Origin of the sequence: Sphingomonas gellani, from assembly GCF_900110035.1 — a bacterium.
Taxonomy (GTDB): Bacteria; Pseudomonadota; Alphaproteobacteria; order Sphingomonadales; family Sphingomonadaceae; genus Sphingomonas; species Sphingomonas gellani.
The window spans coordinates 55,185-169,877 of the sequence record NZ_FOCF01000003.1 but is presented as its reverse complement, the minus strand read 5'-3'; the positions used below and the strand labels follow the sequence as shown (position 1 = coordinate 169,877).

The 114,693-nt window shown below is 68.8% G+C and carries 105 protein-coding genes (1 of these 105 cut by a window edge); 63 read left to right on the top strand and 42 right to left on the bottom strand.

The window, feature by feature from the left end; translation table 11 throughout:
- Positions 1–15: 15 nt before the first annotated feature.
- Positions 16–243, top strand: a complete 228-nt coding sequence (locus tag BMX37_RS07605) for a hypothetical protein (RefSeq protein WP_093665127.1) — start codon at positions 16–18, stop codon at positions 241–243.
- 18 nt (positions 244–261) lie between these two features.
- Here the strand turns inward: BMX37_RS07605 and BMX37_RS07600 are convergent, their stop codons facing one another.
- Both BMX37_RS07600 and BMX37_RS07595 read right to left on the bottom strand, forming a co-directional pair.
- Positions 262–1,263, bottom strand: a complete 1,002-nt coding sequence (locus BMX37_RS07600) for a fumarylacetoacetate hydrolase family protein (RefSeq protein WP_093665125.1) — start codon at positions 1,261–1,263, stop codon at positions 262–264.
- Positions 1,264–1,355: 92 nt separating this feature from the next.
- On the bottom strand, positions 1,356–4,013 hold the full coding sequence (locus BMX37_RS07595) for a TonB-dependent receptor (RefSeq protein ID WP_244501449.1): 2,658 nt from the start codon (positions 4,011–4,013) through the stop codon (positions 1,356–1,358).
- A gap of 332 nt (positions 4,014–4,345) precedes the next feature.
- On the opposite strand from BMX37_RS07595, the gene BMX37_RS07590 reads away from it, so the two are divergent.
- Positions 4,346–5,743, top strand: coding sequence for a DEAD/DEAH box helicase (locus BMX37_RS07590; RefSeq protein ID WP_093665123.1), 1,398 nt, complete (start codon positions 4,346–4,348; stop codon positions 5,741–5,743).
- Positions 5,744–5,830: 87 nt separating this feature from the next.
- Positions 5,831–6,097: a hypothetical protein gene (locus BMX37_RS07585; protein WP_093665121.1), complete on the top strand. Its 267-nt coding sequence runs from the start codon at positions 5,831–5,833 to the stop codon at positions 6,095–6,097.
- Positions 6,098–6,180: 83 nt separating this feature from the next.
- Here the strand turns inward: BMX37_RS07585 and BMX37_RS07580 are convergent, their stop codons facing one another.
- Positions 6,181–6,645 carry an Lrp/AsnC family transcriptional regulator gene (locus BMX37_RS07580; protein WP_093665119.1) on the bottom strand — a complete coding sequence of 155 codons (465 nt, stop codon included), beginning with the start codon at positions 6,643–6,645 and terminating at the stop codon, positions 6,181–6,183.
- Between the two features lie 125 nt (positions 6,646–6,770).
- Between BMX37_RS07580 and BMX37_RS07575 the strand changes: the two genes are divergently transcribed.
- Together BMX37_RS07575 and BMX37_RS07570 are read left to right on the top strand one after the other, a co-directional pair.
- Complete coding sequence (locus tag BMX37_RS07575) at positions 6,771–7,838, top strand: Glu/Leu/Phe/Val family dehydrogenase (RefSeq protein WP_093665117.1); 1,068 nt, start codon at positions 6,771–6,773, stop codon at positions 7,836–7,838.
- A 3-nt stretch (positions 7,839–7,841) separates the two neighbouring features.
- Complete coding sequence (locus tag BMX37_RS07570) at positions 7,842–8,123, top strand: hypothetical protein (RefSeq protein ID WP_093665115.1); 282 nt, start codon at positions 7,842–7,844, stop codon at positions 8,121–8,123.
- Here BMX37_RS07570 and BMX37_RS07565 read toward each other — a convergent pair.
- Positions 8,109–8,852: a crotonase/enoyl-CoA hydratase family protein gene (locus tag BMX37_RS07565; RefSeq protein ID WP_093665113.1), complete on the bottom strand. Its 744-nt coding sequence runs from the start codon at positions 8,850–8,852 to the stop codon at positions 8,109–8,111. The two genes, BMX37_RS07570 and BMX37_RS07565, sit on opposite strands and share 15 nt — an antisense overlap.
- Before the next feature lie 33 nt (positions 8,853–8,885).
- Entirely contained in the window at positions 8,886–10,034 is a 1,149-nt protein-coding gene (locus BMX37_RS07560; RefSeq protein WP_093665372.1) for a PQQ-dependent sugar dehydrogenase, read from the bottom strand.
- Between the two features lie 267 nt (positions 10,035–10,301).
- On the opposite strand from BMX37_RS07560, the gene rimP reads away from it, so the two are divergent.
- From rimP to rbfA, 7 genes are read left to right on the top strand one after another with little or no spacing between them, the layout of a single operon-like run.
- Positions 10,302–10,865, top strand: a complete 564-nt coding sequence (rimP, locus tag BMX37_RS07555) for a ribosome maturation protein RimP (protein WP_093665111.1) — start codon at positions 10,302–10,304, stop codon at positions 10,863–10,865.
- Positions 10,865–12,505, top strand: coding sequence for a transcription termination factor NusA (gene nusA, locus BMX37_RS07550; protein ID WP_093665109.1), 1,641 nt, complete (start codon positions 10,865–10,867; stop codon positions 12,503–12,505). Before rimP ends, nusA begins: the two co-directional genes overlap by 1 nt.
- Positions 12,505–12,762, top strand: coding sequence for a tautomerase family protein (locus tag BMX37_RS07545; protein WP_093665108.1), 258 nt, complete (start codon positions 12,505–12,507; stop codon positions 12,760–12,762). The genes nusA and BMX37_RS07545 overlap by 1 nt, the downstream gene beginning before the upstream one ends.
- Entirely contained in the window at positions 12,743–13,510 is a 768-nt protein-coding gene (locus tag BMX37_RS07540; RefSeq protein ID WP_093665106.1) for a DUF448 domain-containing protein, read from the top strand. The genes BMX37_RS07545 and BMX37_RS07540 overlap by 20 nt, the downstream gene beginning before the upstream one ends.
- Positions 13,507–16,332, top strand: coding sequence for a translation initiation factor IF-2 (gene infB, locus BMX37_RS07535; RefSeq protein WP_093665104.1), 2,826 nt, complete (start codon positions 13,507–13,509; stop codon positions 16,330–16,332). The genes BMX37_RS07540 and infB overlap by 4 nt, the downstream gene beginning before the upstream one ends.
- 19 nt (positions 16,333–16,351) lie before the next feature.
- Positions 16,352–16,729, top strand: a complete 378-nt coding sequence (locus BMX37_RS07530) for a glyoxalase superfamily protein (protein ID WP_093665102.1) — start codon at positions 16,352–16,354, stop codon at positions 16,727–16,729.
- On the top strand, positions 16,722–17,126 hold the full coding sequence (gene rbfA / locus BMX37_RS07525) for a 30S ribosome-binding factor RbfA (protein ID WP_093665101.1): 405 nt from the start codon (positions 16,722–16,724) through the stop codon (positions 17,124–17,126). Before BMX37_RS07530 ends, rbfA begins: the two co-directional genes overlap by 8 nt.
- Before the next feature lie 10 nt (positions 17,127–17,136).
- Here the strand turns inward: rbfA and BMX37_RS07520 are convergent, their stop codons facing one another.
- Positions 17,137–17,844: a hypothetical protein gene (locus tag BMX37_RS07520; protein WP_139198049.1), complete on the bottom strand. Its 708-nt coding sequence runs from the start codon at positions 17,842–17,844 to the stop codon at positions 17,137–17,139.
- 122 nt (positions 17,845–17,966) lie between these two features.
- Between BMX37_RS07520 and BMX37_RS07515 the strand changes: the two genes are divergently transcribed.
- The 5 genes from BMX37_RS07515 (at position 17,967) to BMX37_RS07495 (ending at position 23,914) form a co-directional block, all read left to right on the top strand.
- The gene (locus BMX37_RS07515) at positions 17,967–18,545 is read left to right on the top strand and encodes a thymidine kinase (RefSeq protein ID WP_093665097.1); all 579 of its coding nucleotides are present in this window, start codon (positions 17,967–17,969) and stop codon (positions 18,543–18,545) included.
- Positions 18,542–19,441, top strand: a complete 900-nt coding sequence (gene truB, locus BMX37_RS07510; protein ID WP_093665095.1) for a tRNA pseudouridine(55) synthase TruB — start codon at positions 18,542–18,544, stop codon at positions 19,439–19,441. The genes BMX37_RS07515 and truB overlap by 4 nt, the downstream gene beginning before the upstream one ends.
- 20 nt (positions 19,442–19,461) lie before the next feature.
- Positions 19,462–19,731 (top strand): 30S ribosomal protein S15, encoded by a 270-nt coding sequence (rpsO, locus tag BMX37_RS07505; RefSeq protein WP_093665093.1) that lies wholly within the window; start codon positions 19,462–19,464, stop codon positions 19,729–19,731.
- 232 nt (positions 19,732–19,963) lie between these two features.
- Positions 19,964–22,345, top strand: a complete 2,382-nt coding sequence (gene pnp, locus BMX37_RS07500) for a polyribonucleotide nucleotidyltransferase (RefSeq protein ID WP_093665091.1) — start codon at positions 19,964–19,966, stop codon at positions 22,343–22,345.
- Between the two features lie 252 nt (positions 22,346–22,597).
- Positions 22,598–23,914 carry a YihY/virulence factor BrkB family protein gene (locus BMX37_RS07495; protein ID WP_244501448.1) on the top strand — a complete coding sequence of 439 codons (1,317 nt, stop codon included), beginning with the start codon at positions 22,598–22,600 and terminating at the stop codon, positions 23,912–23,914.
- 74 nt (positions 23,915–23,988) lie between these two features.
- On the opposite strand, the gene BMX37_RS07490 is transcribed toward BMX37_RS07495, so the two are convergent.
- Positions 23,989–26,481: a glycoside hydrolase family 3 protein gene (locus BMX37_RS07490; RefSeq protein WP_425288443.1), complete on the bottom strand. Its 2,493-nt coding sequence runs from the start codon at positions 26,479–26,481 to the stop codon at positions 23,989–23,991.
- 130 nt (positions 26,482–26,611) lie between these two features.
- The gene (locus BMX37_RS07485) at positions 26,612–28,318 is read right to left on the bottom strand and encodes a class I adenylate-forming enzyme family protein (protein WP_093665088.1); all 1,707 of its coding nucleotides are present in this window, start codon (positions 28,316–28,318) and stop codon (positions 26,612–26,614) included.
- A gap of 65 nt (positions 28,319–28,383) precedes the next feature.
- Between BMX37_RS07485 and lgt the strand changes: the two genes are divergently transcribed.
- From lgt to BMX37_RS07445, 8 genes are all read left to right on the top strand, one after another.
- Complete coding sequence (gene lgt, locus BMX37_RS07480) at positions 28,384–29,295, top strand: prolipoprotein diacylglyceryl transferase (protein WP_093665086.1); 912 nt, start codon at positions 28,384–28,386, stop codon at positions 29,293–29,295.
- The gene (locus BMX37_RS07475) at positions 29,295–30,395 is read left to right on the top strand and encodes a class I SAM-dependent methyltransferase (RefSeq protein ID WP_244501473.1); all 1,101 of its coding nucleotides are present in this window, start codon (positions 29,295–29,297) and stop codon (positions 30,393–30,395) included. The genes lgt and BMX37_RS07475 overlap by 1 nt, the downstream gene beginning before the upstream one ends.
- A complete protein-coding gene (locus BMX37_RS07470) occupies positions 30,392–30,901 on the top strand; it encodes a GNAT family N-acetyltransferase (RefSeq protein ID WP_093665084.1) in 510 nt (169 codons plus the stop codon). Before BMX37_RS07475 ends, BMX37_RS07470 begins: the two co-directional genes overlap by 4 nt.
- Positions 30,898–31,662, top strand: coding sequence for a peptidoglycan editing factor PgeF (gene pgeF / locus BMX37_RS07465; protein ID WP_093665083.1), 765 nt, complete (start codon positions 30,898–30,900; stop codon positions 31,660–31,662). Before BMX37_RS07470 ends, pgeF begins: the two co-directional genes overlap by 4 nt.
- Before the next feature lie 51 nt (positions 31,663–31,713).
- Positions 31,714–33,039 (top strand): cystathionine gamma-synthase family protein, encoded by a 1,326-nt coding sequence (locus BMX37_RS07460; protein WP_093665081.1) that lies wholly within the window; start codon positions 31,714–31,716, stop codon positions 33,037–33,039.
- Positions 33,040–33,516: 477 nt separating this feature from the next.
- The gene (locus tag BMX37_RS07455) at positions 33,517–34,941 is read left to right on the top strand and encodes a methyl-accepting chemotaxis protein (RefSeq protein ID WP_093665369.1); all 1,425 of its coding nucleotides are present in this window, start codon (positions 33,517–33,519) and stop codon (positions 34,939–34,941) included.
- Between the two features lie 94 nt (positions 34,942–35,035).
- Positions 35,036–36,064 carry an adenosine deaminase gene (locus tag BMX37_RS07450; protein WP_093665079.1) on the top strand — a complete coding sequence of 343 codons (1,029 nt, stop codon included), beginning with the start codon at positions 35,036–35,038 and terminating at the stop codon, positions 36,062–36,064.
- Positions 36,064–36,582, top strand: coding sequence for a phosphoribosyltransferase (locus BMX37_RS07445; protein WP_093665077.1), 519 nt, complete (start codon positions 36,064–36,066; stop codon positions 36,580–36,582). Before BMX37_RS07450 ends, BMX37_RS07445 begins: the two co-directional genes overlap by 1 nt.
- 16 nt (positions 36,583–36,598) lie before the next feature.
- Here the strand turns inward: BMX37_RS07445 and murA are convergent, their stop codons facing one another.
- On the bottom strand, positions 36,599–37,882 hold the full coding sequence (murA, locus tag BMX37_RS07440) for a UDP-N-acetylglucosamine 1-carboxyvinyltransferase (protein ID WP_093665075.1): 1,284 nt from the start codon (positions 37,880–37,882) through the stop codon (positions 36,599–36,601).
- Between the two features lie 190 nt (positions 37,883–38,072).
- On the opposite strand from murA, the gene BMX37_RS07435 reads away from it, so the two are divergent.
- A complete protein-coding gene (locus BMX37_RS07435) occupies positions 38,073–38,768 on the top strand; it encodes a Crp/Fnr family transcriptional regulator (protein WP_342027848.1) in 696 nt (231 codons plus the stop codon).
- 45 nt (positions 38,769–38,813) lie between these two features.
- On the opposite strand, the gene clpS is transcribed toward BMX37_RS07435, so the two are convergent.
- The 3 genes from clpS to BMX37_RS07420 form a co-directional block, all read right to left on the bottom strand.
- Positions 38,814–39,149: an ATP-dependent Clp protease adapter ClpS gene (clpS, locus tag BMX37_RS07430; RefSeq protein WP_093665071.1), complete on the bottom strand. Its 336-nt coding sequence runs from the start codon at positions 39,147–39,149 to the stop codon at positions 38,814–38,816.
- Positions 39,150–39,298: 149 nt separating this feature from the next.
- Positions 39,299–39,736 carry a phasin family protein gene (locus BMX37_RS07425; protein ID WP_212611410.1) on the bottom strand — a complete coding sequence of 146 codons (438 nt, stop codon included), beginning with the start codon at positions 39,734–39,736 and terminating at the stop codon, positions 39,299–39,301.
- A 212-nt stretch (positions 39,737–39,948) separates the two neighbouring features.
- Positions 39,949–41,712, bottom strand: a complete 1,764-nt coding sequence (locus tag BMX37_RS07420; protein WP_093665067.1) for a PHA/PHB synthase family protein — start codon at positions 41,710–41,712, stop codon at positions 39,949–39,951.
- A gap of 119 nt (positions 41,713–41,831) precedes the next feature.
- On the opposite strand from BMX37_RS07420, the gene BMX37_RS07415 reads away from it, so the two are divergent.
- The 5 genes from BMX37_RS07415 (at position 41,832) to BMX37_RS07395 (ending at position 47,481) form a co-directional block, all read left to right on the top strand.
- Positions 41,832–43,043, top strand: a complete 1,212-nt coding sequence (locus BMX37_RS07415; protein WP_093665065.1) for an LL-diaminopimelate aminotransferase — start codon at positions 41,832–41,834, stop codon at positions 43,041–43,043.
- 3 nt (positions 43,044–43,046) lie between these two features.
- Positions 43,047–43,280 (top strand): hypothetical protein, encoded by a 234-nt coding sequence (locus BMX37_RS07410; protein ID WP_139198047.1) that lies wholly within the window; start codon positions 43,047–43,049, stop codon positions 43,278–43,280.
- Complete coding sequence (locus BMX37_RS07405; protein WP_093665368.1) at positions 43,277–44,053, top strand: sulfite exporter TauE/SafE family protein; 777 nt, start codon at positions 43,277–43,279, stop codon at positions 44,051–44,053. Before BMX37_RS07410 ends, BMX37_RS07405 begins: the two co-directional genes overlap by 4 nt.
- A 96-nt stretch (positions 44,054–44,149) precedes the next feature.
- Positions 44,150–46,252, top strand: a complete 2,103-nt coding sequence (locus BMX37_RS07400) for a RelA/SpoT family protein (protein ID WP_093665061.1) — start codon at positions 44,150–44,152, stop codon at positions 46,250–46,252.
- 89 nt (positions 46,253–46,341) lie between these two features.
- The gene (locus tag BMX37_RS07395; RefSeq protein WP_093665060.1) at positions 46,342–47,481 is read left to right on the top strand and encodes a glycosyltransferase family 2 protein; all 1,140 of its coding nucleotides are present in this window, start codon (positions 46,342–46,344) and stop codon (positions 47,479–47,481) included.
- On the opposite strand, the gene BMX37_RS07390 is transcribed toward BMX37_RS07395, so the two are convergent.
- Together BMX37_RS07390 and BMX37_RS07385 are read right to left on the bottom strand one after the other, a co-directional pair.
- Positions 47,415–48,143: a class I SAM-dependent methyltransferase gene (locus tag BMX37_RS07390; protein ID WP_093665058.1), complete on the bottom strand. Its 729-nt coding sequence runs from the start codon at positions 48,141–48,143 to the stop codon at positions 47,415–47,417. The two genes, BMX37_RS07395 and BMX37_RS07390, sit on opposite strands and share 67 nt — an antisense overlap.
- Positions 48,143–48,571 carry a GtrA family protein gene (locus BMX37_RS07385; RefSeq protein WP_244501446.1) on the bottom strand — a complete coding sequence of 143 codons (429 nt, stop codon included), beginning with the start codon at positions 48,569–48,571 and terminating at the stop codon, positions 48,143–48,145. The genes BMX37_RS07390 and BMX37_RS07385 overlap by 1 nt, the downstream gene beginning before the upstream one ends.
- A 77-nt stretch (positions 48,572–48,648) precedes the next feature.
- On the opposite strand from BMX37_RS07385, the gene BMX37_RS07380 reads away from it, so the two are divergent.
- Positions 48,649–50,499 (top strand): AcrB/AcrD/AcrF family protein, encoded by a 1,851-nt coding sequence (locus tag BMX37_RS07380; protein WP_425288442.1) that lies wholly within the window; start codon positions 48,649–48,651, stop codon positions 50,497–50,499.
- A 16-nt stretch (positions 50,500–50,515) separates the two neighbouring features.
- Here the strand turns inward: BMX37_RS07380 and BMX37_RS07375 are convergent, their stop codons facing one another.
- The 6 genes from BMX37_RS07375 to BMX37_RS07350 form a co-directional block, all read right to left on the bottom strand.
- On the bottom strand, positions 50,516–51,136 hold the full coding sequence (locus tag BMX37_RS07375) for a MarC family protein (RefSeq protein ID WP_093665054.1): 621 nt from the start codon (positions 51,134–51,136) through the stop codon (positions 50,516–50,518).
- 6 nt (positions 51,137–51,142) lie between these two features.
- Positions 51,143–52,018 carry a bifunctional methylenetetrahydrofolate dehydrogenase/methenyltetrahydrofolate cyclohydrolase FolD gene (gene folD / locus BMX37_RS07370; RefSeq protein ID WP_093665052.1) on the bottom strand — a complete coding sequence of 292 codons (876 nt, stop codon included), beginning with the start codon at positions 52,016–52,018 and terminating at the stop codon, positions 51,143–51,145.
- Positions 52,015–52,293: a DUF167 domain-containing protein gene (locus BMX37_RS07365; RefSeq protein WP_244501445.1), complete on the bottom strand. Its 279-nt coding sequence runs from the start codon at positions 52,291–52,293 to the stop codon at positions 52,015–52,017. The genes folD and BMX37_RS07365 overlap by 4 nt, the downstream gene beginning before the upstream one ends.
- Before the next feature lie 25 nt (positions 52,294–52,318).
- The gene (locus tag BMX37_RS07360) at positions 52,319–52,621 is read right to left on the bottom strand and encodes a YggT family protein (RefSeq protein ID WP_093665048.1); all 303 of its coding nucleotides are present in this window, start codon (positions 52,619–52,621) and stop codon (positions 52,319–52,321) included.
- A gap of 93 nt (positions 52,622–52,714) precedes the next feature.
- The gene (argB, locus tag BMX37_RS07355; protein ID WP_093665046.1) at positions 52,715–53,614 is read right to left on the bottom strand and encodes an acetylglutamate kinase; all 900 of its coding nucleotides are present in this window, start codon (positions 53,612–53,614) and stop codon (positions 52,715–52,717) included.
- 11 nt (positions 53,615–53,625) lie between these two features.
- Complete coding sequence (locus tag BMX37_RS07350) at positions 53,626–54,345, bottom strand: queuosine precursor transporter (protein ID WP_093665044.1); 720 nt, start codon at positions 54,343–54,345, stop codon at positions 53,626–53,628.
- Positions 54,346–54,672: 327 nt separating this feature from the next.
- On the opposite strand from BMX37_RS07350, the gene BMX37_RS07345 reads away from it, so the two are divergent.
- From BMX37_RS07345 to BMX37_RS07330, 4 genes are all read left to right on the top strand, one after another.
- On the top strand, positions 54,673–55,440 hold the full coding sequence (locus BMX37_RS07345) for a ThuA domain-containing protein (protein WP_093665042.1): 768 nt from the start codon (positions 54,673–54,675) through the stop codon (positions 55,438–55,440).
- Positions 55,441–55,557: 117 nt separating this feature from the next.
- Positions 55,558–55,947 (top strand): nuclear transport factor 2 family protein, encoded by a 390-nt coding sequence (locus tag BMX37_RS07340; protein ID WP_093665040.1) that lies wholly within the window; start codon positions 55,558–55,560, stop codon positions 55,945–55,947.
- Positions 55,948–56,149: 202 nt separating this feature from the next.
- Complete coding sequence (locus BMX37_RS07335; protein ID WP_093665366.1) at positions 56,150–57,508, top strand: NupC/NupG family nucleoside CNT transporter; 1,359 nt, start codon at positions 56,150–56,152, stop codon at positions 57,506–57,508.
- A complete protein-coding gene (locus BMX37_RS07330) occupies positions 57,505–58,173 on the top strand; it encodes a TMEM175 family protein (RefSeq protein ID WP_093665038.1) in 669 nt (222 codons plus the stop codon). The genes BMX37_RS07335 and BMX37_RS07330 overlap by 4 nt, the downstream gene beginning before the upstream one ends.
- Here BMX37_RS07330 and BMX37_RS07325 read toward each other — a convergent pair.
- The 7 genes from BMX37_RS07325 to gluQRS all read right to left on the bottom strand — a co-directional run bounded on the left by BMX37_RS07325 (position 58,170) and on the right by gluQRS (position 63,365).
- Positions 58,170–58,409 (bottom strand): CBU_0592 family membrane protein, encoded by a 240-nt coding sequence (locus tag BMX37_RS07325; protein ID WP_093665037.1) that lies wholly within the window; start codon positions 58,407–58,409, stop codon positions 58,170–58,172. The two genes, BMX37_RS07330 and BMX37_RS07325, sit on opposite strands and share 4 nt — an antisense overlap.
- A 40-nt stretch (positions 58,410–58,449) precedes the next feature.
- Positions 58,450–59,331, bottom strand: a complete 882-nt coding sequence (locus BMX37_RS07320; RefSeq protein WP_093665035.1) for a 3-hydroxybutyryl-CoA dehydrogenase — start codon at positions 59,329–59,331, stop codon at positions 58,450–58,452.
- A 61-nt stretch (positions 59,332–59,392) separates the two neighbouring features.
- Positions 59,393–60,367, bottom strand: a complete 975-nt coding sequence (egtD, locus tag BMX37_RS07315; protein WP_093665033.1) for an L-histidine N(alpha)-methyltransferase — start codon at positions 60,365–60,367, stop codon at positions 59,393–59,395.
- On the bottom strand, positions 60,367–61,620 hold the full coding sequence (gene egtB / locus BMX37_RS07310) for an ergothioneine biosynthesis protein EgtB (RefSeq protein WP_093665031.1): 1,254 nt from the start codon (positions 61,618–61,620) through the stop codon (positions 60,367–60,369). The genes egtD and egtB overlap by 1 nt, the downstream gene beginning before the upstream one ends.
- A 32-nt stretch (positions 61,621–61,652) precedes the next feature.
- Positions 61,653–62,237: a cob(I)yrinic acid a,c-diamide adenosyltransferase gene (locus tag BMX37_RS07305; RefSeq protein WP_093665030.1), complete on the bottom strand. Its 585-nt coding sequence runs from the start codon at positions 62,235–62,237 to the stop codon at positions 61,653–61,655.
- Between the two features lie 22 nt (positions 62,238–62,259).
- On the bottom strand, positions 62,260–62,487 hold the full coding sequence (locus BMX37_RS07300) for a twin transmembrane helix small protein (RefSeq protein ID WP_093665028.1): 228 nt from the start codon (positions 62,485–62,487) through the stop codon (positions 62,260–62,262).
- 26 nt (positions 62,488–62,513) lie between these two features.
- Entirely contained in the window at positions 62,514–63,365 is an 852-nt protein-coding gene (gene gluQRS / locus BMX37_RS07295; RefSeq protein WP_093665365.1) for a tRNA glutamyl-Q(34) synthetase GluQRS, read from the bottom strand.
- A gap of 107 nt (positions 63,366–63,472) precedes the next feature.
- Between gluQRS and BMX37_RS07290 the strand changes: the two genes are divergently transcribed.
- The 3 genes from BMX37_RS07290 to ppc all read left to right on the top strand — a co-directional run bounded on the left by BMX37_RS07290 (position 63,473) and on the right by ppc (position 67,361).
- A complete protein-coding gene (locus BMX37_RS07290; RefSeq protein WP_093665026.1) occupies positions 63,473–64,039 on the top strand; it encodes an HNH endonuclease in 567 nt (188 codons plus the stop codon).
- A gap of 134 nt (positions 64,040–64,173) precedes the next feature.
- Positions 64,174–64,572 carry an EF-hand domain-containing protein gene (locus tag BMX37_RS07285; protein ID WP_093665024.1) on the top strand — a complete coding sequence of 133 codons (399 nt, stop codon included), beginning with the start codon at positions 64,174–64,176 and terminating at the stop codon, positions 64,570–64,572.
- Positions 64,573–64,640: 68 nt separating this feature from the next.
- Positions 64,641–67,361: a phosphoenolpyruvate carboxylase gene (ppc, locus tag BMX37_RS07280; protein ID WP_093665022.1), complete on the top strand. Its 2,721-nt coding sequence runs from the start codon at positions 64,641–64,643 to the stop codon at positions 67,359–67,361.
- A gap of 50 nt (positions 67,362–67,411) precedes the next feature.
- Here ppc and BMX37_RS18480 read toward each other — a convergent pair whose 3' ends face one another.
- Positions 67,412–69,970 carry a bifunctional acetate--CoA ligase family protein/GNAT family N-acetyltransferase gene (locus tag BMX37_RS18480; RefSeq protein ID WP_170841886.1) on the bottom strand — a complete coding sequence of 853 codons (2,559 nt, stop codon included), beginning with the start codon at positions 69,968–69,970 and terminating at the stop codon, positions 67,412–67,414.
- Between the two features lie 223 nt (positions 69,971–70,193).
- On the opposite strand from BMX37_RS18480, the gene BMX37_RS07260 reads away from it, so the two are divergent.
- Positions 70,194–72,818 (top strand): ATP-binding protein, encoded by a 2,625-nt coding sequence (locus BMX37_RS07260; protein ID WP_170841885.1) that lies wholly within the window; start codon positions 70,194–70,196, stop codon positions 72,816–72,818.
- A gap of 295 nt (positions 72,819–73,113) precedes the next feature.
- Here BMX37_RS07260 and BMX37_RS07255 read toward each other — a convergent pair whose 3' ends face one another.
- The gene (locus BMX37_RS07255; RefSeq protein ID WP_093665016.1) at positions 73,114–73,839 is read right to left on the bottom strand and encodes a c-type cytochrome; all 726 of its coding nucleotides are present in this window, start codon (positions 73,837–73,839) and stop codon (positions 73,114–73,116) included.
- A gap of 100 nt (positions 73,840–73,939) precedes the next feature.
- Between BMX37_RS07255 and BMX37_RS07250 the strand changes: the two genes are divergently transcribed.
- Together BMX37_RS07250 and BMX37_RS07245 are read left to right on the top strand one after the other, a co-directional pair.
- A complete protein-coding gene (locus BMX37_RS07250) occupies positions 73,940–74,830 on the top strand; it encodes a prephenate dehydratase (protein WP_093665014.1) in 891 nt (296 codons plus the stop codon).
- A 105-nt stretch (positions 74,831–74,935) separates the two neighbouring features.
- Positions 74,936–75,448, top strand: coding sequence for a flagellar basal body-associated FliL family protein (locus tag BMX37_RS07245; protein WP_093665012.1), 513 nt, complete (start codon positions 74,936–74,938; stop codon positions 75,446–75,448).
- Between the two features lie 7 nt (positions 75,449–75,455).
- Here BMX37_RS07245 and nudC read toward each other — a convergent pair whose 3' ends face one another.
- Genes nudC through BMX37_RS07230 form a run of 3 tightly spaced genes read right to left on the bottom strand, consistent with a single transcriptional unit; the run spans position 75,456 to position 78,765 of the window.
- Positions 75,456–76,349, bottom strand: a complete 894-nt coding sequence (gene nudC / locus BMX37_RS07240; protein ID WP_093665010.1) for an NAD(+) diphosphatase — start codon at positions 76,347–76,349, stop codon at positions 75,456–75,458.
- Positions 76,346–77,689: a serine hydrolase domain-containing protein gene (locus tag BMX37_RS07235; protein WP_093665009.1), complete on the bottom strand. Its 1,344-nt coding sequence runs from the start codon at positions 77,687–77,689 to the stop codon at positions 76,346–76,348. The genes nudC and BMX37_RS07235 overlap by 4 nt, the downstream gene beginning before the upstream one ends.
- Positions 77,686–78,765 (bottom strand): A/G-specific adenine glycosylase, encoded by a 1,080-nt coding sequence (locus BMX37_RS07230; protein ID WP_244501444.1) that lies wholly within the window; start codon positions 78,763–78,765, stop codon positions 77,686–77,688. The genes BMX37_RS07235 and BMX37_RS07230 overlap by 4 nt, the downstream gene beginning before the upstream one ends.
- Positions 78,766–78,779: 14 nt before the next feature.
- On the opposite strand from BMX37_RS07230, the gene BMX37_RS07225 reads away from it, so the two are divergent.
- Genes BMX37_RS07225 through BMX37_RS07210 form a run of 4 tightly spaced genes read left to right on the top strand, consistent with a single transcriptional unit; the run spans position 78,780 to position 84,176 of the window.
- On the top strand, positions 78,780–79,322 hold the full coding sequence (locus BMX37_RS07225) for a DUF721 domain-containing protein (RefSeq protein ID WP_093665005.1): 543 nt from the start codon (positions 78,780–78,782) through the stop codon (positions 79,320–79,322).
- Positions 79,323–79,333: 11 nt separating this feature from the next.
- The gene (locus BMX37_RS07220) at positions 79,334–79,996 is read left to right on the top strand and encodes a thioredoxin domain-containing protein (protein ID WP_093665003.1); all 663 of its coding nucleotides are present in this window, start codon (positions 79,334–79,336) and stop codon (positions 79,994–79,996) included.
- Between the two features lie 22 nt (positions 79,997–80,018).
- Entirely contained in the window at positions 80,019–80,744 is a 726-nt protein-coding gene (locus BMX37_RS07215) for a thioredoxin domain-containing protein (protein WP_093665001.1), read from the top strand.
- Positions 80,745–80,777: 33 nt separating this feature from the next.
- A complete protein-coding gene (locus tag BMX37_RS07210) occupies positions 80,778–84,176 on the top strand; it encodes a chromosome segregation SMC family protein (RefSeq protein ID WP_093664999.1) in 3,399 nt (1,132 codons plus the stop codon).
- On the opposite strand, the gene BMX37_RS07205 is transcribed toward BMX37_RS07210, so the two are convergent.
- The gene (locus BMX37_RS07205) at positions 84,118–84,609 is read right to left on the bottom strand and encodes a hypothetical protein (protein WP_093664997.1); all 492 of its coding nucleotides are present in this window, start codon (positions 84,607–84,609) and stop codon (positions 84,118–84,120) included. The two genes, BMX37_RS07210 and BMX37_RS07205, sit on opposite strands and share 59 nt — an antisense overlap.
- Positions 84,610–84,757: 148 nt before the next feature.
- Here BMX37_RS07205 and BMX37_RS07200 point away from each other — a divergent pair, with 148 nt between their 5' ends.
- The gene (locus BMX37_RS07200; protein WP_093664995.1) at positions 84,758–86,005 is read left to right on the top strand and encodes a putative DNA modification/repair radical SAM protein; all 1,248 of its coding nucleotides are present in this window, start codon (positions 84,758–84,760) and stop codon (positions 86,003–86,005) included.
- Between the two features lie 62 nt (positions 86,006–86,067).
- On the opposite strand, the gene BMX37_RS07195 is transcribed toward BMX37_RS07200, so the two are convergent.
- A complete protein-coding gene (locus BMX37_RS07195) occupies positions 86,068–86,400 on the bottom strand; it encodes a hypothetical protein (RefSeq protein ID WP_093664993.1) in 333 nt (110 codons plus the stop codon).
- Between the two features lie 472 nt (positions 86,401–86,872).
- Here BMX37_RS07195 and BMX37_RS07190 point away from each other — a divergent pair, with 472 nt between their 5' ends.
- The 3 genes from BMX37_RS07190 to BMX37_RS07180 all read left to right on the top strand — a co-directional run bounded on the left by BMX37_RS07190 (position 86,873) and on the right by BMX37_RS07180 (position 91,246).
- Entirely contained in the window at positions 86,873–88,261 is a 1,389-nt protein-coding gene (locus BMX37_RS07190; RefSeq protein ID WP_093664991.1) for a UdgX family uracil-DNA binding protein, read from the top strand.
- 76 nt (positions 88,262–88,337) lie between these two features.
- Positions 88,338–90,164, top strand: a complete 1,827-nt coding sequence (locus BMX37_RS07185) for a DUF885 domain-containing protein (RefSeq protein WP_093664990.1) — start codon at positions 88,338–88,340, stop codon at positions 90,162–90,164.
- A gap of 98 nt (positions 90,165–90,262) precedes the next feature.
- Positions 90,263–91,246 (top strand): alpha/beta hydrolase, encoded by a 984-nt coding sequence (locus tag BMX37_RS07180; protein WP_244501443.1) that lies wholly within the window; start codon positions 90,263–90,265, stop codon positions 91,244–91,246.
- A gap of 194 nt (positions 91,247–91,440) precedes the next feature.
- On the opposite strand, the gene BMX37_RS07175 is transcribed toward BMX37_RS07180, so the two are convergent.
- The 5 genes from BMX37_RS07175 to pyrE are packed head-to-tail and all read right to left on the bottom strand — an operon-like array spanning position 91,441 to position 95,255.
- Positions 91,441–92,508: an AI-2E family transporter gene (locus BMX37_RS07175; RefSeq protein ID WP_093664988.1), complete on the bottom strand. Its 1,068-nt coding sequence runs from the start codon at positions 92,506–92,508 to the stop codon at positions 91,441–91,443.
- Positions 92,505–93,470, bottom strand: coding sequence for a signal peptidase I (gene lepB / locus BMX37_RS07170; RefSeq protein ID WP_093664986.1), 966 nt, complete (start codon positions 93,468–93,470; stop codon positions 92,505–92,507). The genes BMX37_RS07175 and lepB overlap by 4 nt, the downstream gene beginning before the upstream one ends.
- Positions 93,467–93,877 (bottom strand): holo-ACP synthase, encoded by a 411-nt coding sequence (gene acpS / locus BMX37_RS07165; protein ID WP_093664984.1) that lies wholly within the window; start codon positions 93,875–93,877, stop codon positions 93,467–93,469. The genes lepB and acpS overlap by 4 nt, the downstream gene beginning before the upstream one ends.
- On the bottom strand, positions 93,874–94,671 hold the full coding sequence (locus BMX37_RS07160) for a pyridoxine 5'-phosphate synthase (protein ID WP_093664982.1): 798 nt from the start codon (positions 94,669–94,671) through the stop codon (positions 93,874–93,876). The genes acpS and BMX37_RS07160 overlap by 4 nt, the downstream gene beginning before the upstream one ends.
- Entirely contained in the window at positions 94,671–95,255 is a 585-nt protein-coding gene (pyrE, locus tag BMX37_RS07155) for an orotate phosphoribosyltransferase (protein ID WP_093665362.1), read from the bottom strand. Before pyrE ends, BMX37_RS07160 begins: the two co-directional genes overlap by 1 nt.
- 286 nt (positions 95,256–95,541) lie before the next feature.
- On the opposite strand from pyrE, the gene coxB reads away from it, so the two are divergent.
- The 4 genes from coxB (at position 95,542) to BMX37_RS07135 (ending at position 100,008) form a co-directional block, all read left to right on the top strand.
- Complete coding sequence (coxB, locus tag BMX37_RS07150; protein ID WP_093664980.1) at positions 95,542–96,798, top strand: cytochrome c oxidase subunit II; 1,257 nt, start codon at positions 95,542–95,544, stop codon at positions 96,796–96,798.
- A gap of 4 nt (positions 96,799–96,802) precedes the next feature.
- Positions 96,803–98,464, top strand: a complete 1,662-nt coding sequence (ctaD, locus tag BMX37_RS07145) for a cytochrome c oxidase subunit I (protein WP_093664978.1) — start codon at positions 96,803–96,805, stop codon at positions 98,462–98,464.
- A gap of 65 nt (positions 98,465–98,529) precedes the next feature.
- Positions 98,530–99,291, top strand: coding sequence for a GNAT family N-acetyltransferase (locus BMX37_RS07140; RefSeq protein ID WP_170841884.1), 762 nt, complete (start codon positions 98,530–98,532; stop codon positions 99,289–99,291).
- Positions 99,292–99,507: 216 nt separating this feature from the next.
- Entirely contained in the window at positions 99,508–100,008 is a 501-nt protein-coding gene (locus BMX37_RS07135; RefSeq protein WP_093665361.1) for a Ros/MucR family transcriptional regulator, read from the top strand.
- 324 nt (positions 100,009–100,332) lie between these two features.
- Here the strand turns inward: BMX37_RS07135 and phbB are convergent, their stop codons facing one another.
- Genes phbB through BMX37_RS07120 form a run of 3 tightly spaced genes read right to left on the bottom strand, consistent with a single transcriptional unit; the run spans position 100,333 to position 104,350 of the window.
- Positions 100,333–101,055 carry an acetoacetyl-CoA reductase gene (phbB, locus tag BMX37_RS07130; RefSeq protein WP_093664975.1) on the bottom strand — a complete coding sequence of 241 codons (723 nt, stop codon included), beginning with the start codon at positions 101,053–101,055 and terminating at the stop codon, positions 100,333–100,335.
- 29 nt (positions 101,056–101,084) lie between these two features.
- Positions 101,085–102,092, bottom strand: a complete 1,008-nt coding sequence (gene hemH / locus BMX37_RS07125) for a ferrochelatase (protein ID WP_093664973.1) — start codon at positions 102,090–102,092, stop codon at positions 101,085–101,087.
- Positions 102,089–104,350, bottom strand: coding sequence for a xanthine dehydrogenase family protein molybdopterin-binding subunit (locus BMX37_RS07120; protein WP_244501442.1), 2,262 nt, complete (start codon positions 104,348–104,350; stop codon positions 102,089–102,091). Before BMX37_RS07120 ends, hemH begins: the two co-directional genes overlap by 4 nt.
- Between BMX37_RS07120 and BMX37_RS07115 the strand changes: the two genes are divergently transcribed.
- From BMX37_RS07115 to treY, 9 genes are all read left to right on the top strand, one after another.
- Positions 104,349–104,984 (top strand): PRC-barrel domain-containing protein, encoded by a 636-nt coding sequence (locus BMX37_RS07115; protein ID WP_093664971.1) that lies wholly within the window; start codon positions 104,349–104,351, stop codon positions 104,982–104,984. The two genes, BMX37_RS07120 and BMX37_RS07115, sit on opposite strands and share 2 nt — an antisense overlap.
- 35 nt (positions 104,985–105,019) lie before the next feature.
- A complete protein-coding gene (locus BMX37_RS19140; protein WP_093664969.1) occupies positions 105,020–105,304 on the top strand; it encodes a DUF6894 family protein in 285 nt (94 codons plus the stop codon).
- Positions 105,301–105,897: a cysteine hydrolase family protein gene (locus BMX37_RS19135; protein ID WP_093664967.1), complete on the top strand. Its 597-nt coding sequence runs from the start codon at positions 105,301–105,303 to the stop codon at positions 105,895–105,897. The genes BMX37_RS19140 and BMX37_RS19135 overlap by 4 nt, the downstream gene beginning before the upstream one ends.
- Before the next feature lie 118 nt (positions 105,898–106,015).
- A complete protein-coding gene (locus BMX37_RS07100) occupies positions 106,016–107,794 on the top strand; it encodes a glycoside hydrolase family 15 protein (RefSeq protein WP_093664966.1) in 1,779 nt (592 codons plus the stop codon).
- Positions 107,795–107,873: 79 nt separating this feature from the next.
- On the top strand, positions 107,874–108,188 hold the full coding sequence (locus BMX37_RS07095) for a DUF2934 domain-containing protein (RefSeq protein ID WP_093664964.1): 315 nt from the start codon (positions 107,874–107,876) through the stop codon (positions 108,186–108,188).
- Between the two features lie 113 nt (positions 108,189–108,301).
- Complete coding sequence (glgX, locus tag BMX37_RS07090; RefSeq protein ID WP_093664962.1) at positions 108,302–110,404, top strand: glycogen debranching protein GlgX; 2,103 nt, start codon at positions 108,302–108,304, stop codon at positions 110,402–110,404.
- On the top strand, positions 110,401–112,107 hold the full coding sequence (treZ, locus tag BMX37_RS07085; RefSeq protein ID WP_244501441.1) for a malto-oligosyltrehalose trehalohydrolase: 1,707 nt from the start codon (positions 110,401–110,403) through the stop codon (positions 112,105–112,107). Before glgX ends, treZ begins: the two co-directional genes overlap by 4 nt.
- Positions 112,104–113,999, top strand: a complete 1,896-nt coding sequence (malQ, locus tag BMX37_RS07080; protein WP_093664960.1) for a 4-alpha-glucanotransferase — start codon at positions 112,104–112,106, stop codon at positions 113,997–113,999. Before treZ ends, malQ begins: the two co-directional genes overlap by 4 nt.
- On the top strand, positions 113,996–114,693 hold the start of the coding sequence (treY, locus tag BMX37_RS07075; RefSeq protein ID WP_093664958.1) for a malto-oligosyltrehalose synthase. The gene runs 1,660 nt beyond the window's last position; the window shows 698 of its 2,358 coding nt (coding positions 1–698); its start codon is at positions 113,996–113,998; the stop codon falls past the right edge of the window. The genes malQ and treY overlap by 4 nt, the downstream gene beginning before the upstream one ends.

Sequence of the window (114,693 nt, the reverse complement as noted above, 5' to 3'; positions counted from 1 at the left end):
GAAAGGATCACACGCATGTACATGGCTCCGATCGTCCGCGAACAGCGACAGCCATCCTCGGCGATGGCGCGCATGGCCGTCGGCGTGCCGACACTTGCGGTGTCGGTCGTGGTGATGCTGCCATGGCTGGCGGCGAACATGGCGGTGTCCGCCGCCGTGGTCGGTGTACTCGCCATCGCTCGCGGCCCCCGCGCACTGGCGCAGGCCGTCAGCTATGCCGGACAGGTCACGCTGGGACGGTAAGCGCCCCGTCCCGTCCGCTTACTCCACCACCTGTTCGATCGCGCCGAAAATGGGATGGTGGCGATCGTCCTCCGCCCAGATCCGCACCCGGTCGCCGCGCCGCAGGAACGGCGTGACCGCCGCGCCGCCAGCGATCGTTTCCACCATGCGCAGCTCCGCCAGGCAGGAATAGCCGACGCCGCCGTCCGCCACCGGCTTGCCCGGGCCGCCGTCCGCATCACGGTTCGACACCGTGCCCGATCCGATGATCGCGCCAGCACCCAGTGCGCGCGTCCGGGCGGCATGGGCGATCAGCGTGCCGAAATCGAACGTCATGTCCTGACCCGCGTCGGCGCGACCGAAGGGCTGGCCGTTCAGGTCGACGCACAGCCGGCGGTGCAGCTTGCCGTCGCGCCACCAGTCACCCAGCGAATCGGGCGTGACGAACACGGGGGAAAAGGCGCTTGCCGGCTTGGACTGGAAGAAGCCGAACCCCTTGGCCAGTTCGCCCGGGATCAGGTTGCGCAGCGACACGTCGTTGGTCAGCCCGACCAGCCGCACCGCAGCCAGCGCCTCCTCCCGGCTCGCGCCCAACGGCACGTCGCCGGTGACCACGACCACCTCCGCCTCCAGGTCGCAGCCCCAGTCCTCGTCGGCCAGAGGGATGGCGTCGCGCGGCCCCAGGAAACAATCCGAGCCGCCCTGGTACATCAGCGGGTCGTGCCAGAAGCTGTCGGGGATTTCCGCGCCGCGCGCCTGCCGGACCAGCGCGACGTGGTTCACATAGGCGGAACCGTCCGCCCATTGATAGGCGCGGGGCAGCGGCGACGCGGCATCATGCTCGTGAAAGCGTTCGCGCGGGATCGCCTCATGCTCCAGATCGGTCGCCAAATTGGCGAGCGCGGGGGCGATGCGGTCCCAATCGTCCAGCGCGGCCTGGAGAGTGGGGACGATGTGACCGGCATCGGCATACCAGGCAAGGTCGTCCGACACGACCACCAGCTTGCCGTCACGCCGGTGCTTCAGGCTTGCGACTTTCATGCGTCCGGCTCTCCTTGCCGCGTGTTCTGTTGCCCAGCCATAGCCGCGCCGGGCGCCGCGGCGAAAGGGGGCATATCCCGATTGACGCCGGGTCAGAACAGCTTGCGCAGGCCGATGCGGACGGATCGGCCGACCGGGTCGAGATAGGCCGGCTGGAACCGGTTCGGGACTGCGCCCGTCCCGTCCCGCACGTCGATGCGGTCGTTCAGCAGGTTCTCCACCGTGAACTGCACGCTCAGCTTCTTCGCCCAGCGTTCCTTTGTGAGCTTTTCTGCGTCGAGAAAGCTGTACAGCACCAGCCAGGTGCGCCCCGAAAAGCGCAGGTCGGACGTCGCCAGCGTGCTGCGGATGCGCGTCGCGCCCTGTACGCGCGCATAGATGCCGAGGTTGGCCGGACCGTAGGAGCCGCCCAGATTGCCCTCCACCTCCCATCGCGGGCGCCCGCCCGTGCCGTTCAGCGTCGCACCGTCCAACAGGTCCAGGGCCGCCGTCCCCGGTTGCAGGATCAGCCGATCGTCGAAACGGTAGGTCGCATTGGCGAAGGCGAAGAGGCTTGGCCGCGGCTTCGGCGGGGCGGGCGGCGGCGTGTCCTTTGCCGCCGCACCGGCTGGCGGCGGGGTCGGCGCGGGCGGTTTCGGGCCCAGTTCGGTCCACAGGTTCATCGTCAGCCTCAGCTTGCGCTCCGTCTCGCGCAGCAGGTTCACCGGCCTGAGATCGGCCTGCACCAGCGCACCGGAGGCATCGCGCAGGAACAGGCCGGGGAACGCCGCCTGGAAATCCACGGTCGCACTGCTCAGGAACGCGGTCTGGTTGGCGATGCGGGTGTCCAGATAGTCCAGGTTGAGCCGCATCTCCTTGCTCTTGAACGGCTTCACCCCCACGCCCAGCGTCGTCACGCGGCGGCGCTCCGGCGCAAGGTCCGGATTGCCGCCCGCCAGCGTCGTCAGCGACACCGTGGTCCCGGTCACGAAGTCGAAGAATGGCGTGTTCGGCGACACGAGCAGCGGGTTGGTCAGCAGGGCGATCGCCGGCGGCGTGCGCGTTTCCGTCACCAGCGCGCTCAGTTGCACGGGCGGCGTCGGCGTCCAGTTCAACCCGAAGGTGGAATTGATCAGCCGCCCGTAATCGGACACGCCCGTCACGCCCAGCGTGCCGTTGGCGGCCAGCCGGCCCAGGAACGGCAGCACGTCCTTGTCCGGCGCCACCAGCGGGATGTCGACATTGACGCTGGCGCCCTTGGTCGTGCGCGCCAGGCTGAGCGCCGCATCTGCAACGCCGGGCTGCACGCCCTCGCTGGTCGATCGCGCGTAATCGACCGACACGCTGACCTGCGCATCGCCGGCGGGCAGGTGCAGCGCGGGTCCGTTCGCCACCGCCTTGCTGACCAGCGTGCCAGTGGTGGTCCGGCTGCGGTTGCGCAGGCGCGCGTCGGGGTCGTCCAGGCCGATCGCCAGCATCGGGTCCGCACCAGCATCGATCTGCGCCTGCACCGCGTCCAGCGGCACACCCAGGTCGGCCAGGCCGCGACCGCGTACCCGGTCATAGGCGGTGGTGACGTTCCACATCCACCGGCGGTAACTGCCCTGCAACGTCCCGCCCGCGTGCAGCGTCAGATTGGTCGACCTCTGGTGCAGAACGGCGTCGGGGACGTAGCGGTACAACAGCACGTCGTCCGCGAACGGCAGCACGCCGCCATCGCCGGGTACGCGCAGCACCGCCGGGGCGAGGCCGTTCAGCCCGTCGGTCCGCTGCGCCTCCATCGACAGGTTCAGCGATCCGCTCACCGTCTTACCCAGCGGGGCCGCGATCGTGCCGTCGACCCGCACCGTGTCGGAATGCGGTTGCAGGGTGCGGTACGGGCCGATGTCGGTGATCGCCGACGCACCCTCGGCATAGCTGGACAGCGCCCCGCGCGCCGTCGGGTCTGCGGGCAGCCCGGCCCGTTCGATCCTGCGCCCCGCCAGCAGGTCGAGTTGCGGGTCCACGCTGGCCCCGCCGATCCCCGTCACGTTGCCGGCGAGCGCAAAGGGGATATCCGGATCGGGCACGATGTCCCGCTGTGCCTGCGTCACCCGGTTCTGGCGGAAATGCGACACGCTCAACGACGTGCGGCGGTCGCCGTCGATACCGGCCAGCGCCACTTCCGCATAGTTGGTCGCCCCGCCCCCTTCGGTCGACGTTCCCGCCACCTGCTGCACGGCGATGCCGCGGAAATGCTTCAGCGTGATCAGGTTCACGACCCGCACGGTTGGCGGAAAGCCGAACCGTGCCGCGTCCTGTTCGGACAGGATTTCCGTCCGCTCGATCGCCTCGGGCGGGATGCTCTGCATCTCCGCAAAGCCGGACACGCGCCGGCCGTTGAGCAGAAACACCGGGTCGCCGCCGCCGGACGCGGTGGTCAGCGGTTTCAGCCGCTTCATCAGGTCGCTCAGGCTGGTCACGCCCAGTGCCTTGATCTGGTCCGCGCCCAGCACCGCGACGGGCGCGATGTCGGTGATCGCCGATCCGCGCACCCGCTTGCCGGTGACGACGACTTCCGGCTCCGGGACGGCGTCCTGATCCGCGGGGGCGGGCGAGGCGCCAACGCCCTGCGTACCCGTGTCGCCAGGCATTGTCTGGGCGGGCGTGACGGCGGGTTTCTCATCCTGCGCCTCGGCCGCGATCGGCACGGGACCGATCAGGGCGATGGGTATCGCCGCCAGGCGCCGCGTCATGCGCCATCGCCCGGACCGCGCTCCACGAGATGCCATGTGCCGACTCCCTCCCACCGGTTCCCGCGCGGCCCCACCACGCGTAGCGGCGGCGGGGTGCAGGCATGGCATGGAACAGCCCGAAGATGGTGTTTTTGAGGCACGGTCACGCCGAAATCGTCACGCCGCCGTGCGGCACCCCCGTCTTTGCACTTGACTTTGGAGGAACAGCGCCACACATCGCGCCGCATCGAGGCGTCATGCAGCGTGATCGGGCCGAAAGGCTCAGGCTCCGCTTCGGTCCAGTCGCAAGGCTTCCCAAGTCACGCGGGGTGTCATCTTCCCCGCCACCCGTGCGCCCTGCGCGCGTTTGGCTGTTTCAAGGTTTTTCCATGTCCTTTTCCCATCTCGGCCTTGCCGAGCCGCTGGTCCGTGCGCTCGAGGCCAAGAATTATGTCGAGCCGACGCCGATCCAGCGCGATTCCATCCCGCTGCTGCTCGACGGGCGCGACCTGCTCGGCATCGCGCAGACCGGCACCGGCAAGACGGGTGCGTTCGTGCTTCCGTCGATCCAGCGCCTGGTCGCGTCCGACAAGCGCGTACTGCCCACCCATTGCCGCATGCTGGTGCTGGCCCCGACCCGCGAACTGGCCGGCCAGATCGCCGATCAGGCGCGGCTTTACGGCAAGTACAGCAAGCTGACCGTCGCCACCGTGTTCGGTGGCACCAGCATCAACAAGAACCGGCAGGACCTGTCGCGCGGCGTCGACATCCTGGTGGCGACGCCCGGCCGCCTGATCGACCTGGTCGAACAGGGCTTCCTGAACCTGTCCACCATCGAGATCCTGGTGCTGGACGAGGCGGACCAGATGCTCGACCTGGGCTTCATCCACGCGCTGAAGCGGATCGTGAAGATGCTGCCGCGCCGGCGTCAGTCGCTGTTCTTCTCGGCCACCATGCCGACGTCGATCCGCGATCTGGCGGACAAATTCCTGACCGATCCGGCCACCGTGTCCGTGACGCCCGTCGCCTCCACCGCCGAACGCGTCGACCAGTACGTCACCTTCGTCAACCAGACGGAGAAGCAGGCGCTGCTGACGCTGGTGCTGCGCGAGGAGAAGATCGACCGCGCGCTGGTCTTTACCCGTACCAAGCATGGTGCGGACCGGGTGGTGAAGCTGCTCGCCGGCAACGGCATCGCGGCGCACGCCATCCACGGCAACAAGTCGCAGCCGCAGCGTGAGCGGGCGCTGGCGGCCTTCAAGTCGGGCGACGTGCCGATCCTGGTCGCAACCGACATCGCCGCGCGCGGCATCGACGTGTCGGGCGTCAGCCACGTCATCAACTTCGAACTGCCCAACGTGCCGGAGCAATATGTACACCGCATCGGCCGCACCGCGCGCGCCGGGGCGGACGGCATCGCCATCGCCTTCTGCGCGGACGACGAGCGGCCGTACCTGCGCGACATCGAGAAGCTGACCCGTCAGAAGGTGCCGATCCGCGCGCTGCCTGCCGACTTCCTCGCGCGCGCAGACGCCATCAAGACGCAGCGGGTGAAGGCGATCGGCGCCGACCCCGCCCCGCGCGAAGAGCGTCAGCGCGGCGCGCGCGGCCCGGTCAAGCCCCGCGCCACGCATCAGCCGGTGAAGACCGCCGAGGCCGCACGCGCACGGGGCGGTCGCCCCCGGCGTCGCGGCGGTTCCGGCCGCGGCGGTGCCGCCGGCCAGGGTGGTGGCGGCCAGGGCGGCGGTGGTCAGGGCGGTGGTGGACGTCCGCAGACGCACGCCTGATCGTTCGCGCTTCCACCCTTCGCATATGTGAGGGGTGGGAGCGCATCGCGCCTTCGCGGGTTGAGGCCCGCAAAGGAGCCGCTTTCCATGGACATATCCGTCACACCCGCCGCCGAACGCATCGCTCGCGTGCTGGCCGGACAGCGCATCAGCAGCAACGGCGACGGTGATGCGGAATCCGCGGGCAGGCTGGTCGACCAGGCATGGCCCGACCATCTGGACGATGCGCTGGCGGTGTTGCGGACGCTGCGCGAACCCGATCAGGCGATGGCCGACGCCGGCGATGCCGCGATCTGGGAGCGCATGGTCCTGACCGCCATCGAACGGGGCAAGCCGCGCACTGTAACCCTGTAACCCCCTTCGGCAGCGCAACCTCGCTTGGGCAGCTTAACCTTGCTTCAGCAGCTCAACGCCGCTTCAGCAGCCTCGCCGTCCCCTCACAGCGGGACGGCGGTGGTGTGCTTGATCTCCGACAGGGCGACGGTCGAATTGATCTCCTGCACCCCCGGCAGTTTCGACAAGCGGTCGAAGAACAGGCGTTCGTAGGATTCGACGTCCGCCGCGACGATCTTCAGCATGAAGTCGACTGCACCCATCAGCACATAGCATTCCAGCACCTCCGGCACCTCGCGCACGGCGGCGGCGAATTCGTCCAGGTTGGCGCGGCCATGCGCGTTCAGCTTCACCTGCGCGAAGACCTGCGTCTTCAGGCCGATCTTCGCGCGGTCGACCAGCGCGACGCGGCGCTTGATGAATCCCTCCCGCTCCAGCCGGTCGATGCGCCGCCAGCAGGGCGAGGCGGACAGCCCCACCGCTTCCGCCACCGCGGCGGTGGACAGGCTGGCGTCCTCTTGCAGCAACGCCAGGATCTTTCGTTCCCATCTATCTAGATCCTGCGGCACATCTGATCCGTATTTGGCGAAAGAGGGAACGGATCATCCCCGTTTCCGCCTCTTTGGCAAGAAGCAGAACAGAAATGCCGCGGTCGATTCCGTAGAACCCTGCGCATCGTTCAGGGAAACAGATCATGCGCCCAATCGACTATGATGCCGGCCCCGTGCCGCCCGAGGATGTGGTCCCGTTCCGCGATCCCGACACGGGGATCGCCGGCACGATCGTGCTGCATTCCACCGCGCTCGGTCCGGCGGCGGGCGGATGCCGCCTGTGGCGCTATGCGTCCGACGAGCATGCGACCGCCGACGCGCTGCGCCTCGCGGAAGGGATGACGCTGAAGAACGCGCTCGCCGGCCTGCCGCTGGGCGGGGGCAAGGCGGTGCTGCGCGATCCCGGCGTGCCGTTCGACCGGGCCGCGCTGTTCCGCGCATTCGGGCGGGCGGTGGAGGCGTTGCGCGGACGCTACGTCACCGCAGAGGATGTCGGCACGGGTGTCGAGGACATGGTCCGGGTGGCCGAAACCAGCCGTCATGTCGCCGGCCTGCCGCCACGTGCCGGACGACCGGGCGGCAATCCTTCGGGCTGGACCGCGCTGGGCGTCGCCACCGCGATGCGGGTGGCGGTGCGCCGGCGACTGGGCGCGGAGCTGTCCGACGTGACCGTGGCGGTGCAGGGGCTGGGCCATGTCGGCTTCGCCTTGTGCGAACTGCTCCACGCGGCAGGCGCGAAGCTGATCGTCGCGGAACCGCGCAGCGATGTGGCCGCCCGTGCCGCGGTCCGCTTCGGTGCGCAATTGATGAGCAGCCAGGCGTTGCTCGCCGCCAAGGCCGACGTGCTGGCGCCATGCGCGCTAGGCGGAGTGCTGGATTTCGTCCGGGTGGCGCAGTTGCAGGTGAAGCTCGTCTGCGGCGCGGCCAACAACCAGCTGTTCAGCGAGCGTCAGGCCGAACAATTGGCCGATCGCGGCATCCTTTATGCTCCCGACTTCCTGGTCAACGCGGGCGGCATCATCAACGTGGCGGCCGAATATCTCGGCTGGGACGCAGCGGAGGTGCGCCGGCGGGTCGAGGACATCGGCGCACGACTCGACGACACGCTGTACCGGGCGGATCGCGCCGGCGTGCTGCCGCACCAGGCCGCCCGCATGGAGGCGCTGGACCGCATCGCCGGCCATGCCCGGCCGCTCGCCTCCGCGGCCTGACCCATGGCGCCGGATACGCAGGCCTGCCGCTTCCACATCCAGACGGGAGGAGAGGTGCAGGCGCTGGTGCGCATCGTCGCCCTGTTCGCGCAACGCGACCTGCCGATCACCGACCTGATCATGTTTCCGCATCCCGGTGGCAGCAGCCTAATGCTGACGGCATCGGATATGTCACGCCAGCAGGCGGAGATCGTCGCGGCGAAGATCGGCAACATCCTGTCCGTGCGGGCGGTGGACCTGACCCTTGCCGATGGCGTCCCGATTCGGCTCTCAGCCGCCGCCTGACCCGTTGCCCATGGCGCGCAGCAGGGCGGCCTGTTCCGCGCTTTCCACGGCGAGGACATCGGCCGCAGCAAGGTCGGGCGACAGGCCGACCAGCCGCTTCGCCGCGCGGATGGCGTCGGGCGGGGCGGCCGCGATCGTGCGGGCGAGTGCCATCGCCTCCGACCACGGGTCCTCGGCCAGGCGCGTGACGAAGCCCAGCCGCTGCGCCTCCGACCCGTCGAACTCGCGCGCGGTATAGATCAGCTCGCGCAGCACGTCGTCGCGCACCAGCGTGCGCCACAGCGCGATACCGGCCATGTCGGGGATCAGGCCCCAGCGCATCTCCCGCACCGACAACCGCGCATCGGGACGTGCGATCCGGATGTCGGCGCTGGACGCGATCTGCAACCCGCCGCCGAACACGACACCCGTCACCGCCGCGATCACCGGCACCGCCAGCGTGCGCCAGCCCCATGCCGCCTGTTGGGACAGATTCGCCTCGCCATGGCTGCGCGCGAGCAGGTCGGGCAGCCCACCGCCCGGCCCCATCGCGGCGAGGTCCAGTCCGGCGCAGAACCCCCGCCCCTCGCCGGAGAGCACGACGGCGCGCAGGTCGGGCATGTCCGACAATCGGGCGATGGCGGCCGCGATCCCCTCGAACATGGAAAGGTCCAGGGCGTTGAGCTTGTCCGGGCGGTTCAGCCGGACATCCGCCACCCCCGCCTCCACGGCGATCGTCACATGGTCCATGTCGCCTCCGTCAGCAGGTGCATGGCCGTGGCCTCAGCGCGCGGACAGGCGGAGCAGTCGGCCGCCCGACCCTTTGCCGCCATCCTCCAACACCCAGATCGCGCCGTCCGGGCCCTGTTCCACCTCCCGGATGCGGGCGCCCATCGGCCATTGATCGCCCTTGCTGGCGTTGGTCCCGTCCAGATGCACGCGCACCAGCGATTCGCTCGACAGACCGCCGATGAACGCATCGCCCTTCCACTGCGGGAACATGCTGCCCGAATAGATCATCAATCCGCCCGGAGAGATCACCGGATTCCACCACACCTTCGGCGCCTCGTACCCGTCGCCCGGCCGGTGATCGGGAATGTCGCGCCCGTCATAATGGCTGCCGTTGGAGGCGTTGGGCCAGCCATAGTTGCGGCCGGGCAGGATCAGGTTGACCTCGTCCCCGCCCTTCGGCCCCATTTCCTGCTCCCACAGATTGCCTGACTTGTCGAAGGCGAGGCCGAGCAGGTTGCGGTGGCCATAGCTCCACACTTCGGGCTGGAAACCCTGCGCGACCAGCGGGTTGCCGTGGGCCGGTTTGCCGTCCGGGGTCAGGCGCAGCACCTTGCCCAGCGTCATCGACTTGTCCTGCGCCGGGGTGAACTTCTGCCGCTCGCCATTGGTGAAGAACAGGTATCGGCCATCGGGCGAAAAGGCGATGCGACCGGAATAATGCCCGTCGCCCTCGACGAACGGACGCGCGCGGAAGATCACCTCGATCCCACGAAGCCGCTCGCCACCCGGTTGCAGGTCGAGCAGCCCGCGCGCCAGCACCACGCCCTTGGTGCCGCCATCGCCCCTTGCGGAATAGCTGAAATAGACGCGCTTGCTGGTCGAAAAGTCGGGGGACAGCACCACGTCCATCAACCCGCCCTGCCCGGCCGAATCGACCGGCAGCGTCGCCACCGTGCGCCGCTGCTTCGCATCCGCCGACAGGAGCAGCATCTGCCCCTTCTTCTCCGTCACCAGCATGCGGCGGTCGGGCAGAAAGGTCATCGCCCAGGGCGAGTCCAGCTGGGTCATCACCGTCTTGGCGAAGGGGGCGGCCGTCGACGATTCGGCGCTCGATGCCTGGACGGTGTCGGACGGCTGCGCCGCATTGCCCCCACAGGCAAGAAGGGCGAGCGGCAGAACGGCAAGGGCGGCACGGGACATCGGCAACTCCGACAGGAAGGTGTGGGAACAGGCGGACAACCACTGAATGCCCGACATGGATGCCCGGGGCCATCCCCATGCCCGGGAACCGCCCGGCCGCGCCGCTGCCCCGCCCCTGCCCCCTCTCTAAGAAGCCGGCTTGTGCCGCCCGTCCCGAGTGGGTATATTGCACGTGCATTCTCTACATCGTCAGATGAAGAGGCTGCGGGGTTCGCCCCGCGGCGGCAAAAGGCCTGTGCGACTGAACGCTGTTTTCTCGGAGTCCTCATGGCGGACATCGCCGCATTGACCGCATTGATCGAACCGGAGGCGACCGCCCTCGGCTTCGACCTGGTGCGCGTGAAGATGTACGGGGGGCAATCCGACCCGACGTTGCAGGTCATGGCGGAACGGCCGGACACGCGCCAGCTGACGATCGACGATTGCGCCGACCTGTCGCGCCGTATTTCCGACCGGCTCGATGCGCTGGAGTCGGAGGGGCGGGATCCGATCGAGGGCGCGTACCGGCTGGAGGTGTCCAGCCCGGGAATCGACCGGCCGCTGACCCGCGCCAAGGACTATGCCGACTGGGCCGGGCATGAGGCGCGCCTGACGCTGACCGAAAAGGTCGATGGTCGTAAGCAGCTGACCGGCGACCTGGTCGGAATCGAGGGCGAGGACGTCACGATCGCGGTGCGTGGGCATCAGCGGATGACGGTTGCCCTGTCGCAGATCGCGGACGCGAAGCTGACCATCACCGACCGGCTGATCGCCGCCACCGCTCCGCTGTCCACCGAGGGCGCGGACGAATTCTACGAAACACACGAATCCGAAGCAGAGGAAACCCACTGATGGCCAGTGTCGCCACCGCCAATCGTGCGGAGCTGATCGCGATCGCCAACTCGGTCGCGTCCGAGAAGATGATCGATCGCGGCATCGTGATCGAGGCGATGGAGGACGCGATCCAGCGCGCCGCCAAGGCCCGTTACGGCGCGGAGAACGACATCCGTGCGAAGCTGGACCCCAATTCCGGCGACCTGCGCCTGTGGCGCGTCGTCGAGGTGGTCGAGCAGGTCGACGATTATTTCAAGCAGGTCGACCTGAAGGGCGCGGCCAAGCTGCAAAAGGACGCCGAGATCGGCGACTTCATCGTCGATCCGCTGCCCCCGATCGAGTTCGGCCGCATCGCGGCACAGGCCGCCAAGCAGGTCATCTTCCAGAAGGTCCGCGACGCCGAGCGCGAGCGTCAGTTCGACGAGTTCAAGGACCGTCAGGGTGAGATCATCACCGGCGTCGTGAAGCGGGTCGAGTTCGGCCACATCGTCGTCGACCTGGGCCGGGCAGAGGGCGTGATCCGCCGCGACGCGCAGATCCCGCGCGAGGTTGTGCGCGTCAACGACCGCATCCGCTCGCTGATCCTGAACGTACGTCGCGAGAATCGCGGGCCGCAGATCTTCCTGTCCCGCGCGCATCCCGACTTCATGAAGCGGTTGTTCGCGCAGGAAGTGCCCGAGATCTATGACGGCATCATCGAGATCAAGGCAGCGGCGCGCGATCCGGGCAGCCGTGCGAAGATCGGCGTCATCAGCCACGATTCCTCCATCGACCCGGTCGGCGCCTGCGTCGGCATGAAGGGCAGCCGCGTGCAGGCGGTGGTGCAGGAGATGCAGGGCGAAAAGATCGACATCATCCCTTGGTCGCCCGACACCGCGACCTTCGTCGTCAACGCCCTTCAGCCCGCGTCCGTGTCCCGCGTCGTGATCGACGAGGAAGAGGACCGGATCGAGGTGGTGGTGCCCGACGACCAGCTGTCGCTGGCGATCGGCCGCCGTGGCCAGAACGTGCGCCTGGCCAGCCAGCTGACCGCGAAGGCAATTGACATCCTGACCGAGGCGGATGCTTCCGAAAAGCGTCAGAAGGAGTTCGTCGAGCGGTCCGAGATGTTCCAGAACGAGCTGGACGTGGACGAGACGCTGGCGCAGCTGCTGGTCGCCGAGGGCTTCTCCGAACTGGAGGAGGTCGCTTATGTCGAGCTGGACGAGCTGGCCGCGATCGAGGGCTTCGACGAGGACTTGGCGCAGGAACTGCAGAGCCGCGCGCAGGAAGCACTGGAGCGGCGCGAGCAGGCCAATCGCGACGAGCGCACGGCACTGGGCGTATCGGACGATCTAACCACCATGCCGTACCTGACCGAGGCGATGCTGGTCACGCTGGGCAAGGCGGGCATCAAGACGCTGGACGACCTGGCCGACCTGGCCACCGACGAGCTGGTCGAGAAGAAGCGCATCGAGCCCCGCCGCCGCAACGAGGACGCACCCAAGCGCCCCGAGCCGAAGGGCGGCATCCTGTCGGCCTATGGCCTGACCGACGAGCAGGGTAACGAGATCATCATGGCCGCACGCCAGCACTGGTTCGCGGACGATGAGGACGCGGCAGAGAGCGAGACCGAGACCCAGGCGGGCGACGAAGCGGCGGAGGGCGAGCAGGCCTGATGCCCTTTGTTTCGATCCGACTCGCGGGCTCCGCCACCAAGGAGCAGAAGGCCGGCATCGTCGCGGACGTGACGGGCTCGCTGGTGTCGCGGCTGGGCAAGAACCCGGCCGCGGTCCAGATCGTGATCGAGGAAGTGTCGACCGAGAATTACGGCGCGGGCGGCCAGCTGATCGCCGACCGCGACGCCGCACAGGCCCGCAGCGGCTCGGCTCCCGCGTCCAAGCAGGGAGACGCGCATGCGGAACCCGGGCGATGAGATCGTCACGCTAGACGAAAACGGCGACACGGCGGGCGCGGGCGAAGGCCCGGTCCGCTCCTGCATCCTGACGCGGACCCGCGATTCGCGCGACGCGCTGATCCGCCTGGTGCTCACACCCGGCGGTCAGGTGCTGCCCGACCTGCGTGCCAAGGCGCCGGGGCGCGGCGCCTGGATCGGCGCGACCCGAGCCGAGCTGGATCACGCGATGGCGAAGGGACGGCTGCGCGGTGCCCTGTCGCGCGCGTTCAAGACCGGCGACATCGCCGTACCCGACGACCTGTCCACGCGCATCGCGGCCGGGCTGGAGCGCGCGGTGCTCGACCGGCTGGGGCTGGAGGCACGCGCCGGGCACCTGCTCACCGGGTCCGACCGGATCGAGACCGCGGCGCGCGGCGGACAGCTCCGCGCGCTGTTCCACGCCGCCGACGCCAGTGCGGACGGCGCCCGACGCCTTGCCCAGGCGTGGCGGGTCGGATCGGACAAAGAGGGCAGCGACCTCAAAGGGGTGGTATTGCCGCTGCCCCGTACCATATTGGCATTGGCGCTGGGCCGGGAGAATGTGGTACATCTCGGCCTGACCGACCGCGCTGCGGCTGCACGGGTGAGCGAGACGCTCGACCGGTGGCTGCACTTCATCGGACCCGATCAAGACGCCCAGCCTTGCGAAACGGCCTCGCGAGGTTCATCGGCGCCCGGAGTTTCCGGGGCGAACGCCGGCCGTAAACGTAACGAGGAATCTGAGTGAGCGAGACCGACAACGACAAGCCGAAACTTGGCATGCGCGCGCCATTGGGCGTGAAGCGCACGGTCGAGACCGGCAAGGTGAAGCAGAGCTTCAGCCACGGCCGCTCCAATACGGTGATCGTGGAAACCAAGAAGGCGCGGACGTTCCGCCGCCCGGGAGAGGCAGCGCCTGCCGCAGAGGCGCCCGCCCCCACGCCGCCCGTCCAGCCCGAAGTGCGCGCGCCGCAGCCGGCGCCGCGCCCCGCCCCCTCGAACGAGACGCCGCAGGAGCGGTCGGCCCGATTGTTCCGCGAGGCGGAAGAGCAGCGGATGCATTCGCTCGAGGAATCGCGTCGTCGCGAGGAGAGCGATCGCGCGCGCCACGCCGAGGAGGAGCGCGCCCGCGCCGCCGAGCGTGCTGCCGCGGCGGCCGCCCCCGCGCCCGAACCGACGCCCGAGCCGGAACCGGCCCCCGCGCCCGTCGCCGAGCAGCCCGCGACCGCGCCCGCGCCGACCATTTCCGTGCCGACCCCGGCCGGTCGCGGCTTCCGCCCGGTCGAGCGGCCAGTGCCGGTCGTCGCGCCCGAACCGGTCGCGTCGGAGCCGGAGCCTGTGCAGGCGGCCGAGCCGGTGCAGCCAGCGCCTGCCACACCCGTCACACCGCCGCCCGCGCCTGCCCCAGCCCCCGCGCCGCGCGCCGCCGCGCCGTCGGTGGAGCTGAGCCGCGATCCGGCGATGCCCGCGCCTCGCCGGTTTTCGCCAGTCGCCCGTCCGGAAATCCCCAAGCCGCAGCCCAAGCCCGTGGCGAAGCCGGCGACTGCCGCTCCCGTCGCGCAGCAGAGCAGCCCTCAGGGCAGCGCGCCGCGGTCCATGCCGGCCGGCGTCGCGACGCCGCGCAATTCTCCCGCGCGCCCCGCACCGCAGCAGCGCGATCGCAAGGGCGACGAGCGTCGCGGCGGCAAGCTGACCGTCAATCGCGCGCTGAACGAGGATGGCGGCGCACGCGCTCGCAGCCTCGCCGCGCTGAAGCGTGCGCGCGAAAAGGAAAAGCGCTCCTTTGGCGGCCCGCGCGAGGCGCAGGCCAAGCAGGTTCGCGACGTGCAGGTGCCGGAGGCGATCACCGTCCAGGAACTCGCCAACCGCATGGCGGAAAAGGGTGCGGACCTGGTCAAGGCGTTGTTCAAGATGGGCATGCCCGTCACCATGACGCAGACGATCGACCAGGACACGGCCGAGCTGCTGGTGACCGAATTCGGCCACAACATCAGCCGCGTGTCCGAATCCGACATCGATCTGGCGATCGACACGACCGAGGATGCGCCCGACTCGATGAAGCCGCGTCCCCCGGTGGTGACGATCATGGGCCATGTCGACCACGGCAAGACCTCGCTGCTCGACGCGCTGCGCGGCACGGACGTTGTGCGCGGCGAGGCCGGCGGCATCACCCAGCATATCGGCGCCTATCAGGTGACGCTGAAGGACAAGTCGAAGATCACCTTCCTCGACACGCCGGGCCACGAGGCGTTCACCCAGATGCGTGCGCGCGGCGCCAACGTCACGGACATCGTGGTGCTGGTGGTGGCGGCCGACGACGGGCTGATGCCGCAGACGATCGAGGCGATCAACCACACCAAGGCGGCTGGCGTGCCGATGATCGTGGCGATCAACAAGGTCGACAAGTACGACGCCAACCCCCAGCGCGTGCGCGAGCGCCTGCTGGAGCATGAGGTCGTGGTCGAGGAGATGGGCGGCGACGTCCAGAACGTCGAAGTGTCCGCGCTGAAGAAGACCGGTCTGGACGAGCTGATCGAGAAGATCCAGCTGCAGGCCGAGCTGCTTGAGCTGCAGGCGAACCCGGATCGTCCGGGTGAGGGCACGGTGATCGAGGCGAAGCTGGACAAGGGTCGCGGCCCGGTCGCGACCGTCCTGGTCAACCGTGGTACGCTGAAGGTCGGCGACGTGTTCGTCATCGGCGCCGAAAGCGGCAAGGTCCGTGCGCTGGTCGACGACAAGGGTCGTCAGATCAAGCTGGCCGGTCCCGCGATGCCGGTGGAGGTGCTGGGCATGTCCGGCGTGCCATCGGCGGGCGATCCGTTGCAGGTCGTCGAGAACGAGGCCCGCGCCCGTGAGGTCGCGGAGTATCGTCAGGGCGTGCTGACGCAGAAGCGGACCACCTCGGCCCCCGCCAGCCTGGAGAGCATGTTCTCCGCGCTGCGTGCGGATCAGGCCAAGGAATATCCGCTGGTCGTCAAGGCGGATACGCAGGGCACCGTCGAGGCGATCGTCGCGTCGATCAACAAGATCTCGACCGACCTCATCAAGGCACGGGTGCTGCACTCGGGCGTCGGCGGCATCACCGAATCCGACGTGACGCTGGCGGGTGCTTCGGGCGCGCCGATCATCGGCTTCAACGTCCGAGCCAATGCCAAGGCACGCGAGATCGCCGAGCGGCAGAAGGTGGCGTTGAAGTATTACGACGTCATCTACGACCTGATCGACGAGATCCGGGCGGGCATGGCCGGCGAGCTGGGTCCGGAAGCGTTCGAGACGGTGGTCGGTCGTGCGGAAATCCGCGAGGTCTTCTCCGCGGGCAAGCATGGCAAGGCCGCGGGTCTGCTGGTCACCGAAGGTGTCATCCGCAAGGCGCTCAAGGCGCGCATCACGCGCAACGATGTCATCATCTACCAGGGAGAGATCGCGTCGCTGCGTCGCTTCAAGGACGATGTGGCGGAGGTTCGCGCGGGTCTGGAATGCGGCGTGACGTTCAGCCAGAACTTCACGGACATCAAGGCCGGCGACTTCCTCGAAACCTTCGAGGTCGAGCTGCGCGAACGGACGCTGTAAGCTGGAACGGGAACCGGTCATGCCGACACTTGGCGCGCCGGTTCCCATCCTGCGATCGTTCGACGCGGATCGCACGCGCGCCTTCTACCTCGACTTCCTCGGCTTTTCGCTGGTGTTCGAGCATCGGTTCGAGCCGGGGTTGCCGCTTTACATGGGCGTGCGGCATGGAAACTGCGTGCTGCACCTCAGCGAGCATCATGGCGACTGTACGCCCGGTTCCGCCATCCGCGTGCCCGTCGACGACGTGGTCGCCTATGCCGCGCACCTGCGGTCCAGGGCCTATGCCAACGCCCGTCCGGGCGAACCCCAACCCACCCCCTGGAACACGCTTGAAGTGACGATCACCGACCCTGCCGCCAATCGACTAACGTTTTTCACGGAGTCCGCCCATGGCTAAGCCTGGACTACAGGCAGGTGATGCGTCCGTGCGCACGCTGCGCGTCGGCGAACAGGTCCGTCACATTCTGTCCGAGATCCTGCAACGCGGCGACGTGCATGACGACACGCTCAGCCGCCACATGGTCAGCGTGACGGAGGTGCGCATGTCGCCCGACCTGCGCCACGCCACCGTGTTCGTGAAGCCGCTGCTCGGCCGCGACGAAGATGAGGTGTTGAAGGCACTCCGCACCAACACCGCCTATCTCCAGCGCGAAGTCGCTCACCGCGTGAAGATGAAATATGCCGCGCGTCTGAAGTTCCTGCCCGACGAAAGCTTCGACGAGGGCACGCGCATCGACGCGCTGCTGCGAGCGCCCGACGTCGCGCGGGACCTGGACGAACACAGCGCCGACTGAGCGCGCCGCGCTACCCGGCGGGCGCGGCGGCGGCAGCGACGCGCGACAGCTTGTACATCGCCTCCCCCGCGGATCCGCGCAGGGTCGGTCGGGTGACGCGAACCGTCTCCCCCTCCGACAGGCAGTTCGCCATGGCGGGCTTCAGTTGCTCCACCGCCGCATCCTCCCGCTTGTCATAGGGCCGCGCGATCAACAACGCATGGACCTGCTGCGGCGCCCGCCGCGCGATGCAGTCGCCGAATGCGCGCGCCGGCAGGTACGTGGGCGGAAGGGCCGCGACATCGCCGTCGAAGTCGGCAGCAAAGCGCATGGGGGGCAGAGCGGCGATGCCCGCCACCGGCCCGGTGATCCCGTAATCGCGCCGGTACAGCGCCGGATACAGCGCCGCGCGGAAGCTCGCCGGCTGCATGCGCATCTCGATCTTGGAATGCGCGCGGGTGGCCGCGGCGTTCAGGCAGGTCATATCCGCCGCCTTCATGCTGGCCGGAAAGAAGCCGTCGCTGTCGGGCACGGTGCGCAGGAACTGTTCGACCGGCACGCGGAAGCGTTTGTGCGACACGACGCAGTCGGCATAGTCGGCCAATTGGGCCTCCGCCTGATGCGGCGGCATGGACGCCCCTTGCTGCGCCCATGTTGCTGACGCGCTCAGGCCCCCTGCCATCAGGGCCCCTGCCACCAGCCCCCCTGCCATGGGCCCCATCGCGATCATCCGCTTCATCGCCTCACCCTACTGCCGGTATGGCGTGACATCACCTGCACGGTGCCGGCACCCGTGCATCGGGGGGTCGGTGGTGAAGCGGGTGGCATTCGCCGCCCCGATCCGCCAAACGCTGCCCCTCTATGGCCAAGCTGTATTTCTATTATGCGTCGATGAACGCGGGCAAGTCGACCAACCTGCTGCAAGCCGACTTCAACTATCGCGAGCGCGGCATGAACACGATGCTGTTCACCGCAGGGATCGACGACCGCTTCGCCCATGGCACCATCACGTCGCGCATCGGCCTGTCGGCGACCGCAACCCCGTTCGATGCCAACACCGACCTGCTCGCCTGCGCGCTGGATCGTCACCGGACACAGGCGCTGGCCTGCGTCCTGGTCGACGAGGCGCAGTTCCTGTCGGCGGCACAAGTCGACGGGCTGGCGCGACTCGCCGACGCGCACGGCATCCCGGTTCTCGCCTATGGGCTGCGCACCGATTTTCGCGGGCAATTGTTCGAGGGGTCGGCGCGCCTGCTCGCGCTTTCCGATTCGCTGGTGGAGATCAAATCGGTCTGCACCTGCGGGCGCAAGGCGAGCATGAACCTGCGGGTCGATGCGGCCGGCCACGCTATCGCCGAGGGGCAGCAGACGGAGATCGGCGGCAACGACCGCTATGTCGCGCTATGTCGCCGACACTTCAACGAGGCGCTCGGCCGATGAGCGCGCTGCACGGCTGGATCATCCTCGACAAACCGCTGGGCCTGGGTTCGACACAGGCGGTGTCCGCGATCAAGCGCGGCCTGCGGACGGCGGGGCTTGGCAAGGCCAAGGTGGGGCATGGCGGCACCCTGGACCCGCTGGCGTCCGGCGTGCTGCCGATCGCGCTGGGGGAGGCGACCAAGCTGGCCGGGCGGATGCTGGACAGCGACAAGATCTACGACTTCACCGTCCGCTTCGGTGTCCAGACGGACACGCTGGATGCGGAAGGGACAGCGATCGCGACCAGCGACGTTCGGCCGACCCGTGCCGCACTCGACGCGGTGCTGCCGCGCTTCACCGGCCCGATCGACCAGATGCCGCCCGCCTTTTCTGCGCTCAAGGTCGACGGGCGCCGCGCCTACGACCTGGCCCGCGCAGGCGAGGAGGTGGTGTTGGCATCGCGCGCGGTGACGGTCCACGCATTGAGTGTAGAGGCGGCGTCCGGCGAGCCACTCCCTGAGGCGACGCTGCGCGCGCATGTGTCGAAGGGCACGTATATCCGCTCGCTCGCCCGCGACATCGCCCTGGCACTGGACACGGTCGGTCATGTCACCCATCTGCGTCGGGTGAAGGCGGGGCCGTTCGACCTGGACCAGGCGATATCGCTGGACAAATGGGACGAAGCCGCTAAGGCGCGCACCCTTGAACACCTACTCCTGCCGTTGAGGGCGGGGCTGGACGACATCCCGGCTCTTCCCCTCACCCCCGATCAGGCAGGGGCGCTCCGTCAGGGGCGCGTTCTGGTCGGGATGCAGGCCGCAGACGGTGCGACCTTTGCGACGTTCCAGGACACGCCCGTGGCGCTGGTCGAGGTTCGTGGCGGAGAGGTCCGCGTCATCCGCGGCTTCAACCTGTAAACGATGTCGAAGGACCTTTCATGACGATCACTGCCGAGCGCAAGGAAGCGCTGATCAAGGAACACGCCCGCGCAGAGGGCGACACCGGTTCCGCAGAGGTGCAGGTCGCGATCCTGACGGAGCGCATCCGCAACCTGACCGAGCACTTCAAGGGTCACAAGAAGGACAACCACTCGCGTCGCGGCCTGCTGATGATGGTCAACAAGCGTCGCGCGCTGCTGGATTACCTCCGCAAGTCGGACGGCCAGCGCTATATCGACCTCATCGCGAAGCTCGGTCTTCGCAAGTGACGGAAAGGCGGCCCTCGGGTCGCCTTTTTGTCATCCCGGACCCTGTGTCCGGGCCCACGCCGCCGATGGCATGCGTGGAGAGATGGTCCCCGGGCCGATCCCGGGGATGACGGAGAAAGGGCAATCCGGTCCGATCTCCCCGGAGCGACGACACGCTCCACACCGCCGCGGGCCGGCTTAGCCCGCATACAGGCCCCCACCGCATCGGGCGGTGGGAGTGAAGGAAACTAGAATGTTCGATACCCAGAAGGTCAGCATCGAGTGGGGCGGAAAGACCCTGACGCTCGAAACCGGCAAGGTCGCCCGTCAGGCCGACGGCGCCGTGATCGCCACCCTTGGCGAGACGGTCGTGCTGTGCGCGGTCACCGCCGCCAAGACGGTCAAGGAAGGGCAGGATTTCTTCCCGCTCACCGTTCATTACCAGGAGAAGTTCTCCTCCTCCGGCCGCATCCCCGGCGGCTTCTTCAAGCGCGAGCGTGGCGCCACCGAGCGTGAGACGCTGGTGTCCCGCCTGATCGATCGCCCGATCCGCCCGCTGTTCCCGGAAGGGTTCTACAACGAGATCAACTGCATCGCGCAGGTGATGAGCTATGACGGCGAGAACGAGCCGGACCTGCTCGCGATGGTCGCCGCCTCCGCCGCGATGACGCTGTCGGGCGTGCCCTTCATGGGTCCGATCGGTGCGGCGCGCGTCGGTTACAAGGACGGCGAGTACCAGTTGAACCCGTCCGACGCGGAAGTCGCGACCGGCGACCTGGACCTGATGGTCGCAGCGACTCACGACGCCGTGATGATGGTCGAGTCGGAGGCCAAGGAACTGTCCGAGGACGTGATGCTGGGCGCGGTGATGTTCGCGCACAAGGCGAGCGCGCAGGTGATCGACGCGATCATCCAGCTGGCTGAAAAGGCGGCAAAGGACCCGTGGGAGCTGAAGACGGGCACCGACCTGTCGGCCCACAAGACCAAGCTGAAGGGCCTGATCGGCAAGGACCTGGCCGCGGCCTACAAGCTGACCAACAAGGCCGAGCGCCAGAACGCCGTCAACGCTGCCCGCACCAAGGCGCGCGAGGCGTTCGAGGACCTGAAGCACGACAACCCCGCCGAATATCTCGGCACGCTGAAGCTGGTGAAGAAGCTGGAGGCGGAGATCGTCCGCGGCCAGATCCTGAACGAGGGCGTGCGCATCGACGGCCGCGACACCAAGACGGTGCGTCCGATCGAGGCGGAGGTCCACTTCCTGCCGCGTGCGCACGGTTCGGCGCTGTTCACGCGCGGCGAGACGCAGACCATCGCCACCACGACGCTGGGCACCCGCGACGCGGAGCAGATGATCGACGGGCTGAACGGCCTGTCGTACCAGCACTTCATGCTGCACTATAACTTCCCGCCCTATTCGGTCGGTGAAGTCGGCCGCTTCGGCGCGCCGGGTCGGCGCGAGGTCGGTCACGGCAAGCTGGCATGGCGCGCGCTGCACCCGGTGCTGCCGACCAAGGAAGAGTTCCCGTACACCATCCGCGTCACCAGCGACATCACGGAGAGCAACGGCTCCTCGTCGATGGCGACCGTCTGCGGCGGCTCGCTGTCGCTGATGGATGCGGGCGTGCCGCTGAAGCGCCCGGTGTCGGGCATCGCGATGGGCCTGATCCTGGAAGGCGACAAGTTCGCCGTTCTCAGCGACATCCTGGGTGACGAGGATCACCTGGGCGACATGGACTTCAAGGTAGCCGGCACGTCCGAGGGCATCACCAGCCTTCAGATGGACATCAAGATCGCCGGCATCACCGAGGAGATCATGAAGGTCGCGCTGGCTCAGGCGCATGAGGGCCGCGCGCACATCCTGGGCGAGATGGCGAAGGCGCTGGGCGAGACCCGGACCGAGCTGTCCGCGCACGCGCCGCGCATCGAGACCTTCACGATCGACAAGTCGAAGATCCGCGAAGTGATCGGCACCGGCGGCAAGGTGATCCGCGAGATCGTCGCCACCACCGGCGCGAAGGTCGACATCGACGACGAGGGCGTCATCAAGGTGTCGTCGTCCGACAGCGCGCAGATCGATGCCGCGATCAAGTGGATCAAGGGCCTGGTCGAAGAGGCCGAGGTCGGCAAGATCTATGATGGCAAGGTCGTCAACATCGTCGATTTCGGTGCGTTCGTGAACTTCATGGGTGGCAAGGACGGCCTCGTCCACGTGTCCGAGATGAAGAACGAGCGCGTCGAGAAGCCGACGGACGTCGTGTCCGAAGGCCAGGCGGTGAAGGTCAAGGTCCTGGAGATCGATCCGCGCGGCAAGGTTCGCCTGTCGATGCGCGTCGTCGACCAGGAAACCGGCGCCGAGCTGGAGGACACGCGTCCGGCGCGTCAGCCCCGTGAGGGCGGCGAGGGTCGCGGTGACCGTGGCCCCCGCGGCGACCGTGGCGAAGGTCGCGGCGAAGGTCGGGGCGACCGTGGTCCGCGCCGTGACGGCGACCGCAACCGCGGCCCGCGTCGCGATGGCGGCGATCGTGGTCCCCGGCGCGAGCGCGGTGAGGGCGGCAACGGCGGCAATGGCGGCGGCAACGATGACGGCCCCGCGCCCGAGTTTGCTCCCGCCTTCCTGACCGGCGACCGCGACTGATCGTCACGACAGGTTGACTTGGAAAAAGGGTCCGGCAGCGATGCCGGGCCCTTTTTCGTTTGCGGCGTCAGGACGAAGCGGTTTGCGTGTCCAGGCGCGGTCGCGGGCGGACGCCGTTATCGATCGAGGCCCCCTCGTTCAGGGCCATGCCCAAGCGGACGTCGCGTAGGTCGGAGGGGCCGTCGGCGGCGAACGAACTGACACGCCATCGACGCCCGATCGCGACGTGTCGGCAGCGCAACGGATCGGATCGTGCCCGCTGCCGTTACCCTTGCCATGGCGACATCACAGGCATCCGGCGATTTGGACAACAAGGGACGTGACGCGGACAGCCCGTGGCACATGCCGCTTTCCGCGTGGAAGACGGTGCTGTGGCGGACCTGGACGGAGGCGGGCAACGACAATGTCGGCCTGATCGCGGCGGGTGTCGCCTTTTACGGGTTCCTCGCCATCGTCCCCGTGCTGGCGTCCCTGGTGCTGGTCTATGGCCTGATCGCCAGCCCGCAGACGGTGATCGACAATGTCCGTTCGTTGGCCGATGCGATGCCGCGCGACGCCGCCCAACTGGTCGGCGACCAGCTGATGACGGTGGTCAAGACGTCGGACGGCAAGAAGGGCTTCGGCCTGCTGCTCGCGCTGGCGCTGGCGCTGTTCGGCGCGCGCAACGGCGCGGGGTCAGTCATCACCGCGCTGAACGTCGCCTATGAAGAGCGGGAAAAGCGCAACTTCCTGTGGGTCAACCTGCTCGCCATCGGCATCACGGGGGCGGCGGTGCTGATCGCGATCGTCGCCATCCTTGCGATCACCATGCTGGCCAAGCTTCAGGCGCTGCTGCCAGGCGCCCCTGACGTCGTGCTGGTAGTCGGCAAGGTGGTGTCGTACCTGCTGATGACGCTGGCCGGCGCAGCCGGGGCGGCGGCGCTTTACCGTTTCGGCCCTTCGCGCCAGCAGCCGCGCTGGCAATGGCTGTCGGCAGGATCGTTGTTCGCCGCGATCGGCTGGCTGCTGCTGACGCTGGGGTTCGGCATCTACGTCGCCAATTTCGGCAACTACAACGCCACCTATGGATCGCTGGGCGCGGTGGTCGTGCTGCTGACCTGGCTGTACCTGTCCAGCTACATCCTGATGTTCGGGGCCGAGCTGAACGCCGAACTGGAGCACCAGACGAAGCGGGATACCACCACCGGCCGGGCCCGTCCGTTGGGGGAACGCGGCGCGTGGGTCGCCGATCATGTCGCGGGCGAGGATGCCCCGCCCCCGCCCGCCCCCGCCGGGGCGACGCCGGCATCCGAGGAGCCTGCAAAGGCGCAGTCTCACTCCGCCGAGCCAATACAGGGCGGCATGGGCCGCGACTATCTGACGTTGCGCGTCACCGCGCGCACCGCGCGGCTGGCTGGGATGCCGAAGGTGGGCATGGCGCCGGCCGCGCTGGCCACATTGGGGCTGTCGCTGCTGAAGCGGCGAGAGCGGGCGCTGCCCGGCATCGCGGTCCTTGCATCCGCCGCCGGGCTGGCCTGGCTGGGCGGTGAGTCGAAGCGGCCGGACGCGGATGTGGAGCCGGATGAATAGTCGCCCGCGCCCTCGTCCGCCCAAGTCCGCGATGGGGTGACGACCGAATCAGCCGGTCCCCACCCCATATCGGTTCAGCGGGGGCAGCTCTTGCCGGCCGCAAAGGCGCTGGTCACCCGCACGCCGGAGATGTCGACACGGAACGGACCCCGCGCCGTCATGACGAAGGGCCGGTCCACCGCGCCCATATCCGCGCCGCCGTCGCCGAAACAGTGCAACGGCACTGCCAATTCGCCCCAGGCATTGGGTGCGGCGGTGAGCAGGGAGTTGACCGACACCGCGCCGACCTTGCCGCCGCCCCGCATCGCGATGGTGACGGGTCCGGTCGGCCGACCGGAGAGGCGGTATTCCATCACCAGGCTCAACTCGCCGTTGGTTTCCCGTCGCAGATCGATCGGCTTGGCCTGCATCAGACCGGCGCTGCCCTGCCCGGTCCAGGTCAGGCCGACGCTGTCCTCCTGCCCCCGCCGGTCCAGTCGTGACTGGGTGACGGCGGCATCCCGGAACCAGCTCGCGCCCTGCGCCAGCCGGCCGCGCACGAACAGCGCGTTCTGGTCGACGGACGACACCTCCGTCCGGGTCTCGTCCAGCCGGGCGACCGTCTGCGGCGCGGCATAGGTCAGGCCGTAGCCGATCGGGAACAGCGGATCGTAGTTCGGATCGCGCTTGTTGAGGACGAACTGGTCCAGCCGCTTCGGCCACGAAAAGCTGAGCTTGCCGGAAAAGTCCCGACGCGGCCGACCGTCGCGCCCGCCGACAAGCACGTCGGCGACACCACCGCCCTCGGTCCCCGGCAGGAATGCCGCGACAAAGGCGTCGGCGGCGTTGATCTCCGGGTTCACCCACATCGGCCGCCCGGACAGGAACACCGCCACCACGGGCACGCCCGCCGCCTTCAGCGTCTTCAACAGCGCCAGGTCGGACTTGTCCTCCGGCGAGTATTCCAGCGTCGGCCGGTCGCCCTCGAACTCGGCATAAGGCTTTTCGCCGAACACCACCACGGCGACGTCCGGCTTGGTCGCATAGCGGCCATCCGGCGCCAGCGTCGCGCGGCCACCCCCGGCGCGTACCGCCTGGTCGATGCCGGTCCAGATCGACTGGCCGTTGGGATAGTCCTTGTTGGTGACCTCCGTACCCTGCCAGGTGATGGACCAGCCGCCCGCCTGTTGCGGGATGTTGTCCGCGCCCGTGCCGGCGACCAGGATGTTCGCCCCCGACTTCAACGGCAGCACGCCGCCATTGTTCTTCAGCAGCACCAACGACTTTGCCACCGCTTCACGCGCGATCGCGCGGTGTTCGGGGCTGCCCAGCTGATTGAACTGTCCGGCCAGCGCCCGGCTCGACGGACGCCCCTTGTCGAACGTGCCGGCCAGCACCTTGACCCGCAGGATGCGGCGCACCGCGTCGTCCAGCCGCGCGGCGGGGATGCGCCCGTCCTTCGCCTCCGCCAGCGTGTTGGCGTAGAGATCCTTCCACTTGGGGCCGGAATACATGAACATGTCCAGCCCGGCGTTGATCGCGGCCGGGCAATCCTCCGCCGTGCAGCCGGGCACCTGGCCATGCGCGTTCCAGTCCCCGACGGCGAAGCCCTGAAAGCCCATGCGGTCCTTGAGCACGCCGGTCAGCATGCTCTTGTTCCCGGTCATCTTCTCCCCGTTCCAGCTGGAGAAACTGGGCATCACCGCCAGCGCACCGGCGGCAAGCCCGGTGAAATATCCCGCCCCGTGCACGTCGCGCAGCACCGTTTCCGACACGCGTGTATCGCCCTGATCGCGGCCGCCGGTGCCGCCATCGCCCAGGAAATGCTTGATCGAGGAAATGACGTGGCCGGGCCCCATGAAGTCCTTGCCCGGTTCGCCCTGGATGCCCTCGACCATCTTGCCGGCATAGGAGGCGACGATCGCGGGGTCCTCCGAATAGCTTTCATAGGTGCGGCCCCAGCGGTCGTCCTGCACCACCGCCACGGTCGGCGCGAAGCTCCAGTCGATACCGGTCGCCGCCGTCTCCTCGGCGGTGGCGCGGCCGATCTTCTTCACCAGCTCCGGATCGCGCATCGCGCCCAGGCCGATATTGTGCGGAAACAGCGTCGCGCCGATGATGTTGTTGTCGCCGTGCACCGCGTCGGTGCCCCAGATCACCGGAACCTTGGGCCGGCCGTCGCTGCGCATCATCGACGCGTCGTAAAAGGCGTCGAACAGCTTCAGCCACTCGGCCGCGGGCGCGCGCTCGTCATTGTTCGGGGCGGAATTGCCGCCGTTCAGGACGGAGCCGATCTTGTAGGTTTCCAGGTCCTTGGGCGTGATCGACGCGATGTCGACCTGCAACAGCTGGCCGACCTTGTCCTCCACGGTCATGCGGCGCAGCATCGCATCGACCCGCGCCTCCACCTTGGGATCGCGCTTCAGGCGGATGTCCAGCTTCGGCCACAGTTCGGGATGTGCGACGGCGGAGGCATTGGCCGACGCCGGGGCCCCGGATTGCGCGGTCGTGCCCGCCTGCGCCCAGATCGGCGCGCCCGTCGCCAGCGCGATCGCCACGGCCCCGGCCGCGACCATGGTGTTCCTCATCCGCATCCTCGACTCCCCTGCCATCTGATCCGTGGCTTACCCATCACAAAGACGGCGTTGTGACACCGTTGTCAACCGACCTTCGGCATCGGTATTATGCCCAAGCCGGTGCGGCGACACCGTTGTTGCGTCAAGGCTCCCGATTGCCCTGTTCCCACTCGGCGACGCAGGATCGGGCCAGCGCCGCCTTGTCGACCTTTTCCGACCCCAGTCGCGGGAACGGGGCCGTCGTGATCCAGATGCGCGCCGGCGCCTTGAACGCGGCGATCCGTCGCGACACGGTGGCGTGGAGCGTGGCAGCGTCGACCGCCGCGCCCTCCGCCAATCGCACGACCGCGCCGGGCACCTCGCCCAGGCGCGCGTCCGGCAGCGGGAACGCGGCCGCCTCCACCACGCCGGGGCACGCGCACAAGGCGGCTTCGACCTCGCCGCACCCGATATTCTCGCCGCCCCGGATGACGATGTCCTTCTTGCGCCCGGTCAGAAACAGATAACCGTCCGTGTCCAGGTGACCCAGGTCGCCGGTCAGGACGAAGCCATCGGCGGTGAAGGCGGCGGCCGTCGCCTGCGGGTCCCCCCAGTAACAGCTGAAGTTGCACACGGAGCGCATCGCCACCTCGCCCGTCCGACCCGGCCCGAGCCGCCCTCCGACCGCGTTGACGATCGCGATCTCCACCAGGGGCGCACTCGGACGTCCGACCGACGCGGGCTTGGCCAGATAATTGGATCGCCAATTGGCACAGCCCAGCGCGTTGCTCTCCGTCAGGCCATAGCCGGTCAGTGGCGCGCCCGGCATGGCGGCGGCGATCCGGGCGACATGATCCGGCGGACGCGCGGCGCCCCCCGCCGAGAAATCGGTCACGCTCGACAGGTCGAACGCTGCGCGATCGGGGTGGAGCAGCAAGTCCAGGCTCATCGTCGGCACCCCGATGAAATAGGTGACGCGCTCCGCCGCGATCAGCCGCATCGCCTCCTCCGCATCCCAGCGCCGCATCACCACCAGCTTGCGCCCGAGCGCGAAGCTTTGCAGCAGCACCGACACCGATGCGGTGACGTGGAACAGGGGCAGGTTGAGCAGGGTAGCCGGTTGCGGAGATGGCGATGCCCGCTGAGGCTCGACCGCGCGCAGCACCGTGCCCTGTAGCAGAAAGCCGAACACGGCCTGCACCACGGCGCGGTGAGTCGACAGCACGCCCTTCGGCCGACCCGTGGAGCCGGAGGTGAACAGGATCGTCGCCGGGTCGTCCGGGGCGATGACAGGCAATGTGGCGGCGGCGTCACACCCTTTGCCGCCGAGGCCGGCCAGAACAGCGGAAAAGGCGTCGCCGTCGTCGATGACGATCACACGCGCGCCCGCCTCCTCCCCGGCCTCCATTCGCGCCATGCGCGCCGGGTCCGCGAAGACCAGGCGGCAATCGACGTCGCGGATCGCCGCCGCGATCTCCTCGCCCTGCCACCAGCCGTTGAACAGGGTCGCGATCCCTCCCGCCGCCAGGATGCCCAGATAGAGCGCGACCCAGGCCGGGGAGTTGCCCATCACGATGCCGACCCGGTCGCCGGGTCTGACGCCGTGCCGGGCGACAAGCGCCCGTGCGACCGCCTCCGCCGCCGTCAGCACCTCCCCGAAGGTCAGCCGCTCGGCACCGGCGACCAGGAACGTCGCGTCGCGGTGCTGCCACCCGTACGTCGTGACATAGGCCGGCACGCTCGGCGGCACGTCGGCGATGGCGGGCACGGTCGTGCCATGGGACGCCACGCGCTCCACGGCGAAGCGGCCGCCGGGCGAGCACAGCTCCGCCAGCGCCACGTGCATCCGCCGGTCGAGCTCGCTTGGCAAAGAGTGTCTCCGCTTGGGGTTTCGCGCGGCCCTGCTATGAGGGCCGGCACCTTGAGGGAAAAGCCTTGATCCTGCCGCTTCTCGCGCCACTCATCACCGATGCCGCCGCCCATGCGGCGGGCGGCCATATCCGATTCACCGACCTGGGGCTCAGCCCGGTCCTGGCGTCCTTCTGGGGTTTCGACCTGCGCTGGTACAGCCTGGCGTACATCACCGGCATCATGCTGGGCTGGTGGTACCTGCTGAAGCTGACGGATCAGCCGGGCGCCGCCATGGCCCGCCGCCATGCCGACGATCTGGTCTTCTACGCCACGCTGGGCATCATCCTGGGCGGGCGCATCGGCTATGTGATCTTCTACGCGCCGGACATGGTCCTGCATCCGCTGCGCATCCTGCGCCTGTGGGACGGGGGCATGAGCTTCCACGGCGGCGTGATCGGCACGTCGCTGGGGCTGATCCTGTTCGCCCGCGCGCACAAGCTGGACTGGCTGCGCGTGCACGATTTCGTCGCGTGCTGCGTGCCGTTCGGGCTGTTCTTCGGCCGGCTCGCCAATTTCGTGAACGGAGAGCTGTGGGGGCGCCCGACGGACGTGCCCTGGGCGATCGTCTTCCCCAATACCGTCCCCTATCCCCTGATCGAACCGGCGCGGCACCCCAGCCAGCTGTATGAGGCGGGGCTGGAGGGCATCGTGCTGTTCGCGGTGCTGTGGTACGCGTTCTGGCGGACGCGCGCCCGCTACGAGCCGGGCAAGCTGGTCGGCATTTTCCTGCTCGGATACGGCCTTGCCCGCTATGTCGTGGAATTCTTCCGCGAGCCGGATCGCCAGTTCGGCGGCACCATATTCGACACGCCGGGCATCCATATGGGTCAGCTGCTGTGCCTTCCCATGATCCTGGGCGGCGCGTACCTGATCGCGACCGCGAAGGGCCGCCGCACCCGTGTCGAGCCGATCGCGGGCACCACGAGCGTCGCGTGATGGCCGCGGCCGGCACCGAGGAACGCGAGGTCGGCGCATCGCCGGGCGGCGAAGGGGCGCTGGCCGACCGGCTCGCGCGTGCGATCACGCTGGCCGGGCCGATGCCGGTGTCGCGGTTCATGGCCGCCGCCAATGCGCATTACTACGCCACGCGCGATCCGCTGGGCGCGGGCGGCGATTTCGTCACAAGCCCGGAAATCAGCCAGATGTTCGGCGAACTGGTCGGGCTGTGGGCGGCGGACCTGTGGGATCGGGCCGGGCGCCCGGATGCGGCATGGGTAGAGCTGGGTCCCGGCCGCGGCACGCTGAGCGTCGACGCGCTGCGGGCGATGGCCAAGGCGGGATGGCGACCGCCGGTGCATCTGGTGGAGACCAGCCCGACGCTCCGTTCCGTGCAAGGTGAGCGGATCGCCGGTGCGACATGGCACGACAGCGTCGACACACTGCCCGACGACCGGCCGCTGATCGTCGTCGCCAACGAGTTCTTCGACGCGCTGCCGATCCGTCAGTTGGTCAAGCGGGGCGACGGCTGGCACGAGCGGCTGGTCGCGTGCCAGGACACGCTGTTCCTGCCGATCGCCGGGCCGCCCGTACCCGATGCCGTGGTGCCGGAGTCGCTGCGCGATGCTCCGGCCGGCGCGATGCTGGAGGTGGCGCCGGCGGCCGTCGCGGTGATCCGTTCGCTCGGTGAGCGCCTGCGGGCACAGGGCGGCTCGCTCCTCGCGATCGATTACGGCCATGAAGGGCCGGCACTCGGCGACACGTTCCAGGCGGTGCGCGGGCATGCCTTTGCCAATCCGTTCGACGCGCCGGGGGAACAGGACCTGTCCGCGCATGTCGATTTCACCACGCTGGCCGCGGCGGGCCAGGCGCATGGGCTGGCGGCATGGGGGCCGGTCGAACAGGCGGAATGGCTGATCCGGCTGGGCATCGACGCCCGCGCCGCCGCGCTGGCCCGCGCCACGCCCGACCGTGGCGACGACATCGCGGCCGACCGGATGCGGCTGGTCAACGGTGCGGAGGCGAACGGGATGGGCGCGCTGTTCAAGGTGCTGGCGCTGACCGCGCCGGGTTGGCCCGGCCCGGCGGGGTTCGCATGATCGGCTATCGTGCGTCCGAGCCCGGCGACGCGGCGGAGATCGGCGCGGTCGCGACGCAGGCCTATGTGGAGACGTTCGAGGGATTGTACCGTCAGGGCGATCTCGACGCGTTCCTGCCGGCGGCGTTCGGTCCGGCGGGCCTGCAGGCGCATGTGTCGGACCCAAGCTACACCATCCGTGTCGCGACCGACCGGGACACAATCATTGGCTTCGCGAAGCTCGGGCCGGTCATGTTCCCGGGCGACTGGCCTGCCGATGCGGTCGAGCTGCACCAGCTGTATGTGCTGAAGGATCATCTGGGCGCGGGTGTCGGTCCGGCGTTGATGGACTGGGCGATCGCCACCGCGCGCGGTCGGGGTGCGGGGCAGCTGGTGCTGTCGGTCTATGTCGACAACCACCGGGCGAAGCGGTTCTACGCCCGGTACGGCTTCGTCGATATCGGCCGCTACGACTTCGCGGTCGGCAGCACGATCGATGAGGATCGTCTGATGAGGCTGATGCTGTGAGCGTGGAGGTGATCGCCGCGCGCGTGCTGGACGGTGTTCCGCACGGCTTCCTGGGGCGGCGCGGCGGCGTGTCGACGGGGGGGATGGCCGGGCTGAACGTCGGGTTGGGGTCCGATGACGATCCCGCCGCGGTGGCGCGCAACCGCATGCTGGCCGCGGACGCGGTGCTGCCGGGCGCGAGGCTGGTCACCCCCTATCAGATCCATTCCGCCTCCGCCGTGACGGTGCTGCACCCCTTTGCCGACGATGCGCGTCCCCATGCCGACGCGCTGGTCACCGACCGGCCCAGCCTGTTGCTCGGCATCCTGACCGCCGATTGCGCACCGGTGCTGTTGTGGGACCGCCAGGCCGGCGTCGTGGCGGCCGCGCATGCGGGGTGGAAGGGGGCGCTGGGCGGCGTCACCGACGCGACCCTTGCCGCGATGGAGGCGCTGGGCGCGGATCGCGGCCGCGTCGCGGCGGCCGTGGGTCCGTGCATCGCGCGCGCCAGCTACGAGGTCGATGACGCGTTCCTGGCCCGCTTCGCCGCCGCCGACGCGGCGAACGAGCGCTTCTTCTCTCCCGCAAAGCCGGGTCACCAGCGCTTCGACCTGGAGGCCTATGTCCTCCACCGCCTCGCCGCGGCCGGGGTCACGCAGGTGCAGGCGATGGGGCTGGACACCTATGCCGACCCGGCGCGTTTCTACAGCTATCGCCGCGCGACCCACCGTGCGGAGCCGTCCTATGGCCGGCAGATCAGCCTGATCGGATTGCCGGCCTAGTTTCGTTTGCAACGATCCGGCGCTATTCAGGCGGGCAAGGAGTACCCAGCCATGACCGACACGCCGAACGAGACCGAAGCCGCCCTGACCGGCGTGCCAGCGACCCCGCCCAAGGACGACACGCCCAAGTCGATCGGCGACCGCAAGCTGAAGCCTGCGACGCTGATGATGGGCCACGGTTTCGACCCGGCCTTGTCAGAGGGGTCGCTGAAGCCGCCGATCTTCCTCACCTCCACCTTCGTGTTCCCCAGCGCCGCGGCCGGAAAGCGCCATTTCGAAGGCGTGACGGGCAAGCGTCCGGGCGGTGCCGAGGGCCTGGTCTATTCGCGCTTCAACGGCCCCAATCAGGAAATCCTCGAGGACCGGCTGGCGGTCTGGGAAGAGGCGGAGGACGCGCTCGCCTTTTCCAGCGGCATGTCCGCCATCGCGACGCTGTTCCTGTCGATGGTGGAGCCGGGCGACACGATCGTCCATTCCGGCCCGCTGTACGCCGCGACCGAGACGCTGATCGGCAAGGTCCTGGGCCGCTTCGGCGTCCGTTGGCTCGACTTCCCCGCCGGGGCGACGCGCGAGGAGATCGACGCGGTGATGGCAAAGGCCGCCGGATCGGGCCGCGTCGCGCTGATCTATCTGGAAAGCCCGGCCAACCCGACCAACGCGCTGGTCGATGTGGAGGCGGTGGTGGCCAGCCGCGATGCCGCCTTCCCGAACGGCGAAAAGCCGCCGATCGCGATCGACAACACGTTCCTGGGCCCGTTGTGGCACAAGCCGTTGCAGCACGGCGCGGACATCGTCGTCTATTCGCTGACCAAATATGCCGGCGGCCATTCCGACCTGGTCGCGGGCGGCGTGCTCGGGTCCAAGGAGCACATCAACACGATCCGTTCGATGCGCAACACGATCGGCACGATCTGCGACCCCAACACGGCATGGATGCTGCTGCGCTCTCTGGAGACGCTGGAGCTGCGCATGAGCCGCGCGGGCGAGAACGCGGCAAAGGTGTGCGCGTATCTGCGCGACCATGCCAAGGTGGAACGCGTCGGCTATCTCGGCTTTCTCGAAGGGACGGACGCGCGTCAGGCCGACATCTATCGCCGGCATTGCAGCGGTGGCGGCTCCACCTTCTCGCTTTACCTGAAGGGCGGCGAGGCGGAGGCTTTCCGGTTCCTGGATGCGCTGAAGATCGCCAAGCTGGCGGTCAGCCTGGGCGGCACGGAGACGCTGGCCAGCCATCCCGCCGGCATGACCCACCTGTCGGTGCCTGAGGCACGCAAGGCGGCACTGGGCATCACCGACAATCTGGTCCGCATCTCCATCGGCGTCGAGGATGCCGACGACCTGATCGCCGATTTCGAGCAGGCTCTCGACGCGATCTGACACCCCTTCGCGGTTCGGCCGAGGCACCCGCCTCGGCCGACTGACGGGAAACGACCGTCGAACTATGCGTGGACGGCGACACGTCATGGCCGATCACTTGCGGCCGGCCTGCGCTTCCCTGCGAATCGGGCTCGTGCACCTCTCGCCAAACGACTCCGGTGCGTCCCGGCCGTTCCGACGCCGCCCAACTGCCGGCTTGAATTAGACTTTGGTCTAACAGTACCGCGCCACCGGACTGACCAGTGAGAGGCAAACTTCGCGCAGTTCTTATCCGGCAGCGGCAGCATCCCACTAGGTGAAACCCGCAGAAATGGCCGGAAACCGTGCGTCGTTGCGGCGCCGTGTCAGGACGGCCAATACGACAATCCCCACATCGCCACCAAAGCGGAGCCATAACCCGTTGGTAAGGCGCCATAGTTACTCACCCCCGTCATGCGCCGGTCGGGACTGCCCCGCCGCGCGACGAGCGAGGCAGATATGTTCGACTGGTTCGAGAAACGCGCGCCCATCCGGGTCAAGTTCAAGGCGCTGCTGATTATTTACACGCTGCTGTCGGGCACCATCGCCGGCGCGGCCTGCTATGCGGCCATGCATGCTGCCGGGATCAACACGGTGCTGGTCATGGGCGTCGCCATTGGCGGCGTGCTCGCGGTGATCGCCACCACGCTGACCGCATCGCGGCTGGTCTGCACCCCCTATGTCAACACGGTGGTCCGCATGGAGGCGCTGGCGCGCGGCGACCTGGACAGCCCCGTCGCCTATACCGACTATCGCGATTGTGTCGGCCGGATGACCAAGGCGATGGAGAATTTCCGCGAGAAATCGATCGCCGCAGCCGAGTGCAACACGCAGCGCAAGATGGCGCTGGCGATGGGTGAAGGGCTGGAGCGGCTTGCCGCCGGCGACCTGACGCACCGCATCGCGGCGGAGTTGAGCGGCCCCTTCGCCAAGCTGAAGGAAGACTTCAACAACGCCATGCAGACGCTGGAGGGCACGGTCGGATCGGTCGTCCATGTCGCGCAGGGCGTCCACAAGGGCGCGGACGAGATCCGCTCCGCCTCCGACGACCTGTCCCAGCGGACGGAGCAACAGGCGGCCAGCCTGGAGGAAACCGCCGCGGCGATGGAGGAAATCACCACCACCGTGAACAAGACGGCGAAGGACGCCGCTCGCGCCAACGGCATCGTCTCCGACGCGCGCAGCGACGCCGAAGAGGGTGGCGACGTGGTGAAGCGCGCCGTAGGCGCGATGGGCGACATCGAACGGTCCTCGTCGGAGATTTCCGAGATCATCGCGGTGATCGACGGCATCGCGTTCCAGACCAACCTTCTGGCCCTGAACGCCGGCGTGGAGGCAGCGCGGGCCGGTGACGCGGGCAAGGGGTTTGCGGTGGTGGCGTCGGAAGTGCGCGCCCTGGCCCAGCGCTCGGCCGACGCGGCCAAGGACGTGAAGGCGCGTATCACCCGCAGCGGCGAACAGGTCAGCATCGGCGTGGAGCTGGTCAGCGACACGGGCAAGTCGTTGCAGCGGATCATCGGCCGCATCGGCGAGATCAGCGACCTGGTGTCGGAGATCACCACCGCCGCCGAGCAACAGGCCAACGGGCTGCAACAGGTCAACGTCGCCGTCGCGGAGATGGATTCCGTGACCCAACAGAACGCCGCCATGGTGGAACAGTCGACCGCGGCCTCGCGCAGCCTGCTGAGCGATGCGGACGAGCTGAACAGCGCGGTGTCGCGCTTCACGGTCGGCACGGCGCACAAGCCTGCTCAGGCGGTCAGCACACCCGTTGTCCATCAGCTTCAGCACCGTGCGGCGCTTGCCGGGCGCCGTATCGCCGCCATCCCGTCACGCGCCGGAAACGCGGCGGTCGCGGTTCAGGGTGACTGGTCCGAGTTCTGATCGGCACCGGTTGAGAGCGGGGCGGCGGCGCGGTGCACGGTCGCCCCGTCTTCTCGCCCTTGCTCCCCTGCCGCATCGCAGCGATGATGGCGCGATGCCCGACCTCGACTCCTTCATCGCCGGCCTGCCCAAGGCGGAACTCCACCTCCATATCGAGGGCAGCCTGGAACCGGAGCTGATGTTCGCGCTGGCCAGCCGCAACGGTGTCGCCATCCCCTTCGCATCCGTGGAAGAGGTGCGCGCGGCGTACAGCTTCACCCGGCTGCAGGATTTCCTCGACATCTATTATCAGGGCGCGAACGTCCTGCTGACCCAACAGGACTTTCACGACTTGGGCAGCGCCTATTTCGCGCGGGCCGCCGCCGACGGCGTGGTCCATGCCGAGATCATGTTCGACCCGCAGACCCATACCGCGCGCGGCATCCCGTTCGGCACGGTGATTGGCGGGCTGCTCGCGGCAATGGAAGAGGCGGAGGTGCGCCACGGCATGACCTCACGCCTGATCCTCTGCTTCCTGCGCCATCTGGATGAGGAGGACGCGTTCCGCACGCTGGCGGACGCCAAACCCTGGCTCGACCGGATCACGGCGGTGGGGTTGGATTCGTCCGAGAACGGCCACCCGCCGTCGAAGTTCGCCCGCGTCTTCGCCGAGGCGCGGCGGCTAGGGCTGCGCCTGGTCGCACATGCCGGTGAGGAAGGACCGCCGGCCTATGTGCGCGAGGCGCTGGACCTGCTCGCCATCGACCGGCTCGACCATGGCAACCGCAGCCTGGAGGACCCGGTTCTCACCGCCCGGCTGGCGCGAGAAGGGATGACGCTGACCGTGTGCCCGCTGTCCAACCTGAAGCTGTGCGTGGTGAACGACATGGCCGACCACCCGATCGACCGCATGCTGCGCGAGGGGTTGCGCGCCACGATCAACTCCGACGACCCCGCTTATTTCGGCGGTTACGTCGCGGACAATTATCGCGCTGCGGCGGCGGCGCGCGACCTGTCCCGGTCCGATCTGGCAACCCTCGCGCGCAACAGCCTGCTCGGCAGCTTCCTGTCCGACGCGGAGGTGGCGGCGCATCTTGCCCGGCTCGACGCCTATCTGGCCGACACGCTGGCGGAGGCGGCCTGATGCCGGTGTTCACGCCCATCGGCCATGACGTGTTCGTCGCGGACGTGCTGACCATCGCCGGGGCGGTGAGCGCCGATGTCGACTGGCGGCCCAGCTTCATCATCGGCATCGGACGCGGCGGGCTGGTCCCGGCAGTGTACCTCAGCCACGCCACCGGCCTGCCGACGCTCAGCTGCGACCTGTCCAGCAACGTCAAGGATTTTGCCGAGGACGTGCTGGTCCGCCTGGCCGGCCGCACGCGAGAGGGCGAGAGGCTGTTGTTCGTCGATGACATCAACGATTCAGGCCGCACCATCGGCGTGCTGCGCCGGGCGTTGGCACAGGCGGGCGCGGCCCCCGGCAGCATCCGCTTCGCCACCCTGATCGACAACAGCGTATCGGCGGAACGCGTCGATTACCGCGCGCGCACCATCGACCGCACGGTGACCAAGGACTGGTACGTCTTTCCGTGGGAAGCGGTCGCGCCGGCCGCCTCGATCGAGGACGATGCGGCCGAGGTGCCCGACCGCATTGCCTGAATGCGCGCAGGCGGCGTCAGCCGTCGCTGACGCGCTCGATGTCCGCGCCCACCGCCGACAGCTTTTCCTCCAGCCGCTCGTACCCGCGATCCAGGTGATAGACGCGCGCCACGCTCGTCTCCCCCTTCGCGGCCAGCCCGGCCAGGATCAGGCTCATCGATGCGCGCAGGTCGGTCGCCATCACCGGCGCGCCGGTCAGCGCCTCGACCCCGCGCACAACGGCGGTGCGTCCGCTGACGGTGATGTCCGCCCCCATGCGCGCAAGTTCGGGCACGTGCATGTAGCGGTTCTCGAAGATCGTCTCGGTCAGCACGCTGGCGCCGTTCGCCAGCGTCAGCATCGCCATGAACTGCGCCTGCATGTCGGTCGCGAACCCCGGATAGGGCGCGGTGGACAGGGTCAGCGGCTTCAGCGGCGCATCGGCGGCGACGCGAACCTCGGTTCCGTTCGCCTCCACCGTCACGCCGGCCTCGCGCAGCGCGTCGAAGGTCGCGCCCATCTCGTCCGGGGCGACGCCGGTCAGCGTCAGGTCGCCGCCAGTGATCGCCGCCGCGCAGGCATAGCTGCCCGCCTCGATCCGGTCGGGCATCACGGAATAGCTGGCGGCATGCAGGCGGTCGACGCCCTCGATCTCCAGCGTTTCGGTGCCGATCCCCTCGATCCGCGCACCCATTGCCACCAGACAGCGGCACAGGTCGACGATCTCCGGCTCTCGCGCGGCATTTTCGATGCAGGATCCGCCACGCGCGGTCACCGCCGCCATGACGACATTCTCGGTCGCGCCGACCGACACCACCGGGAACCGGTAGCGACCGCCCGACAGCCGACCGCCCTTGGCCGATGCGCGAACATAGCCGGACGCCATTTCCAGCTCGGCACCGATCGCCTCCAGCGCCTTCAGGTGCAGGTCGATCGGACGATTGCCGATCGCGCAACCACCCGGCAGGCTGACCCGCGCCGTACCCGCGCGGGCCAGGATCGGGCCCAGCACCAGGATCGACGCGCGCATCTTGCGCACGATGTCATAGGGCGCCTCTGTCGAAGTCAGCGAGCCCGCGCGGATCGTCATGACCCGGCCGAACTCGTCCGGTCGCGTCCCCTCCACGGTGGTCGCGGCGCCCAGCTGGTTCAGCAAATGGCCGAACCCGTCGACGTCCGCCAGGCGCGGCAGGTTGCTGAGCGTCAGCGGCTCATCGGTGAGCAGCGCGCAGGGCAGCAGCGTCAGGGCGGCGTTCTTGGCGCCGGAAATGGGCAGGCGGCCGGTCAGCCGATTGCCGCCACGAATGATGATCCGATCCATGCGAACCGCGTCTATCGCCGCGCCACGCCTGCGCAAGCGCGACGTGCAAGGGCGATGATCCATCCATCGTCGATCGAACGGCATTGATCGATTTTATTGCGGCGAGCAAAGGGCTTTGCTTTTGATGGCCGTTGAGGGGAAAAATCCAGACGTGCCGGATAGTTGCTTTGCCGATCGAATCGGCCGCTTTTTGGATTTGACCCAACCCGAACGGGTCGCGTTGGCGGCCCTGGAGGATCGACCGCGCACCGTCAGGCGGGGCACGCCGCTGGTTCGGGCGAACGATCGCGGTACCGAATTGTTCATGCTGCGCCGCGGCATGCTGATGAACTTCGTCCTGCTCGACGATGGCAGCCGGCAAATCCTGGGTTTCCACTTCCCCGGCGACATGCTCGGCTGGCCTACCCTGGCCTTTCGCAGTGCGCCCGAAGCATTGGTCGCGGTGACCGAGGCGGAGGTGTGCTCCTTCGATCGCGCCGCATTGATCGAACTGGCGAGCGAGCGACCCCGGCTGTTCGCCGCGATCACGGCGTTCAACCAAATGGAGCGGCAGGCGCTGGTGGATCGCCTGGCGGGCATGGGCCGCACCTCGGCACGGGGGCGTGTCGCGGCGCTGCTGATCGAAATCCGAAATCGGATGCGACGCGTCGATGCCACGATCACCAACCGCTTCATCCTCGGCCTGACGCAGGAGGAGATCGGCGACGCGACCGGGCTGACCGCGGTGCACGTCAATCGCATGTTGCGCCAGTTGGAAGAAGACGGCCTGATCGCCCGAGAAGGGGGCCGCGTCACACTGATTGACGAGGACAGGTTGGCGCATGTCGCCAACTATATCGATCGCAACGACGCGGTGGATCTGACCTGGCTGGCCCGCCTGCGCTGAACCGAGATCGCTGACCAATTCCCGGTGCCGGTCAGCGGACCAGACTCAGGCCTTTTCCAACGTGCATTGCAGCGGGTGCTGGTTCTGGCGCGCAAAGTCGGTGACCTGCCCGACCTTCGTCTCCGCGACTTCGTAAGAGAATATGCCGCACACGCCCACGCCCTTCTGGTGGACGTGCAGCATGACCCGCGTCGCCTCCTCCATGTCCATGCGGAAGAATCGCTGGAGGCACAGCACGACGAACTCCATCGGGGTGTAGTCGTCGTTGAGCATCAGCACGCGATACGGCGTCGGTTGCTTGGTGCGGGTGCGGGTCCGCGTGGCGACACCGGTGCCGTTCGCGGAATCGTCGTCGCCGCCGTCGTCGCGGCGCTCTGCCATGGAAAGGGGATGCAGCTGCATGGTTGCCCTGAAATATGGCACGCGGGCCCTGGTGGGCAAGGTGGCGCGCCACGAAAAAAGGACGGCCGCACGACCGGCGACCGTCCCATGACAATGCCGACGGCCGCGGATCGCAGCCGGTCGGTCGGTCAGGCTGCGGAGCGAACCTTGTCGGCCGCCAGCGCCCAACGATTCTGCAACGGCTGAACGATCTCACCGGCCAGCTTCAGCGTCTGCTCCGCCGAACGCGAGCTTTCCGACACCAGCGCGTCGAACGACTGACGGATCAGGTCGCCCTGCACCTGCATGAATTCGGCCGGGGTCTTGACGGCGGCCAGAGTGCGGGCGGCAGCCACGCTGTTCTCGTAGGACCGCTTGGCATAGGCCGACGCGTCACGACCAAAGGCTTCGAGGCCACGAGCGGCGATGCGGCCGGATTCCATCACGGCCTCGACATGGCCCTTGTTCAGTTCGCTCATCTCCTCGAACAGGCGGGTGCCCTTCTCGGCGGCGCTCTTGGCACGCTCGCCGGCGGCGGCGAACACGGTCTGGGCCTGGTCGGTGGCGGTCTTGATCTGCTCTTCCATGATCTGTTCCCTTGCTGCGGGGGCCGCCGAAGCGGCCGGTTGGAACGCCGCCGCGCCCTTGCGCGAACGGGTCCGTGCCGGCTTCTTGGCGACCGGCTCTGCCTTGACGGGAACCCGCCGATCCGATTCGGAAGATGTCGAGTCCACAGTCATGTTGCACTGCACAATAATAGTTGATGCGGCCGTTTTCAAGCTTATTGTGCAGTGCAACATCACCGCATGCGGACATAGCTCCCCGGCGCATCTTCCAGCGCCGGCAGGGTGCCTCCGCCGGGAATGCGCGCGCCCGACACATCGGTTTCGCCCGGTGAACGGGCGCGCAGCCACGCCATCCAGTCCGGCCACCAGCTGCCCCGCACTTCGCGCGCGGATGCGACGAACGCGTCCAGCGTTTCCGCCGGCGTGTCGCTGGTCCAGTACCCGTATTTGCCGGCGGCCGGCGGGTTCACCACGCCCGCGATATGCCCCGATCCTGCCAACACGAAGCGGAGCGGGCCGCGAAAGGATTCCGTGATCCGCCACACGCTTTCGGGCGGCGCGATATGGTCCTCCCGGCCCGCCTGCACATAGGCGGGCGTGTCGACCCTGGTCAGGTCCAGCGGCGTGCCGGCGACCGACATGGCGCCCGGCTTCACCAACAGGTTGTCGCGGTACAGGTCCGTCAGATACCCCAGATGCCAGCGCGCCGGCAGGTTGGTGGTGTCGCCGTTCCAGTGCAGCAGGTCGAAGGGCGCATAGTCCTTGCCCAGCAGATAATTGTTGGTGACGTAGTTCCAGATCAGGTCGCGCCCGCGCAGCAGGTTGAACGTCGCCGCCATGTAGCGCCCGTCCAGAAACCCCTCCGGCGACAAGGCGCCGATCAGCGCCAGTTGCTCGTCGTCCACGAAATGCTTCAGGTCGCCGGCGCCGGAAAAATCGACCTGCGCGGTGAAGAAGGTGGCGGAGGCGATCTTGCCCCCCTCCCCCCGTGCCGCCAGCCACGCCAGCGTCGCGGCCAGCGTGGTGCCCGCTACGCAGTATCCGATCGCGTGCACCGCCGGCACGCCCAGCAGGTTGCGGATCGTGTCCACGGCCTCCACCTGCGCCAGCACGTAATCGTCCCAGCTCACCTCGCCCCAGCCCAACTCCTCGCTGTCGGCTCCCGCCGATTTCCAGGACACCATGAACACGGACACGCCCTGCTCCACCGCCCAGCGGACGAAGCTCTTCTCGGGGGTGAGGTCCAGGATGTAGAACCGGTTGATCCACGGCGGAAAGATCACCAGCGGTACGTCCAGCACCCGCTCCGTGGTCGGCGCATAGTGGATCAGCTCGAACAAGGGCGTGCGGTACACCACCTTGCCCGGCGTGGTCGCCAGGTTGCGCCCGACCTCGAACGCGGTGCGGTCGCCATGCGTCAACTGCCCCCGGCCCAGGTCCGCGAGCATGTTGGCCAGCCCCTTCAACAGGCTCTCCCCGCCGGTTTCCACCGCGCGCTGGATCACCTCCGGATTGGTGCCGGGGAAGTTGGCGGGACTGATCGCATCGACGACAGCGCGGGTCGCGAAGCGCAATCGCTCCCGCTGCGCGGGGTCCACTCCCTCCAGCGCGTCGACGCCCGCCAGCATGTGGTCCGACAGCGCCAGGTAGCTACGCCGCACCCAGTCGAAATACGGGTTGTCGTGCCACGCATCGGCGCGGAAGCGCTTGTCGTCGGCTGTGGCCGACGCCGGTGTGCCCGGCCAGCCCTGTTCCGGGTCGAGCATCTGCTGCCACAACCGCATGCCCGCCGACCAGAAGTCACCGGCCTTGCTCAGGGCTGTCGCACCCGCGGCCGGCTCCGGGGGCGTGTCGGGCATGGCCTTGGCCCATTCCAGACCGGCCTCCATCATCATCTGCTGCGCGCGACCCATCACCCAGGTCCAGTGCTGCAGATCGGCCAGGCTGGGCGGCGGGTTAGGCGGTGACTGACGGGGCGCGTCCGTATCGTCTGCCATGACTTCTCTCCGCCTCCTTCATGCCGCGCGCGAAGCGCAGCTTGGTGCCGATGCAGGCAAGCCACGCTTTGCCCCGGCCGGCACACCGGTTACACCGCCGTTCAGAAAGGTGAAACACCATGTCAGACGACGAGTTCTACCGCATCAAGCGCCTGCCACCCTATGTCATCGCGGAAGTGAACGCGATGCGGGCGGCCGCGCGCGCGGGCGGTGAGGACATCATCGATCTGGGCATGGGCAATCCCGACCTGCCCCCGCCCCCGCACGTCATCGACAAGCTGTGCGAGGTCGCGAAGAAGCCGGGGGCGCATGGCTATTCCCAGTCCAAGGGCATTCCCGGCCTGCGCCGTGCCCAGGCCAATTATTACGGTCGCCGTTTCGGCGTGGAACTGGACCCGGAAACGGAAGTGGTCGTGACCATGGGTTCGAAGGAGGGGCTGGCCAGCCTCGCCACCGCGATCACCGCACCGGGCGACGTGGTGCTGGCACCGAACCCGTCCTATCCCATCCATACGTTCGGCTTCATCATCGCGGGCGCGACGATCCGCGCCGTACCGACCACGCCGGACGAGCGCTATTTCGAAAGCCTGGAGAAGGCGATGGCCTTTACCGTGCCGCGCCCCAGCATCCTGGTCGTCAACTATCCGTCCAACCCGACCGCGGAAACGGTGGACATCGCCTTCTACGAGCGGCTGGTCGCCTGGGCGCGCGACAACAAGGTGTGGATCCTGTCCGACCTGGCCTATTCGGAACTGTATTTCGATGGCAAGCCGACCGCCTCCATCCTGCAGGTGAAGGGCGCGAAAGACGTGGCGGTGGAATTCACCAGCCTGTCCAAGACCTATTCCATGGCCGGCTGGCGCATCGGCTTCGCGGTCGGCAACAAGCGGCTGATCGCCGCCATGACGCGGGTGAAATCCTATCTCGATTACGGCGCCTTCACGCCGGTGCAGGCCGCCGCCTGCGCCGCGCTGAACGGGCCGCAGGAGATCGTGGAGCAGAACCGCCAGCTGTACCACAAGCGGCGCGACGTGCTGGTCGAAAGCTTCGCCCGCGCCGGCTGGGACATCCCCAGCCCGCCCGCGTCCATGTTCGCCTGGGCACCCCTGCCCCCCGCGCTGGCGCATATGGGCAGCCTGGAATTTTCCAAGCAGTTGCTCAGCCATGCCAAGGTCGCGGTCGCGCCCGGCGTCGGGTACGGTGAAAACGGCGAGGGCTTCGTGCGCATCGCCATGGTCGAGAACGAGCAACGCCTGCGCCAGGCGGCGCGCAACGTGAAGCGGTACCTGCAATCGATGGGTGTCAACGTGCCCTCGCAACGGGCCGGCTGACGCTTGGCGTACGCAAACGGCGATACGCGACGCGTGGCGGCAATCGGCTGCACATCCGGCCTGCTGACGGGCGTGGCGCTGACGCTGGCGATGGTGGCCCGCGCGCTGGGTGATCCGGCCGGACCGCCACCGCATGCATCCGCCGCGTTCGACCAGGGGTTGGCCGTCGCCTGGATCGTTGCGCCGTTCGTCATCGCGTTCGCCGTCGGGGCCTTGTTCATGTGGAAGCGATCGTGACGCTGAACCCGCTCTATTCGCTGGCCGGTGTGCTGGTAGGCCTGCTGGTCGGGTTGACCGGCGTCGGCGGCGGGTCGCTGATGACGCCGTTGCTGGTGCTGGCGTTCGGGTTCCATCCTGCAACGGCTGTCGGCACCGATCTGCTCTACGCGTCCGTGACCAAGACGGTGGGCACGACCGTCCATGGCTGGCGCGGAACGGTCGACTGGCGGGTCGTGGGCCGGTTGGCGCTGGGCAGCGTGCCCGCCGCGCTGCTGTCCCTGCTGATGCTGTCGCACATGGGGGAAAGAACCGGGGAGGCCGGGCACCTGATGGCGACGCTGCTCGGCGCGACCCTGCTCGTCACCGCGATCGCGACGCTGTTCCGCCAGCGACTGGTCGGCTGGCTGGTGGCGCGGCTGGGCACCGCGGAGGGCGCGCGGCTGACCCTGCTGACCGCCGCGCTGGGTGCGGTCCTGGGCGTGCTCGTGTCGCTGACCTCGGTGGGCGCGGGCGCGCTGGGCATGACCGCGCTGCTGGTGTTGTATCCGCGCCATGCGCTGAAAAGCCTGGTGGGATCGGACATCGCCCATGCGGTACCGCTGACCCTGCTGGCGGGGATCGGCCACTGGCTGCTCGGGTCGGTCGACCTGTCGCTGCTGGCATCGCTGCTGCTCGGCTCGATCCCCGGCATCATCGTCGGCAGCCTGCTCGCCAGCACGGTCAAGGAGGGGGTCCTGCGCCCGATCCTGGCGGTCACGCTGCTTCTGGTCGGGGTGAAGCTGCTGGTCTGACCCGCGCCGATATTCGCGTGCGGCGCAGGAAATCGTCGCCGGCCGGGCATTTACCGTGTTGCAAAGCAGCGCGGCTCCCCGCACGTCTAGGACAACGTGCTCAGACAATATGAATTGGTCGATCGGGTCCTCGACTACGATCCGGATGCCGACGAGGCGCTTCTCAACCGCGCCTATGTGTTTTCCATGCACGCGCATGGCAGCCAGAAGCGTGCCAATGGCGACCCCTATTTCAGCCACCCGATCGAGGTGGCGGGCATCCTGACCGACCTGCACTTGGACGACGAGACGATCGCCACCGCGATCCTGCACGACACGGTGGAGGACACGGTCGCCACGTCCGAGGAGATCGAGCGTGTGTTCGGCCCCAGCGTCGCGCGGCTGGTCGATGGCGTCACGAAGCTGTCCAAGATCGAGGCGCAGACCGAAAGCGAACGCGCGGCGGAGAATCTCCGCAAGTTCCTGCTCGCCATGTCGGACGACATCCGCGTGCTGCTGGTGAAGCTGGCCGACCGGCTGCACAACATGCGCACGCTGCACTTCATCGCCAAGCCGGAAAAGCGCCGACGCATCGCGCGTGAGACGATGGAGATCTACGCCCCGCTCGCCGAGCGGATCGGCATGTACGAATTCATGAAGGAGATGCAGACGCTTGCCTTCGAACAGCTCGAGCCGGAGGCGTACGAATCGATCACCCGCCGGCTGGCCCAGTTGAAGGAAGGCGGCGGCGACCGGATCGCGAAGATCGCATCGGGGTTGAAGCTGATCCTGTCGCGCGCCGGGCTGGAGGCGGAGGTGTCGGGGCGGGAGAAGCATCCCTTCTCCATCTGGCGCAAGATGTCGGAGCGGCGGGTCAGCTTCGAACAGCTGTCGGACATCATGGCGTTCCGGCTGATCGTGCCCGACGTCGACGACTGCTACCGCGCGCTGGGCCTGATCCATCGCCGCTGGCACGCGGTGCCCGGCCGGTTCAAGGATTACATCTCCAACCCCAAGCGCAACGGCTATCGCTCGCTGCACACCACGGTGATCCACGCCGACAACACGCGCGTGGAGATCCAGATCCGCACCGCGGAAATGCATGCCCAGGCCGAAATGGGCTTCGCAGCGCATTGGGCCTACAAGCAGAAGGCGGCCGCCGAGCCCGAGCCGCATGTCGGCTGGATCCGCGATCTGGTCGAAATCCTCGACACCGCCGGCAGCCCCGAGGAGCTGCTGGAACACACCCGCATGGCGATGTACCAGGATCGCATCTTCGCCTTCACGCCCAAGGGGGAACTGATCCAGTTGCCCAAGGGCGCGACGCCGATCGACTTCGCCTATGCGGTGCATACCGACCTGGGCGACCAGGCGGTGGGCGCGAAGATCAACGGCCGGGTGGTACCGCTGCGCACGACGATCGAGAATGGCGATCAGGTGCAGATCCTGCGATCGCAGGCGCAGGAGCCGCAGCCCGGTTGGCTGAGCTTCGCGATAACCGGCAAGGCACTGGCCGCCATCCGGCGCCACCTGCGCCAGAAGGAGCGTGACGAAACGATTGGGCTGGGCCGCAAGCTGTACGACGACATCGTGCAGCGGCTGCCGGCGCAGATCGGCGCCGATGCGCTCGGCCACGCGCTGAAGCGGCTGAAACTGGCGGACGAGACGGCGCTGATGACCGCGATCGCGCGGCGCAGCCTGTCGGACGCCGCGGTGATGGAGGCGCTGATGCCGGGGGCGGCGGGCGCCGATGTCCAGCACGCCCCGCAATCCAGCGCCATCTCGATCAAGGGCCTGACGCCAGGGGTCGCGTACAACCTCGCCACCTGTTGCCACCCGGTGCCCGGCGACCGCATCGTCGGCCTGCGCCGTCCCGATGCGGGGATCGAGGTGCACCGCATCGATTGCCCGGTGCTGGGCGAGCTGGCCGAACGGGCGGAGGGCGAAACCGACTGGGTCGACATCGCCTGGGGCGAGAAGACGGAGGGCGCCGTGGCGCGCCTGGCGGTGGAGGTGCGCAACGAGCCCGGCGCGCTGGGCGTGCTGGCGACGATCATCGGCGCGCACCGTGCCAACATCATCAACCTGCGCCTCGACAACCGCGACACCGGGCTGCACACCAACGTCATCGACGTGGAGGTGCACGACGTCCAGCAGCTGATGCGCCTGCTCGCGGCCCTGCGCGCGGCGGAGGTGGTCAACGCGGTGGAGCGCGTGTGATCCGCCGCGCCATCCTGGAGGCCCAGGGACGCCGGTGCGCCCCGCGAACGGGTGACGCCCCCTTTCCCCCGCGCTAGAAGCGTCCGCTTATGCACCGTCCCGCGCTGTCCGTCGTCATTCCCTGTTACAACGAGGCGGCGTGCCTGGACGCGCTGCACGCCCGCGTGTCGGCGGCGGCGCACGCGGCGGTCGGCGACGATCATGAGATCGTGCTCATCAACGACGGCTCACGCGACGACAGCTGGGCCGTGATGCAGCGGCTGACCCAGAGCGACCCGCGGCTGGTGGCGATCAACCTGTCGCGCAACCATGGCCACCAACTCGCCCTGACCGCCGGGCTGGACCTGTCGGCGGGCGAGCAGATCCTGATCATCGACGCCGACCTGCAGGACCCGCCAGAACTGCTGGCCGACATGCGCCGCGCCATGGTGGAGCAGGAGGCGGACGTGGTCTATGCGGTGCGCCGCAAGCGGGCCGGCGAGACGCTGTTCAAGAAGGCGACCGCCGCCGTCTTCTACCGCATGCTCGATCGGCTGACCGATACGGAGATCCCGCTCGACACCGGCGATTTCCGGCTGATGAGCCGCCGCGCGCTCGACGCGCTGCTGTCGTTGCCCGAACAGGCACGCTTCATCCGCGGCATGGTCGCATGGGTCGGGTTCCGTCAGGTGCCCTTTCCCTACGACCGGGCGGAACGGCACGCGGGCGAGACCAATTACCCGCTCAGCAAGATGCTGCGCCTCGCCTTCGACGCGGTGACCGGATTTTCCACCGCGCCGCTGCGCTTCGCCAGCCATGCCGGGCTGATCCTGACCGGCGTGTCGATGCTGTTGTTCGTCTACATCCTGATAGGCTGGCTGTCGGGCAGCGCGGTACAGGGGTGGACGTCCACCATGCTGGTCAACGTGTTCCTGGGCGCGGTGCAGATGTTCGTTCTGGGTATGATCGGCGAGTATCTCGGCCGCATGTATGTGGAGGTGAAGCGACGGCCGCTCTACCTCGTCGCGGACGTTGCCGGCCCGGTGCAGGGTCGCGCCACGCTGGGCTTTCGCGCGGAACCGTCCCATGCGCGGCGCGCGCCCGTGTTCCAGCCGGGCCTGACCCCGGCCGTGGTGTCAGCGGACACGGCGCCGGATGAGGGCGCGCGAACCGATGCCGTCGATCAGGCCGGCACCGCCAGCGTGACGAGCGAGACGCCCGGCGCCATCGGCACCCGCCCGACCATGTGACGTTCCCAGCGAAAGATCGTCTCAAACAGCCGGTTGATCGCCGGCGGCGGGGGCGAATCGTCGCTGTCGTCCCGTCCGGTCAGCCGCCCCATTACCCGCGCCGCCGCCGCCAGCGGGAACAGCAGGGTGTTGAAATAGCTCAGCCGCGTCGGCTTCAGCCCCGCACGCGCGATCGCGCCCACCAGCGTCTTCTTGGAATATCGGCGGTGATGATGGTTCACCACGTCGTGCGCGGACCACATCCACTGATGCGCGGGCACCGCGATCAGGATCTTGCCGCCGGGCTTGAGCAACGTCGCCATCGCCTTCAGCGCGGCGACATCGTCCTCGATATGCTCCACCACGTCCAGCACCGCGACCAGGTCGTAAACGCCGCGCGGCACGTCGGGTAGCGCGGGCAGCGGGCTGGCCCCGACCGGCTTGCCCAGCCGCTCCGACGCGATGCGGCGCGCGGCAGGGTCGATCTCGATCGCCTCCACCTCGCCGAAACCGGCCAGCATCGGCAGGTTGTGGCCGGTGCCGCAGCCGATCTCCAGGATCCGCGCCCGCTCCGGCAATCCACCGAACCGGGTCAGGTAATCGGCCAGGATGTCGCGGCGCGCGCGGTACCACCAATGCGTGGAATCATGTGCCGCCATGCGGTCGTAGACGATGCGATCCATCAGGCGAACACCCAGAAACGGTTGAGGGCAAAGGTGATGACCGCCGCCAGGAAGATGGCGGGGACCAGCGGCGCCCATGCGGGCAGGTGGAACAGGACCGTACCGATCCAGGTGACAAGCGCGTTGATCGACAGGCCGACGCCCTGCACGGCGACGAACTTCGCCCCCTGCGTCGCGCCGCCGTCGCGGCTGCCATGGTCGCGAAAGCTCCAGCGGCTGTGCATGACATAGCCGAACACGACCGCCACCGCGAAGGCGAAGGGGACCGCCAGCACCGCGCGGCCGCCGCGGAACACGAAATGGGTCAGCGGCAGGTACACTAGCGAATAGATGACGCTCGATAACCCACCCGTGATGCCGAACCGGACAAGCTGTCCCAGCAGTCCGCTCGCTTTCAGATGATCGATCCGATCGGTAAGTGCCGCCACGCCTGCCTTGCCCTTTCCGCCCCCCGCGATAGAGCGGCGCGGGCGCGAAAGCCCGGGCATCTAGTGCGGGTGAACGCGTGAGGGAAGCATCTTCGGTCGGAACGCCGCCTGGCGCGACTGGCAGGGACCGTTTGCTGGTCGAACTGGACCGGCATTGGGTCCGGCTGGTGCTGGTCGCCTGGGTGGCGATCATGGCCTGGTACCTGTGGGATCGCTGGGGTCCGGTACGCTGGCTGTCGCTGGGCGATACCGACGACAACATGCGCCTGATGCAGGTGCGTGGGCTGCTCGCGGGCCAGGGCTGGTACGACCTGACGCAATACCGGCTCAATCCGCCGACCGGATTCAACATCCATTGGAGCCGCATCGTCGACCTGCCGATCGCGGGGCTGATCCTGTTCTTCCGCCTGTTCACCAGCAATGCGTGGGCGGAGCGGCTGGCCTGCGGCATCGCGCCGCTGATCCCGCTGTCGGTCGCCATGCTGGGCCTGGCCGCGACGGCGCGGCGGCTGGTGTCCCCCGTCGCCTGGCCGGTGGCGGCGGTGTTCCTGCTGCTCGCGCCGACCACCATGCTGATGTTCATGCCCGAACGCATCGACCATCATGGCTGGCAGCTGGCGATGCTCAGCCTGACCGTGGCGGGACTGTGCGATCCGAAGGGAACACGCGGCGGCGCCACCGTCGGCATCGCCAGCGCGGTCAGCCTGGCGATCGGGCTGGAGATGCTGCCTTATTGCGCGATGGCCGGCGCGATCATCGCGCTGCGCTGGGTGTGGGACCGGGCCGATGCGCTGCGTCTGCAGGTCTATGGCCTGACCCTGGCCGGGGCGAGCGCGGCCGGATTCGCCGCCTTCGCCTCCTATGCCAACCGCGTGCCGCGCTGCGACGCGCTGACGCCGGTGTGGTTGAGCGTGGTGGTGGTCGCGGGCGCGTTGCTGTTCGCGGCGGCACGCGTCAACCCGGCCTCGCGCGGCGTGCGGCTGGCACTGACGGTCGGCGCGGGTGCGCTGGTCGCGGTCGGCTTCGCGCTTTTGTTTCCGCAATGCCTGGGCCGCCCGGAACAGGTGTCGCCCGAACTCGCGCGCAACTGGCTGAACAACGTCAAGGAAGCCAAGCCGATCTATCAGCACCCCTTCCGCCTGGGATTCCAGATCGCGACGCTGCCGGTGATCGGCCTGATCGGCGCCCTGGTCGCCACATGGCGGGCGCGGCGCCGGGCGGAGATCGCCGGTTGGGCGCCAGTGGCGCTGTTCACCGCCTTCGCCTGCGCGATGCTGTTGTGGCAGGTGCGCGCCGGACCGGCGGCACAGCTGCTGGCGGTGCCGGGTGCGGTGGCGCTCGCCTGGCTGTTGGTGCCGATGACGCTGGGCCACCGCTCCGCGATCGTGCGGGTGCTGGGCACGGCCAGCGCCGTTCTGCTGGTGTCCGGTTCGTTCGCGCCGTTTGCAATGAAGCCGTTCGCGCTGAACCTGTTCGGCCATCCGATCGTCAACTACAACCCGCCGGGCCAGCCCAACGCCTATGTGCGCCGGGTCAACCGGGCGACCGGCATGTGCATGACCGCGCCCGCGCTGGTGCCGCTGAACCGCTATCCGGCGCAGACGCTGTTCACCTTCACCGACCTGGGGCCGCGGCTCATCACGCTGACCCATCACGACGCCATCGCCGGCCCGTACCATCGCAACGGCGACGCCATTCTGGACGTGCAGCACGCCTTTGGCCGATCGCCGGAGGAGGCGCATGCGATCATGAAGCGGCACGGCGCGACCATGCTGATGGTCTGCCCCGACATGGCGGAATCGACGATCTACCGCGCGCGCAACCCCGGCGGCTTCTACGACCAGCTGGCGCGAGGGCGGAAATTCGACTGGCTGACCCCGCTGCCCCTGCCGCGCGGATCGCCGCTCAGGCTGTTCCGGATCGGGTGAATCGACGGGCCAAGGGTCAGCGAAAGCCGACCTGGAGCCCGTCGATGACGAACTGCACCGCCAGCGCGGCGAGCAGCACGCCGAGCAGGCGGGTGATGACCGCCTCGATCCGGGTGCCGAGCAGGCGCATGATCGGCCCGGCCGCGAGCAGCGCGACCAGCGTGATCGCCAGGATCGTGGCGGTCGCCGCCAACACGATCAGGCTGCGTTCCAGCCCGTTGTTGCGCGCCATCAGCAACATCACGGTCGCGATCGATCCTGGGCCCGCGATCATCGGCATCGCCATGGGAAAGATCGACACGTCCTCCACCTCGGGACTTTCGGCGACCTTGGCGGCGCGATCCTCGCGCCGCTGGGTCCGCTTCTCGAACACCATTTCCAGAGCGATCAGGAACAGCATGATGCCGCCCGCGATCCGGAAACTGGCCAGGCTGATGCCCAGCCCGTGCAGCAACCCCTCGCCGAACAGCGCGAACACCAGCAGGATCGCCGCCGATACCAGCACCGCGCGGACCGCCATCGCGCGGCGGTGGACGCTGCTCGCGCCCGATGTCAGCCCCGCGAAGATCGGCGCACAGCCGAGCGGATCGATCACCACGAAAAAGGTGATGAACGTCGAGATGTAAAGTTCGAGCACCGGGCGTTACAGCGCGCTGCGATCGTAGGGCACACCCGCGCGCAGCGACGCCGCGACCAGCGTGTTGCGGATCAGGCAGGCGATGGTCATCGGCCCGACGCCGCCCGGCACCGGCGTGATCGCCCCGGCGACCTCACGCGCCGCGGCGAAGTCGACATCGCCGACCAGGCCCGTGTCGGTCCGATTGATGCCGACATCGATCACGGTCGCGCCGGGCTTGATCGCGCTGCCGGGGATGAAGCCGGGAATGCCCACCGCCGCCACCACGATGTCCGCCTGACGGACATGGGCGAAGGCGTCGCGGCTGCGGCTGTGGACCACCGTCACCGTGCAGCTTTCGCGCAGCAGCAATTGCGCCATCGGCTTGCCGACGATGTTGGACCGGCCGACCACCACCGCGTCCAGCCCAGCCAGATTCGGATGCACGGTGCGGAGCATCATGATGCAGCCGAGCGGCGTGCACGGCACCAGCCCGTCCAGCCCGGTCGCCAGACGCCCGGCATTGACCGGGTGGAAGCCGTCGACGTCCTTGTCCGGGTCGATCGCCTGCAACACCGCCTGCGCATCGACATGCGCGGGCAGCGGCAGCTGCACCAAGATGCCGTCCACCGCCGGGTCGCCGTTCAGTCGCGCGACCAGTTCCAGCAGTTCGTCGGTGGTCGTGGTGTCGGGCAGGCGATGCTCGAAGCTTTCCATGCCCGCCTCGCGCGTAGAGCGCCCCTTGTTGCGGACGTACACGGCGGAGGCCGGGTCCTCCCCCACCAACACCACGGCCAGGCCGGGCGCACGGCCCAGCTGGTCCCGGAAAACCGTCACACCCCGGGCGACGCGCGCCCTGAGGTCGGCCGCGATGGCCTTTCCATCGATGATCGTCGCGCTCATGGGGCCTCCGCATAAAGGCGGGCGGCGATTCCCGCCAGCACCTGCGGATCGCCGGACAGATGCAACCGCTTCAGCCGGGCGGTGGTGCCCGCTTCGATCGACACGTCGCGACGGGGTACCCCGAACGCCTTCGCCACCAGCGCGACCAGCGCCGTATTGGCCGCGCCGTCCACCGGCGGCGCGGACAGCCGCGCGGCAAAGTGACCGGCCCCCTCACCACCCGCGCCCAGCGCGTCACGCCCGCCGCGCGGCGTGACGCGCACGGCGATCGTCACGCCATCAGGCCGGATGCGCCAGGCGTCAGATGGTGGACAGGACATATTGTTCGGCGATCGAGGGGATCACGATCGTCGACAGGATGTACAGGATCAGCAGCACGACCAGGGGCGACAGGTCCAGCGCGCCGAAATCGGGCAGGATGCGGCGGATCGGGCGATAAAGCGGCTCCGTCATCCGACCCAGCGCATACCAGACGGAGCGGACGAACTCGTTGCCGGTGTTGATGACGTTGAAGGCGATTAGCCACGACAGGATCGCCTGGATCACGATGATCCACCAGACGAGGTCCAGCAGGACCTGCACGATGCGAAGAAGGGCGATCAAGAAGGGCTCCCGGGTTCGATACGCCCCTTCGTATAGGGACGATCCGGTCCGGTCGCTAGGCGGTGGTCGGTGCGCCCGGCTACAGCGGCAAGGTCACGCCCGGACCAGCGTGCCCGCGCCGGTGCGGGTGAAGATCTCCAGCAGCATGGCATGGGGCACGCGCCCGTCCAGAATCACCGCCGCGTCCACGCCCGCCTGAACCGCGGCGACGCAGGTGTCCAGCTTCGGGATCATGCCCCCGGTGATCGTGCCGTCCGCCTTCAACGCCGCGATGTCGGCGGGGTGAAGGTCGGTCATCAGCTGCCGATCCTTGTTCAGGACGCCCGGCACGTCGGTCAGCAGGAAGAGTCGTGCCGCCCCCAGCGCACCCGCGATCGCGCCCGCCATGGTATCGGCGTTGATGTTGTAGGTGTGGCCGTCCGCGCCGTTCGCGATCGGTGCGATCACCGGGATGATGCCGTCCGCGCACAGGCTGTCGATCAGCCGGCGGTCCACCGCCACCGGCTCACCGACAAAGCCCAGGTCGACATGCCGCTCGATCCCCTGCAACGGGTCCGCGTCGCGCCGCCCGACCTTGGCCGCGCGCACCAGCCCGGCGTCCTTGCCCGAAATGCCGACCGCACGCCCGCCGGCCGCGCCGATCCAGCCGACGATCTCCTTGTTGATCGATCCGGCCAGGACCATTTCCGCGATCTGAGCGGTTTCCGCGTCCGTCACGCGCAGCCCGTCGACGAAGCGCGATTCGACGCCCAGCCGCTTCAGCATACGCCCGATCTGCGGGCCGCCGCCATGCACCACCACCGGGTTGATGCCGACCGCCTTCAACAGCACCATGTCCTCGGCGAAATCGCGCTGCAACTCGGGCGCGCCCATCGCGTGGCCGCCATATTTCACCACGAACGTCTGCCCAGCATAGCGCTGGAGATAGGGCAGAGCCTCCGTCAGCGTTTCCGCCTTAGCGAGCAGTTCGGGGCCGGGGGAGTAATCGGTCATGGCGCGGGCCGTTACGCGCGCATCGCCTGCCCGTCCAGCCGCCGGCCCAAGGCGACGAACAGGTACAGCGCGGGCGGCACCAGCAGCGCCGACAGGATCACCTTCACGATCATCTGGCCCATCAGCAACTCGCCGATCGGAAACACGCCGGCAAAGGCGATAGTCACGAACAACAGCGAATCGACCACCTGGCTGAGGATGGAGGACACCGCCGCACGCAGCCACAACAGGTGTGATCCCTCCCGCCCCTTCAGCGCGGAAAAGACGGTGACGTTCAGCGTCTGTGAAATGCCATAGGCGATGATCCCGCCCAGCCAGATGCGCCAGGTGCCGCCCAGCACCAGCTGGATCGCGTCGCGGTTCGCGGGGATCATGTCGGATGCGGCGGGCAGCGCGCGCACCAGTACCGACAACAGGATCGACACGACCAGCGGCACGAAGCCGAACACCACCAGCTTGTTCGCGACGCTGCGCCCATGCAGCTCCGCCACCGCGCTGGATGTGACCACCAGCAGCAGAAAGGCGAAGATCCCCGCCTCGATTGCCAGTGGCCCCAGGCCGACCATGGGCCCCACCAGCGACAAGGGGCCGAGCGACACCTGCTTGTTGCCCAGCACGCCGGCGATGCACACCATGCCGCCGTAGAAGATCGAGAACGCGAACAGCGATCGCGAAATGAGCGGGGCCGCGACGGCGGAAGCGGGCGGCGCGGCGGAAGCGTGTGTTGCCATGGTCCCGTCTATCGGCTGCGGGCCACCCGGTTCAACCCCGTTCCGGCGGCCTGCGCGGGGCAATTGCAGGAATGTGAAGTGGAGAAAGTGGAGAGCTGAAACGCATGGCTCCAGTTCGCCGCACCGGAGACCATCAGGCAGGGGTGGGGCACGGACCGGGCGACGACGAAGGACACCCCCGTGCCCTGCACCACCGACGGCCGGTAGGACAGCGTTGCGGAGCCGCATTCGCACAACATCCCGCATACCCACGTCCGACGAAGGTCGCGCTTGCGCCGTGCCACCCCGCCCGCGATGGTCGCGGTGCGCCAAATCAGAGGGTACGCGATGAAGGCCGTTGTGCGGGTGCTGATCGCCCTTCTGATGTCGCTGATGCCGGTGGCGGCGCGGGCGGATGACCAGTTCAGGCTGCTGGTGATCGCGACGCCCAGCAAATATCATTACGAATACATTCCGGTCGCGCGCGACAGCCTGGACCGGCTGGCAAAGCTGCATGCCTTCGCCGTGACCTGGACCAGCGACCCCGCCGCGTTCGACAGCGACCTCAGCCGATATGCGGCCGTCATGTTCCTCAACACGCCGCCCGAACAGCTGAACGAGGGGCAGCGCCGCCGTTTCGAGACCTATATGCGCGCCGGCGGCAATGCGGTGGTGGTGCACCGCGCCGCGATCGTCCCACCGGGGGCATGGCCCTGGTTCGAGAAGCTGGTCGGCCGGTCCTTCGTCAACCATCCGATGGTGCAAACGGGCGTCTTGCAGGTGGTCGACAGGACCTTTCCCGCCACGTTCGGCCTGCCCGATCGCTGGATCTGGAGCGATGAGTTCTACGTCACCGACAACCCGTTCCACATCGCGATCAACCCCGTGCTGAACGCGGACGAGACCAGTTACGACCCGACACGCATCTGGCCGGGCCAGGTGGGCCACCGCATGGGCAAGGACCATCCGGAGGCGTGGTTCCACACCTTCGAAAAGGGACGCGTGTTCACCACCCTGCTGGGACACGACGTCGAGATGTACCGGGACGATCGTTACCTGCAGCACCTGCTTGGCGGCATCTACTGGGCCGCCACGGGGCGCGGGCAGGTGCGATAGCAGTCGCTCACCCAAGGCCGCGCATCCTCGGCACGGCGCACGCGTGCCGGCTGTCCTGGTGCGTGCGTCCGCGATATTGCGTTCCCAAGCTCGGACCTACTTCCAAGGGCAGCACGCATGTCTCGACTGGAGCAGTATATCGCCGGGTGGCGGGCGCATGACGCGGACGCGATCCTTGCGACGCTTACCCCCGATTGCGTCGTCATCGAGAGCTTCGGCCCGATCTACCGCGGTCACGACCGGGTCGCCCGTTGGGTGTCCACCTGGCTGGCGCAGGACGGCCGCGTGATCGACTGGACCATTCGCGATCTGCGACCCTGCGCCGAGGGGGAGGTGGCCGAGTGGACGTTTCGCTATACGTGGCGCGGTGAGGAGAACAGCTTCGACGGTGCAACCATCGCGATGCTGCGCGACGGTAGGATTTCGTACCTGCGTGAATATGCCACGACGGCGGCGCTGTACGATTGGCACGGTGAGTGGCGGCCACTTGAGGTAGCGGCGTCGTAGCCTGCCCCCACACCCGTCGGGCACGGTGTCCGTGGCTCAGTTCTCTTCCCGTGCCCCGGCCGATCGCCTGCCAAGATCGCGAGTGACATCCGTCCACCGACCGGCCTTTCACCGCCGCTTGTCGAGAGGGCGTGAAATTTCCTATGCTTGCCCGTGAGTGAAAGGGCTGCGACGTGCCGGGCCTGCACTGGGGAACAGCAGCTTGAACCGTATCCTGATCGGCCTGGCCGGCATCCTGGTCATCCTTGCCATCGCCTTTGTCCTGTCGACCGACCGCCGCGCGATCCGGTTGCGCGTGGTCGGGTCCGCGTTCGCGTTGCAAGTCGCGATCGCGATCATCGTGCTGTACTGGGCGCCGGGACGCGCGGCGCTGGCGGGGGCATCCGCCGGAGTGGCGGCGCTGCTCGGCTATGCGAAGGCGGGCGTCGATTTCCTGTTCGGACCCCTCGCCAGTCCGGAGATCGGCGGCCACAGCTTCGCCATCGCTGCGCTGCCGGTCATCATCTTCTTCGCCAGCCTGGTGTCGATCCTTTATTACCTAGGCATCATGCAGTTGGTGGTGCGCTGGATCGGCGGCGCCATCGAATGGGTGATCGGCGCGTCCAAGGTGGAATCGCTGTGCGCGGCCGCCAACATCTTCGTCGGTCAATCCGAATCGCCGCTGGTGATCCGCCCCTATCTGGCGGCGCTGACCCCGGCGCAGCTGTTCACGGTGATGACCAGCGGCATGGCAGGCGTGGCGGGCACCATCCTGGCGGCCTATGCGTCGATGGGGATCAGCATCGACTATCTGCTCGCGGCCAGCTTCATGGCGGCGCCGGGCGGGATATTGATGGCGAAGATCATCATGCCCGATCGGCCGGCGTTGGCCGGCGACCATGCCGCCGACCAACGACCGACGTCACGGGAGATGGCACCACCCCCCGACATCCACCTGTCGGAATCGCGCATCAGCGGTCAGGGCCCCGCCGCTCTGCTGCCCGAGGGCGCAACGCACACGGTCGCCGGCGAGCCCCTGCCCGAGGCGACGCATGACGAGGAGAAGCCGGCGAACCTCATCATGGCCGCCGCGCAGGGCGCGCAGACCGGGGTGAAGCTGGCGGTGGCGGTCGGCGCGATGGTGCTGGCGTTCGTCGCGCTGGTGGCGCTGGCCAACGGCCTGCTGGGCGCGGTCGGTGGTCTGTTCGGCTATCCGCAGCTGAGCTTCCAGGGGCTGCTGGGCCATGTCTTCCAGCCGGTGATGTTCCTGCTCAATGTGCCATGGCGCGAGGCGGGGATCGCGGGCGGCCTGTTCGGCGAAAAGATCGTGCTGAACGAGTTCGTCGCCTATATCGACCTGGGCAAGCAGGCGGCGCAGCTGTCGCCGCGCACCGTGGCGATCGTCACCTTCGCATTGTGCGGGTTCGCCAATTTCTCCTCCATCGCGATCCAGATGGCGGTGACTGGGGGCCTCGCCCCCAATCAGCGGCCGACGATCGCACGGCTGGGCCTGCGCGCGCTGGCGGCGGGCAGTCTGGCCAACCTGATGTCGGCGGCGCTGGCCGGTCTGCTGATCGGATGAGCGCGCTCTCCGACGCGCAAACCGAGGCGCATGCGGATGCGCATCCGGGCCATCAGCTGGAACGGCTGGCGTTCTTTTCGGACGCGGTGTTCGCCATCGCCATCACGCTGCTGGTGATCGAGATCCACCCGCCGCACGTCCATGATCCCGCCGACACGGGCGCCTATCTGCGCGCGCTGGCCGGGCTGTGGCCGGAGATGTTCGGTTTCCTGATCAGCTTCTATTCGATCGGCAATTTCTGGGTCGGCCATCACCGCGCCTTTTCCATGGCGGCGCACTGGAGCGAGCGGCTGCTGCTGCCCAACCTGGTCATGCTGCTGGCGATCGTCGCGATGCCGTTCGTCACCGGCTTCATGAGCATCAACGGCAGCGCACGGGTGCCGACCGTGCTGTACAGCGGGTGGCTGTTGTTCGCGGCGCTGGTCAATCTGTGGCTGCAACGTCGCGTGCTGACGCCGCCGGTGTTGAGCGACCAGGTCGCGCCCGAACGCATCGGCACGATCCGGCGGCGCGGCCAGGCCGTGACGCTGGGCGCGGCGTGCGCGCTGATCGCGTGTTCGCTGGCGCCATGGCCGGGGACCGGGATGGCGGCGCTGCTGACCATCCCCTTGTGGCGCATGCTGCTGGACGCCCGCGCGCGCACCGCCGGACGCCGACGGCGCTAACGCCGTAGCGCCAGCCGGATCAGCCCGACCAGCGCGATCGCCGCCCACGCCGCCTCCACGATCACGGCCGACAGGTTGAAGTCGTGCCACAGGCTGGCGAGGATCAGGCTGGCGCCGACGAAATTGCCGGCCAGCGCCCAGCCGCTGCGCGCGTCCAGCCGGCCGCCGATCGTCAGCGCATAGGTGCCCAGGATCACCGCGCTGCCCGCCAGTCCAACCGCGTCGAACAGGGTCATAGGTGCGGGCGCGCGCGACCCGCGCGCCCCATCGGTGCCGTCATCGGGTCGGCACCGGCTCCGCACCCGAATAGTCGTAGAAGCCGCGCCCGCTCTTGCGACCGTACCAGCCGGCCTCGACATATTTGACCAGCAGGGGGGCGGGGCGGAACTTCGGGTCGCCCGTGCCCTCGAACAGGACGCGCGTGATCTCCAGGCAGGTGTCCAGGCCGATGAAGTCCGCCAGGGTCAGCGGCCCCATCGGGTGGTTGAGGCCCAGCTGGCAGGCGGCATCGATGTCGGGGATGGTCGCCACCCCCTCCCCCAGCGCGAAGCACGCCTCGTTCAGCATCGGCATCAGCACGCGGTTGACGATGAAGCCGGGTGCGTCGTTCGCCCGCACGACCCGCTTGCCCAGCCGCTCCGCGAACGCCTCCACCTTCGCCACCGTGGCGTCGCTGGTGGCCAGGCCGCGGATCAGCTCGATCAGGCCCATGACGGGCACCGGGTTGAAGAAGTGCACCCCGACGAAGCGCGCCGGATCGGGCGCCGCCTGGGCCAGCCGCGTGATCGGGATCGACGAGGTGTTGGAGGCGAGCACGGCATCCTGGCCCAGCACCAGCCCGACGCGCCCGAAGATGTCGCGCTTGATCGCCTCGCGCTCGGTCGCCGCCTCGATCACCAGCGCGCAATCGCCCATCGCATCGACCGCATCGACGGGCTCGATCGCGGCCAGCGCCGTGTCGCGCGCGTCGGCTGCGATCTTTTCCTTGGCGACCAGACGATCGAGCTGTTTGGCGATACCCGCCTTGCCCGCCTCCGCCCGATCGCGCAAAATATCCGCGAGAAGCACGTGATAGCCGGCCTGCGCGGCCACCTGAGCGATGCCGGCGCCCATCTGGCCGGCCCCGATCACGCCCACGACCTGTTCGGTTGCAGTCATCCCCTCACTCCTCGATCGTTTGCGTCGCCCTTGCCCGCTTCAGGCGAGGAGGGGAAGCCCGTCAGGGCGCGGCCGCTTCGGGCAACGCCTCCGCCAGATGCACCGCAAATCGATCGTCGGCGTCCGTCCAGCAGGCCCGGGGGGTCCAGCCGCCCGCCGCCAGCAACAGCCGCGCGTCGCGGTCGCCATATTTGTGGCTGTTCTCGGTGTGGATGGTCTCACCCGCCCGCATCGCGAAGTCGCGGCCGGCAACCGTGAAGGCCACGTCCTCCACCGCCTCCAGATGCATCTCGATCCGCGCGGCATCGTCGTTCCAGCGCGCGACGTGGCGGAAGGACTCGGCCGGGATCGTGCCGTCCAGTTCGCGATTGATGCGGTGGAGCAGGTTGAGGTTGAACGCCGCCGTCACGCCGCCCGCGTCGTCATAGGCCGCGACCAGCGTGGCCGCGTCCTTGACCCGGTCCATGCCGATCAACAGCATCGCGCCTTCGCCCAACGAAGCGCGCATGGTGCGCAGCAGGTCCACCGCCTGCACCGGCACCAGATTGCCGATCGTGGAGCCCGGAAAAAAGCCCAGCGCCGGTTTGCCGCGCACGGCATCGGGCAACGCCACCGCGCGGGTGAAGTCTGCCTCCACCGGCAACACGGTGAGGCCTGGATGATCCTTGGCCAGCGCCGCCGCGGAGTCGCGCAAAAAGGCGCCGGAGATGTCGATCGGCACGTATGCGGATGGGTCGACATGGCCGAGCAGGATCGGGGTCTTGGTCGACGATCCGGACCCGAATTCCACCACCACGCGACCCGCGTCGGTCAGGGTGGCGACCTCGGCACACGCCCGCTCCAGGATCGCGACTTCCGTCCGGGTCGGGTAATATTCGGGCAGGCGGGTGATGTCCTCGAACAGCTCCGACCCGCGCCGGTCGTAGAACCAGCGCGCCGGAATCGCGCGGGGACGTGCCGTCAGTCCGGCCAGCACGTCGGCGCGGAACGCCGGATCGGCGATGGGCTCCACCTCTGCGGGGGATAAAGGCGGCATCAAAGGTCCTTCGCCAACCGAACGCCGGTGAATTGCCAGCGCTGGTGCGGGTAGAAGAAGTTGCGGTAGCTGGCGCGGCCGTGCCCGCGCGGCGTGGCGCACGATCCGCCGCGCAGCACGAATTGACCGTTCATGAACTTGCCGTTGTACTCGCCGACCGCACCCTCCGCGGCGCGAAAGCCGGGATAAGGGCGAAACGCGCTGCCGGTCCATTCCCACACATCGCCGAACCAGCGCGGGCCGGTGCCCGCCTGCGGCGCGACGGGGCCGGCGGTGTCCATCTGGTTGCCGCCCACGGGGTCGTGACCGGCCGCGGCCGCTTCCCACTCCGCCTCCGTCGGCAAGCGCGCGCCGGCCCAGGCGGCGTAGGCGTCCGCCTCGAAGAAGCTGACATGAGTGACCGGGGCGGACGCATCGACGGGCTGGCGTCCGTCCAGGCCGAATCGGGTCCACCCGTCGCCCTGCCGTTCCCAGTACATCGGCGCGGCGATCCCCTCGCGCTTCACCCAGGCCCAGCCGTCCGACAGCCACAGGCGTGCGTCGTCATAGCCGCCATCGGCGATGAACGCGGCCCATTCAGCATTGGTCACCGTCCGGTCCGCGATGGCGTGCGGATGGAGCAACGCTTGGTGACGCGGTCCCTCGCAATCGAAGGCGAAGTCGCCCCCGTCATGGCCGATCTGCACGAGGCCGCCGGGACGCTCGATCCAGCCGGGGGCGCTCGGCACCGCCACCGGGCGACGCGGCGCGGCGGGCCACAGCGCCGGTTCCAGCGGGTTTTCGGAAAACAGGTGCAGGATGTCGGTGACCAGCAGTTCCTGGTGCTGCTGCTCATGATGGCAGCCCAGTTCGACCAGCGCCTGCACCGCCGCCGGCAGGGTCGGCAGCGCGTCGGAAAGCGCGGCGTCGACATGGCCGCGATAGGCGCGCACCTCGTCCAGCGTCGGCCGGGTCACCATGCCGCGACGGTGCCGCGCATGACGCCGGCCCTCCGCCTCGTAATAGCTGTTGAACAGGAACGGCCAGCGCTCGTCGTGCAGGCGGTATCCCGGCACATGGTCGCGCAGTACGAACGTCTCGAAGAACCAGGTGGTGTGCGCCAGATGCCATTTGGCAGGCGATGCGTCGGGCATCGACTGCACCGTCGCATCCGCGTCCGACAAGGGTTCGGCAAGCGCCAGCGACAGGGCGCGCACGGCGGAAAAGCGATCGGACAGGCCGGACAGGTCCTGCCGGACGGGTAATGACGACATGGACGGCGGCCCTCCCACAGGTGCACAACGCCTCAGCGCGTGGCGCCGGGCCTCCATAGAACGTCACCGGCCCCAAACTGGTTCACTGACCGCGCGGCGACGAACAGGTAATCCGACAGTCGGTTGAGATAGGTTATCGCCTGCGGGTTCAATCCGCCCGTACATGCGCCGTGCGCCGCAACCGCCGAACGCTCCGCCCGGCGCACGATCGCGCGTGCCAAGTGCAGCCCTGCCGCCCCCGGCGTACCGCCCGGCAGGACGAAGCTGGTCAGCGGCGCCAGTCGCTCGTTCAGCGCGTCGATCTCCCGCTCCAGCCGCTCCACCTGCCCCGGCACGATGCGCAGACGCATGTCGGACGGGGCGAAATCATCATCCGCCTCGGCCGGCGTTGCGATATCGGCGCCAAGGTCGAACAGGTCGTTCTGGATACGGGTCAATGCCGTGACCAGCGGGTCACCGCCCAGTGCGACGATCGCGACGCCAAGGGCGCTGTTCGCCTCGTCCACGTCGCCGATCGCGGTCATGCGCGCATCCGCCTTTGACAGGCGCGATCCGTCGACCAGTCCCGTCGTGCCGGCATCGCCGGTGCGGGTGTAGATGCGGTTCAGGCGGACCATGCGTACCTCTTCGGCGACCCCGTCAGGTGCCCTTTGCCAGCACCAGGATCAGCACCACGATCATGATCGCCGCCGCCTGGAAGAAGATGCGCATCTGCATCATCCGGTTCGATTTCAGCGCGCCGGCGCTGGGGCCGTTGCCCTTCACCTCCTCCGTACGCTCCTGAAGAAAGGTGACGATGCCGCGCACCAGCGCCACGACGGTCGCGATCATCGCGGCGACCAGCAGGATGACGAGAAAGGTGGTCATGGGCGCAATCTAGGCGCTCCGGCGCGTCAAGCCAATGGGGCGAAGCCGGCCGGAAGGCGCCCGGCGCGCAGATCGGCGGCCAGCGCCCGTCCGTCCCCGCCGCCCAGCCGCATCGCCTCCAAAGTCGGCGCGCCGTTCCGCTTCGCCAGCCGCTGCCCGTCCGCCCCGGTCAGCAGCGGGTGATGGTGATAATGCGGCGTCGGCAGGCCGAGCAGCGCCTGGAGAAGCCGGTGGATGTCGGTCGCGCGAAACAGGTCCTGCCCGCGCACCACGTCGCTGATCCCCTGCGCCGCATCGTCCACCGTGACCGCAAGGTGATAGCTGGCCGGCGCATCCTTGCGCGCCAGGATCACGTCGCCCTGCGCCAGCGGATCGGCACGGACATGGCCAGCCGCCGCGTCGTGCCAGCCGAGCGGCCCCGCCACCGCTACGGCGCGGGCCATGGCGATGCGCCAGCTGTGCGGCCTGGACAGGTCGGGCGACGACAGATGGCGACAGGTGCCGGGATAGAGCGGTTCGGCGCCGTGCGGCGCGGACAGGCTGGCCGCCGCGACCTCCGCACGGGTGCAGAAGCAGGGGTAGACCAGCCCCGCATCCCGCAACCGGTCCAGCGCGTCGGCATAGAGCGGCAGCCGTGCCGACTGGAACACCACCGGTCCATCCGGATCGAGGCCGAGCCAGTCGAGGTCCGCCAGGATCGCCGAAACATGTTCGGGCCGGCTGCGCGATCCGTCGATATCCTCGATGCGCAACAGGAACCGCCCCCCTGCCGCTCGTGCCAGGTCGTGCGCACGCACCGCCGACACCGCATGGCCCAGATGCAGGCGGCCGGTCGGGCTGGGCGCGAAGCGGCTGACGACCGGTTCCGGGCGCGCCATGTCCGGCGACACTTGACCCCCTGCTTGCGCTTGTGCTGTCATGCCCCTGTCACTCGCGTCGGCGATGGCCGGCCCGGACGCGAACGTTTCGCGACAAGGGAGGAGCCGTGTTTCATCCCGATTTGATCCGTCACCCCGACAGTTGCCCCGCACTTGTCCTGAACGCAGACTATACGCCGCTTTCCTATTATCCGCTCAGCCTGTGGCCGTGGCAGACGGCGATCAAGGCGATGTTCCTGGAGCGGGTCGACGTCGTCGCCCATTACGAGCGCGAGGTGCGCAGCGCCAGCATGGCGCTGAAGCTGCCGTCGGTCATCGCTTTGCGGCAGTTCGTCAAGCCGTCGGAATTCCCGGCCTTCACCCGTTTCAACCTGTTCCTGCGCGATCGCTTCGCCTGCCAATATTGCGGACGCGGGCGCGACCTGACCTTTGACCATGTCATTCCGCGCGCGCAGGGCGGCCGCACGACATGGGAGAATGTCGTCACTGCCTGTGCGCCGTGCAACCTGAAAAAGGGCGGCCGCACCCCGCGAGAGGCGTCGATGCCGCTGCATCTGGAACCGATCCGCCCGACCAGCTGGCATCTGCAGGAACATGGGCGCAGCTTTCCGCCCGGCTATCTGCACGAAACCTGGCACGACTGGCTGTACTGGGACATCGAACTGGAGGCATGATCGCACCGCGCTGCCGCGCCCGGGGGTGGGAACCGGGGCGGCGGTTCGCAGCTTTTCGTGCGGGTCCGCGTTCTCGCGCGATCAATCTTTGCGCGCGATCGGCGGTTCTCGCGATTAACAGGGACCTTGAACACATGCGATCAGCCTCTCTCGTTCTTTTGCTGCTCCCGGCTGCGCTGCCGCTCGCCGCGTGCGGTGGTGGCGGAAGCAAGGCCAAGCAGGCGGAGGCGGATGCCCATGCCGCCGCGGCGGGGTTCGTGCCGCCATCCGTGCTGTCGCGCCTGGATTTCGGCGGGACGATCGAGCGGCGCTTCCACGCGCTGGACCGCAACGGCGACAATGTGCTGACCGACGAGGAATTGCCGCGCCAGGATTCACGCCTCATGGCGCTCGACCGCAACAAGGACGGCCGCATCAGCTCCACCGAGTGGAGCGAGGGGATGCTGGACCGGTTCGACCGCATGGACCTGAACCACGACGGCTCCGTCACCTCCGACGAGCGCGCGCGGTTCGAGGCGTCGGAGCGGAAATGAACGCTTTGCGCGGGTGAAGGCGGCGCGGCGTTGACGGACATGGCATTGCGCTGCAGCATCACGGCGTAATGGCCACCTCCGCATCCCCAACACGCCCGGACGATCACAATGACGATCGCCCCGCCTCCACCAGCCCGGCGCTCAGCAACAATGCCGATATCCGGTATCTGGGCGCGCTACTCGGCGACGTGATCCGCGCCTATGGTGGAGAGGCGCTGTTCAACGCGACCGAGACGATCCGGCGCGCATCGGTGGAACGGCATCGCGGCGGGGACGCGGATGCGGCGGAGCTGGAGCTGGGCCGGCTAAACCTGGACGAGACGCTGGATTTCGTTCGCGGGTTCATGCTGTTCTCCATGCTCGCCAACCTGGCGGAGGATCGACAGGGGATCAGCGCGGAACCGGGTGCGGACATCGCGTCCGCGCTGGCCCGGCTGGCCGATCACGGCGTCGGCCGCGACGCGGCGGTGGCGCTGCTCGACGGGGCGCTGGTCGCGCCCGTGCTGACCGCGCACCCGACGGAGGTGCGGCGCAAGAGCATGATCGATCACCGCAACCGCATCGCAGAGCTGATGGCGATGCGCGATGCGGGGCGGACGGAAACGCCCGACGGCGACGGCATCGACGACGCGATCGGACGCCAGATTGCCCTGTTGTGGCAGACGCGGGTGCTGCGGCGCGAGCGTTTGTACGTGACCGACGAGGTGGAGACCGCGCTGTCCTATCTGCGCGACGTGTTCATCCCGGCGCTGCCCGCGCTGTACCAGCGCTGGGACCGGGCGCTGGGCCACCGCGTGCCGCCGTTCCTGAAGCCGGGCAGCTGGATCGGCGGCGACCGCGACGGCAATCCGTTCGTTACTGCCGCCTCTCTCGACACCGCGCTCGGCCGTGCCGGAGAGACGGTGCTGGGCGCGTATCTGGACGGGCTCCATGCGCTTGGCGCGGAACTGTCGATCTCCGACGAGCATATGGCGATCGACCCGGCGGTGGCGGCGCTGGCGGCGGCGAGCGGTGACGACGCACCGAGCCGCGCGGACGAACCCTATCGCCGGGCGGTGTCGGGCATCTACGCCCGCCTGGCCGCGACCTTTCGCCACCTGACGGGCAAGACGCCGCCGCGTCCGGGTCCGCTGAAGGGTGAGCCCTATGCCGATCCCGCCGCCTTTCGCGCGGACCTGGTCGCCATCGCGCGTGGGCTGGCCTCGGGCGGTGACGGCACATTGGCCTCGGCAGGCGCGCTCGGCCGGCTGATCCGCAGCGTGGAGGTGTTCGGTTTCCACCTGGCGACGCTGGACCTGCGCCAGAACAGCGCGGTGCACGAACGCACCGTGGCCGAACTGTTGGCGGTGGCGGGGGTCGAGGCCGATTACGCGGCGCTGGACGAGGATGCGCGCGTCGCGCTGCTGCGCCGCGAGCTGGCCAACGCACGCCCGCTGGTCAGCCGTTATGCCAATTACAGCGAGGAAACGCGCGGCGAGCTGGCGATCTTCGACGCGGCGGCGCGGGCGCACGCGCGGCTGGGGCCGGACTGCATCGTGCGTTCGATCGTGTCGATGGCGAAGTCGGTGTCCGACCTGCTGGAGGTCAACCTGTTGCTGAAGGAGGCCGGGCTGTACCGGCCCGGCGACACACCGCACGCGGCGGTGCAGGCGGTGCCGCTGTTCGAGACGATCGGCGACCTGGAGGCGGCGCCCGCGATCATGACCGCCTGGTTCGCCCTGCCCGAGGTCGCGGCGACGGTGCGCGGCCGGGGTCATCAGGAGGTGATGATCGGCTATTCGGACAGCAACAAGGATGGCGGCTATCTCACCTCCACCTGGTCGCTGTCGCAGGCGTCCACCGCGCTGAAGCCGGTGTTCGAGGCGGCGGGCGTGACCATGCAGCTGTTCCACGGGCGCGGCGGCGCAGTCGGACGCGGCGGAGGGTCATCCTTCGCCGCGATCCTGGCACAGCCGCCGGGCACGGTGCAGGGCCGCATCCGCATCACCGAACAGGGTGAGGTGATCGCGGGCAAGTATGGCACGCGGGATGCCGCGATGATCAATCTGGAGGCGATGGCGTCGGCCACCCTGCTCGCCAGCCTGGAGCCGGAAAGCCTGTCCGCCCCCGACAGCCAGCGCTTCGCGCAAGCGATGGACGCCATGTCCGCGACCGCGTTCGGCGCGTATCGCGGGCTGGTCTACGACACGCCGGGGTTCCGCACTTTCTTTCGCCAGATGACGCCGATCGGGGAGATTGCGGGGCTGAAGATCGGATCGCGCCCGGCCAGCCGCAAGAAATCGGACGCGATCGAGGACCTGCGCGCGATCCCCTGGGTGTTCAGCTGGGCACAGGCGCGCGTCATGCTGCCCGGCTGGTACGGGGTCGGCCATGCGATCGCGGCGGGCGACAAGGGATTGCTGAGCGAGATGGCCGACAGCTGGCCCTTCTTCGCCGCCAGCCTGGCCAACATGGAAATGGTGCTGGCGAAATCCGACATGGCCATCGCGGCGCGCTATGCCGAACTGGTCGAGGACGACGCGCTGAAGCCGATCTTCGCCACCATCCGCGACGGCTGGAACCAGGCGCATGACGGATTGCTGGCGATCACCGGCCAGTCGCGCCTGCTGGAAAGGCACCCGGCGCTGGACGCGTCGATCCGCCTGCGCCTGCCCTATATCGAACCGCTGAACCTGCTTCAGATCGAGCTGATGAAGCGGCACCGCGCGGGTGAGGACGATCCCCGCATCGCGGAGGGCATCCTGTTGTCGATCAACGCCATCGCGACCGGGCTGCGCAATTCCGGCTGAGCGACGGACCGCGGCGTGGACCGCGGCCGCTTCTGTCCGCCGCGCCGCGCTCAGTCCGCGACGGATCGGCGCACCACGCGTTCGCCCATGGCGTCCTCCACCGTCTCGAACCCCATCTCGCGTTCCAGCGCGAGGGCGGCATGGTTGTCGCGGCTTTCCACCGCCTCGATCGTCTCGATCCCTTCCGCCTTGGCATAGCGCAGGACGTGCTGGACCATGCTCCAGCTGATGCCCCGCCCCTTGAAGTCGCCACGCACCGACACCGCCAGCTCGCCGCGCGAGCGGTCGGGATCGCAGGCCAGCATCGCGGTCGCGACCGGCACCTCGTCGGCAAAGGCGAGGAAGTTGATCGTGCGGCGATAATCGATCTGCGTCATCGCGACGAGCCGGTCGCGCCCGACCTCCCGCACCCCACTCAGGAAGCGGAAGCGCAGGTCCTCCGGCGTCACGTGGTGGAACAGGTCGGCCAGTCGCCCGACATCGTCCGGACGAACCGGGTGGACATGGATGGAGAGGCCGGACCGGGTCGTCAGGTCGGCGGTCCATTCGGCGGGCACGGGACGGATCGCCAGCCGCCCCTCCCTGGGCCGTGCAGCGATGTGCATCCGCACGTCCAGCGCGGTGAGCCGGTCGCCGGCCACCACCAGCGGATCGATGTCGAGCGACTCCAGCTCCGGCAGGTCCGCCGCCAGCGCGGCCACCGCGTTGAGAACGCGGACCACCGTCGCCTCCGCACCGGGCGCCGCGATCAGCGCGGCGATGCCGGCACGCGCCACCAGCCCCTGCGCCAACGCGTCGTCAAGCGGCGGCAGGTCCAGCGCCATGGCCGGGAACGCCGCGCCCAGCGTGCCGCCGACGCCCAGCCCGATCACGGGGCCGAACACGGCGTCCTCCACGACACGGACCCGCAATTCGGGCACGTCCTTGCCCCCGACCATGCTCGCCACCTCGAACCCGATCAGGTCGGCATCGGGATGCATGTCGCCGATGTTGCGGCGCATCTCCTGCGCCGCCGCCACGGCCGCACCGGCATCGGGCAGGGCCAGCGCGACGCCGCCCACCGCCGCCTTGTTGGGCAGGTCGGGCGAGCAGATCTTCACCACATAGGGGCCGGGCAGCGCCGCGCATGCCTCCGCCACCGCCGCGGTCGTGCGCGCCAGGTGAGAGGCGACGATGGGTATGCCGTAGGCGGCGGCGACGAACCGCGCCTCCGTCCCGGTCAACTCCGTCGGCCCCTCCAGCCGGGCACCGACGATGATCGCGCGGGCGCGTTCCCGGTCATGGTCGGGGATGCTGAGCGCGGGAGGGGCGCGCAACAGTGCCTCCCGACCCTCCGCCGCCTGTCGCAGGTGGCTGAGGCCGCGCACCGCGTCGTCGACATTGTCGAACAGCGCCAGTCGGGCGGCGGCGAACATCGGCCGCACCGCGGCGGCAGTGGCAGGGCCCATCCAGCAGGCGATCACCGGCTTCCTCGCGCCCGTCGCGGCGGCGACCACCGCCTGTGCCGCTGCCTGCCCGTCGTCGAAGGCGGTGGGGCAGTGCACCGTCAGCACGGCGTCCACCGCCGCGTCCGCCAGCGCCGCGGCGACGGCAGCGCCGACCCGTTCGGCATGGCCGCGATCAGCCACCACCTCCACCGGCTCCGCGCCCGCGCGCTGCGCCAGCGTGCCGCCGGATGCGGCCAGCGCGTCCGCCGCCAGCCGGCCGGCGCCGCCGCCATTGGTGACGATCGCCACGCGGGACCCGCAGCGCGGCGGATGGCAGCCGAGCAGTTGCGCCGCGTCGAACAGTTCCGCCACACCGTCGACCAGGATCATGCCGGCACGCCGGAACGCGGCGCGGTAGACGCGGTCGGCGGCGAAGGCGCCCTGCCCGTCCGTGTCCGCCGAGCGGCCCGCACGCAGCGCGATCACCGGCTTCAACCGGGCAGCCGCGCGCGCCGCCGACATGAACCGGGCCGCGTCGCGGATCGATTCCACCTGCAACAGGATCGCGTCCGTGGTCGAATCGGCGGCGAACAGGTCGAGCAGGTCGGCCGCATCGGCATCCACCATGTCGCCCATCGACACGACCCCGGAAAACCCGACCTGACGATCCGCCGCCCAGTCCAGCATCGCCGTCACCAGCGCCCCGCTCTGCGACAATAAAGCCAGCCGGCCGGGCGCCGCCGCGCGCGGCGCAAAGGAGGCGTTCAGCCCGATGCGCGGGATCAGCACACCCAGGCTGTTCGGGCCGACGATCCGCATCCCCGACCCCGCCACCGCCGAGAGCAGCGCCTCGCGCCCGTCGGCTCCCGCGAACCCGTTCGACAAAACCACCGCGTCGCGCGTCCCCCGTGCGCCCAGCCGCCTGAGCGCGTCCGGCACCAGCGGCGCGGGCAGCGCCACCACGGCCAGTTCCGGTGGGTCGCGCAACGCATCGACGCTGGCGACGCATTCCACGCCGGCCACATCCAGCGGGTGAGGGTTGACCGCGGACACCCGGCCCCGGAACCCGCCGGCCACGATATTGTCCAGAACGGTTCGTCCTACCGTCCCCTGCCGCCGGGATGCGCCGATCACGGCGATGCTGGCCGGGTGGAGCAGCGTGGGAAGGTTGCGTAGCGCCATGGCGGGTGTCCTGCGGGCAAGGAGCGATCTGCTCCGGATCGGCGCGGGCATCCTCTTTCCCGGCGCCATGGGGCATCCGTAAAGGTGCGGATGCGCTCGGTTGGCGGCCCCTGCCGCAGCGGTCGGCCGTGGCTGCGGGCGACGGCGCCTGCGCCCCGAAACCAGCCATGCTCGCATGTAAAAAATGTGCGGCGAAACCGGTGCCGCGGCGATAAGAAGCATCATGTTTTCCGCCACTTCCGCCGTTCAGCCCCTGGTGCCAGGCAGCACGACCGCCCTGGAGATCGCGCAACGCGACTGGGCGGCGACCTCGCTGGGCGCGGCGGACACGTGGCCGACCGCGCTGCGCTCTACGCTGGCGCTGATGCTCGCATGCCCGACCCCCATGTTCCTGGCCTGGGGACCCGAGCTGTTGTGCTTCTACAACGACGCATACCGCCCGATCCTGGGGTACCGGATCGCGGAGGCGCTGGGCCGCCCGTTCAGCGAGGTGTGGGCGAGCATCTGGTCGGACATCAAGCCGCTGGTCGACGCGACGCTGGCGGGCGAGTCGCGGACGATGACCGACATGCGGCTGGACCTGAGCCGCACGGGCGAGCCGGAGGAAAGCTGGTGGACGTTCACCTACTCCCCCGCTTTCGACGATGCGGGCCGCATCGCCGGGCTGTTGTGCGTCACCGGCGAGACCACGGCGCGTGTGGTGGCGGAGCGCGACCGCGACGCCGCCGACGAGCGGCTGCAGATGGCGCTGTCGGCGGGCAACAGCATCGGCGCGTGGGACTGGGACGTGCTGAACGACCGCAACACGGCCGACACCCGCTTCGCCACCCTGTACGGCGTCGACCCGGACCGGGCCGCGGCCGGGGCGCCGATCGCCGAATTCTTCGGCTGCATCCATCCCGACGACCTGCCGCGCGTCCAGGACGAGATCCGCAAGGTGATGGCGGGTGAGGGCACGTTCGCATCCGAATACCGGCTGGTGAGCAAGGACGGCGCGATCCGCTGGGTCTCGGCGCAGGGGCGCTGCATCTTCGACGCGGACGGGCGCTGCGTCCGCTTTCCCGGCGTCAGCTTCGATATCACGCGCCGCATGGCGGCCGACCTGGCGTTGCAGGCGGCAAAGGCGGAACGCGAGTTCGTCATCGACCTGACCAAGCGCCAGCGTGCCTCGACCGAGGCGGAGGCGATCATCCGCCTGTCGGCCGAAATGCTGGGCCAGAGGCTGGGCGCCAATCGCGTCGGCTTCTACCGCCGGGTCGGCGCCAACCAGCTGCGCCACGGCGCCAACTGGACCGACGGCACGCTGGACCCGCTGAACGGCATCGATCCGGTCGACCGGTTCGGACAGCGCGCCGAACGCTCGCGACGGCGGGGCAAGACGCTGGTGTTCAGCGACAGCCGCCACGACGACGCCGGCGACTTCCTGTCCTTTGCCGAACGCGGCGTGCTGGCCGGGATCTGCGTGCCGCTGATGCATGACGGCGACTGGCGGGCGGGCATCTACCTGCACCATGCCGAGGTGCGAAGCTGGTCGGACGCGGAGGTGGCGCTGGCCAAGGAGGTCGCGGAACTGACCTGGCTGGCGGTGGAGCGGGCGGAGGCGGTGCTGCGCCTGACGCAGCGTGTCGACCGGCAGGACACCGCGCTGGCCGAGGCGAACAGCGAGATCCAGACGCAGGCAGGCCGGCGGACCGAGGCCGAGAGCCAACTGCGCCAGTTGCAGAAGATGGAGGCGGTGGGCCAGTTGACCGGCGGCATCGCGCACGATTTCAACAACATGCTCGCGGTGATCATCGGCGGCCTCAACCTGGCGCAGCGTCGGCTGGATCGGGGCGATACCGATATCGGCCGTTTCATGGACGGCGCGATGGAGGGCGCGACACGCGCCGCGGCGCTGACCCAGCGCCTGCTCGCCTTTTCCCGGCAACAGCCGCTGGCGCCGGAGAACATCGACGCCAATCGGCTGGTCAACGGTCTGGCCGACCTGCTGACCCGGACGCTGGGCGAGCATGTGCGGTTGGAAACCGTGCTGACGCCGGGGCTGTGGAAGACGTCCGCCGATCCGGTCCAGCTGGAGAATGTGATCGTCAACCTGGCGGTCAACGCCCGCGACGCGATGCCGGACGGCGGCCGCCTGACGATCGAGACGGGCAACGCCGATGTCGACGCCGATTATGCCCATGACGCCGACATGGCGGTCGGCCATTACGTCATGCTGGCGGTGAGCGACACGGGTACGGGCATGGCGCCCGACGTTCTGGCCAAGGCGTTCGACCCGTTCTTCACCACCAAGGGCGTCGGCAAGGGTACGGGCCTGGGCCTGAGCCAGGTGTTCGGCTTCGTTCGCCAGTCGGGTGGGCATGTGCGGATCTATTCGGAGGTCGGCCACGGGACGACGATCAAGATCTACCTGCCGCGCATCCATGGCGAGGACGTGCAACCGATGGCGCGTCGTGCAGCGGTATCGGCGCGCGGCGGATCACCCGAGGAGATCGTGCTGGTCGTCGAGGACGAGGACCGGGTGCGCAATTTCTCCACGGAGGCGCTGCGCGAACTCGGCTACACGGTGATCCACGCCGACAACGGCCCGGAGGCGCTGGCGATGATCGATGCCGGGCAGGACGTGACGTTGTTGTTCACCGACATCGTGATGCCGGAGATGACCGGCCGCCAGCTTGCCGATGAAGCGTTGAAGCGGTTGCCGGGCCTGAAGCTGGTCTACACCACCGGCTATACGCGCAACGCCGTGGTGCATAACGGAGTGATTGATCCGGGCACCAATTTCCTGGCGAAGCCGTTCGGCATCGACCAGCTCGCCGCCAAGATTCGCGAGGCGCTGGACGGGTAACGGGGTCGGCATCGGCGGGTTCGTCCGTGCCGCCGGACGGGGCGAGACGCCTAAGGGAGACCCCCTTCGGACACGTCCGTGGAGCGGGATCGGGGCCAACCAGCCTGAACGCGGCGGTTCACGGCCCTGACGTCGAACCGTTCGGCCGATGGGAGAAGGGCCGCCGGGCGAGCCGGGTGAGCAGCCGCCGCCGAGATGCGCGGGGCGCAAGTCGGCCCCGCGTTCAGGACGAGCGGCACTACACCGCCACCCTGCGCAGTCCGCTCCCGGCGACGTCCAGCCGCCGGGGCGAAGCTTACTTGTCCAGCTTGGCGGCTTGCTTGGCGGCGTTCGGATCGACCGACGGAGCGCCGGACGCCGGCGTGCCGGTGTTGGCGATGTCGGCCGTGTCGCCCTTCACATCCTTGCTCACCGCATCCACCGCGTTGGCGGCGCCGTCCGAAGCGCTGGCGCCCTCCGGTGCCTTGCCGCCATCCTTTGCGGCGCCCGGCGCGGGAGCGGCCGGGAGCGGCAGGTTGGAGCCCTGGCTGTTCAGATAGGCGATGACGTTGGCGCGGTCCTGCGGATTGCCCAGTCCGGCAAAGGTCATCTTGGTACCGGCCGCGAACTTCCGCGGGCTGGTCAGCCAGGCGTTCATCTTGTCGAAGTCCCAGTTGCCGCCGACACCCTTCAGCGCGTCGGAAAAGGCAAAGCCGCCCTTGCCCTGCCCGACCGGTTCACCCAGCGTCGCGTACAGGTTCGGACCGATGCCGTTGGCGCCACCCTGGTTGATGGTGTGGCAGGCGGCGCACTTCTTGAACACGTCCGCGCCCTTTGCCGGGTCGGCGGAGGCGAGCAGGGTCGCGATCGGCACCTCGGCCGCGCCGCCGCCGGCGCCGCCCTCTTCCACGCCCTCGATCGGATAGCCCATCTTGTCCGGGCGGCCGCCGTGGAACAGCATGCCGCCGACGATGGACAGGCCCAACGCCGCGCCGCATCCCGCCAATACCCAGCCTGCGATCGTGTTGTTCCGGCCGTCCATGACTGTCCTTCGTTCCCCGAACCGCTTCCATAGGAAAGCATGCCCCCCATCGCAAGCCGCGCTTGCCCACCTACGGGGTCATCCTTACCGGTGCCCGGCCATGGAGCAGTATTCCGCCCCCGCCCGCCCGCTGGTCGCCGCCATGGTGGAGGCCGCCGCCGCCGCGCCCGACCAGGCCGTGGCGTTTCAGGGCGCGCCGGGCGCCAACAGCCATGTCGCCGTGCTGGAGGAGTTCGCCGACGCACTGCCACTGCCCTGTTTCGACTTCGCCGATGCGATCGAGGCGGTGAAGACCGGCCTCGCGGCGCAGGCGATGATCCCGATCGAGAACTCGCTGCACGGCCGGGTCGCGGACATCCACTTCCTGTTGCCGGAATCGGGGCTGGTCATCGTCGGGGAGCGGTTCCTGCGCATCCGTCATGCGTTGATGGGCGTGGGGCCGATCGATGCGGTGCGCGAGGCGGCGAGCCACCCGCAGGCGCTGGGCCAGTGCCGCGAATGGTTGCGCGCGCATCGCATCCAGCCGGTCAGCTATCCCGACACCGCTGGCGCTGCCGCACTGGTCGCCGAACGCGGCGACCCCGCGCTAGCCGCCCTGGCCCCGCCCGGTGCGGCGGCGCTGTACGGGCTGAACCTGTTGCAGAGCGACATCGCGGACGCCGACCACAACACCACCCGTTTCGTGGTGCTGGCGCGGGGCGGTCGGCCGGCGGTGGGCGAAGGGCCGTGGATGACCACGCTGATCTTTGCGGTGAAGAACGTGCCGGCGGCCCTCTACAAGGCGATGGGCGGCTTCGCGACCAACGGCGTCAACATGACCAAGCTGGAAAGCTACCAGCATGGCGGCAGCTTCGCGGCGACCGACTTCTATTGCGATGTGGAGGGGAAACCGGGCGATCCGGCGCTGGACCGCGCGCTGGAGGAACTGGGCTTCCATTCCAAATGGGTGCGGGTGCTGGGCACCTATCGCCAGGCGCGCAAGCGTGGCTGAACCGCGATGCGCTGGTTGGGCCACGCCAAAACGGCTGGTTTCGTAACGCTTTAACAATGCGGCGCCGCTAACCGTCCCCATGAACTGACGGATCGGGGACGGGATGTGGCACGCAAGGCGATAATCGCGGGCGCGGCGGGGGCGCTGTTGATCGTGGCGGGTGGCGCGGGTGCCGGGTTCTGGATGTCGCGGGACGGCATCGCGGGACGCCTCGACAGCGACGCCGGGCGCGCCGATGCTGCGATGGTGAGCGATGCGGACAATGCCTCCACCGCGCTGGTCCGGCAGGCGACGCCGATCTATTACAGTTTCGACCCGCCCTTCGTCGTCAACGTCAAGCAATCGGGCGCGGTGATCCAGGTCGGCATGTCGGTCAGCACCCATTATGCCGCCACGGGCGACGCGCTGAAGAACGACGATCCGGCGCTCCGCTCCGTGATGCTGGGCGTGCTGGGCGACGTGACGGAGGCGATGGCCGACGACGACACCGCCAAGCAGCAGTTGCAGACGAGGATCATGGCTGCGGTGAACCGCCAGCTTTCCGCCGACGGCTATGCCGGCAATGTCGACGGCGCATTCTTCACCAGTTTCCTGCTGGTCGACAACGGCGACGGCTGAACCGGGATCAGCCGCCGGCCGCCCACACCTCCATCAACGTGCGCGCGATGGCATAGCGGGGCGGCGGCAGGAAGGGACCCTGCGCTCCGGCCAGCACGGCACGGACCTCCTCGCGCGATACCCAGATCGCCGATTCGAGTTCGTGCGTATCGATGACCAGCCGGTCGCTGTCCGCCTGCGCGATACAGGCGATCATCAGTTGCGACGGGAAGGGCCAGGGCTGGCTGGCGACATAGCGCACGCCCCGGACGCGCACGCCGGATTCCTCCAGCACCTCACGCGCGACCGCTTCCTCGATCGACTCGCCCGGCTCCAGAAAGCCGGCCAGCGCCGAATAGCGTCCCTCCGGCCAACCCGGTTGGCGTCCCAGCAGCGCGCGGCCGTCATGTTCGGCGATCATGATGACCACCGGATCGGTGCGCGGGAAATGCTCCGCCCCGCAATGGGGACAGGAACGGCCCCAGCCGGCACGGAACGGGTGGGTGACATGACCGCACACGGCGCAGTGCCGATGGCGGGCATGCCACAGGATCAGGCTGCGCGCGGCGGCATAGGTCGCGGCCTCTCCCGGCGCGAGCGCATCCAGCACCTCCATCAGCTCCGGGCTGCGCATCGCGGGTGGCGCGACGCCGGTCGCGCTCTCCTCCGGCAGCGTCACGAAGCAGGCCGCGCCATCGGGCTCCAGGCCGAGCAGCGCGAGCCGATCGGATGGGACATCGGCCAGCGGCGTCCAGCCCAGCCGCCCGCCCTCGCTGACCGGGACCAGCGCGTCGAGGCGGAGCAGCCGCGCCGCCGGGTCCGCCGTCGCACGCGCCAGGGCGGCGGCATCGTGACGCAGCGCGTCCGCGCGGTCGAGCGTGCCGCCGGTGAAGCCGGGCGACAGGTCGTGGATCGCGCTCATCGTGCCGCCGCCATGCTGGCGATGTCGCGCCCCAGCGCCCTCACCGTCTCCTCGCGCACCGGCCAGCGATCGGCCGGGAAATAGTTCACCATGATCGTTCCTCGAATCTGCTTGGCCCGGTCGACGAACGCCACCGTTCCCGCCGCGCCGCCCCAGCCATAGGTGCCCTTCGACGGCACACCCCCCGGCCCGTCGGCCAGGTACACGGCGCCGCCCGCGCCGAACCCCATCGCGGACGCGCCGCGCAGGCCTCCCGTCTCGCCCCCGATGCCGGCAAAGGACACGCCCGCCGGCAACAGGTTGGACAAGGCGAGGTCCACCGTTTCCGGCCTCATCACCCGCACGCCGTCCAGCGTGCCGCCATCCTGCAACATGTGCAGGAACCGGTCATAGTCCCGCGCCGATATGACCAGCCCGGCGCCGCCATAGGGAAAGCTGGCCGGTTGCAGGAACACGGAGGTCGCTCCGGCATCGAGCGGGACCATCTGATCGCCGAAAAAGGTGTAGTTGGTCGCCAACCGCCCCGCCTGCCCGGCCGGCACCGTCCAATAGGTCGACCGCATGCCCAGCGGCGTCAGCAGACGCGTCTGCACGAACCGCTCGAACGGCATCCCGCTCGCCCTCTCGACCGCGGCGGCGAGCACGTCGAGACCGATGGAATAGCTCCACGTCGTGCCGGGATCGGCGACCAGCGGCAACGTCGCCACCCGGTCGGCGAACGCCTGCAGGCTGGCGGGTCGGGCGCGCCGCATCGCCGGCTCCACCGTGGTGTTGATCGCCAGCGGCAGGATGCCGTTCCGCTCATATTCGTGCAGCAACGGCCCCTTGGTGATGATGCTGTACCCGAGCCCGGCGGTATGGGTCAGCAGGTTGCGGATCGTGATCGGGCGGGCGGCGGGGCGGGACCGCAGCGTGTCGGGCGACAGCTGCACGCGCATCGATTTGAACGCGGGCAGGATGTCGGACACGGGCTGGTCCAGGCGCAGGCGTCCGTCCTCGATCAACAGCATCGCCGCCATCGCCGTGATCGGCTTGGTCATCGAATACACGCGCCACAGCGTATCGGGCCCGGCCGGCGTGGCGGAGGGCGTGTCGGCGATGCGGCCGCTCTGGACGAACATCGTGGGCCGGCCGCCCAGGCCGAACGCCGCGACGATGCCCGGCATCTTGCCGCTGCGCACATAGTCGTCGAACAGCGCCTGAGTGGCGGGAAGCGCCGGTTTCGCAGGGAGCGTGACCTGGGTCGGCGGCCGTGCCTGTTGCCGGGACCACAGGGGCGCGGGGGCGAACACCGTCGCCAGCACCGCTGCCGCCATCGGCCCGGTTCTTACCATTCTCATCCGCCCTGCTCCACGATCGCGTCCGCCGCCCGTGCAAACACGGTGGGCAACCCCGCCGTTCCCAGCGCGTCGATCGGCCACCACTCCCCCGCGACCGGCTGCTCACCCTCGATCGTGGCGACCGCCAGCGCGAGATCGAGCTGAAAATGGGTGAAGCCGTGCGTCACCACGCCGTCCAGCATCCGCCAGTCCGCCTGGGCGGGCGCGTCCTCCAGACCGGGCGCGGCGTCCTGCCACGGCCCCGTCGGCAGCGCGCGCATCCCGCCCAACAGGCCCTTGTCCGGCCGGCGGACCAGCAGCACCCGGTCGCCGCGCCGCAGCCAGAATATCGTGCCATGCCGCTGCGGCCGCGCCTTTTTCGCCGGCTTGACCGGGAAGGCGTCGGGCGTGCCGGCGGCCAGCGCGGCGCAATCGTCCGCCAGCGGGCAGAGCAGGCATTTGGGCGCGCGCGACGTGCAGATCGCGGAGCCCAGATCCATCATCGCCTGCGCGAAGTCGCCCGCGCGCATATTGGGCGTGATCGTGTCCGCCGCCCGGCGGATGGCGGTCCGCGCCGCGGGCAGCGGCTGACGAATCGCGAACAGCCGCGCCACCACCCGTTCCACATTGGCGTCGACCACCACCGCGCGCTCTCCGAACGCGATCGCGGCGACGGCGGCGGCGGTATAGGCGCCCAGGCCGGGCAGGCGCCGCAACGCGGCCTCCGTACGTGGAAAGGCACCGCCATGCTCCGCCACCACCACGCGCGCGGCGGCGACCAGGTTGCGGGCGCGGGCATAATAGCCAAGCCCGGCCCAGGCGGCCATGACGTCCGCCTCCCCGGCCACCGCAAGGCTGGCGAAATCCGGCCATCGGGCCAGCCAGTTCTCGAACCGGGGACGCACGGCGGCAACCGTTGTCTGTTGCAGCATCACCTCCGACAGCCAGACGCGGTACGGGTCCGCTGTCTCCCCCGGCCGCGCGCGCCAGGGCAGGTCGCGCCGGTGGCGGTCGTACCAGGCGAGCAGGCGATCCGCGATCGGCGAAGGCGCCGAAAGGTCGGGCGTTTTTTCGCCATCTGCGCGCTTTGCGTCCACGCGGCCGCTATGGCATGGGAAACGGCATGAGCAAGCGCGTCCGCGCCCCCTCCCCCACATCCGCGACGGCCGAGCCGGTGCGGCAGAACCGTTCGCGCGCGGTGTCCGAACTGCTGCCCAATGTCGGCGGCGCGGCGTTCCGGCGCTTCGGCTTCGTGCAGTCGGCGGTCGTCAGCCGCTGGGCGGAGATCGTGGGAGAGCGGCTGGCGGCGGCGTCGGTCCCCGAATCGATCCGCTTTCCGCAAGGGAAGAAGCAGGACGGCACGCTGACGCTGGTGGTGCGCGGCGCCCACGCGCCGATGATGCAGCATGTCGCGCCCGAGATCATCGAGCGGGTGAACCGCTTCTTCGGCTATGCGGCGGTCAGCCGGTTGCAGATCCGGCAGGGCGATGTCGCCGCGCGCGAACCGCGCCGTGCCGCGCCCTCGCTCAGGCCCGTGCCTGCCGAGCTGGGCGAGGGGCTGAAGACCATCGCCGATCCCGAACTGCGCGCAGTGCTCGAATCGCTCGCCGCCGGTGTCGCCGGCCCACCCCGCCCGCTCCCCCGGATCAGCTGAGCCCCACGCCGATGCGCATCCTCCTCGCCCTGCTGCTGCCCCTGATCCTCGCCGCGGCGCCGGCGCGCGACTGGTCGACGGTGGCGACCAAACAGGCCAACGGCGCCTATCTGATCGGCAACCCGGCCGCGCCGGTGAAGCTGGTCGAATATGGCAGCTACACCTGCCCGCATTGCGGCGCGTTTTCGGTGGAATCCGGACCGGTGCTGCGCGGCCGCCTGATTCGGTCGGGCAAGGTCAGCCTGGAATATCGGCATTATGTCCGCGATTCCGCCGACCTGGCCGCCGCGCTGGTGGCGCGGTGCGCGGGGCCGAAGGGCTTTGCCGCGACCAGCGATCGGATCTTCGCGACGCAGCGCGACTGGTTGCCGCGCGCCGCCGACTGGAGCCAGGCCAATGCGGAACGGATGCGCATGTACCCGGCCCCCGCACGACTGCGCGCGGAGGCGGAGGGCGCCGGCCTGTTGGCGATCGGCCGCACGGCCGGGCTGACCGACGCGCGATTGGACGCCTGCCTGGCCGACGAGGCGGAGGCGGACCGGCTGGTGGCGATGACCGCCGCCGCCCCGCCCAGCGTCGTCGGCACGCCCTCTTTCCTGCTCAACGGACGCGCGGTGCCCGGCGCCAGCTGGAGCGCGATCCAGCCCGCCCTGGCCGCCGCCGGTGCCCGCTAAGTTTATAATTCGGAGTTCGTCCATGAAGGCTGTTTCGCTTCTTGCCGCCATCGCGCTGACGCTGGCCGGCTGTTCCGGAAAGGGTGGAGAGGGCAACGCCTCCGCCCCCGCCGGCTCCGCCGCGGCCAAGGCTCCGCCCGCCGGGCAGAGCTGGACCGACGTCGTGTCGAAGACGGAAGAAGGGTACCGGATGGGCAATCCGGACGCGCCGGTGAAGCTGGTCGAATATGGCTCGCGCCTGTGTCCCGCCTGTCGCGGTTTCGCGACGGAGGCGTATCAGCCGCTGACCAGCCAATATGTGTCGACCGGCAAGGTGTCGTTCGAATTCCGCGAGTTCCTGATCCACGGTGCGGCGGACGTTCCGCCCGCGCTGCTCGGCCGGTGCGTCGGAGAGGCCGCGTTCTTCCCGGTCATGGAACAACAGTACAAGGACCAGCCGGGCTTCGTCGAAAAGCTGACCCCGGCCTTCATGCAGTCGATCCAGACGCTGCCGCCGCAGCGCGCCTTTGCCGCGATGGCCGATCAGATGGGCCTGGTCGCCTGGTTCCAGCAGCGCGGCCTGCCCGAGGCGAAGGCGCGCCAGTGCCTGGCCGACGGCAAGATGGTCGACCAGCTGACGAAGCAGACGCAGGACAAGGGCGCGGACGGCACCGTCACCGGCACCCCGACGCTGATCGTCAACGGCCAGAAGGTCGACGGCATCGGCTGGGGCGATGTCGAAAAGGCGCTGAAGGCCGCCGGCGCCTGATCCCGCCCCCCGCCGGCCGGACACGCTGCTGACATGCAGATCAAGCGGCTGAGGCTGGCGGGGTTCAAGAGCTTCGTCGATCCGGCGGACCTGCGCATCGAATCGGGCCTGACCGGGGTGGTCGGGCCCAATGGCTGCGGCAAGTCCAACCTGCTCGAGGCGCTGCGCTGGACCATGGGCGAGAACAGCGCCCGGTCGATGCGCGGCGCGGGCATGGACGACGTGATCTTCGCCGGCACCGCCACCCGCCCGCCGCGCGATTTCGCCGAGGTGTCGATCCTGGCCGAACGCGACGGCCCGGATGGGCCGGAGGAAACGGAGGTGGTGCGCCGGATCGAGCGCGGCGCCGGCTCCGCCTACCGCATCGACGGGCGTGACGTGCGGGCGCGCGACGTGTCGTTGTTGTTCGCGGACGCCGCCACCGGCGCGCACTCGCCGGCGCTGGTTAGCCAGAACCGCATCGGCGCGGTGATCGCGGCCCGTCCCGCCGAACGGCGCGCGATGCTGGAGGAGGCGGCGGGGATCGCCGGCCTGCACGTCCGCCGCAAGGAGGCGGAGACACGGCTGCGCGCGACCGAGGCGAACCTGACCCGGCTGGATGAATTGATCGCCGATCAGGACAGCCGCGCCGCGGCGTTGCGACGGCAGGCGCGCGCCGCCGAACGATACCGCCTGTTGTCCGACCAGATCCGGGTCGCGGAGGCGCGGATGATCTTCGCGCGGTGGCGAACGGCGGTCGACGCGGCCGATGCCGCGCGTGCGGAGGCCGGCGCGGTGGAGGCGCGGGTGGTCGCCGCGCAGGCCGCCGAACAGGGTGGTGCCGCCGATCAGCACGCGGCGGCGGAGCGTGTCGCGGGCGTGCGGCGCGATGCGCTGACCGCGCGCGACCGGGCGAGCGGAGCGGGGCATGCCCTGTCCCGGCTGCAAACGGAGAAGGCGACGGCCGAACGCCGCCTGTCCGACCTGATCGCGGCACGCGCGCGGATCGAGGAGGATCGCGCGCGCGAGGGGACGCTGGCGGAGGATGCCGCCGCCGCCCTCGCCGCGCTGGCCGAGGAGGGCGCCGCGTTGGAGGCGGCGATCGCCGCATCCGCCGCCGCACTGCCGACGCTGGACGCCGCCACGGCGGAGGCGGAGCGGCACGCGCGCGATGTGGAGGTCGCTTTGGCGCAGGCGATGACGCGTCAGGCGGGGGAGGCGGCGGACGCGCGAGTGGCACAGGCCGCGCTCGGCGCAGCGCGGGCACGTGCGGACCGTGCGGAGCGGGAGGTGGCGCTGCTCGCCCAGCGTCGCGCCGAACTGGGCGATGCCGGGCCGATCGAGGCGGAGCGCGAGGCGGCGGTGGCCGCGCGCGCGACGGCGCTGACGGACAGTGAGAAGGGTGCCGCGGCGCTCGCCTGGGCCGAGGAGACGGAGGCGCGGGCGGTGGCGGAGCGCGACGAGGCGGAAGCCGCGCGAGCGACCGCGCGCGCCGACCTGGCCGCGATCGAGGCGGAGATAACCGCGCTGACGCGCGCGCTGGATCGTGGCGACGGCGACCGGCTGCTCGACGCGGTGCGCGCGGCGCCGGGTTTCGAGCGGGCCCTGGCGGCGGCGTTGGGCGACGAGCTGGAGATGCCGACCGCCGCGTGGACGGGCGGCGATCCGCTCCCCGGCGACCCGCTGCCGCCGGTCGGTACGCTGCCGCTGGCCGAGCGGGTGGAGGCGCCACCGGCACTCGCCCGCAGACTGGCGCAGGTCGTGCTGGTGGAGGTGGATGCCGGACAGGTGCTGGCCATGGGTCAGCGACTGGTGACGCGCGAGGGCCGGCTGCGGCGCTGGGACGGGTTCGTGCGCCAGGGCGGCGGCGCGGCGGCGGCGGAGCGGATGGAGCGCGCCAATCGGTTGTCGGTGCTGGAGCAGGCCCGCCCGCCGGCGCAGGCGGCGCTGGACCGGGCGGAGGCGAACCGCGCGGCGCTGGCGGAACGGATCACCCGCGCACGGGAGGCAGCGGACGGGGCACGCGGGCTGATCCGCCGGGCCGACACCGCCACGCGTGACGCGCAACGTGCGGAGGATCGGGCCCGTGCCGCGCTGGAACGGCTCACCGGCCAGCGCGCGGATCTGGACGAGCGCGCCGGTCGCATCGCGGCGGAGGCGGCGGAAGCGGCGGCCGAGCGCAACCGCGCGGCCGAGGCGGTGGCCGCGCTGCCCGACGGTCTCGCCAGCGCGGCGGAGGTGCGCCGGCTGAACGAGGACGCGCTGGCCGCTCGCAACGCGGTGGCGTCGGCGCGGGCGGACAGGACGGCGCACGACCGCGACGCCGCCGCCCGGCGCGAGCGGCTGGCCGCGGCCGGGGCGGAAATGCGCGGATGGCGATCGCGCGCCGGTGAGGCCGCGCGGCGGATCGCGGACATGGCCCGGCGCGAGGCGCAACTGGCGACCGAACTCGACACGCTGGCATCCCGCCCCGCCGCACTGGACGAGTCGATCGAGCTGGCGGAGATCGAGAATGCGGTGGCGCGCGCGGCCGCCGAGGCGCTGGCGCGCGGCGAGCGCGATGCGGAGGCGGCGCTGCGGGCAAGCGAGGACGCGCATCGCCGGCTGGCCGAGACGCTGGCCGCCGCACGCGAGGACCGCGCCGCCGCCTCCGCACGGCTGGAGAATCAGGAACTGCGCCGCGTGGAGATGGGCCGCCTGTCCGGAGAGCGGTTCCAGTGCCCGGCGCCGATACTGCCCGAACGGCTTGGCTTCGCGTCCAAGGACGTTCGCTCACCGGCCGAGGAATCGGCGGCGCACGAGAAGCTCGGCGCGGATCGCGAGCGGATCGGCCCGGTCAACCTGGTCGCGGAGCGCGAGCTGGCAGACCTGGAGGCGGCGGCGCTGGGCAACGCGGCGGAGCGCGAGGAGCTAGGCCAGGCGGTGAACGCGCTGCGCGGGTCGATCGGCACGCTGAACCGGGAGGGGCGCCAGCGCCTGCGTGCCGCATTCGAGGCGGTCGACGGGCATTTCCGGCGCCTGTTCACCACCCTGTTCGACGGCGGCCAGGCGCATCTGGAACTGATCGATTCGGACGACCCGCTGGAGGCGGGGCTGGAGATCATGGCCCAGCCGCCAGGCAAGCGGTTGCAATCGCTGACCCTGTTGTCGGGCGGCGAACAGGCGCTGACCGCGGTTGCGCTGATATTCGGCCTGTTCCTGACCAACCCCGCGCCGATCTGCGTGCTGGACGAGGTCGATGCGCCACTGGACGACGCCAATATCGAGCGCTTCTGCGACCTGCTCGACCGGATGGCGGCAGAAACCGACACCCGCTACCTGATCGTCACCCACAATGCGGTGACCATGAGCCGCATGCACCGCCTGTTCGGCGTGACCATGATCGAACGCGGCGTCAGCCGGCTGGTGTCCGTCGATCTGCAGGCGGCGGAGACGCTGCTGGCCGCGGAGTAGGCGCGGCCGGGGCGGCGCTCTGCGACCGGATCAACGCCGCGACCTTTTGCTGTTCCCGGTCCAGATGCTGGCCGATCCGCCTGCGCATCGCAAAGGCCGCCTCCCGATAGTCCGACCAGTGACCGGCGGTGCCGAGGCGCGTCCAATGCTGGACGAACTGGGTGTAATCCGCCCCGATGGCGAGGCAATCCGCCTTCAGCGCCTCCCCCATCGCCCGCGTGCGTGGGCAGCGCCCGGCGATCACCGGATCGAAGATGCTGCGATGCTTGAACTGCTGATAGGCGTTCAGCGCACGGACGAGTTCCCAGCGCAGACGGCTGATCGCCATCGGATCGGCCGGTTCTCGCATGTCCAGCGTGGGCGCGGCCTGGGCGATGATGGCGCGAACCCGCTGTTGATGGTCAGCCAGGATGTCGAGCAAGTGCGCGTCCAACGGTCCAACTCCCTTTCCTATGATCGAGGTTAAGGGCGACAGAGTTCCCAAACTCTTAAATCACGGAATTGGCCGGTTTTATTTTTTACAACCGTTCCGAAGCCACTGAGACGCTTGTCCGTTCGGTGGCGGAACGTATATTGAACGCATGGCGCAGCTCGACACCCGGCAGAAGCTCGGCATCCTGGCCGATGCGGCGAAGTACGACGCCTCCTGCGCGTCGTCGGGCACCGCGAAGCGCGACAGCCGCGACGGCAAGGGCATCGGATCGACCGAGGGGATGGGCATTTGTCACGCCTATGCTCCCGATGGGCGCTGCATCAGCCTGCTCAAGATCCTGCTGACGAACAGCTGCATCTTCGACTGTCATTATTGCATCAACCGCAAGAGTTCGAACGTGCGGCGCGCGCGCTTCACTGCGCAGGAAGTGGTGCAGCTGACCCTGTCCTTTTACCGGCGCAATTATATTGAGGGGTTGTTCCTGTCGTCGGGCATCATCGGATCGTCCAACTATACGATGGAACAGCTGGTGGAGGTGGCGCGATCCTTGCGGGAGGATCATCACTTCCGCGGCTACATCCACCTGAAGACGATTCCCGACGCCGATCCGGAGTTGGTGCATCAGGCCGGGCTATACGCGGATCGCGTGTCTATCAACGTCGAGCTGCCGACTGTATCGGGGCTGAAGCGGCTGGCGCCCGAAAAGGATGAGAAGCGCATCGAAGGCGCGATGGCCGACAACAAGACGGCGATCATCGACAACAAGGACGCGCGCAAGAAATACAAGTCGGCGCCCCGATTCGCGCCCGCCGGACAGTCGACGCAGATGATCGTCGGGGCCGACGCGGCGACCGATGGCGATATCGTGCGTCGCGCATCGACGCTGTACGATCAATTCGGGCTGCGGCGCGTCTATTACTCCGCATTCAGCCCCATTCCTGACGCGTCGGCGGTGCTGCCGCTGCAACGCCCGCCTTTGATGCGCGAACATCGGCTGTATCAGTCCGACTGGCTGATGCGGTTCTACGATTACCGACCTGACGAGGTGGTCGCCGCCGCCGATGAAGCGACCGGCATGCTGCCGCTGGACATCGATCCGAAGTTGGCCTGGGCCCTGAAGTTCCGCGACCGCTTTCCCGTCGACGTCAATCAGGCCCCGCGCGAGATGCTGCTGCGCGTACCGGGCCTGGGGGTGAAGGCGGTCAATGCGATGCTGGCGAGCCGACGCTGGCGACGCCTGAGGCTGGACGATGTCGCACGCCTGACCGTGTCTGTCGCGAAGCTGCGGCCCTTCATCGTGACGGAGGATTGGCGGCCGGTGCTGCTGACCGACAAGGCCGACCTAAAGCCGCTTGTCGCCCCGAAGAAGCAGCAATTGGAATTGTTCGCCGCATGATTTCAGGCAGGGCGAAGAGAATTCAGCGGGGCAGTCTGATTCCTGCTCGGGTCAGTTCACCGTTACCTGCCACCGGTTGATCGTAACTGTGACTTGCGCGGCGTGACCGTGATCTTCGGGCTGCCGCCATCGTAGTTGCCGTACGCGACGAAGTTGTAGCCATAGACGCCGCAGCCATAGCTGTTCGGGTCGGCCAGCGGCACCTTGGACACGATGCGCACATCGTTGGGAAAGCTGGAAGGCAGCAGGTCGATGGTGTCGATCATGTCGCTGCCGATCGCCAGGCGGCTGGTGATCATCGTGCACCACGGGCTGGCATAGGCGCTGTAGCTGCCGCTGGAATAGAAGACCTTGTCGGCAAGGACGAGGCGGTTCGGATCGACCGGCTTGACCACCGCCTGTCCAGTGCGCTGCTGCCCAGCGATGCGGTGGGCGCGGGGCTGGGGGTGGGTGTAGGCGTGGGAGTGGGCGCGGGGCTGGGCGTCGCGACGCTGTTCACGACCAGCACGGCCGGTGCGGCGCTGGTCGCGGGCGCGGTTCCGCCACCGTCCCCCCCCCCCGGCACGACGACAGGAGCAGCGCAAGGACTGCCAGGGAACAGGCGCTTTGGTTGCGGTACATCTGTTTCGATCCCAGGGGCTTTCAGGACGCCGGGCGGGATCAGCGGATAACAATGCCGCGCAATGAAATGCTGAGCGCCCTCATCACCGGATACTTACCTGTATTGGGCAGAGGTTGAGATCACGATCGCGCAAGGCCAGGTCGGGCCGCGCGCCACCCTCCTCCAGTCGCCATTATGGCAACTTATGGCAACGATCCTGGGGCCGCGGCACGCAACCAGCGCCGCCCTTACCGGTTGTTCCCGCAATGCGCGTCGTTACCCTGCCCCGCCCCGATGACTTCGACGCATGGCGCGACGCGGCGCGCGGCCTGATCGCGGATCAGGTTCCGGCGGATGAGGTGGTGTGGCAGGTGGGCGACGTGCCGACCGACCTGTTCGCCGGAGAGGCCGTGGCGCATGCACCGCCGCCGCCGTCCTCCGCCTTTTCGGTACCGCGCCCGTTCATCGACCTGGCGCGCACCGTCGTGCAGGCGAGCGAGCCCGAACGCTTCTGCCTGCTGTACACGCTGCTCACCCGGCTGAGACGGGAGCCGGGGTTGATCGAGGATCGCGCCGATCCGCTGGTCCGCCGCCTGGACACGCTGGCCAAGGGTGTCCGGCGCGACATGCACAAGATGCGGGCGTTTCTGCGCTTTCGCGAGGTGCAGGATGCGGAGGGCGCGCGCTTCGTCGCCTGGTTCGAGCCCGAGAACCACATCGTCCGCGCCAACGCCGCGTTCTTCGTCAATCGCTTCGCATCGATGCGCTGGTCGATCCTGACGCCGGAGGTGTCGCTGCACTGGGACGGCAAGGCCTTGTCGGAAGGGCCTGGCGCGACCCGCGCGGATGCGCCCGACGGCGATCCGGTCGAAGAAGTGTGGAAGACTTATTACGCCAACATCTTCAACCCCGCGCGCGTGAAGATCGGCGCGATGCTGAAGGAGATGCCGCGCAAATACTGGAAGAACATGCCCGAGACGCAGCTGGTCCCCCAGCTGATCGCCGGGGCGCAGGCAAGGGAGTCTCGCATGATCGAAACCGCCCGCACGGAAATCGGCGGCAACAGCCTGGCTGCATGGGAAGCGCTGCGCGACGAGGCGGCGGCCTGCACCCGCTGCCATCTGTACAAGCATGCAACGCAGACCGTCTTCGGCGAAGGATCGGTCGATTCGACGATGATGTTCGTCGGCGAACAGCCCGGCGACAATGAGGATTTGGCCGGAAAGCCGTTCATCGGCCCGGCCGGTCAGGTGTTCGATCGGGCGCTGGCGGAGGCGGGGATCGACCGCAGCCGCGCCTATGTCACCAATGCGGTCAAGCACTTCAAGTTCGAGCAGCGCGGCAAGCGGCGCATCCACTCCAAACCCGGCGCGGGCGAGATCGACGCATGCCGCTGGTGGATCGAACAGGAACGCATGCTGGTGCAGCCTCAGGTCACCGTCGCGCTGGGCGCCACCGCCGCGCGGTCGCTGCTCGGCCGGGTGGTGACGATCGGGCGGGAGCGGGGGCGGCCGATGCCGCTGGCCGATGGCGGACAGGCGCTCATCACCGTGCACCCCAGCTTTCTGCTGCGCCTGCCCGACGAGGAGGCGAAGCGGGTCGAATATACGCGCTTCGTCGAGGATCTGAAGGCGGCGCACGCCCTGCTCGCCTGATCCGCGCTGCCCCCTTGTAAAGCGCGCGCGCCCGTGGTCCCTGCAGGCCCAGCAAGCGAACAAGGGACAAGGGCAGATGATCGATCGGCGCAACTTCATCGGATCGGCGGCGGCCGCGTCCATGCTGACGATGCTGAGCGGCGCGGCGCGAGCAGCGGCCGCGGGCGGCCATGCTGGGTTGAACGCGCTGTTCGACGCATTCGTGGCGGAACGGCTCGACCGGTCACCGGAAATGGCGACCAGCCTGGGCCTGGACAAGGATGCACGCGCGCGACAGCGGCATCTGGTCACCGACAATTCCGCCGCCGGCATCGCCGCGGACAAGGCGCTGACCGCCGACCAGCTGCGCCGCCTGCGCGCGTTTCCGCGCAGCTCGCTGACCGGGCTGGATCAGGTCAATTACGACGCGGTGCTGTTCGGGCTGGACGCGACCGTCGCCGCCGACCGGCAGTTCCGTTTCGGCGAATCGGGTGCGTCGACGCCTTATGTGCTCAGCCAGTTGACCGGCGTGTACCAGCAGGTGCCGACCTTTCTCGACACGCAGCATCCGATCGAGACGGCCGACGACGCACAGGCCTATCTGGACCGGCTGAGCGCCTTTCCGCGCATGCTGGACAACGACACCGCGCGCGCCGGGGCCGATGCGGCGGCAGGGGTGATCCCGCCCGGCTTCATCCTGGACAAGGCGCTGACCCAGCTGACTGCGCTGCGTGAACCGGGTCCGGACACGGCGCGGCTGGTCCTGTCTGTCGCGGAACGGACGAAGGCGAAGGGGATCGCCGGCGACTGGGGCGCAAAGGCGGCGGCGATCTACACCGGACAGGTGCAGCCCGCGCTGGACCGGCAGATCGCCGCGGTCCGCGCGATGCGCGCGAAGGCGACCGACGCGGCGGGCATCGGCCGCCTGCCACAGGGTCAGGCCTATTATGCCGCCGCGCTGAAGAGCTATACCACATCGTCGCTGTCGCCGGCGGAGGTGCACCGACTGGGCCTGGAACAGACCCGCGCCTATCAGGCGGAAATCGACACGATCCTGAAAAGCCAGGGCCTGTCGCAGGGCAGCGTTGGCGCACGGCTGGCCGCGCTCGGCACCGACCCGAAACAGCTATGGCCCGATACCGATGCGGCCAAGATCGAACTGATCGCGCACCTCAACGAGCTGGTCGCGCAGATCACGCCGCGTCTGCCGCAGATGTTCCGCGACCCGCCGCACGTCCCCTTGCAGATCCGCCGCGTGCCCAAGGAGATCGAGGCGGGTGCGCCGCTCGGCTATTACAACCCGGCCTCGCTCGACGGGGCGCGGCCGGCGATCTATTACCTGAACCTTCAGCACACCACCGACTGGCCGCGCTGGCTGGTGCCGAGCGTGACGTTCCATGAGGGCGTGCCGGGCCACCATTTGCAGAATTCCGTCGCCTTCACGATCAAGGACCTGCCGCTGATCCGACGGATCAACTGGTATTCGGGATATGGCGAGGGCTGGGCGCTGTACGCGGAACAGCTTGCGGACGAGCTGGGCATGTACCGCGACAATCCGCTCGGCCGCGTCGGGTACCTCAAGTCGGAACTGTGGCGCGCATGCCGCATGGTGCTGGATACCGGCATCCACACCATGGGCTGGACGCGGGAGCAGGCGATCCGGTGGAAGATGGAGAATGACGGCTCCAACGAAAGTGCCGCCGCGAACGAGGTCGATCGATACTGCGTGTGGCCGGGCCAGGCGCCAAGCTACAAGATCGGCCACACCGTCATCAACCGGCTGCGCGACGATGCGCGCAAGAAGCTGGGCAACCGGTTCGACATCAAGGACTTCCACGCGGTCGTGCTGAACTCCGGCGCGGTGCCGTTGGACGTGCTGGAGCGGCTGGTCACGGCCTATGCGGCGACGGGTAAGGTGGCCTGAGGACGCATGCTGGGATGAGGGCATGCCGTCCGCTCGCGCCGAGCGGCGGCTTGCGTCCCCGCAACGGTAGACAGGGTTTGCTGTGGCACCGAGCAGTCGTGCCGTCGCTGCTGGCGATCGGCATCGCCGGTACGGCCTGGGGCCAGGCCGGCAGGCCGGACGCGTCACCCAAGGCGCCTCTCCCGAAGAATGAGCGGGTGGGTCCGTGGCAACCGGCCGATGGCGGGATCCAGATACCGCTGTGGCCGGCGAACACGTCCCTCGCCAGGCCAGACTCCAGCGACCGTCCCGAGGGGACCGGCAACGGCACGCGCCTTGTCGCGGGGCGCAAGTGGCATTGGGCAAGCTATGTCACCCGGCCGACCATGACCGTCTATCGCCCGAAAGGGCGCAACGCCGGCAGCGCCATGCTCGTCCTGCCGGGTGGCGGTTTCGAAGTCATCGCGATCGATCTGGAAGGTACCGAGATCTGCGACTGGGTGGTGCGACAGGGCATGACCTGTGCCGTGCTGAAGTACCGGGTGCCACAGGTCTGGCCGTCGGTTGACGGCAAGCAACAGCGGCCCAAGGTGCTGCTGGGCCTGGAGGACGCGCAACGCGCGATGGGGCTACTGCGGCAGCAGGCTGCGTCGTACGGAATCGACCCGCACAGGATCGGCGTGATCGGCTTTTCGGCGGGCGCCTATCTCGCGGCGAACATGAGCAACACCGACGATCGCACCTACCCGCTGCGGGACGCGGCCGATCGGCAGTCGCCGCGGCCCGATTTCGCGGTCGTCGCCTACACCGCGCGCATGCTGGACGACAGCAAGGGGAGGAACAGCCTGGACCTCAAGCCGTGGGTGACCATCAGCGCCAAGGCACCGCCGACGATGATCCTGCACGCCATGAACGATCCGATGGACAAGGTCCGGCAACCCCTCGCCTACGCGCTGGCGCTGAGCGATGCGGGTGTGCCGGTCGACATGCGCATCTATGCCAAGGGAGGACACGCATTCGGGATGCGGCCGACTGCCGATCCGATTTCCCGGGAGTGGCCGGGACAGGTCAGGCAGTGGCTGCACAACATCGGCATGCTGTGACGGCGAACAGGTTCTGAGCGATCGCAAAAGGCCGCGCCGGAAACGTCGGCAGCCACCTCCACAAACGCCTTGCATACCGTAAAAAGGCGACCAATCGCACCCGTCAGGTTTATAGAGGCATCTGCCCTTCCGAGCCGAACCGTCGCCACTCATGGCGCGGACCAGGGCGCCACCACCCGTCAACGCGCCGAACGCTACTCCGCCGCGTCCTGCTCCGCCTCGCGCTCGGCGCTGCGCTCCAGCGCGGCCTTGACCATCGCGGTGAAGGGGTCGGCCAGCGCCAGGCCCAGGATGCCGAGCAGCGCGCTCGCCATGATCTGCACCGCCAGGGTCAGCGCGGGCGGCAGGTCCACCGTGCGCTTCGCCACCATCGGCACGACCACATAGCCGTCGAAGGTCTGCACCACGAAGTAGGTGCCGATCGCCCACAGCCCTTCATGCGACCCCGCGCTGAAACCGACCGCGACCATCAGCAGCCCGGTGACGATGGCGCCGATGTTGGGGATAAAGGCCAGGATGCCGGCGATGATGCCCAACAGCATCGCCATCGGCACGCCCCCGATCGCCAGCGCGATCCAGGTGAACACGCCCTCCACCGCCATGCCGAGCAGCCGGCCGGCGAGCAGGCGGCGCAGTGTCACGCCCATCCGGTCCAGCGTGCGCGCGAATTCCGGCCGGGCGTCCCTCGGCACCATCCATTGCAGGCCCCGTTCGTAGCTGGTCGGGTCCATCGCCAGGAACAGCCCCAGCACCGCGATCATGAACATGCTGGTCACCGCGCCGATCGCGGTTCCGACCCACGACGTGACCCGCCCCAGCGATCCCATCATCTGGCGCGCGATGCCGCTGACGTCGGATGCGCCGGGCATCAGCCCTTGTTGCGACAGGAAGCCGGTGAAGCGGTTCGCCTGCACCTCCAGCGTGGCGCGCAGCTGCGTCACCTGTGCCGTGACCTGCACACCGGTCAGGTAGAAGGTCCCGAAAAGGAACGCGACAACCAGTATGCACACGATCAGCAACCGCCAGCCCCGCCCGATCGGCAGCACCCGGCCGAGCAGCCGGACCCCGCCATCGAGCAGAGAGGCGAAGACGATGCCGGCGAACACGATCATGATCGGCTGGATCAACAACACCACCAGCGCCATCGCGGCGGCGAGTCCCAGCCAGATCGCGGCGCGTTTCAGGTCGCGCCGGGTGGACGCGTCCCTCAACTCCGCGGGTGCGGGTTCGCGCGTGATCGCATCCTGCGCAGCCTTCGTCATTGGCCGACGACCTCGGGGCCGACAACCTCGGGATGCAGCGACGTGCCCGCGCGGCCGCCGCGCAGCGAGCCCGGCCAGGTCAGCGGGTTCCACGTCGCGTGGCCGTCCAGCGAGAAAGTGACGAATTCCGCACGGCCGCCGATATTCTCATACGGCACCGCCCCGCCCAGCCCGAGCTGCGCGCTGGAAAAGCGGCTGTCGGCGGACCGGTCGCGATTGTCGCCCATCAGGAACACGTGATTGGCCGGAATGGTGATCGGACCGTAATCGTCGCCCGGACTCGGCCCGAGTTCCACCGTGTCGTAACGGCGGCCGTTGGGCAGCGTCTCGGTGACCAGAGGTAGGTGGCAGACCAGCACCCCGTCCGCGCCGGTCCGCTGCGCACCGGGATAGTCCATCGGATCGCACGGGCTGTTGGCGTCGACCGGGATGTCGACATAGTGGATCGGGCCGCGCGTCACGGGCCGGCCGTTCAGGATCACGGTGCCGCCGCGCACCTGCAGCCGGTCGCCGGGCAGGCCGATTACCCGCTTGATATAATCGTTGTTGGTACCCGGCGGCGTGACGATCACCACGTCGCCGCGCATCGGCACGCGCCCGAACAGCCGCCCGCGCCATTCGGGCAGCGCCACCGACCAGCTGTCCTCGTGCCGGCGCAGCACCAGGCTGTCGAAGATCGCGACCGGGTTGGGAATGGTCGGCGACACGAAGCTCCAGCCATAGGCGAACTTCGTCACCACCAGCCGGTCGCCGACCCGCAGGCCGGGCAGCATCGATTCGGAGGGGATGTAGAACGGTTTCGCGATGAAGCTGTGAAAGCCGAGCACGATCACCAGCAGCCAGAAGATGCCGACCAGTTCCGACCACCAGCGCGATGCGCGACCCTTGGCGGCGGGTGTCGGTGCGGGCTTGGGGCCGCCCTCGCCGCTGGTCTGATCGCCGCTCAACACGAGGTTCTTCATTCGCGAGGGTCCGGTAGTGCCTCGATCACCACGAATGCCTGCGCCCAGGGGTGATCGTCGGTCATGGTCAGGTGTATCGTCGCGACGTGGCCGCGCGGCACCATGGCGTCAAGCCTCGCCTGCGCCCCACCGGTCAGCGCCAGTGTCGGCGCGCCGGACGGCAGGTTGACGACGCCGATGTCGCGCAGGAACACGCCCTGCTTGAACCCGGTGCCGACCGCCTTGGAGAACGCCTCCTTGGCGGCGAAGCGCTTCGCCAGCGTGGCGGCGCGGGTGAAGGGGCGCTTGTCCGCCCTGGCCAGTTCGGTTTCGGTGAAGCAGCGTGCCTCGAACCGGGCGCCGAACCTGTCGAGGGAGGCGCGGATCCGCTCGATCGAGCAAAGGTCGGAACCCAGGCCCAGGATCACCCTGCGCGGCCCTCCGACCCCAAGGATCGATGCGCCGCCCCGTCGAGGCCGCGCGCCGCATCCATCGCGTCTCGCATCCGGCGGACGCTGTCGGCCAGGCCCAGGAACAGCGCCTCGCCGATCAGGAAATGGCCGATGTTGAGCTCTCGCACCTGGGGGATCGCGGCGATGGCGGCGACATTGTCGTACGTCAGGCCGTGCCCCGCATGCACCTCGATGCCGTTGCGGGCCGCCAGCGCGGCGGCATCGGACAGGCGGCGCAACTCGTCGGCGCGCGCGGCCCCGTCGAGTTCGGCATAGCGACCGGTGTGCAACTCCACCACCGGCGCGCCGAGGCGCAGCGCGGCATCGATCTGACGCGGATCCGGCTCGATGAACAGCGACACGCGCGTGCCGCCGGCGCCCAGCCGTTCCACCAACGGTTGCAGGCGCGCGAACTGGCCCGCCGCGTCGATGCCGCCCTCCGTGGTGCGCTCCTCACGCTTTTCGGGTACGATGCACGCGGCATGGGGCCGATGGCGCAGCGCGATGCCCAGCATCTCGTCGGTGGCCGCCATTTCCAGGTTCAACGGCACCGGCAGCTCGGCGGACAGGCGCGCGATGTCGGCGTCCGTGATGTGGCGCCGATCCTCGCGCAGATGGGCGGTGATCCCGTCCGCGCCGGCCTCAGCCGCCAGCAGCGCCGCCCGCACCGGATCGGGATAGCCGGAGCCGCGCGCGTTGCGGACCGTGGCGACATGGTCGATGTTGACGCCCAGGCGCAACTCGCCGCCGGGGTTGAGCGCGTCCGCCATCAAGCGGCGGCCCGGCTGCCCGGCTTGATCGCGGGGATCGCGGCGAGTTCGGGGGGCAGTGCGTCGGCGGCATAGCTCGGCACGGCGAGCCGGATCAGCGGAAAGAACGGCACACCCAGATCCGCCTGCCCGTCGGATCGATCGACAAGCGCGGCCGCCGCCACCGTTTCGCCCCCGGCGCGCGCGATCGCGGCGATCGCCTCGCGCGAGGAAAGGCCGGTGGTGACCACATCCTCCATCATCAGCACCCGCTGACCCGGCAACAGGCGAAAGCCGCGGCGCAATTCGAACGTCCCCTCCGGCCGTTCCAGGAACATCGCCTCCACCCCTAGCGCACGCGCCATTTCGTGCCCGGCGATTACCCCGCCCATCGCGGGCGACACAACGGCGGTGACCGCCCGACGCACATCCTCCGGCAGCCGCGCGGCCAGCGCCGTCGCCAGCCGGCTGCCTCGCGCCGGGTCCATCAGCACGCGCGCGCATTGCAGGTACCGCGAACTGCGCAGGCCCGATGACAGGATGAAATGCCCCTCCAGCAACGCATCCGCGGCCCGGAACTCCGCCAGCACCGCGTCGTCGGTCATGTTGGAATCGGCGGTGGCCGTGGCTTGGTTCGTGGCGTGATCGGTCATTGCAGGCGCGCGCTCCGGCAGGTCGGCCACGCTGATAGGCACCGGACCGGGGCCGCGCAACGCTCAAGCTGGCCTGTGCATGGGGCCCCTGGTGCCATGCCGGTCCAGAATCGTGCACCCTGGGTTGAGACACAATCGACCCGCGCGTATAGCCGGAGCGAGATGGGCGCGTTCATGCCCGGAAGAGGCCGCGTTGCGATGGCCGGTTCCAGCGATCAGGACTGAGGTGACGAGAGGCATGCGGACACAGGGGCTGACACAGGGTCTGACACGGGGGCTGAAGGGAACGGCGATCGCCATCGGAGTGGCCTTGGCCGCGATGGGCGGGGTCGGAACGGCCGCGCCGGCGCAGACCACCCCGCAGGCGGCGGCGGCAAAGCCCTCCGCTCCGGCGACCGGCACACCCGCTGCCGGGACGGCCGCGGCCCCCGCCAACACGTCCAACCTGGCGCCGACGACCGCCGCGGCGACTCCGCCGGCCAACCCCTCCTCGCCCCAGCTGGCGATGGACGGCGCGCCCGTGCTGTCGTCGATCGACGCCAACCGCGCCGGCCCTGACGGCCGCAACATTGGCCGGCCGACCGACGGCATGTTCGACATCCAGCCGCAGGTGACGCGCAATGGCCGCTTCGCCTACTGGTTTCACAACAGCATCCTGTTCCCGCTGATCACCGCGATCTCGCTGTTCGTGCTGATCCTGCTGGTCGTGGTGGTGGTGCGGTTCCGCCGCGCGGCCAATCCGATCCCGTCCAAGACCAGCCACAACACCTTCATCGAGGTGATTTGGACCGCGGTGCCGGTGCTGATCCTGGCGGCGATCGCGCTGCCGTCGATTGGGCTGCTCCGCGCGCAGTTCAAGCCCGCGCCCGCCGGTGCCGTGACGCTGAAGGCGATCGGCAACCAATGGTACTGGACCTACCAGTATCCGGATCATGGCGGGTTCGAGATCACCGCCAACATGCTGAAGGAAAAGGATCAGGTCGTCCCCGGTGAACGTGCCCGCACCGACGCCGACGGTCCCCGCCTGCTGGCCACCGACAACCGCATCGTGCTGCCCGTCGGCGTGCCGATCCGCCTGATCACCACGTCCAATGACGTGATCCACAGCTGGGCCGTGCCCGCCTTCTGGATCAAGCTGGACGCGATTCCCGGCCGTCTGAACGAAACCAGCTTCACCATCGAGCGGCCCGGCCTGTATTTCGGCCAGTGCTCCGAACTCTGCGGCCCGCGCCATGCCTTCATGCCGATCGCGGTGGAGGCGGTCGCGCCGGCGCAGTTCGCCGCCTGGGTCCGCGCCAAGGGCGGCACCATGCCGGGCGCCAGGGCGCCGTCGGAAAAGGTGATCCCGCAGCCCGGCGCCGAGGGTCATCCCGCCGCCCCGGCCGAAGGGTTCAAGGTTCCCGCCGCCGGCCCCAATCCCGGCACCGCCGCCACCCCCGCCCCGTCGCAGGGCGCCACCAACAACCGGACCGGTGCCGGCAACGCTGGATTGTAAGATCATGACCGATACCGCACTCCATCCGTCCGCCTTTCAGGCCCATGATCACGGTCATCACGACCATGCCGAGCACAAGCCGGCGTTCTTCGCGCGCTGGTTCATGTCCACCAACCACAAGGACATCGGCACGCTGTACCTGATCTTCGCGATCGTGGCGGGAATCATCGGCGGCGCGATCTCCGGCCTGATGCGGGCCGAGCTGGCGCATCCGGGCATCCAGTATCTGGGCACCTGGGCACGCCTGCTGCATGGCGGCGAGCAGAGCCTGGACCAGTCGCTGCACCTGTGGAACGTGCTGATCACCGCGCACGGCCTGATCATGGTGTTCTTCATGGTCATGCCGGCGATGATCGGCGGCTTCGGCAACTGGTTCGTGCCGATCATGATCGGGGCGCCGGACATGGCGTTCCCGCGCATGAACAACATCAGCTTCTGGCTGCTGATCCCGGCATTCACCCTGTTGCTGGCGTCACCCTTCCTGGGCGGCGCGGGCGTGGGCTGGACCGCCTACGCGCCGTTGTCGACGTACGGAGAGCCCGGACCCTCGGTGGACATGGCGATCCTGTCGCTGCACCTGGCCGGCGCATCGTCGATCATGGGTGCGATCAACTTCATAACCACGATCTTCAACATGCGCGCGCCGGGCATGACCCTGCACAAGATGCCGCTGTTCGTGTGGTCGGTGCTGGTCACGGCGTTCCTGCTGCTGCTGTCGCTGCCCGTGCTGGCGGCGGCGATCACCATGCTGCTGACCGACCGCAATTTCGGCACCACCTTCTTCGATCCGGCCGGCGGTGGTGACCCCGTGCTGTACCAGCATCTGTTCTGGTTCTTCGGCCACCCCGAAGTGTACATCATGATCCTGCCGGGCTTCGGCATCATCAGCCAGATCATCGCGACGTTCAGCCGCAAGCCGGTGTTCGGCTATCTCGGCATGGCGTACGCGATGGTCGCGATCGGCGTGGTCGGCTTCGTCGTGTGGGCGCATCACATGTTCGCGACCGGCCTGTCGGTGAACACCAAGATGTACTTCACCGCCGCCACCATGGTCATCGCGGTGCCGACCGGCATCAAGATCTTCTCGTGGATCGCGACAATGTGGGGCGGGTCGATTAGCTTCAAGACCCCGATGGTCTGGGCGATCGGCTTCATCTTCATGTTTACCGTCGGTGGCGTGACCGGCGTGGTGCTCGCCAACGGCGGCGTCGACGACTATATGCAGGACACCTATTACGTCGTCGCGCACTTCCACTACGTGCTGTCGCTGGGGGCGGTGTTCGCGCTGTTCGCCGGCTTCTACTACTGGTTCCCGAAGATGTCGGGCAAGATGTACAGCGAGTTCCTCGGCCAGCTGCACTTCTGGGTGTTCTTCGTCGGCGTGAACGTGCTGTTCTTCCCGATGCACTTCCTGGGCCTGCAGGGCATGCCGCGCCGCTATCCGGATTATCCGGACGCCTATGCGACGTGGAATGCGATGGCGAGCCACGGTTATGAGATCATGACCGTCGGCATGGTGATCTTCTTCGTCAACGTGATCTGGTCGCTGATCGCGGGCAAGAAAGCCGACGACAATCCCTGGGGCGAGGGCGCGACGACGCTGGAATGGACGCTGTCCAGCCCGCCGCCGTACCACCAGTTCGAAACGCTGCCGCGGATCGACTGAACCACGGACCGGACCAGCAAGGCGCCTCGGGGGCAACCCCGGGGCGCTTTGCTTTTGAGGATGGCATGACGCACTCCACCGACCCGATGGCGTGGCGCGCCGAATGCGCCTGTGCCGCCGCATGGCCATCGATGCGCTGCCACCGCGTCGGCGACTGGCTGGTGCACCACAGCGACGAGCCGTCGCGCCGCATCAACGCGGCCAGTCCCGCCCGGCCCGATGCCCGGCTGGATCGCGCGACAATCGAGCAGGTCCGTGCGGTCTACGCAGGCATAGGGCAGCCGACGCTGTTCCGGGTGCCTAGCTTCCTGCACCAAGCCGACCAAGCGTTGGACGGGGCCGGATTTGGCGCTGCGGAAGGAGAGACGCGGACCTTGTTCGCCCCCTTGGAGGCCGCATCCTCCCCTCCCCGCCCGGACATCACATTGCATTCGGCGCCGAGCCGCGAATGGCTGATGCTGCGGCATCGGACGACGCCACGTGACGAACCGCAGCGGGCGGCGGAGGCGGCAAGGCTGAGTGCGCTTGCCCACCCGGCGGCGTTCGCGACACTCACTCTTGGCGGCGAGGCCGTGTCGATCGGCTATGCGGCACAGCGGGAGGGCTGGATCGTGCTGGAGGCGATCGCCACCGATCCTGCATATCGTGGCCGCGGCCACGCCCGCGGATTGGTCGGCGCGCTGCTCGCATGGGGGCGGCAGGTCGGCGCAGCAGGCGCATGCCTCCAGGTGCTTTGCGACAATAAGGCCGCCGCTCGCCTGTATGCGCAAATGGGTTTCGACCGCGAGCTCTACCGCTATCATTATCGCAGCGAACTCGTTCGCTAATCAGCGGGACTGCCCGTCATTTTAACCCTGCTCGAGACACCTGCGGCAAGTAATCTAGCATTCATTTATAATAATCTAGATTAACTTTGCCGAAGATGGCCGGGTCAACTTTGCTGTCCATTTCTGTCAACTTTGTCATGATGCTAGTGCAGATTTGTCGTTGACCCTGTGTCAAGTGGCGTTACGGCGGGCGCCGACGCGATGGAGTGCATGATGATGACTGAGAACCCTGACCTGAATGCGGTCGAACTGGCCACCGAGCTGACCATTGCTTGGCTGGGCAACCCCAACACTCGGACCTCTTCCGAGGAGGTTCCGGCGTTTCTCGGCAAGATGCACGACACCGTGTCGGCACTGCTTGGCAGCGGCGGATCGACGGAGCAGCCGGCGGAGCAACCCACCGAGTACGTCCCGGCCGTCACAGCCCGCAAGTCGCTGGCATCCAAGGACCACATCATCTCGATGATCGACGGCAAGCCGTACAAGACGCTGCGCCGCCACCTGGCGACCAACGGCCTGACCCCGGCCGAATACCGCGACCGCTATGGCCTGAAGCCGGATTACCCGATGGTCGCCGAGAACTATTCGGAGAGCCGCCGCGCCATGGCGAAGAAGATCGGTCTGGGCCGCAAGCCGGGCCAGCGCAGCGGTGGCGAGGCGGCAGAGGGTTCTGCGCCGGCCGCGCGCCGCCGCAAGGCACCTGCGACCGAGGCTTGAGTCGTTCAGGCCGGCAGGGGTGAACCCCTGCCGGCCGCCCCGTGTACGCGGCAGGGCAGCCGAGTCAGGCGGCCGGACGGTCGTCCACTTTGCCTGCGACTCGCAGGATCGTCGGTGAAGGCATTTTGAAGTCGGCGGTGCTGCAGCCTTCTGCGGCGCTCGCCTGACCCTGACATCCTTATAGTCAGCCGCAGGGCCGAATTGCGGGCCACCGCCTCTAAACCATCAACAGGACGACAGCCCAATCGCGGGGTCACTCCCCGCCCGTCGCGTGCCCATGCCGCATCGACGTTCCGGCACCCCGGAACACCGACACCCGCACGATCAGTACATGTGCTGCCCGCCGTTGATGCTCAACGTGGAGCCGGTGACGAAACCCGCCTCGTCGGAGCACAGGAACGCCACCCCGCGCGCGATCTCCTCCGCCTGGCCGAGACGGCCTACCGGGATGCGCGCCACGATCTTTTCCAGCACGTCGGACGGGACCGCGGCCACCATGTCCGTGTCGATGTATCCCGGGGCGATGGCGTTCACCGTTACGCCGAACCGCGCGCCTTCCTGCGCCAGAGCCTTGGTGAAGCCATGGATGCCGGACTTGGCGGCGGCATAATTGACCTGGCCATATTGTCCGGCCTGGCCGTTGATCGACCCGATATTGACGACCCGGCCCCAGCCGCGGCTGCGCATACCGGGGAACACGGCCTTGGCCATGTTGAAACACCCGCCCAAATTGGTGTCGATGACCTCCTTCCACTGTTGATAGGACAGTTTCAGGATGGTGCCGTCGCGGGTGATACCGGCGTTGTTGACCAGCGCATCGACCTCGCCGAGCGTCTCCGCGACGTGCGCGCATCCGGTCAGGCAGGCCTCGTGATCCGCCACGTCCCATTTGAACGCAGCGATACCCGTGCGGTCCGTGAAGGCGCGGGCGCGCTCGTCATTGCCCGCATAATTCGCCGCCACCACGAAACCCTTGTCGCGCAGCGCGAGGCTGATCGCCTCTCCGATACCGCGCGTACCGCCGGTGACGATCGCAACCCGTGTCATGGTCCTCTCCCGCAGAATTTGGCCGCAGGCTAAGGCGCGTCGATCCAGCCGGCAAGTTCTCGCTGCACGATGCTGCGCAGCATTTGCAAGCCCGGCTCGCTGGCGTTGAGGCAGGGCAGCACGGCGAAGCGTTCGCCATCCGAGTGCTCGAACGTCTCGCGACCGCGGATCGCGAGCTCCTCCAGCGTCTCCACGCAATCCGCACTGAACCCCGGTGCGACCAGTGCGACGGACTTGATGCCGCGTGCGGGCAACCCCTCCAGCACGGTGTCGGTCGCAGGCTCCAGCCACTTGGCGCGCCCGAACCGCGACTGGAAGGTGACCAGAAGCTCCCGCCCCAGCGCCTCCGACAACAGGCGCGCGGTCTTGCGGCAGTGGCAATGGTACGGATCACCCAGTTCCAGCGTCCGCTGTGGCATGCCGTGAAAACTGGCGAGCACGGCATCGGGCTCGAAGTCGAGCGCGGCCAGTCCCTGTTCCACCGACTGCTTCAGCGCATCGATATAGGCGGGATCGTCGTGATAGGGCGGCAGGGTGCGGATCGCCGGCTGCCAGCGCATGGCGGCCAGCGTCAGGAACGCCTTGTCGTTGGCGGTGGCGGTGGTCGCTGCGCAATATTGCGGGTAGAGGGGCGCGAGCAGGATGCGTTCGCATCCGGCATCCTTCATCGCGCGCAGCCGGTCGCCGATCGACGGATTCCCGTAGCGCATCGCATGATCGACCAGCACACCCGGGCCGAAGGCGTGGCGAATGCCCTCCGCCTGTGCCCGCGTGATCGCGGCCAGCGGCGACCCATGCTCCGTCCACACCTGAGCATAGGCGTGGGCGGACTTTTTCGGGCGCGTGGTCAGGATCGCGCCGCGCAGGATCGGCTGCCAGATCAGCTGCGGGATCTCCACGACCCGGCGGTCCGACAGGAACTCGGCCAAGTAACGGCGGACGGCGCGCGGTTCGGCGGCGTCGGGCGTTCCCAGGTTGATGAGCAGCACGCCGACCTTGCGCGGCGGAATGGCGGGATGATTGGGGGGCGGTGTCATGTGCCCTGCCCAAACGGCAGGCTGCGGAAACGGTTGCCTGTCGCCGCGTGCAGCGCATTGGCGATCGCGGGCGCGACCGGCGGCACGGCCAGTTCCGACACGCCGCCCGGCGGCTCGTCGCTGCGGATCAGCTCCACCGTCAGGTCGGGTGTGTCGCGCAGGCGCGGCAGGCGCAGCGTGTCGAAGCCGCGCACCTGCGCCAGACCGCCGGCAAACCCGGTCGTCGCGCCCATCGCATGCGCCAGGCCGAAGATCAGGCCGCCCTCCAGCTGTTGACGGACCAGGTCGGGATTGACGACGCGGCCGCAATCGGCGGCCAGCACCAGCCGGTCCACGACCGGCCGGCCGCCCTCCACATGCGCCTCTGCCAGCACCGCCACCGCGCTGCCGCGGAACCGGTGGCAGGCGATGCCCTGCCCGCTGCCCGCCGCGCCGCCCTCCCATCCGCCAAGCGCGGCCACGGTGGAGAGGCAGCGGGCCAGACGCGGGTCGCCGCCCAGCATGGCGATGCGGAACGACACCGGCTCGGTACCGGTGACGGCGGCCAGCTCGTCCATGAAGCTTTCGGTGAAGAACGCTGTGTAGCCATGCGCCCCGCCGCGCAGATAGCCGGTCGGCAGGTCGCAATCGGCGCCATGATGGTCGATGACACAGGCTGGCAGGCGATAGGGGGGCGTCGCGCCCGCCGCCGCCATACGGTCGCCCCCGCGCCCCGCCAGTTCCGCGGCGGCGAACGCCTGTGGCAGCAGCCGGTCGGCGAGCGCGCGGGACATGTCGGGTGCGGCGATCGCGGCGTGCCATGCGGCGACGGCGCCGTTCGCGGCCAGGCGCGCGCGCATCCGTGCCAGCGCGGGCGGGCGGTACAGGTCGTGCAACAGGCTTTCGCCGCGTGACCAGGTCAGGCTAACCGGGCGCTTCAACCGCATCGCCAGCACCGCCGCCTGCTCCACGACGCGGTGATCCAGCGCCTGGCCGAACGACCCGCCGATCATCATCGGATGCACCACCACCGCCGCCTCGGACAGGCCCGCGGCACTTGCGGCAAGGGCGCGGGCGGCGGCGGGTGCCTGGGTCTGGATCCATAGTTCCAGCCTGCCGTCGCGATAGGTGGCGGTGGCGGCCGGCGTCTCGATCGCGGCATGGACGCCGGGCATGACCTGGTACCGCGCCTCGATCACGCCACCGCCGCCGAGCAGCGGCGCGGGATCGCCGGCGCCGGCGATCCGTGTACCCTCTGCCGTCAGCGCATCGGCAAGCGACCGCGCGATCGATGCGTCGTCGACTAGATGCCCGCTGGTCGCGAAGCGGGGCGCCAGCGCGTCCAGACCCTGCTCGGCGGACCAGGACGTCGTGCCGACCGCAGCCACCCAGCCGGGCGCCTCCACCACCGACACCATGCCGCGCACCCGGTCGGCGGCGGCACGATCGACCGACATCAGCCGGGTGTCGCCGATCGGCCCCTGCCGTATGCGGGCGTGCACCATGTCCGCCAGCCGGATGTCCGCGGCGAAGTTGGCGGAACCATCGACCTTCGCCGGGGCGTCGAGCCGGGGCAGGTTCTGTCCCATCAGCTTGCCCGCGCCCGCTTGCCCGATGGGCAGCGGGTCGGGCGGCGTCTCACCGGCCGCTGCCGACGCCAGTTCGGCGAAGCGCAGCCTGCGCGCGCCTTGTCGCACGAACCCCGCCTCTACCCGGCAAGCGGTCCAGTCGACATCCCAGCGCGCGGCCGCCGCCTTGCACAACAACACCCTCGCCGTCGCGCCGGCGGTCCGCGCGTCCTCCTCGAACTGCCGCACCGAGCTGGAGCCGCCGGTCAGCATCAGCGTCGCGCGTGTCGCCCAGCCACCGAGCACGGGGGCGGGCACCCGGCCCAGCGCGCCGTCGAACATCTCCGTCACGCCGAGCGGATTGGCGTAGAGCGGGTTTATCGGGGCCGCCTCCACCCCGACCGTGCGCCAGTCGGCGCCCAATTCGTCCGCGACGATCTGCGGCAGCGCGGTGTACACGCCCTGACCGTGTTCGACCTGCGGCACGGCGACGGTGACGCGGCCGTCCTCCGCGATCTTCAGCCACGCGCCGAACAGGTGATCGCCGGGACCGGCAGTCAAATTGGCGGCGTACTCGCGCGGCCATACGCCCCAGGCGATCAGCAGTCCCGCCCCCGCTCCACCGCCGATCAGCAGCCCGCGCCTGGAGATGTTGGTGGCCATGGCGCGTGCTGTAGCGGCGGATCGGATCAGGTAAAGCTGGCGCGCCATGGAGCGTAAGACGTCCCTCGCCCGTTTGGCGCGTGAACAGGGCGGGAGAAGCGCGTTGGAACACCTGGCGGGCTGGATCGCCCCAGCCGCGACCATGATCGCGGCGATGATGACGGCATCCAATCTGGGCGCGCGCGTCACCGGCTGGGGCTTCGTGGTGTTCACGATCGGATCGATCGCGTGGATCGTCATCGCGCTGACCACCGGGCAGGGCAACCTGCTGTGGTCCAACGCCTTTCTCACGTTGGTCAACCTGATCGGCATCTGGCGATGGCTGGGTCGGCAGGCGCGCTACGACGATGGCGCAAAGGGGGCGACCAGCCGCAGCGCTGCGGCCCGCGTGCCGACGCTGTTCCCGGTCGGCGCACTGCCCGGCACGCGCGTCACCGACCGCAGCGGCGCGACGATCGGCACGGTGGTGGAGGCGATGATGCGCTGTTCCGGCTCCGACCTGGCCTATCTGGTGGTCAGCGAAAGTGGCGTGGCCGGCGTGGGCGAGCGGCTGCACGCGCTCAGCCCTTCGGAAGTGACGTTTTCCGCGGATGGCGTGCGATGCGCCATCGACGCCGACACGCTGGCGGCGCGGCCGGTGCTGACCGCGGATGCGTGGCCGGAAACACTTGGCGAAAAATAAGCCGAACCCTGGGGGCACTTATGCGTTGTCGCCCGATGGCCCGGTATTTCCTCCATCTTTCGAACAGCTTCGGCTTCATCCACGACGAAGAAGGGGCGGAGGCCGCCGATCTGAGCGACGCCCGCACCCTGGCAGTGACCACCATCCGCTCGTTGCTCAGCGACGAGATCAAGGACGGCCGCTTCAACCTGAAGGGCAAGATCGAGATCGCCGACGACCGGGGCGTTCAACTGGCCGTGGTGCCGTTCAGCGACGCGGTCGAGGTCGCCGACGCGAACGCCCGCATGACGATGGATCAGCCCGACCGGCCCGGTACGTGACCGAACCAACGTCCGATGGCCATGCGCCGGGCAAGACCGCGCTGCTGGTCATCGACATGGTCAACACATTGGAGTTCGAGGGCGCCGAGCAACTGGATCGGCCGGCGGAGCGTGCCGCCAAGGGTATCCGCGCACTGCGCGACGAGGCGGATCGGTGCGGCGTGCCGGTGATCTACGCCAACGACAATTTCGGCGAATGGCACCTGGATCGCGCGGGATTGGTGGAGCGAGTCGAAGGCACCGGCGCGCGCGGCCAGTCGTTGCTGGATCAGGTCCGGCCGCGCGAGGACGATTTCTTCGTCGTGAAGCCGCAATCCTCCGCCTTCTACGCGACGACCCTGCCCGCGCTGTTGCCCCGCCTGGGCGCAAGCCGGCTGATCCTGACCGGAGTGGCCGCCGACATCTGCGTCCTGTTCACCGCTGCGGACGCGCACATGCGCGAATATGAACTGTGGGTGCCATCCGACTGCGTGGCGGGTGAGGACACGCAGCGTACCGACTGGGCGCTGGAGATCATGCGCAACAGCATGGGTGCCGACACCGCCGCGTCCAGCGACCTGCCGCTGGAGGACTGGCTGGCGCGCGCCGGCTGAGCCGGCGCTCTGAAGGGCGGCGTGGGAACACCCCGGCGAACGAGCGGTTCTGGGAGCAACGGTTCCATCGGTCGTTTCGGGTCGGGACCGATTGCCGCTCTTGTCTGTGTGGAGGAATATGCGCTCGGTGAACCTCTGGCCCATCGGCAATTGCCAGGTATCCGCGCTGATCGATGAGGCGGGTCGGTTCGTCTGGGGCTGCGTGCCGCGCGTCGATGGCGATCCCGCATTCTGCGCCCTGCTCGACCATGACGACGCCGCAACCGGCTTCTGGTCGATCGAAGTCGATGGCTGCATCAAGACCACGCAGCATTATCTGCGCAACACCCCGATCCTGGTGACCCGGCACGAGGATGCGCAGGGCAACGCGGTGGAAGTCACCGATTTCTGCCCCCGTTTCCTGCGTGAGCGGCGCTTCTACCGGCCGGCCGCCTTTGCCCGCATCGTCGTGCCGGTGGCGGGGAAGCCGCGCATCCGCACGGTGTTGCGCGTCGCGACTGGATGGGGCCGCCCGACCGAGACGACCAGCGGCCCGACCTATCTGCGCTTCCTGACCGATGGGGAGCCGTTGCGGCTGACCACCGACCTGTCGATCGACCGCGTTCGGTCGGAGGCGTTCTTCCGATTGGAAGGGGCGCTGCATTTCTTCCTCGGCCCGGATGAGCGGTTCAGCGGCGACCTGGACGTGACGCTGCGCGCGATGCTGGATCGCACCACGGAGGAATGGCGCGAGTGGGTGCGCGGGCTGGCGACGCCGCTGGAATGGCAGGACGTGGTGATCCGCGCCGCCATCACGCTGAAACTGTGCCAGCACGAGGCGACGGGCGCGATCGTCGCGGCGCTGACCACGTCGCTGCCCGAACATGCCGATTCGGGTCGCAACTGGGACTATCGCTACTGCTGGGTGCGCGACGCCTATTACACGGTGCAGGCGCTGAACCGGCTGGGCGCGCTGGATGTGCTGGAAGGGTATCTGGAGTACCTCCGCAACATCGTCGACGATGCGAAGGGCGGCCATATCCAGCCGCTCTACGGTGTCGGCGGAGAGGCGAAGCTGATCGAGCGGACCGAGGATCGCCTGCCCGGCTATCGCGGCATGGGACCCGTCCGCGTCGGCAACCAGGCGTATGAGCAGGTGCAGCACGACGCCTATGGCCAGATCGTCCTCAGCAACGTGCAGGCGTTCTTCGATCACCGCCTGTTCCGCATGGCCGATGCCGACGATTTCGCCGCCCTGGAAAGGATCGGCGAAAAGGCGTGGGAGGTGTATGACAAGCCCGATGCCGGCCTGTGGGAACTCCGCACCAAGGCGCATGTCCACACCTATTCTGCCGCCATGTGCTGGGCCGCGTGCGACCGGCTGGCCAATGCCGCCGAGCAGCTGGGGCTGGCCGACCGGCAGGCCTTCTGGGCCGACCGCGCGCAGGCGATGCGTGAGCGGATCGAGGGTGAGGCGTGGCGGCCGGACACGCAGCGTGTGTCCGCGACGTTCGGCGGCGACGATCTGGATGCCAGCATCATCCAGTTGCTCGACCTGCGCTTCTTCGCGCCGGACGATCCCCGTTTTCGGGGAACGCTGGTCGCGGTCGAGGACGGGCTGCGCCGGGGCAGCCACATGTTGCGCTATGCCACGGAGGATGATTTCGGCCTGCCGCACACGGCGTTCAACGTGTGCACCTTCTGGCTGATCGAGGCGCTGCACGCGACCGGCCGTCTTGTCGACGCGCGGGCGTTGTTCGAGGAGATGGTGGCCCGCTGTACCCCGGCGGGATTGCTGTCGGAGGACATCGACCCGGTCAGCGGCGAATTGTGGGGCAATTATCCCCAAACCTATTCGTTGGTCGGCCTGATCAACTGCGCCGTGCTGCTGTCGCGCCCGTGGAACAGCGTCCGGTAGCAGCGCGGCCACGACTCGTCGCAGCGGATGAACATAATATGAAGCGGGGGAGTTGAGCGGCGGTTACAGGGGAATACCGATGACCGACGACCGCGCCGCCCGCATCCGCGAACGGGCTTACCAGATCTGGCAGACGGAAGGCGAACCGCACGGTCGGGACGCGGAACATTGGCAGCAGGCGGAGCAGGAGGCGGATGCCGATCCGAGTGCGGAGGGTGCGAACCTGACCTCCGCATCGGGTGCGGTTGAGACTTCGGACGCTGCGTCGGACGGACCCGCGCCGGTCACCCGCGATCAGGACTTCTCACGCAGCGTCGGCAGCGACGATCTGGAGGGAACCACCGCCCGCAGCCGCGCGCCCGCCAAGGCGGCGCCGCCGCGGGGAAAGCGCTGATCTCAGTCCGTAACGCCGGCGCTCCTATGCGCGGCGCCTGACCCTCCTGGTACGGCGCGCGGCTTTTCGTCGTCGCCTTCCATCAACGTCCATAGTATTTTCGGAGCGCATCCTTGCCCTTCCAGTCGGACCGGCTGCAGCCGGGTTCACCCTATCCTCTCGGCGCCACGTTTGACGGCCTCGGCGTCAATTTCGCCGTCTTCTCCGCCAATGCTGACGCCATCGAGCTGTGCCTGTTCGATCAGGCCGGCAAGCGCGAGCTGAAGCGGTTCTTCCTGCCGGAATGCACGGACGAGGTTTGGCACGGCTACCTGCCCAATGCGGAACCGGGTCTGGTCTATGGCTACCGCGCGCATGGGCGGTACGAGCCGGAGGCGGGACATCGCTTCAACGCCAACAAGCTGTTGCTCGACCCTTATGCGCGCAAGCTGAACGGGCAGATCAAATGGACCGACGCGCTACACGGCTATCGCATCGGCAGCCGGCGCGAGGACCTGTCCTTCGACAAGCGCGACAGCGCGCCCGCCATGCCCAAGGCGGTGGTGGTCGACGATCATTGGGACTGGTCGCGCGACCGGCGGCCCAACACGCACTGGTCCGACACCGTGATCTACGAAGCGCACGTCAAGGGGATGACGAAGCTGATGGAGCTGGTGCCGCAGCGGGAACGCGGCACCTATGCGGCGCTGGGCCATCCGGCGGTGATCGCGCACCTGCAACGCATCGGCGTCACCGCGATCGAACTGCTGCCGATCCAGGCGTTCACCCAGGATCGGTTCCTGCAGGAAAAGGGCCTGCGGAATTACTGGGGCTACAACACGCTCGGCTTCTTCGCGCCCGAACAGGCGTACATGGCGTCCGAGCATCAGGACGAGCTGCGCCGCGCCGTCCACCGGCTGCACAATGCCGGCATCGAGGTCATCATGGACGTGGTGTACAACCACACCTGCGAAGGGTCGGAAAAGGGGCCGACGCTCTCCTGGCGCGGGCTGGACAACGCCAGCTATTACCGGCTGGTCAAGGATCAGCCACGCTATGCGACCAACGACACCGGCACCGGCAACACGCTGAACATGAGCAAGGCGCGGGTGATCCAGATGGTCGCCGACTCGCTACGCTATTGGGCTACCAGCTTCGGCATCGACGGGTTCCGTTTCGACCTGGGCCTGACGCTGGGGCGCGAGGATTACGGGTTCGACCCGGGCGCCGCGTTCTTCGACGTGGTACGCCAAGACCCGGTACTCGGCCGGCTGAAACTGATGGCGGAGCCGTGGGACGTGGGTCCGGGCGGATACCAGCTGGGCAACTTCCCGCCCGGTTTCGCGGAATGGAACGACAAGTATCGCGACACGGTGCGGCAATATTGGCGCGGCGAGTCGGGGCAGCGGCCCGACCTGGCGGCGCGACTGGCGGGGTCGGGCGACCTGTTCGACCGGCGCGCGCGGCGTCCCTGGGCCAGCATCAACTTCCTGTCCGCGCATGACGGATTCACGCTGGCCGACACGGTGATGTACGAGGATCGTCACAACGAGGCCAATGGCGAGGACAATCGCGACGGTCACGACAACAACCATTCGTGCAACTGGGGCGCGGAAGGGCCAACCGACGATCCGGCGATCAACGACGCGCGCGGGCGGGTGATGCGGTCGATGATGACCACGCTGCTCGCTTCTCTCGGCACGCCGATGTTGGTGGCGGGCGACGAGTTCGGGCGGACGCAGGGCGGCAACAACAACGCCTATTGCCAGGACAATCCGATCAGCTGGCTCGACTGGCAGGCCGCGGCCACGCCGGATGGCGAGGCGATGATCGACTTCACCGCCCGGCTCGCCACGCTCCGCCGCAGATTCCAGGCGCTGCGCGCGCCCGCCTTCCTGTACGGCGAGGATGCGACCGGTGAGGGTGTGGCCGACCTGGAATGGTGGGACGAGCGCGGGCAACCCCTGTCGCCGGAGGACTGGCAGAACCCGGAAGGACGCGCGCTGCTGATGCGCCGTGCGGTCCGCAACGCGGACGGCACGCTGGAGGCGGTGTCGCTGCTGCTCAACGCGTCCGCCGACCCGATCACGTTCGACCTGCCCGCGCCGGGGACGGGGCGCACCGTGCTGATCGACAGCGCCCGGCCCGAACAGGGCGAGGTCGAGATCGGCGAATCCTACGAAGTCGCGCCGCAGGGTGCCGTGCTGCTGACCTGGACGATCGCGGAGGTGGCATGACCGGGGGAAGCGCGATGCGGTGGGGACCCGAGCCGCAGGCGGATGGCACCACCCGCTTTCGCTTGTGGGCGCCCGATTTCGACGGCGACGCTCATATGGAGGTGGAGGACGGCCCTTCAGCCCTGCTGAGCGACGACGGCGGAGGCTGGCGCTCCGCCGTCCTGCCGGTCGGGCCGGGCGCGCGCTACCGGTTCCGCATGGGTGATCAGGCCGTGCCCGACCCCGCATCCCGCCGTCAGGCCGGCGGTGTCAACGGGTGGAGCGTGGTTGCCGACACGCATCACGACTGGCGCCACCCCGACTGGCGCGGCCGCCCCTGGCACGAGATGGTGATCCTGGAGGTGCATGCCGGGGTGCTGGACGGGTTTGCCGGCATTGCCGATCGCCTGCCCGACATCGCCGCCGCCGGTATCACCGCTATCGAACTGATGCCGGTCGGTGCGTTCGGCGGCACGCGCGGATGGGGCTATGACGGCGTGCTGCCCTATGCCGTGCAGGAGGATTACGGCACCCCGGCCGAGCTGAAGGCGCTGATCGACACGGCGCACGGCCTCGGCCTGTCCGTGTTACTGGACGTGGTGTACAATCACTTCGGGCCCGACGGGAATTACCTGGGCGTCTATGCCGACAGCTTCTTCCACCCCGAAGTGCACACGCCATGGGGCGGCGCGGTGGCGGTGGACAAGGAGCCGGTGGCGCGGTTCTTCATCGACAACGCGTTGATGTGGCTGGACGAATATCGCTTTGACGGCCTGCGCTTCGACGCGGTGCACGCGATCGACAACCCCGCCTTTCTCGACCGCATGGCGGCCGACATCCGCGAAAGCCTGCCCGATCGGCATGTGCATCTGGTGCTGGAAAACGAGTCCAACGACGCGGCACGGCTGCGCGCGGATGGTTATGACGCGCAGTGGAACGACGATTTCCACAACGTCCTGCACGTGCTGCTGACCGGGGAGACGAGCGCCTATTATGGCGACTTCGCGGATCGGCCGGCGGAGCGGCTGGCCCGCTGTCTGGCGGAAGGCTTCATCTATCAGGGAGAGGGATCGCCCAACCATGACGGGCGACCGCGCGGCACGAAGAGCGCGCACCTGCCGCCGACCGCGTTCGTCGCCTTTCTCCAGAATCACGATCAGGTCGGCAATCGGGCAATGGGCGATCGGCTGACCCGGCTGGCCGACCCGGCGAAGCTGCGCGCGGCGACCGCGCTGCTGCTGCTATGCCCGCAAATCCCACTGCTGTTCATGGGTGAGGAGTTGGGCAGCGAGACGCCGTTCCTGTTCTTCACCGATTTCCATGACGAACTCGCCGATGCGGTCCGCAACGGCCGGCGGCGCGAGTTCGCCAAGTTCGTCGCCTTTGCCGACGAAGCGGCGCGGGAGGCGATCCCCGACCCCAACGCGCCGGCAACCTTCGAGGCTTCGCGCCCGGAACCGGGTCCCGATGCCGCTGCCTGGCGCGCGTTGTACGCCGAGTTGCTGGCACTGCGGCGCGACCGCATCGTGCCGCATTTGCCCGGCGCCACCGCCATCGGTGCGGAGGCGCGCGGAGAGGCGGCGGTCACGGCACGCTGGCGGCTGGGGGACGGGTCGACGCTGTCGGTGGCGATCGACCTGGGCGACACCCCGGCCGCGCTGCCCGACATCGCAGAACCGTTGTTCACCGACGGCAGCCGCTTCGTCGCCTGGATTGCCCGATGAGCGACCTTCACGCCCGCGCCGCCGCCGCCGGCCTGCAATGCGACTGGGAGGATGCGAACAGCCGTCCGCAGCGTGTCGCGGACGATGTCCTGGCGGCCATCCTCGACCGGCTCGATATGTCGGCGGCCACTGAGCCGTTCCTGACGGCGGAGGCCGGGGCCGCAATCGCCGCGCCCGATGGCGTGACGGGTGATGTCGAGCTGGCGATGCAGGACGGTCCCAGCAGCCGGCTGACGATAAAGGGCGGCGCCCTGCCCGCCATCGATACGGTCGGCTATCACCGCCTGATCTCGGGCAAGCGCAACTTCACCCTGGCCGTGGCGCCGCGCCGGTGCCGTGTGCCTGAAGGGCGCGGCTGGGGCGCGGCCGTGCAGATCCCGGCACTGCGGGACGACCGCCCAGGCGCTTATGGCGATTTCGGCACGCTGGCCCGATCCGCGGCGGCGTTCGGGCGCGCTGGCGCGGCGGCGCTGGCGATCAGCCCGACCCATGCGCTGTTCCCGGCCGACCCGACCCGGTTCAGCCCCTACTCGCCCTCCACCCGGCTGTTCCACAATGTCGCGCTGGCCGATCCGGCAATGATCGGCGCCCCGTTCGGGGAGGAGGCCGCACCGGCCCTGATCGACTGGCCCCAGTGCGTGGCGGCGCGCCTGCGGCACCTGCGTGCCGTCTTCGACACTGCGGCCGATGGAGTGCAGGGCGCGGTTTCGGCGTTCCGGGCGGAGCGGGGTGAGGCGTTGGAGGCGCATGCCCGCTTCGACGCGATGCACGCGCATCTTGGCGGCGGCGGCTGGCGCGACTGGCCGACCGCGTATCGCGATCCCGCCGGGGAGGCAGTGCAACGCTTCGCCGCCGATCACGCGCAGGACGTGTCCTTCTACGCCTTTCTGCAATGGCTGGCCGAGCGCGGGCTGGCCGAGGCGCAGCGTGCGGCGCGCGAGCATATGCGCATCGGGCTGGTCGCGGACCTGGCCGTCGGCATGGATTCCGGCGGCAGCCACGGCTGGAGCCGTCGCGGCGACCTGTTGACCGGACTGACCGTCGGCGCGCCACCCGATCCGCTGGGCCCGGACGGCCAAAGCTGGGGCATCACCGCGCTCGATCCGTTCGCCCTTGCACGCACGGGCTTCGCCGCCTTCATCGAGACGATCCGCGCCGCCCTGGCCCATGCCGGCGGCATCCGGATCGACCACGCGCTCGGCCTCGACCGGCTGTGGGTCATTCCGGAGGGCGCGAGCGCGGCGGAGGGCGCGTACCTGACCATGCCGGGCGAAACGCTGAAACGGATCATCGCCATAGAGGCGCACCGTGCGGACGACGGTCTGGGCGCGGTCGTGATCGCCGAGGATCTGGGAACCGTGCCCCCTGGGTTCCGCGACGATCTGGCGGCACGCGGCATGCTGGGCATGCGGGTGCTGCCGTTCGAGCGGGACAAGGCCGGTACCTTTGTTCCGCCGGCAAAGTGGGATCGGCAGGCGGTCGCCATGACGGGCACCCACGACACGCCGACCCTGGCCGGATGGTGGCGCGGGCGCGATATCGACTGGGCGTGCCGGCTGGGGCGTGGCGATGCCTCCACCTGCGAGGCGGATCGCCGCGACGAGCGCAAGGGCGAACGCGCATCGATGTGGCGCGCGGTCGGCGGCACGGGTGAACCGCCGGAAACGCCGCCGATCGACACCATCCTGACCGCCGTCGCCGCCGCACCAGCCCCCCTCGCGATCGTGCCGCTGGAGGATCTGGCCGCGCTGGAGGAGCAACCCAACCTGCCGGGCACGATCGACGAACATCCCAACTGGCGCCGCCGCATGCCCGACGCGACGGATGCGATGCTCGCCAGCCCCGATGTCGCCCGCCGCACCGCCCTGCTTACCAACGAAAGACCCGGATGACCCCGCGCGCCACCTACCGTTTCCAGTTCCACAAGGATTTCACCTTCGCCGATGCGGAGGCGCTGGTGCCATATCTCGACCGGCTGGGGATCAGCCATGTCTATGCCTCCCCCATCACGGTCGCCGCCCCCGGATCGACGCACGGGTACGACGTGGTCGATCCGACCTGCATCAACCCCGAACTGGGCGGCGAGGACGCGTTCCGCCGGCTGGTCGCCGCACTCAGGGCGCGCGGCATGGGTGTCGTGATCGACATCGTCCCCAACCATATGGGCGTGGCGGGCGGGGCCAATGCGTGGTGGAACGACGTGCTGATGCACGGCCAGGCGAGCGACCATGCGGCGGTGTTCGACATCGATTTCCGTCAGCGCATCGTCCTGCCCGTGCTGGGCACGCCGTTGCCGCAGGCGATCCGCGACGGTGCTCTGAGCGTGGAGCGGTACGACGATCGCTGGTGGCTGGTCGCTTATGGCGAGCATCGCTTTCCCCTTCGCGACGCGGATCAGGACGCGCCCGATGAGCTGCCGTTGCCCGTGCTGCTCGACCGGCAGCATTATCGCCTGGCCTGGTGGCGCGTCGCCAATGACGAGCTGAACTGGCGCCGGTTCTTCTCGATCAACGAGCTGGCCGGCGTGCGGGTCGAGGACCCCGCGGTGTTCGAGGCGACGCACGCGCTGTATTTTCGCCTGTATGC

Excerpts from the sequence above, each read along its gene's own strand:
- BMX37_RS07605 (WP_093665127.1), top strand. The coding sequence starts at position 16 with ATGTACATGGCTCCGATCGTCCGCGAACAGCGACAGCCATCCTCGGCG.
- BMX37_RS07600 (WP_093665125.1), bottom strand. The coding sequence starts at position 1,263 with ATGAAAGTCGCAAGCCTGAAGCACCGGCGTGACGGCAAGCTGGTGGTC.
- BMX37_RS07595 (WP_244501449.1), bottom strand. The coding sequence starts at position 4,013 with ATGGCATCTCGTGGAGCGCGGTCCGGGCGATGGCGCATGACGCGGCGC.
- BMX37_RS07590 (WP_093665123.1), top strand. The coding sequence starts at position 4,346 with ATGTCCTTTTCCCATCTCGGCCTTGCCGAGCCGCTGGTCCGTGCGCTC.
- BMX37_RS07585 (WP_093665121.1), top strand. The coding sequence starts at position 5,831 with ATGGACATATCCGTCACACCCGCCGCCGAACGCATCGCTCGCGTGCTG.
- BMX37_RS07575 (WP_093665117.1), top strand. The coding sequence starts at position 6,771 with ATGCGCCCAATCGACTATGATGCCGGCCCCGTGCCGCCCGAGGATGTG.
- BMX37_RS07570 (WP_093665115.1), top strand. The coding sequence starts at position 7,842 with ATGGCGCCGGATACGCAGGCCTGCCGCTTCCACATCCAGACGGGAGGA.
- BMX37_RS07565 (WP_093665113.1), bottom strand. The coding sequence starts at position 8,852 with ATGGACCATGTGACGATCGCCGTGGAGGCGGGGGTGGCGGATGTCCGG.
- BMX37_RS07560 (WP_093665372.1), bottom strand. The coding sequence starts at position 10,034 with ATGTCCCGTGCCGCCCTTGCCGTTCTGCCGCTCGCCCTTCTTGCCTGT.
- rimP (WP_093665111.1), top strand. The coding sequence starts at position 10,302 with ATGGCGGACATCGCCGCATTGACCGCATTGATCGAACCGGAGGCGACC.
- nusA (WP_093665109.1), top strand. The coding sequence starts at position 10,865 with ATGGCCAGTGTCGCCACCGCCAATCGTGCGGAGCTGATCGCGATCGCC.
- BMX37_RS07545 (WP_093665108.1), top strand. The coding sequence starts at position 12,505 with ATGCCCTTTGTTTCGATCCGACTCGCGGGCTCCGCCACCAAGGAGCAG.
- BMX37_RS07540 (WP_093665106.1), top strand. The coding sequence starts at position 12,743 with ATGCGGAACCCGGGCGATGAGATCGTCACGCTAGACGAAAACGGCGAC.
- BMX37_RS07530 (WP_093665102.1), top strand. The coding sequence starts at position 16,352 with ATGCCGACACTTGGCGCGCCGGTTCCCATCCTGCGATCGTTCGACGCG.
- rbfA (WP_093665101.1), top strand. The coding sequence starts at position 16,722 with ATGGCTAAGCCTGGACTACAGGCAGGTGATGCGTCCGTGCGCACGCTG.
- BMX37_RS07520 (WP_139198049.1), bottom strand. The coding sequence starts at position 17,844 with ATGAAGCGGATGATCGCGATGGGGCCCATGGCAGGGGGGCTGGTGGCA.
- BMX37_RS07515 (WP_093665097.1), top strand. The coding sequence starts at position 17,967 with ATGGCCAAGCTGTATTTCTATTATGCGTCGATGAACGCGGGCAAGTCG.
- truB (WP_093665095.1), top strand. The coding sequence starts at position 18,542 with ATGAGCGCGCTGCACGGCTGGATCATCCTCGACAAACCGCTGGGCCTG.
- rpsO (WP_093665093.1), top strand. The coding sequence starts at position 19,462 with ATGACGATCACTGCCGAGCGCAAGGAAGCGCTGATCAAGGAACACGCC.
- pnp (WP_093665091.1), top strand. The coding sequence starts at position 19,964 with ATGTTCGATACCCAGAAGGTCAGCATCGAGTGGGGCGGAAAGACCCTG.
- BMX37_RS07490 (WP_425288443.1), bottom strand. The coding sequence starts at position 26,481 with ATGAGGAACACCATGGTCGCGGCCGGGGCCGTGGCGATCGCGCTGGCG.
- BMX37_RS07475 (WP_244501473.1), top strand. The coding sequence starts at position 29,295 with ATGGCCGCGGCCGGCACCGAGGAACGCGAGGTCGGCGCATCGCCGGGC.
- BMX37_RS07470 (WP_093665084.1), top strand. The coding sequence starts at position 30,392 with ATGATCGGCTATCGTGCGTCCGAGCCCGGCGACGCGGCGGAGATCGGC.
- BMX37_RS07460 (WP_093665081.1), top strand. The coding sequence starts at position 31,714 with ATGACCGACACGCCGAACGAGACCGAAGCCGCCCTGACCGGCGTGCCA.
- BMX37_RS07455 (WP_093665369.1), top strand. The coding sequence starts at position 33,517 with ATGTTCGACTGGTTCGAGAAACGCGCGCCCATCCGGGTCAAGTTCAAG.
- BMX37_RS07450 (WP_093665079.1), top strand. The coding sequence starts at position 35,036 with ATGCCCGACCTCGACTCCTTCATCGCCGGCCTGCCCAAGGCGGAACTC.
- BMX37_RS07445 (WP_093665077.1), top strand. The coding sequence starts at position 36,064 with ATGCCGGTGTTCACGCCCATCGGCCATGACGTGTTCGTCGCGGACGTG.
- murA (WP_093665075.1), bottom strand. The coding sequence starts at position 37,882 with ATGGATCGGATCATCATTCGTGGCGGCAATCGGCTGACCGGCCGCCTG.
- clpS (WP_093665071.1), bottom strand. The coding sequence starts at position 39,149 with ATGGCAGAGCGCCGCGACGACGGCGGCGACGACGATTCCGCGAACGGC.
- BMX37_RS07425 (WP_212611410.1), bottom strand. The coding sequence starts at position 39,736 with ATGGAAGAGCAGATCAAGACCGCCACCGACCAGGCCCAGACCGTGTTC.
- BMX37_RS07420 (WP_093665067.1), bottom strand. The coding sequence starts at position 41,712 with ATGGCAGACGATACGGACGCGCCCCGTCAGTCACCGCCTAACCCGCCG.
- BMX37_RS07415 (WP_093665065.1), top strand. The coding sequence starts at position 41,832 with ATGTCAGACGACGAGTTCTACCGCATCAAGCGCCTGCCACCCTATGTC.
- BMX37_RS07395 (WP_093665060.1), top strand. The coding sequence starts at position 46,342 with ATGCACCGTCCCGCGCTGTCCGTCGTCATTCCCTGTTACAACGAGGCG.
- BMX37_RS07390 (WP_093665058.1), bottom strand. The coding sequence starts at position 48,143 with ATGGATCGCATCGTCTACGACCGCATGGCGGCACATGATTCCACGCAT.
- folD (WP_093665052.1), bottom strand. The coding sequence starts at position 52,018 with ATGAGCGCGACGATCATCGATGGAAAGGCCATCGCGGCCGACCTCAGG.
- argB (WP_093665046.1), bottom strand. The coding sequence starts at position 53,614 with ATGACCGATTACTCCCCCGGCCCCGAACTGCTCGCTAAGGCGGAAACG.
- BMX37_RS07350 (WP_093665044.1), bottom strand. The coding sequence starts at position 54,345 with ATGGCAACACACGCTTCCGCCGCGCCGCCCGCTTCCGCCGTCGCGGCC.
- BMX37_RS07345 (WP_093665042.1), top strand. The coding sequence starts at position 54,673 with ATGAAGGCCGTTGTGCGGGTGCTGATCGCCCTTCTGATGTCGCTGATG.
- BMX37_RS07340 (WP_093665040.1), top strand. The coding sequence starts at position 55,558 with ATGTCTCGACTGGAGCAGTATATCGCCGGGTGGCGGGCGCATGACGCG.
- BMX37_RS07330 (WP_093665038.1), top strand. The coding sequence starts at position 57,505 with ATGAGCGCGCTCTCCGACGCGCAAACCGAGGCGCATGCGGATGCGCAT.
- BMX37_RS07325 (WP_093665037.1), bottom strand. The coding sequence starts at position 58,409 with ATGACCCTGTTCGACGCGGTTGGACTGGCGGGCAGCGCGGTGATCCTG.
- BMX37_RS07320 (WP_093665035.1), bottom strand. The coding sequence starts at position 59,331 with ATGACTGCAACCGAACAGGTCGTGGGCGTGATCGGGGCCGGCCAGATG.
- egtD (WP_093665033.1), bottom strand. The coding sequence starts at position 60,367 with ATGCCGCCTTTATCCCCCGCAGAGGTGGAGCCCATCGCCGATCCGGCG.
- egtB (WP_093665031.1), bottom strand. The coding sequence starts at position 61,620 with ATGTCGTCATTACCCGTCCGGCAGGACCTGTCCGGCCTGTCCGATCGC.
- BMX37_RS07305 (WP_093665030.1), bottom strand. The coding sequence starts at position 62,237 with ATGGTCCGCCTGAACCGCATCTACACCCGCACCGGCGATGCCGGCACG.
- BMX37_RS07300 (WP_093665028.1), bottom strand. The coding sequence starts at position 62,487 with ATGACCACCTTTCTCGTCATCCTGCTGGTCGCCGCGATGATCGCGACC.
- gluQRS (WP_093665365.1), bottom strand. The coding sequence starts at position 63,365 with ATGGCGCGCCCGGAACCGGTCGTCAGCCGCTTCGCGCCCAGCCCGACC.
- BMX37_RS07285 (WP_093665024.1), top strand. The coding sequence starts at position 64,174 with ATGCGATCAGCCTCTCTCGTTCTTTTGCTGCTCCCGGCTGCGCTGCCG.
- ppc (WP_093665022.1), top strand. The coding sequence starts at position 64,641 with ATGGCCACCTCCGCATCCCCAACACGCCCGGACGATCACAATGACGAT.
- BMX37_RS18480 (WP_170841886.1), bottom strand. The coding sequence starts at position 69,970 with ATGGCGCTACGCAACCTTCCCACGCTGCTCCACCCGGCCAGCATCGCC.
- BMX37_RS07260 (WP_170841885.1), top strand. The coding sequence starts at position 70,194 with ATGTTTTCCGCCACTTCCGCCGTTCAGCCCCTGGTGCCAGGCAGCACG.
- BMX37_RS07255 (WP_093665016.1), bottom strand. The coding sequence starts at position 73,839 with ATGGACGGCCGGAACAACACGATCGCAGGCTGGGTATTGGCGGGATGC.
- BMX37_RS07250 (WP_093665014.1), top strand. The coding sequence starts at position 73,940 with ATGGAGCAGTATTCCGCCCCCGCCCGCCCGCTGGTCGCCGCCATGGTG.
- nudC (WP_093665010.1), bottom strand. The coding sequence starts at position 76,349 with ATGAGCGCGATCCACGACCTGTCGCCCGGCTTCACCGGCGGCACGCTC.
- BMX37_RS07235 (WP_093665009.1), bottom strand. The coding sequence starts at position 77,689 with ATGAGAATGGTAAGAACCGGGCCGATGGCGGCAGCGGTGCTGGCGACG.
- BMX37_RS07225 (WP_093665005.1), top strand. The coding sequence starts at position 78,780 with ATGGGAAACGGCATGAGCAAGCGCGTCCGCGCCCCCTCCCCCACATCC.
- BMX37_RS07220 (WP_093665003.1), top strand. The coding sequence starts at position 79,334 with ATGCGCATCCTCCTCGCCCTGCTGCTGCCCCTGATCCTCGCCGCGGCG.
- BMX37_RS07215 (WP_093665001.1), top strand. The coding sequence starts at position 80,019 with ATGAAGGCTGTTTCGCTTCTTGCCGCCATCGCGCTGACGCTGGCCGGC.
- BMX37_RS07210 (WP_093664999.1), top strand. The coding sequence starts at position 80,778 with ATGCAGATCAAGCGGCTGAGGCTGGCGGGGTTCAAGAGCTTCGTCGAT.
- BMX37_RS07200 (WP_093664995.1), top strand. The coding sequence starts at position 84,758 with ATGGCGCAGCTCGACACCCGGCAGAAGCTCGGCATCCTGGCCGATGCG.
- BMX37_RS07190 (WP_093664991.1), top strand. The coding sequence starts at position 86,873 with ATGCGCGTCGTTACCCTGCCCCGCCCCGATGACTTCGACGCATGGCGC.
- BMX37_RS07185 (WP_093664990.1), top strand. The coding sequence starts at position 88,338 with ATGATCGATCGGCGCAACTTCATCGGATCGGCGGCGGCCGCGTCCATG.
- BMX37_RS07175 (WP_093664988.1), bottom strand. The coding sequence starts at position 92,508 with ATGACGAAGGCTGCGCAGGATGCGATCACGCGCGAACCCGCACCCGCG.
- lepB (WP_093664986.1), bottom strand. The coding sequence starts at position 93,470 with ATGAAGAACCTCGTGTTGAGCGGCGATCAGACCAGCGGCGAGGGCGGC.
- BMX37_RS07160 (WP_093664982.1), bottom strand. The coding sequence starts at position 94,671 with ATGGCGGACGCGCTCAACCCCGGCGGCGAGTTGCGCCTGGGCGTCAAC.
- pyrE (WP_093665362.1), bottom strand. The coding sequence starts at position 95,255 with ATGACCGACGACGCGGTGCTGGCGGAGTTCCGGGCCGCGGATGCGTTG.
- coxB (WP_093664980.1), top strand. The coding sequence starts at position 95,542 with ATGCGGACACAGGGGCTGACACAGGGTCTGACACGGGGGCTGAAGGGA.
- ctaD (WP_093664978.1), top strand. The coding sequence starts at position 96,803 with ATGACCGATACCGCACTCCATCCGTCCGCCTTTCAGGCCCATGATCAC.
- BMX37_RS07140 (WP_170841884.1), top strand. The coding sequence starts at position 98,530 with ATGACGCACTCCACCGACCCGATGGCGTGGCGCGCCGAATGCGCCTGT.
- BMX37_RS07135 (WP_093665361.1), top strand. The coding sequence starts at position 99,508 with ATGACTGAGAACCCTGACCTGAATGCGGTCGAACTGGCCACCGAGCTG.
- phbB (WP_093664975.1), bottom strand. The coding sequence starts at position 101,055 with ATGACACGGGTTGCGATCGTCACCGGCGGTACGCGCGGTATCGGAGAG.
- hemH (WP_093664973.1), bottom strand. The coding sequence starts at position 102,092 with ATGACACCGCCCCCCAATCATCCCGCCATTCCGCCGCGCAAGGTCGGC.
- BMX37_RS07115 (WP_093664971.1), top strand. The coding sequence starts at position 104,349 with ATGGAGCGTAAGACGTCCCTCGCCCGTTTGGCGCGTGAACAGGGCGGG.
- BMX37_RS07120 (WP_244501442.1), bottom strand. The coding sequence starts at position 104,350 with ATGGCGCGCCAGCTTTACCTGATCCGATCCGCCGCTACAGCACGCGCC.
- BMX37_RS19140 (WP_093664969.1), top strand. The coding sequence starts at position 105,020 with ATGGCCCGGTATTTCCTCCATCTTTCGAACAGCTTCGGCTTCATCCAC.
- BMX37_RS07100 (WP_093664966.1), top strand. The coding sequence starts at position 106,016 with ATGCGCTCGGTGAACCTCTGGCCCATCGGCAATTGCCAGGTATCCGCG.
- BMX37_RS07095 (WP_093664964.1), top strand. The coding sequence starts at position 107,874 with ATGACCGACGACCGCGCCGCCCGCATCCGCGAACGGGCTTACCAGATC.
- treZ (WP_244501441.1), top strand. The coding sequence starts at position 110,401 with ATGACCGGGGGAAGCGCGATGCGGTGGGGACCCGAGCCGCAGGCGGAT.
- malQ (WP_093664960.1), top strand. The coding sequence starts at position 112,104 with ATGAGCGACCTTCACGCCCGCGCCGCCGCCGCCGGCCTGCAATGCGAC.